Source organism: Carnobacterium maltaromaticum DSM 20342 (genome assembly GCF_000744945.1).
In the GTDB taxonomy this organism is placed as follows: Bacteria; Bacillota; Bacilli; order Lactobacillales; family Carnobacteriaceae; genus Carnobacterium; species Carnobacterium maltaromaticum.
In genome coordinates this window covers 2,768,230-2,883,572 of record NZ_JQMX01000001.1, presented here as the reverse complement: position 1 = coordinate 2,883,572, position 115,343 = coordinate 2,768,230, and the positions used below count along the sequence as shown (strand labels likewise).

General features: G+C 34.6%; 98 protein-coding genes and 1 pseudogene (2 of these 99 only partly in view). 23 read left to right on the top strand and 76 right to left on the bottom strand.

Annotation, left to right across the window (positions count from 1 at the left end):
* The 9 genes in view from BR77_RS13475 to BR77_RS13440 are tightly spaced (at most 43 nt apart) and all read right to left on the bottom strand, a layout consistent with a single transcriptional unit that may run on beyond the window.
* Positions 1 to 557, bottom strand: partial view of a sugar transferase gene (locus BR77_RS13475; protein WP_010052794.1) — the 5' portion only. 79 nt of this gene lie to the left of the window's left edge; 557 of the gene's 636 nt are visible here — the first part of the coding sequence; its start codon is at positions 555 to 557; the stop codon falls past the left edge of the window.
* Positions 558 to 577: 20 nt separating this feature from the next.
* Entirely contained in the window at positions 578 to 1,324 is a 747-nt protein-coding gene (locus BR77_RS13470) for a glycosyltransferase family 2 protein (protein ID WP_016356630.1), read from the bottom strand.
* Positions 1,311 to 2,201 carry a hypothetical protein gene (locus BR77_RS13465; protein WP_015077494.1) on the bottom strand — a complete coding sequence of 297 codons (891 nt, stop codon included), beginning with the start codon at positions 2,199 to 2,201 and terminating at the stop codon, positions 1,311 to 1,313. The genes BR77_RS13470 and BR77_RS13465 overlap by 14 nt, the downstream gene beginning before the upstream one ends.
* Positions 2,161 to 3,540, bottom strand: a complete 1,380-nt coding sequence (locus BR77_RS13460; protein ID WP_035065351.1) for an O-antigen ligase family protein — start codon at positions 3,538 to 3,540, stop codon at positions 2,161 to 2,163. The genes BR77_RS13465 and BR77_RS13460 overlap by 41 nt, the downstream gene beginning before the upstream one ends.
* A gap of 43 nt (positions 3,541 to 3,583) precedes the next feature.
* Positions 3,584 to 4,321 (bottom strand): CpsD/CapB family tyrosine-protein kinase, encoded by a 738-nt coding sequence (locus tag BR77_RS13455; RefSeq protein WP_035065349.1) that lies wholly within the window; start codon positions 4,319 to 4,321, stop codon positions 3,584 to 3,586.
* A 39-nt stretch (positions 4,322 to 4,360) separates the two neighbouring features.
* The gene (locus BR77_RS13450; RefSeq protein ID WP_010052787.1) at positions 4,361 to 5,011 is read right to left on the bottom strand and encodes a YveK family protein; all 651 of its coding nucleotides are present in this window, start codon (positions 5,009 to 5,011) and stop codon (positions 4,361 to 4,363) included.
* A complete protein-coding gene (locus tag BR77_RS19330; protein WP_016356633.1) occupies positions 5,004 to 5,735 on the bottom strand; it encodes a glycosyltransferase in 732 nt (243 codons plus the stop codon). The genes BR77_RS13450 and BR77_RS19330 overlap by 8 nt, the downstream gene beginning before the upstream one ends.
* Before the next feature lie 5 nt (positions 5,736 to 5,740).
* A complete protein-coding gene (locus BR77_RS19325) occupies positions 5,741 to 6,169 on the bottom strand; it encodes a hypothetical protein (protein ID WP_197537108.1) in 429 nt (142 codons plus the stop codon).
* Positions 6,166 to 6,669 (bottom strand): hypothetical protein, encoded by a 504-nt coding sequence (locus BR77_RS13440; RefSeq protein WP_015077498.1) that lies wholly within the window; start codon positions 6,667 to 6,669, stop codon positions 6,166 to 6,168. Before BR77_RS13440 ends, BR77_RS19325 begins: the two co-directional genes overlap by 4 nt.
* A 734-nt stretch (positions 6,670 to 7,403) precedes the next feature.
* Here BR77_RS13440 and BR77_RS13435 point away from each other — a divergent pair.
* Positions 7,404 to 7,610: a hypothetical protein gene (locus BR77_RS13435; RefSeq protein ID WP_015077499.1), complete on the top strand. Its 207-nt coding sequence runs from the start codon at positions 7,404 to 7,406 to the stop codon at positions 7,608 to 7,610.
* A 105-nt stretch (positions 7,611 to 7,715) separates the two neighbouring features.
* Here the strand turns inward: BR77_RS13435 and BR77_RS13430 are convergent, their stop codons facing one another.
* Positions 7,716 to 8,132, bottom strand: a complete 417-nt coding sequence (locus BR77_RS13430) for a hypothetical protein (protein WP_016356634.1) — start codon at positions 8,130 to 8,132, stop codon at positions 7,716 to 7,718.
* Between the two features lie 80 nt (positions 8,133 to 8,212).
* On the bottom strand, positions 8,213 to 9,280 hold the full coding sequence (locus BR77_RS13425; RefSeq protein ID WP_016356635.1) for a hypothetical protein: 1,068 nt from the start codon (positions 9,278 to 9,280) through the stop codon (positions 8,213 to 8,215).
* Between the two features lie 321 nt (positions 9,281 to 9,601).
* Here BR77_RS13425 and mscL point away from each other — a divergent pair, with 321 nt between their 5' ends.
* From mscL to BR77_RS13405, 4 genes are all read left to right on the top strand, one after another.
* On the top strand, positions 9,602 to 9,997 hold the full coding sequence (gene mscL, locus BR77_RS13420; RefSeq protein WP_179206388.1) for a large conductance mechanosensitive channel protein MscL: 396 nt from the start codon (positions 9,602 to 9,604) through the stop codon (positions 9,995 to 9,997).
* A 135-nt stretch (positions 9,998 to 10,132) separates the two neighbouring features.
* Entirely contained in the window at positions 10,133 to 12,835 is a 2,703-nt protein-coding gene (locus BR77_RS13415; RefSeq protein WP_035065345.1) for a YhgE/Pip domain-containing protein, read from the top strand.
* Between the two features lie 178 nt (positions 12,836 to 13,013).
* Positions 13,014 to 13,778 (top strand): isocitrate lyase/PEP mutase family protein, encoded by a 765-nt coding sequence (locus tag BR77_RS13410; RefSeq protein WP_257613330.1) that lies wholly within the window; start codon positions 13,014 to 13,016, stop codon positions 13,776 to 13,778.
* Between the two features lie 27 nt (positions 13,779 to 13,805).
* Entirely contained in the window at positions 13,806 to 14,852 is a 1,047-nt protein-coding gene (locus BR77_RS13405; protein WP_015077506.1) for a bifunctional transcriptional activator/DNA repair enzyme AdaA, read from the top strand.
* Positions 14,853 to 14,963: 111 nt separating this feature from the next.
* On the opposite strand, the gene BR77_RS13400 is transcribed toward BR77_RS13405, so the two are convergent.
* The 7 genes and pseudogenes from BR77_RS13400 to nifJ all read right to left on the bottom strand — a co-directional run bounded on the left by BR77_RS13400 (position 14,964) and on the right by nifJ (position 26,395).
* Positions 14,964 to 20,150: a S8 family serine peptidase gene (locus tag BR77_RS13400; protein WP_016356637.1), complete on the bottom strand. Its 5,187-nt coding sequence runs from the start codon at positions 20,148 to 20,150 to the stop codon at positions 14,964 to 14,966.
* Between the two features lie 186 nt (positions 20,151 to 20,336).
* Positions 20,337 to 21,584 (bottom strand): MFS transporter, encoded by a 1,248-nt coding sequence (locus BR77_RS13395; RefSeq protein ID WP_010052773.1) that lies wholly within the window; start codon positions 21,582 to 21,584, stop codon positions 20,337 to 20,339.
* Between the two features lie 104 nt (positions 21,585 to 21,688).
* Positions 21,689 to 22,018: a hypothetical protein gene (locus BR77_RS19545; protein WP_035065341.1), complete on the bottom strand. Its 330-nt coding sequence runs from the start codon at positions 22,016 to 22,018 to the stop codon at positions 21,689 to 21,691.
* Positions 22,019 to 22,201: pseudogene (locus BR77_RS19700) on the bottom strand (competence protein ComK); the annotation flags it as partial.
* Positions 22,202 to 22,264: 63 nt separating this feature from the next.
* Positions 22,265 to 22,657 (bottom strand): hypothetical protein, encoded by a 393-nt coding sequence (locus BR77_RS13385; RefSeq protein ID WP_015077509.1) that lies wholly within the window; start codon positions 22,655 to 22,657, stop codon positions 22,265 to 22,267.
* Between the two features lie 179 nt (positions 22,658 to 22,836).
* Positions 22,837 to 23,508 carry a thiamine pyrophosphate-dependent enzyme gene (locus tag BR77_RS19695; RefSeq protein WP_420919916.1) on the bottom strand — a complete coding sequence of 224 codons (672 nt, stop codon included), beginning with the start codon at positions 23,506 to 23,508 and terminating at the stop codon, positions 22,837 to 22,839.
* A 34-nt stretch (positions 23,509 to 23,542) separates the two neighbouring features.
* Positions 23,543 to 26,395 carry a pyruvate:ferredoxin (flavodoxin) oxidoreductase gene (gene nifJ / locus BR77_RS13380; protein WP_420919917.1) on the bottom strand — a complete coding sequence of 951 codons (2,853 nt, stop codon included), beginning with the start codon at positions 26,393 to 26,395 and terminating at the stop codon, positions 23,543 to 23,545.
* 305 nt (positions 26,396 to 26,700) lie between these two features.
* On the opposite strand from nifJ, the gene BR77_RS13375 reads away from it, so the two are divergent.
* The 4 genes from BR77_RS13375 (at position 26,701) to BR77_RS13360 (ending at position 31,843) form a co-directional block, all read left to right on the top strand.
* Entirely contained in the window at positions 26,701 to 27,270 is a 570-nt protein-coding gene (locus tag BR77_RS13375; protein ID WP_015077511.1) for a YdcF family protein, read from the top strand.
* 416 nt (positions 27,271 to 27,686) lie between these two features.
* A complete protein-coding gene (locus tag BR77_RS13370) occupies positions 27,687 to 30,263 on the top strand; it encodes an Ig-like domain-containing protein (RefSeq protein WP_015077512.1) in 2,577 nt (858 codons plus the stop codon).
* 10 nt (positions 30,264 to 30,273) lie between these two features.
* Positions 30,274 to 31,050, top strand: a complete 777-nt coding sequence (locus BR77_RS13365) for a WxL domain-containing protein (protein ID WP_015077513.1) — start codon at positions 30,274 to 30,276, stop codon at positions 31,048 to 31,050.
* 16 nt (positions 31,051 to 31,066) lie between these two features.
* A complete protein-coding gene (locus tag BR77_RS13360; RefSeq protein ID WP_016356639.1) occupies positions 31,067 to 31,843 on the top strand; it encodes a WxL domain-containing protein in 777 nt (258 codons plus the stop codon).
* A gap of 293 nt (positions 31,844 to 32,136) precedes the next feature.
* Here the strand turns inward: BR77_RS13360 and BR77_RS13355 are convergent, their stop codons facing one another.
* From BR77_RS13355 to BR77_RS13345, 3 genes are read right to left on the bottom strand one after another with little or no spacing between them, the layout of a single operon-like run.
* Positions 32,137 to 33,942: an MSCRAMM family protein gene (locus BR77_RS13355; protein WP_035065338.1), complete on the bottom strand. Its 1,806-nt coding sequence runs from the start codon at positions 33,940 to 33,942 to the stop codon at positions 32,137 to 32,139.
* A gap of 45 nt (positions 33,943 to 33,987) precedes the next feature.
* Positions 33,988 to 36,123, bottom strand: a complete 2,136-nt coding sequence (locus BR77_RS13350; RefSeq protein WP_016356640.1) for a MucBP domain-containing protein — start codon at positions 36,121 to 36,123, stop codon at positions 33,988 to 33,990.
* Between the two features lie 41 nt (positions 36,124 to 36,164).
* Positions 36,165 to 36,428 carry a hypothetical protein gene (locus BR77_RS13345; RefSeq protein ID WP_015077518.1) on the bottom strand — a complete coding sequence of 88 codons (264 nt, stop codon included), beginning with the start codon at positions 36,426 to 36,428 and terminating at the stop codon, positions 36,165 to 36,167.
* 446 nt (positions 36,429 to 36,874) lie between these two features.
* Here BR77_RS13345 and BR77_RS13340 point away from each other — a divergent pair, with 446 nt between their 5' ends.
* A complete protein-coding gene (locus BR77_RS13340; protein WP_015077519.1) occupies positions 36,875 to 38,392 on the top strand; it encodes a helix-turn-helix domain-containing protein in 1,518 nt (505 codons plus the stop codon).
* Between the two features lie 100 nt (positions 38,393 to 38,492).
* Here the strand turns inward: BR77_RS13340 and BR77_RS13335 are convergent, their stop codons facing one another.
* From BR77_RS13335 to BR77_RS13320, 4 genes are all read right to left on the bottom strand, one after another.
* Positions 38,493 to 39,449 carry an ABC transporter substrate-binding protein gene (locus BR77_RS13335; RefSeq protein WP_015077520.1) on the bottom strand — a complete coding sequence of 319 codons (957 nt, stop codon included), beginning with the start codon at positions 39,447 to 39,449 and terminating at the stop codon, positions 38,493 to 38,495.
* 27 nt (positions 39,450 to 39,476) lie between these two features.
* Complete coding sequence (locus BR77_RS13330) at positions 39,477 to 40,481, bottom strand: FecCD family ABC transporter permease (RefSeq protein WP_015077521.1); 1,005 nt, start codon at positions 40,479 to 40,481, stop codon at positions 39,477 to 39,479.
* Between the two features lie 2 nt (positions 40,482 to 40,483).
* Complete coding sequence (locus BR77_RS13325) at positions 40,484 to 41,512, bottom strand: FecCD family ABC transporter permease (RefSeq protein ID WP_015077522.1); 1,029 nt, start codon at positions 41,510 to 41,512, stop codon at positions 40,484 to 40,486.
* Positions 41,513 to 41,596: 84 nt separating this feature from the next.
* Entirely contained in the window at positions 41,597 to 42,379 is a 783-nt protein-coding gene (locus BR77_RS13320) for an ABC transporter ATP-binding protein (protein ID WP_015077523.1), read from the bottom strand.
* 219 nt (positions 42,380 to 42,598) lie between these two features.
* Here BR77_RS13320 and BR77_RS13315 point away from each other — a divergent pair, with 219 nt between their 5' ends.
* Both BR77_RS13315 and BR77_RS13310 read left to right on the top strand, forming a co-directional pair.
* A complete protein-coding gene (locus BR77_RS13315; RefSeq protein ID WP_010052755.1) occupies positions 42,599 to 42,976 on the top strand; it encodes a PH domain-containing protein in 378 nt (125 codons plus the stop codon).
* 347 nt (positions 42,977 to 43,323) lie between these two features.
* Complete coding sequence (locus BR77_RS13310) at positions 43,324 to 43,614, top strand: hypothetical protein (protein ID WP_010052753.1); 291 nt, start codon at positions 43,324 to 43,326, stop codon at positions 43,612 to 43,614.
* 83 nt (positions 43,615 to 43,697) lie between these two features.
* Here the strand turns inward: BR77_RS13310 and BR77_RS13305 are convergent, their stop codons facing one another.
* From BR77_RS13305 to BR77_RS13275, 7 genes are all read right to left on the bottom strand, one after another.
* Positions 43,698 to 44,030 carry a winged helix-turn-helix transcriptional regulator gene (locus tag BR77_RS13305; protein ID WP_015077524.1) on the bottom strand — a complete coding sequence of 111 codons (333 nt, stop codon included), beginning with the start codon at positions 44,028 to 44,030 and terminating at the stop codon, positions 43,698 to 43,700.
* A gap of 120 nt (positions 44,031 to 44,150) precedes the next feature.
* Positions 44,151 to 45,245 (bottom strand): DNA alkylation repair protein, encoded by a 1,095-nt coding sequence (locus tag BR77_RS13300; protein ID WP_015077525.1) that lies wholly within the window; start codon positions 45,243 to 45,245, stop codon positions 44,151 to 44,153.
* Between the two features lie 130 nt (positions 45,246 to 45,375).
* Positions 45,376 to 46,707, bottom strand: coding sequence for a H2O-forming NADH oxidase (nox, locus tag BR77_RS13295; RefSeq protein ID WP_015077526.1), 1,332 nt, complete (start codon positions 46,705 to 46,707; stop codon positions 45,376 to 45,378).
* Between the two features lie 290 nt (positions 46,708 to 46,997).
* Complete coding sequence (menC, locus tag BR77_RS13290; protein WP_015077527.1) at positions 46,998 to 48,113, bottom strand: o-succinylbenzoate synthase; 1,116 nt, start codon at positions 48,111 to 48,113, stop codon at positions 46,998 to 47,000.
* An 18-nt stretch (positions 48,114 to 48,131) separates the two neighbouring features.
* Positions 48,132 to 48,953 (bottom strand): 2-succinyl-6-hydroxy-2,4-cyclohexadiene-1-carboxylate synthase, encoded by an 822-nt coding sequence (gene menH / locus BR77_RS13285; RefSeq protein ID WP_015077528.1) that lies wholly within the window; start codon positions 48,951 to 48,953, stop codon positions 48,132 to 48,134.
* Entirely contained in the window at positions 48,950 to 50,689 is a 1,740-nt protein-coding gene (gene menD / locus BR77_RS13280) for a 2-succinyl-5-enolpyruvyl-6-hydroxy-3-cyclohexene-1-carboxylic-acid synthase (protein ID WP_015077529.1), read from the bottom strand. The genes menH and menD overlap by 4 nt, the downstream gene beginning before the upstream one ends.
* Positions 50,682 to 52,070: an isochorismate synthase gene (locus BR77_RS13275; protein ID WP_016356641.1), complete on the bottom strand. Its 1,389-nt coding sequence runs from the start codon at positions 52,068 to 52,070 to the stop codon at positions 50,682 to 50,684. Before BR77_RS13275 ends, menD begins: the two co-directional genes overlap by 8 nt.
* 354 nt (positions 52,071 to 52,424) lie before the next feature.
* Here BR77_RS13275 and BR77_RS13270 point away from each other — a divergent pair, with 354 nt between their 5' ends.
* The gene (locus BR77_RS13270; RefSeq protein WP_010052742.1) at positions 52,425 to 53,018 is read left to right on the top strand and encodes a YitT family protein; all 594 of its coding nucleotides are present in this window, start codon (positions 52,425 to 52,427) and stop codon (positions 53,016 to 53,018) included.
* A gap of 170 nt (positions 53,019 to 53,188) precedes the next feature.
* Here BR77_RS13270 and mngB read toward each other — a convergent pair whose 3' ends face one another.
* From mngB to BR77_RS13250, 4 genes are all read right to left on the bottom strand, one after another.
* A complete protein-coding gene (mngB, locus tag BR77_RS13265; protein WP_015077532.1) occupies positions 53,189 to 55,864 on the bottom strand; it encodes a mannosylglycerate hydrolase in 2,676 nt (891 codons plus the stop codon).
* Between the two features lie 85 nt (positions 55,865 to 55,949).
* Entirely contained in the window at positions 55,950 to 57,053 is a 1,104-nt protein-coding gene (locus BR77_RS13260) for a PTS fructose transporter subunit IIC (protein ID WP_015077533.1), read from the bottom strand.
* A 20-nt stretch (positions 57,054 to 57,073) separates the two neighbouring features.
* On the bottom strand, positions 57,074 to 57,400 hold the full coding sequence (locus BR77_RS13255) for a PTS fructose transporter subunit IIB (protein WP_015077534.1): 327 nt from the start codon (positions 57,398 to 57,400) through the stop codon (positions 57,074 to 57,076).
* Complete coding sequence (locus BR77_RS13250) at positions 57,397 to 57,858, bottom strand: PTS sugar transporter subunit IIA (RefSeq protein WP_010052735.1); 462 nt, start codon at positions 57,856 to 57,858, stop codon at positions 57,397 to 57,399. The genes BR77_RS13255 and BR77_RS13250 overlap by 4 nt, the downstream gene beginning before the upstream one ends.
* A 224-nt stretch (positions 57,859 to 58,082) precedes the next feature.
* Here BR77_RS13250 and BR77_RS13245 point away from each other — a divergent pair, with 224 nt between their 5' ends.
* Positions 58,083 to 60,020 carry a BglG family transcription antiterminator gene (locus BR77_RS13245; protein ID WP_015077535.1) on the top strand — a complete coding sequence of 646 codons (1,938 nt, stop codon included), beginning with the start codon at positions 58,083 to 58,085 and terminating at the stop codon, positions 60,018 to 60,020.
* A 228-nt stretch (positions 60,021 to 60,248) separates the two neighbouring features.
* Here BR77_RS13245 and celB (BR77_RS13240) read toward each other — a convergent pair whose 3' ends face one another.
* Positions 60,249 to 61,520 (bottom strand): PTS cellobiose transporter subunit IIC, encoded by a 1,272-nt coding sequence (celB, locus tag BR77_RS13240; RefSeq protein ID WP_015077536.1) that lies wholly within the window; start codon positions 61,518 to 61,520, stop codon positions 60,249 to 60,251.
* Between the two features lie 391 nt (positions 61,521 to 61,911).
* Between celB (BR77_RS13240) and BR77_RS13235 the strand changes: the two genes are divergently transcribed.
* Both BR77_RS13235 and BR77_RS13230 read left to right on the top strand, forming a co-directional pair.
* The gene (locus tag BR77_RS13235) at positions 61,912 to 62,646 is read left to right on the top strand and encodes a YveK family protein (RefSeq protein ID WP_016356642.1); all 735 of its coding nucleotides are present in this window, start codon (positions 61,912 to 61,914) and stop codon (positions 62,644 to 62,646) included.
* An 11-nt stretch (positions 62,647 to 62,657) separates the two neighbouring features.
* The gene (locus tag BR77_RS13230) at positions 62,658 to 63,365 is read left to right on the top strand and encodes a CpsD/CapB family tyrosine-protein kinase (RefSeq protein WP_015077538.1); all 708 of its coding nucleotides are present in this window, start codon (positions 62,658 to 62,660) and stop codon (positions 63,363 to 63,365) included.
* Positions 63,366 to 63,416: 51 nt separating this feature from the next.
* On the opposite strand, the gene celB (BR77_RS13225) is transcribed toward BR77_RS13230, so the two are convergent.
* From celB (BR77_RS13225) to BR77_RS13215, 3 genes are read right to left on the bottom strand one after another with little or no spacing between them, the layout of a single operon-like run.
* Positions 63,417 to 64,730 (bottom strand): PTS cellobiose transporter subunit IIC, encoded by a 1,314-nt coding sequence (gene celB / locus BR77_RS13225; protein WP_035065332.1) that lies wholly within the window; start codon positions 64,728 to 64,730, stop codon positions 63,417 to 63,419.
* Positions 64,731 to 64,758: 28 nt separating this feature from the next.
* Entirely contained in the window at positions 64,759 to 65,058 is a 300-nt protein-coding gene (locus tag BR77_RS13220; RefSeq protein WP_010052726.1) for a PTS sugar transporter subunit IIB, read from the bottom strand.
* On the bottom strand, positions 65,055 to 65,396 hold the full coding sequence (locus BR77_RS13215; protein WP_010052725.1) for a PTS lactose/cellobiose transporter subunit IIA: 342 nt from the start codon (positions 65,394 to 65,396) through the stop codon (positions 65,055 to 65,057). Before BR77_RS13215 ends, BR77_RS13220 begins: the two co-directional genes overlap by 4 nt.
* Positions 65,397 to 65,796: 400 nt before the next feature.
* Here BR77_RS13215 and BR77_RS13210 point away from each other — a divergent pair, with 400 nt between their 5' ends.
* Entirely contained in the window at positions 65,797 to 68,460 is a 2,664-nt protein-coding gene (locus tag BR77_RS13210; protein WP_035065329.1) for a sigma-54-dependent transcriptional regulator, read from the top strand.
* Positions 68,461 to 68,505: 45 nt separating this feature from the next.
* On the opposite strand, the gene BR77_RS13205 is transcribed toward BR77_RS13210, so the two are convergent.
* From BR77_RS13205 to BR77_RS13135, 15 genes are all read right to left on the bottom strand, one after another.
* A complete protein-coding gene (locus BR77_RS13205; RefSeq protein WP_015077543.1) occupies positions 68,506 to 69,288 on the bottom strand; it encodes a glycerophosphodiester phosphodiesterase in 783 nt (260 codons plus the stop codon).
* Positions 69,289 to 69,331: 43 nt separating this feature from the next.
* On the bottom strand, positions 69,332 to 70,090 hold the full coding sequence (locus BR77_RS13200) for a glycerophosphodiester phosphodiesterase (RefSeq protein WP_015077544.1): 759 nt from the start codon (positions 70,088 to 70,090) through the stop codon (positions 69,332 to 69,334).
* A gap of 314 nt (positions 70,091 to 70,404) precedes the next feature.
* Positions 70,405 to 71,763 carry an ABC transporter substrate-binding protein gene (locus tag BR77_RS13195; protein WP_015077545.1) on the bottom strand — a complete coding sequence of 453 codons (1,359 nt, stop codon included), beginning with the start codon at positions 71,761 to 71,763 and terminating at the stop codon, positions 70,405 to 70,407.
* 17 nt (positions 71,764 to 71,780) lie between these two features.
* Positions 71,781 to 72,599: a carbohydrate ABC transporter permease gene (locus tag BR77_RS13190; RefSeq protein ID WP_010052719.1), complete on the bottom strand. Its 819-nt coding sequence runs from the start codon at positions 72,597 to 72,599 to the stop codon at positions 71,781 to 71,783.
* Positions 72,596 to 73,537: a carbohydrate ABC transporter permease gene (locus tag BR77_RS13185; protein ID WP_015077546.1), complete on the bottom strand. Its 942-nt coding sequence runs from the start codon at positions 73,535 to 73,537 to the stop codon at positions 72,596 to 72,598. Before BR77_RS13185 ends, BR77_RS13190 begins: the two co-directional genes overlap by 4 nt.
* A 2-nt stretch (positions 73,538 to 73,539) precedes the next feature.
* A complete protein-coding gene (locus tag BR77_RS13180) occupies positions 73,540 to 74,655 on the bottom strand; it encodes an ABC transporter ATP-binding protein (protein ID WP_010052714.1) in 1,116 nt (371 codons plus the stop codon).
* Between the two features lie 290 nt (positions 74,656 to 74,945).
* Entirely contained in the window at positions 74,946 to 76,187 is a 1,242-nt protein-coding gene (locus BR77_RS13175) for an RbtT/DalT/CsbX family MFS transporter (protein WP_015077547.1), read from the bottom strand.
* A gap of 64 nt (positions 76,188 to 76,251) precedes the next feature.
* The gene (locus BR77_RS13170; RefSeq protein ID WP_015077548.1) at positions 76,252 to 78,852 is read right to left on the bottom strand and encodes an alpha-mannosidase; all 2,601 of its coding nucleotides are present in this window, start codon (positions 78,850 to 78,852) and stop codon (positions 76,252 to 76,254) included.
* On the bottom strand, positions 78,852 to 79,967 hold the full coding sequence (locus BR77_RS13165; protein WP_035065324.1) for a PTS fructose transporter subunit IIC: 1,116 nt from the start codon (positions 79,965 to 79,967) through the stop codon (positions 78,852 to 78,854). Before BR77_RS13165 ends, BR77_RS13170 begins: the two co-directional genes overlap by 1 nt.
* Before the next feature lie 14 nt (positions 79,968 to 79,981).
* A complete protein-coding gene (locus tag BR77_RS13160; RefSeq protein WP_010052709.1) occupies positions 79,982 to 80,305 on the bottom strand; it encodes a PTS fructose transporter subunit IIB in 324 nt (107 codons plus the stop codon).
* A gap of 15 nt (positions 80,306 to 80,320) precedes the next feature.
* Entirely contained in the window at positions 80,321 to 80,767 is a 447-nt protein-coding gene (locus BR77_RS13155) for a PTS sugar transporter subunit IIA (RefSeq protein ID WP_015077550.1), read from the bottom strand.
* On the bottom strand, positions 80,768 to 82,675 hold the full coding sequence (locus tag BR77_RS13150) for a BglG family transcription antiterminator (RefSeq protein WP_015077551.1): 1,908 nt from the start codon (positions 82,673 to 82,675) through the stop codon (positions 80,768 to 80,770). It abuts the gene before it with no gap.
* A 219-nt stretch (positions 82,676 to 82,894) separates the two neighbouring features.
* The gene (locus BR77_RS13145; RefSeq protein WP_010052705.1) at positions 82,895 to 84,289 is read right to left on the bottom strand and encodes a 6-phospho-beta-glucosidase; all 1,395 of its coding nucleotides are present in this window, start codon (positions 84,287 to 84,289) and stop codon (positions 82,895 to 82,897) included.
* A 191-nt stretch (positions 84,290 to 84,480) separates the two neighbouring features.
* A complete protein-coding gene (locus BR77_RS13140) occupies positions 84,481 to 85,152 on the bottom strand; it encodes an NAD(P)H-dependent oxidoreductase (protein ID WP_015077552.1) in 672 nt (223 codons plus the stop codon).
* A gap of 117 nt (positions 85,153 to 85,269) precedes the next feature.
* Positions 85,270 to 85,614 carry a winged helix-turn-helix transcriptional regulator gene (locus tag BR77_RS13135; protein WP_010052702.1) on the bottom strand — a complete coding sequence of 115 codons (345 nt, stop codon included), beginning with the start codon at positions 85,612 to 85,614 and terminating at the stop codon, positions 85,270 to 85,272.
* 160 nt (positions 85,615 to 85,774) lie between these two features.
* On the opposite strand from BR77_RS13135, the gene BR77_RS13130 reads away from it, so the two are divergent.
* Positions 85,775 to 86,308: a 3'-5' exonuclease gene (locus tag BR77_RS13130; RefSeq protein WP_035065320.1), complete on the top strand. Its 534-nt coding sequence runs from the start codon at positions 85,775 to 85,777 to the stop codon at positions 86,306 to 86,308.
* A gap of 86 nt (positions 86,309 to 86,394) precedes the next feature.
* A complete protein-coding gene (locus BR77_RS13125; RefSeq protein WP_035065317.1) occupies positions 86,395 to 87,756 on the top strand; it encodes a TrkH family potassium uptake protein in 1,362 nt (453 codons plus the stop codon).
* Between the two features lie 46 nt (positions 87,757 to 87,802).
* Here BR77_RS13125 and BR77_RS13120 read toward each other — a convergent pair whose 3' ends face one another.
* The 20 genes from BR77_RS13120 to BR77_RS13025 all read right to left on the bottom strand — a co-directional run bounded on the left by BR77_RS13120 (position 87,803) and on the right by BR77_RS13025 (position 110,036).
* A complete protein-coding gene (locus tag BR77_RS13120) occupies positions 87,803 to 88,336 on the bottom strand; it encodes a GNAT family N-acetyltransferase (protein WP_015077556.1) in 534 nt (177 codons plus the stop codon).
* A 15-nt stretch (positions 88,337 to 88,351) separates the two neighbouring features.
* Complete coding sequence (tsaE, locus tag BR77_RS13115; protein WP_010052696.1) at positions 88,352 to 88,816, bottom strand: tRNA (adenosine(37)-N6)-threonylcarbamoyltransferase complex ATPase subunit type 1 TsaE; 465 nt, start codon at positions 88,814 to 88,816, stop codon at positions 88,352 to 88,354.
* 22 nt (positions 88,817 to 88,838) lie between these two features.
* Positions 88,839 to 89,333, bottom strand: coding sequence for an NUDIX hydrolase (locus BR77_RS13110; RefSeq protein WP_015077557.1), 495 nt, complete (start codon positions 89,331 to 89,333; stop codon positions 88,839 to 88,841).
* 16 nt (positions 89,334 to 89,349) lie between these two features.
* Positions 89,350 to 90,033 (bottom strand): Dph6-related ATP pyrophosphatase, encoded by a 684-nt coding sequence (locus tag BR77_RS13105; protein ID WP_015077558.1) that lies wholly within the window; start codon positions 90,031 to 90,033, stop codon positions 89,350 to 89,352.
* Positions 90,023 to 90,901, bottom strand: coding sequence for a 16S rRNA (cytidine(1402)-2'-O)-methyltransferase (gene rsmI / locus BR77_RS13100; protein ID WP_015077559.1), 879 nt, complete (start codon positions 90,899 to 90,901; stop codon positions 90,023 to 90,025). The genes BR77_RS13105 and rsmI overlap by 11 nt, the downstream gene beginning before the upstream one ends.
* Positions 90,873 to 91,232 (bottom strand): GIY-YIG nuclease family protein, encoded by a 360-nt coding sequence (locus BR77_RS13095; RefSeq protein ID WP_015077560.1) that lies wholly within the window; start codon positions 91,230 to 91,232, stop codon positions 90,873 to 90,875. Before BR77_RS13095 ends, rsmI begins: the two co-directional genes overlap by 29 nt.
* Complete coding sequence (locus tag BR77_RS13090; protein ID WP_015077561.1) at positions 91,216 to 91,971, bottom strand: tRNA1(Val) (adenine(37)-N6)-methyltransferase; 756 nt, start codon at positions 91,969 to 91,971, stop codon at positions 91,216 to 91,218. Before BR77_RS13090 ends, BR77_RS13095 begins: the two co-directional genes overlap by 17 nt.
* A 133-nt stretch (positions 91,972 to 92,104) precedes the next feature.
* The gene (locus BR77_RS13085) at positions 92,105 to 93,085 is read right to left on the bottom strand and encodes an NAD(P)H-quinone oxidoreductase (RefSeq protein ID WP_015077562.1); all 981 of its coding nucleotides are present in this window, start codon (positions 93,083 to 93,085) and stop codon (positions 92,105 to 92,107) included.
* 261 nt (positions 93,086 to 93,346) lie between these two features.
* Complete coding sequence (locus tag BR77_RS13080; RefSeq protein WP_015077563.1) at positions 93,347 to 94,129, bottom strand: ABC transporter ATP-binding protein; 783 nt, start codon at positions 94,127 to 94,129, stop codon at positions 93,347 to 93,349.
* 465 nt (positions 94,130 to 94,594) lie between these two features.
* Positions 94,595 to 95,437, bottom strand: a complete 843-nt coding sequence (locus BR77_RS13075; protein WP_015077564.1) for a class C sortase — start codon at positions 95,435 to 95,437, stop codon at positions 94,595 to 94,597.
* Between the two features lie 32 nt (positions 95,438 to 95,469).
* Complete coding sequence (locus tag BR77_RS13070) at positions 95,470 to 97,326, bottom strand: SpaH/EbpB family LPXTG-anchored major pilin (RefSeq protein WP_015077565.1); 1,857 nt, start codon at positions 97,324 to 97,326, stop codon at positions 95,470 to 95,472.
* Entirely contained in the window at positions 97,323 to 98,846 is a 1,524-nt protein-coding gene (locus tag BR77_RS13065; RefSeq protein ID WP_035065312.1) for a pilin N-terminal domain-containing protein, read from the bottom strand. Before BR77_RS13065 ends, BR77_RS13070 begins: the two co-directional genes overlap by 4 nt.
* Entirely contained in the window at positions 98,843 to 102,604 is a 3,762-nt protein-coding gene (locus BR77_RS13060) for a vWA domain-containing protein (protein ID WP_035065309.1), read from the bottom strand. Before BR77_RS13060 ends, BR77_RS13065 begins: the two co-directional genes overlap by 4 nt.
* A 1,277-nt stretch (positions 102,605 to 103,881) precedes the next feature.
* Positions 103,882 to 104,238, bottom strand: a complete 357-nt coding sequence (locus tag BR77_RS13055; protein WP_015077569.1) for an MmcQ/YjbR family DNA-binding protein — start codon at positions 104,236 to 104,238, stop codon at positions 103,882 to 103,884.
* A gap of 38 nt (positions 104,239 to 104,276) precedes the next feature.
* The gene (locus BR77_RS13050) at positions 104,277 to 104,786 is read right to left on the bottom strand and encodes a DinB family protein (protein WP_015077570.1); all 510 of its coding nucleotides are present in this window, start codon (positions 104,784 to 104,786) and stop codon (positions 104,277 to 104,279) included.
* A 256-nt stretch (positions 104,787 to 105,042) separates the two neighbouring features.
* Positions 105,043 to 107,259, bottom strand: a complete 2,217-nt coding sequence (locus BR77_RS13045; RefSeq protein ID WP_015077571.1) for a heavy metal translocating P-type ATPase — start codon at positions 107,257 to 107,259, stop codon at positions 105,043 to 105,045.
* A gap of 1 nt (position 107,260) precedes the next feature.
* Positions 107,261 to 107,470, bottom strand: coding sequence for a copper chaperone CopZ (gene copZ / locus BR77_RS13040; protein WP_035065306.1), 210 nt, complete (start codon positions 107,468 to 107,470; stop codon positions 107,261 to 107,263).
* A gap of 195 nt (positions 107,471 to 107,665) precedes the next feature.
* On the bottom strand, positions 107,666 to 108,016 hold the full coding sequence (locus tag BR77_RS13035) for a DUF2200 domain-containing protein (RefSeq protein ID WP_015077573.1): 351 nt from the start codon (positions 108,014 to 108,016) through the stop codon (positions 107,666 to 107,668).
* A gap of 48 nt (positions 108,017 to 108,064) precedes the next feature.
* Entirely contained in the window at positions 108,065 to 109,165 is a 1,101-nt protein-coding gene (locus tag BR77_RS13030; RefSeq protein ID WP_015077574.1) for a YncE family protein, read from the bottom strand.
* A gap of 106 nt (positions 109,166 to 109,271) precedes the next feature.
* Entirely contained in the window at positions 109,272 to 110,036 is a 765-nt protein-coding gene (locus BR77_RS13025) for a tyrosine-protein phosphatase (RefSeq protein ID WP_010052639.1), read from the bottom strand.
* A 222-nt stretch (positions 110,037 to 110,258) separates the two neighbouring features.
* Here BR77_RS13025 and BR77_RS13020 point away from each other — a divergent pair, with 222 nt between their 5' ends.
* Entirely contained in the window at positions 110,259 to 110,531 is a 273-nt protein-coding gene (locus BR77_RS13020) for a hypothetical protein (RefSeq protein ID WP_015077575.1), read from the top strand.
* 89 nt (positions 110,532 to 110,620) lie between these two features.
* Positions 110,621 to 111,007, top strand: coding sequence for a hypothetical protein (locus BR77_RS13015; protein WP_016356648.1), 387 nt, complete (start codon positions 110,621 to 110,623; stop codon positions 111,005 to 111,007).
* A 106-nt stretch (positions 111,008 to 111,113) separates the two neighbouring features.
* On the opposite strand, the gene BR77_RS13010 is transcribed toward BR77_RS13015, so the two are convergent.
* Positions 111,114 to 112,262, bottom strand: a complete 1,149-nt coding sequence (locus BR77_RS13010) for a cation:proton antiporter (protein WP_010052634.1) — start codon at positions 112,260 to 112,262, stop codon at positions 111,114 to 111,116.
* Positions 112,263 to 112,603: 341 nt separating this feature from the next.
* On the opposite strand from BR77_RS13010, the gene BR77_RS13005 reads away from it, so the two are divergent.
* Positions 112,604 to 113,764 (top strand): ArgE/DapE family deacylase, encoded by a 1,161-nt coding sequence (locus BR77_RS13005; RefSeq protein ID WP_015077579.1) that lies wholly within the window; start codon positions 112,604 to 112,606, stop codon positions 113,762 to 113,764.
* 263 nt (positions 113,765 to 114,027) lie between these two features.
* Positions 114,028 to 115,343: the 5' portion of a lytic polysaccharide monooxygenase gene (locus BR77_RS13000; protein ID WP_015077580.1), read on the top strand. 145 nt of this gene lie beyond the right edge of the window; the window shows 1,316 of its 1,461 coding nt (coding positions 1–1,316); the start codon lies at positions 114,028 to 114,030; its stop codon lies beyond the right edge, outside the window.

The window sequence follows — 115,343 nt, the reverse complement described above, 5'->3', positions numbered from 1 at the left end:
TTAACATAATACAGGTCATATTTCATTTTATCGCCATTTTTCAAATCGCTGCGACCATTTACTTGAGCCAAACCTGTAATACCAGCTTTTTTTTCTAAACGCATTTTCTGCTCTTTATTATATCCACAAGTAATCTCAGGTATTTCTGGTCTAGGGCCAACAATACTCATGTCCCCTTTTAATACATTGAAGAATTGCGGAAGTTCATCAATGCTTGTTTTTCGAATAAAGGCACCAATTTTTGTAATATGTTCTTTTTCATCGTTCTCTGACTTAAATATGAAATCAGAGGGTACTCCGTAAATGGGGTTAAACATGTACGTTTTTTCTGGAATTTCTTCTTTCATTGAACGAAACTTAAAAATTTTAAATCTAACTCCATTTAGTCCCGTTCGTTCTTGAATAAATAAAATAGAGCCACGATCCTCTTTCCAAATCAAAAGAGACACAACAAGCATTATAGGAAACAAGATTAAAATACAGATACAACTAAACACAATATCAAATCCTCTTTTTAGGCAATTAAATATAATTTGTTGCCGCTTATTTTTATCCATCAAACTACTTCCCCCTTCCGTTATATCCTTTTTTTTATGGCATTAACTACATAATGACAAAAATAATAACTTGTTTGAACAAGTGATAATTGTTGCGTTTTCCGATACATACGCCATGTTCTGATAAGCATTTTCCATTTATTTTTTGAAAATGAATTCTCTTTTATTCGGTAGTAAACCAGTGCTTGCTGAGTACCTTCCGCTTCATATCCTTTTCTTAACAAGTTTAGCCACGTAGCAGTGTCTTCTCCACCTTGAATCAGGGGCATGAGAAAAGGGCCTGTTTTTTTTCGATCCACTACCACCGTTGAACAACCTATGATAGTGTTTTTAAGTAGTTTTTTATAAGTCAGACTTACAGGAACTTGAACATGTTTTTTCACACCCGTTGATTTAACCATATAATATTCACTGAAAGATAATGCCGTTTGCTTTTTTTCAAAACAACTTAGTTGAATCGCTAGTTTTTCTTGTTTCCAAATATCATCGCAATCAATAAAGGCCACATATCGACCTGTGCTTTTTTCCAACCCTAAATTTCGCGCATATGCAGGTCCTGTATTTTTATTAAGTCGGGTAAAATATACATTGTCTAATTTTAAAAAATTTTCAATATAATGAATATACTCTATAGTAGATCCATCATCGATTAAATGAAGTTCAATATTTGAAACAGACTGTTCTAACACACTTTTAATTGAATCTACAATCGTACAGTCTGGATTAAATATTGGCATAATGACACTAACTCTTTCACTCAGAAACATACAATTTCTCCTTTTCACGTAAATAATTGATTAATCTACTTGTTCGGAAATTTTGCCCTACTTCATTGATATGATAAACTGAATTAAAGATGTGATTCAATGGAACAAAATAGTCCTCTGGTTTACCTATAACTTGATAGTTTTCAGTTAAGTAACTAGTTAATCGCTCTAGATAATGTGAGTTTCGATAAGATTCAAAACCTAATGTAGATGGATAAGTAATATACAACTCAATCCCATGAGACAAACAATAAGATTTGAACTCCTCAAGCTGACGAATGGAATTTGTGACATTAAAATTTTCTGGAAAATAAAGAGCCTTCTCTTTTTCTTTAGCCAATTGTGAACCCGTCACATCCAAATAACAGCCACTTTCACCAATAACAAATTCACGTTGTACATAACTAAAGTTATACTTCAGATTTGCGATAGCATAATATATGAACGCAGGTACAGAAAAACGAGTCAACTTCTTTTTATCAAACATCCGATAATACTCAAAAGAAAAGATATGATAAGGTGGATTATAGTACAAAGAATAGGCTAAACATGCAATAATTTTATCCCCAGGCTTGGCTAATTTCTTACCATAATCTACTAAATAACCCAAACCTAAACCAACATTCGTACCCAAATTAACTGTTGGAATCGTTAATTCTTGATTCATTTTTTCTGTATTAAAACTATACAAAACATCGCTACCACCTATAATGAATCTTTTTGTGCCTTTTTGATTATCACTAAATGTTTGTTTTATCTGTTCTAATTCTTTAATTCTAAGAATTCCTTTGGACGGATAGAAAAAGAAATACAGGCAAGCAATCACTAAGAAAACACTACCTAAGCTCACGATTATCCCTATTAAAATTTTGATCATCTTCTTTACTCTCCTCTTCTACGAATGATATTGCCAATGCCATTCCTAAGCCTAGCCATAAAAAACGCTGTTCTACTATTGTACTTAAAGCTACAGAACTGATTAAAAAGATACCCCACATTAGAAACGGACTATATTCAAGAATAGTTTTATTTGTTTTTTTGATTAGTAACATAAAGAACTTGTAGCCTAACATACCTATGACTAGTACTAAAAAAATTGTAAATAAACCTATTTCTCCTAATGACTCTAAGAAAAAATTATGAGCTGAATTAAAGTTTAAGCTTGAACTTTCATAACCTTGACGAAATGTTGCAATTTCAATTGGTATTCCTCCTGTACCTACTCCTAAAAAATGACGTTTTTTTACAATAGTCCAAATCGTATTATACAAATTTAAACGGTCCGTATTAGACGCACCTTTTTGTGTAAAGCTGACTTGAATCGTATGAAATGTAGTAGTTAAAAATGTCAAAGAGAAAAGTTCTTTTATTAATAAACTAAGAAATCCGAAAAAAAGAATAAGAAAGGTAATTTGTTTGAAATAAACCCAATAAATAACAAGGCTAACGATTATTATTGACACAATACCTAGTCGAGAGTAAGTCATAATTACTAGATAGATGCTTGAAAACCAAATCAAAATCCCACTAAAGCGCATAAATTTATGAGTCGCTACAGAATAAAACCGATAAAAGACAAGCGGTAAAAACATTGCCAAAAATAGAGCGTAATCATTAGTATTGAATAAAAATCCAGTTGGTTGAAACTGACTAGTAGTTGTTTCATAAACAAGAGAACCTGATAACTTCAGATGCCATCCCATCAATACCTCAAAAAAACCAATAGCTAGTGAAACAATATAAATTGTCGAAATAATATCTAAAATTGCATCTACAGCTTTTCTTGTTTGAATGAAATAAGAAGGCACATAAAGTAAACAACTCGCTTCAAATATATAATAGATATGTCGCAATGCAGGAATTTTATGTTGTGCCCAAAATAACGTGATAAAGCAGCCTATATTCCAAATTAATAAGAGTAACCCTATGTAGCCTTGAAATTTCAGTCCTTTATTTAACGGCATTAGGGAATCTTTATACAAAACCAATATAAATAATTGTGCAAGCAATAAAATTCTAAAAAGAAAAATACTTTCATATCCTGGAAAGCTTAAGTAGGCTCCTAAAAAGGCAGAAACCGTAAAAAAAACAAAACTAATCTTTAATACAAATTGTTCTGAACCATACGTCATTGAAAGAAGCAAAAGGCTTCCAATTATTAGAATCCCGACATATAAGGGATATAATACAAATAAACTAGCGCTGATAATCATCATGAAAAAAGCAATAACAATAAAACACCTCGTTTGAAAAAAATAATTAATAGTACGTATAGTCTCTCAACTCTTTTCTGCTGTACTTCTTTTTATTCAAGATAACTCCAAGAATTGTGTTATTTGCTAACTCAAGTATATTCACAACTTCTTTTAATTTCGTAACTTTAGTTTTACCAGCAGACGTCACAATGATCATGCCATCGCATATACGTCCAATCAACCTCGGATAATTCAATATTAAAGCTGGAGGCGTATCAACAATCACAATATCAAAAATCTTATTAGCTTTTTTAATTAGTTTCTCCATTTTATTTGTTTGATAGAGCTCGTTAATATTAGGATGCATTGGACCAGATGGTAAGACAAATAAATTTGTATATATTGTCGATTTAATATATTTTTCAAATTGTTCATCTGAAGCTAGATAGTTAGATAGTCCACGTTTTTTAGCAACTAAGAGCTGTCTAGACAATCTTGGATTATACATATCAGAATCAATCAATAAGACACTTTTTCCTCCTTCCGCAAATGTTCGAGCAAGACGAAGAGCGCAAAAACTTTTCCCATCGCCTTTTTCTGCGGAAGTAAGCCCAATCACATTAATATTTTCTTTATGAATAGAGTTTGTGAAGGTGAGTGTTGTTTGAATCGTTCTAAATTGTTCATTCAAAAACTCTTTATTTCTTATTTTTGCATTTTCTTTATTTTTTTTTGATTTTTTTTTTCGTTTTTTAAGGTTGTTTTCTTTCACATGTTTATTTTTTTTTATTTTACTACTCATACAGAACTGGCTCCTTGCATATGCGTGAACTCAACGACTTTATTTTTTTATCAATGTAACATCACCCAAATAGATTAATCCTAACTCTTTTATTTGTTCCTCATTGGATATAACTAAGTTAGATATACTTAAAAAGAATAAAAATGCCAAAGCACTACATCCTCCTGTAATCATTGCTAAAATTAACTGGAATAGAATAGATGGTTGGTTGGCAGTATTCGCTTTTTCTAAGATAGTGACATCGGCTCCTTTAAAAAGGTTGGAAAAATCTTTTGCAACTAAATCAGCTATAGTGTTCACAACAAGAACCGCCGATTTTTTATTTTCCCCTCTTGCTTTTAATGTGACAATTAAAGAGTTCTCATCAATTGAAACAGATAATTTTTCATGAATTACTTGTTGATTCAATTGCATAGCGGCTTGATTCATAATTCTTTGACTTTGAGTAATAGATGAAAAAGTACCTAGTAATTGGATACTTGAGCGTAGCTCATCTAATCTTTGCTCATTATTTTCATTTTGGATGGAAACCAATAATTGAGTCTTAGCTTCATAATTTTCTGGTATCACATATACTGTCAATAAATAGACGATACTTGTTACTAAACAAGGGACAAGTAAGATAATAAAGTAATATTTTTTGCATACCCTAAAAAAATCATGGAAAATTCTTGTTTTTATTTTACTCACCTATCCTAACCTTCTCAAGAAATCTGTAAAATACAGCTAATTTTTCCTCTTCACTTTTCCAGCTGAATTGAGTTTCAAATGCTTCACGACCGTTAGTACCTAACTTCTGAGCTAATACTTTGTCATGTTCTAAATGCTCAATTAATTGGGCTATCTCGTTACTATCTAGCGGATTAGCAAATAAACCGCAATTGTTTTCGATTAACAAAGACTTCCAATCAGGAAAATCAGATGCAATAATAGGCAGTCCAGCTGCCATATATTCAAAGAGTTTTGTTGCCAAGGAATTTTTATAATTTGGAATTGGTTTTAACAAACATAATCCGACATCGGCTGAAAAATAATGATTCCATATATCTTCATATGGAATTCTTCCGTACCAAAAGATATAGCCTTCCAAACCATATTCGATTATTTTTCGATTGACTTTATCTTTTAAGGACTGCGCTATCGGTCCAATAAGCTTCAATTGAAATTGAAATCTTCCTCTTTCCATTACTATTTTTGCTACCTCAATCATTCCCATAATATTACGATCTTCTGTTATATCTCCTACATAAATCAGTGTAAATACTTCTTCCTTTTGCATTTTATTTTGCTCAATTGGCAAAGGATAATTTAAAATGTCCTTTGTTAATCCCTTATACTCAGTAAAATACTGTTTATAGGATGTTTCTGCAAAAATAACCCCATCACAATAGCGCATCAATTTTTTTTCTAACACGCAAACTAATTTAGATATGGGTCTACGGACTGGGGCTGGCAACCAATCTTTCGTACTAATTTGAGCCGCAAAATATTCATGCATATCATAAATGATAACAGCATTAGGTTTTTTTTTCTAATCAAGGGCGCCAAACAAAGCAGCTCTGCATCATGAAAATGATAATATTTAGCACGCGATCTGAGTGCTTTTTTCATTAAAAAAAACCATTTAAAAGGCCTCGACCATTTTTTTCCTTTTTTCATCAAATGAAACTGAATACCTTCAATAAATGGAGCTTCTTCTTGATTGCCAATTGCATAAAATTCTATACTTTTTCCACTTTTTATTAAGCTAAAAGCTTCCTTTTTTAATATTCTTGTATCCATCCAATTATGAACTGAACTAAACATAAAAACGTTATTTTTATCCAAAGGTGCTTTTACTTTCTTCATTTTATAGTAAAAGACCATTCTAATTTTTCCATATTTGGCCAATTAGGATTAACTGGTTGGTATCGAATAATGCCTTTAGAAATATTCGCTGGAATCAAATACGCACCTGTTCCTTTTGCAGATCCTTTTGATTTAATTACTTCACCAAAATTATCTTTCTCACCATACATTTGATATGTTTTCCCATCACTAAATATCTGGAAATCCCCCGCTCCAACTCCTACTTCTTCTAAATAATTTTCATTATCAATTTCAAATGATAACACAACCAAATCTTGATCATCAGCTATACCACTATCAGTTGCGTACTCTCCTTTGACGAGGTTTATCTTTATATGATTCGTTACTTTTTCTTTACCTAAATCATCTATAAGTACTTTTTTTTCTTTCGTTAACGTTGGCTCAGATTTTTCCTTACTTCCTTTAGTTGAACACCCAGTTGTTGCTGTAATGATTAAAGATAATGTAAAAAGTACGAATAAAGCTTTCTTTAAATTCATATTCTATTCACTCCTATATATTCTTCATAATTATTGTTTTCCATACATAACGCATTTCTTTTAATCAAGTAGTTACACTATTTACTCTACACATATAAACATCCTCTCCTAGTTATTAAAATTACTAATTCAGAAGTTCTTAAATAAATCTCTAAACTCAAATAATTTTCTACTTAACATATCATAACGTATCATATCTCATTCGCTACATATCTTATATACCAAAAAATGATGATTAAATAATCATTTTTCGGGATATTAATGTCTATATTTGAAAAATTTTTTTAACACTTCATAATTTATTGTTATTTATGATTCGTTTTTAGATTACCTAAGTTTTTTTTCACATAAAAAAAACAAAAAACACTTGGTATATATAACTTCCCAAAAAATGTTTCTTTTTTATTCATTTTTCGGTACAGAAAAATAAATAAAAAAGTGATTGATAATTTTTATATTTTATAAAATCGGGGTTTAAATACATTAATAAATCGTTGAAAATAAAGAAAAAATGCGTAAATAACACCAATAATCAAGTGTGTGATTATTTAAACTAAAAAAATTCAAACTAACATGTATCAAAAAATGAAGATATTTTATACATTTTTTGGATTTAATATTTTTAATAATTCGAGTTAAGTATGTTAAGTAAAATATAATTTTTTATAGCGAATTTGTTATTTTAATAAATCAATTTAATTTTAACTATTAAATTATATATGGGAGGTGTATTCATGATAATAGATATTTTATGGAAAAATGTGCATGCTTATTATGTAACTTTTTTGACTACTAACGACATAGAAATAACGAGATTAATTTTATTTCCTGAGAACTACTTAGACAATGATGATATTTGTGAAATTATTAAAAATAACTTTAATACCGTGACACACTTTTTATTAATTGATGATTTAAATGCAGGATTGGTTTTGAAATAACTTATATTAGCTAAAAACAAAAAAAGGACTGATGGAATCATTTGATGATTCATCAGTCCTTTAAATTATAGAGATTATTTTTCGTACTGCTACTAGTTTTATGCATTAAGTTGTTTTTTCAAACTTATGATGACAGTTAGGACAGGTAATAACTATCTTCCCACGATTTTTAGGTACCCTTGTAGTTTTATGGCATTCTGGACATTTTACATAACGATATTCTTTTCGTTCCTTTATTTTTTTCATTTGTAAATGATAGAAGCGTTGCACTGGGCGAATAAAGTCCAAGTAGCGCTGATTTTCTTTATAACGACGTGAAATTTTTTTAGAAAAGATACGATAATAGCTAACGGCCAGTATTAGCAATGCAATTGTTGTTAAAAATCGTTGTGGGAAAATGATTGATAAAAAAATTAACCCAACACTGATAAGTAGCAAACCTCGATTTAGCTGGTCCATAACACCATAACGTCCTACTAAAAATTTCCTCATATTTCGATCTAGTTTTTCTTTCCAATTCACTTTAAATTAGCCCTCTTTCTTGTCCAATAGCTAGAAAAGGCTAAGACATACGTCTCAACCTTTTCTTTGATCAAACTAAACTATTTTTTATATGGTGCATAAGCTCCCGTAATTGGATCCATTTTTGTTAATCCTTTAGTTGAAGGAGTGTATTGGAACATGCCAACCATATTTGAAATTTCTGTTCCATCAACTGTGTGTGCATGACGAATTTCAACTTGGAATAAATCAGCACTTTCTTTTGTTATATAATACTGATTGTCTTGGCTGCTAAGACCGGTCAATTGTTCCACCGCAGTTAAAACATTATTTTTTTCTGTATCTAGGGAAACTTCTGGTTGACTAGAATCTGTTGAGCTACTTTCAGCATTAGCTGAGCTATCCGTTGCAGTCGTTCCACTTGATTGTGTTGCATTCTTAGTAGCCAACCAAGCAGCAATTTCTTCATCTGTAGCTGTTTTAATATCTTTTCCTGTTGCAGCAGTGAATTCTTTACCTGCTAATTCAGAATTACGTTCTGTTTTATATTTAGAATCAGGTACAATGGCTTGCTCTTCCTTAACTTTTGCAGCTTGAGCTTGATTGATTTTAGTTTTTAATTCTGTTGCTTGTTGTTTTAAGTCTGCAAATAGGTTGTTGCTTAAGTCTTTTGCTAACAACTCTTCAATTGTTCCAGCCGCATCATCTAACTTTCCAGCATCAAATTGTTTTTGACTACTGTCATAAAGTGCTTGATACTCTTTTTGTTGTGTTTCAAATTTGTTGATTTTAGTTTCTAGCTCTTTACCGACTTTAACTAAGTCTTTAGAACCATTTTTTTCTGTAACGACTTTTTCAACGGCTACTTTCGCTTCTTCTAATTTACCATTCGTATATTTATTCTCTGCAGCAATGTAGTCTTTCGTTTGATTTAAAAAGGTTGTTGCAACAGCATCTTTTTCTTTAAAACCCAAAGCTTCATTGAAAGCCTCTTCTGCGCCTGCATAATCTTTTTCAGCAATTGATTGCTTACCCTCGCGCATCGCTGTATCATATTCATTACCTTTAGAGGAAGATGCACCATTGCTTTCATTTCCACAGGCACTGATAACAAAAATACTCATAACTAACAAGAACATTAGACTGAATCTACTTTTTTTAGTTTTCATTTTCCATTCTCCTCTCACTGGATAGGTTTCTTTCACCTTTACATTTCTATTATAACGGAAATAGGTATAAAACCAAATTGATTTGATACATTTTAACATAAATTTTCTTTTTCGTTCGCTATCTCGTTCTTTTATATTCTAATTAATCCCCTTTAATTAAAGTCGTTCACTACAGCCCGGACAAATAACTATTTTTCAATTAGAATTCACTATATATATTTTAATAAATAGGTCTTATTTCTTTAATTCCATTCCATTTTTAGCTATACTTAAAACGTATCTGAAATTATTATAAGGAGGTTATTTTATATGTTTAAAAATATGTTAGCTGAGTTCAAAGAATTTGCATTACGTGGCAGTGTATTAGATTTAGCTGTTGGGGTTGTTATTGGTGGAGCCTTTAGTGCTATTGTTACGTCATTAGTTACAAATATCATCACGCCAATTATTGTCGCTCTTACTGGTGGTAGCAATATTAGTGATTTATCCATTAAAATTTTAAATGCAAAACTTATGTATGGAGCTTTCTTGCAATCTATTATTGATTTCTTAATTATTGCTTTTTCTATTTTCATGTTTATCAAAGTCATTAACACATTTGTTGCTAAAATGAAAAAACCTGTTGAAGAAGTTGAAGAAGAAGTTGAAATTAATGCAACCGAGGAATACTTAAAAGAAATTCGCGACTTACTTGCACAACAAAACAAAGAAATATAGTTTTACAAAAAGGCTAAGATTTTTTTATCCTAGCCTTTTTTATTTTAATACACTTATTAATCTTGTTCTACATAACAAATTTAAAGTGTTTATCTAGCCTCAATTTATTTTACACAAAAAGGAGACTTATACACTATGCGACATTTCAAAAATGTTTTTGAACTCTATCGACTCGACTGGCGAAGAATCTTTAAAAACCCTTTTGCAACAGCGTTAATTATTGCTTTACTGATTATCCCTTCTCTTTATGCTTGGTTTAATATTGCTGCTTTGTGGGATCCATATAGCAACACAAGTGAATTGAAAATAGCTGTCTACAGTGCTGATCAAACAGCTGATTTTGAAGATACTAGTATTAATATCGGGGATAAATTGATTGATTCCTTACATGATAATCATAGCTTAGGTTGGGTCTTTGTTAAATCCAAAGCAGAGCTTGATAAAGGCGTTAAAGACGGAACCTATTATGCCGGAATTTATGTTCCTAAAAGTTTTTCAAGCGATTTATTGAGCTTTGTTAAAGGCGATTTAAAAAAACCAAAAATTGAATACAGCGTCAATGAAAAAATCAATGCGATTGCACCTAAAATTACGGACAAAGGCGCTACAACCTTACAAGAAACTATTTCGAAAGAGTTTGTAGCTACGGTCAGTCAAACTGTTGTCAGTGCATTTAATACAATCGGAGTTGATTTAGAAACAAATTTACCTTCTATCAGAAAAGTTTCAAGTTTAGTGCTAGATTTAGAGAAAAATCTGCCACAAATCGACACCTATACACAAGAAATTCTTGATTTACAAACAAAAATGCCTGATATTAAGGCTAAATTAACGAAAGCAAATGAATTTGTTGAGTATTTACCACAAGTGAACCAGATGACAGCTAAGATTAGTGAGGTCAATAGTTTGATGCCTCAACTTGATCAAACTGGTTCATTGATTCTTGATTTGCAAAAAAATATTCCTCAAATTCAAAATGCTGGACGCCAAATTGCTCAAATCGATCAGGATTTTGATGGAATTGCTGCAACTTTGAATCAAGGCATCGATGAAGCTAATCAAGCTTTGACAGTTATTCAGGAAGTACAAACTATTATGCCTGACGTTATTGAACTAGGACAAGACGCTTCCCAAACTGTCGAATCGACTAAAGAAGTTATTGCAAAAATCCAATCTGCTTTAGAGCCCGTCAAACAAGCGATTGACACTGGTTTAACTATTTTAAAATCCGTTGCTTCGTCCATTGGAAAACTGGCGGATAATTTAAGTTCAACAGTCGTAACGGAAGATAATAAGGCAGCAATTATCGCAAGTTTAACTTCTTTGAGCACACATTTAGACACAGCCAATACGATGTTAAGTGGCTTAATTGATAACTTAGAAAAATTGCAGGAAGCTAGTGGGAGCAATGAATTGACAACTACTATCAATCAATTAAAAGACTTGCAAACACGAAATAACGAGCTTAACCAAAAAGTGACAGCCTTGCTTAATGAACTTCCAAATTTATCCGTAGATGAAATTCAAACGCGTTTAAATGAAATTAGCGCCACTGCAAAAGGCTTTGTAAATGACCTGAATGCAATTGATAATGCTGCAATTAGTCAAGGTATCCAAAACGTATTAACTAAATTAAACGAGGCTTTAAGTCACGCTGATACGATTTTGAATTCAGCAAACACAACCATTCTCCCTAACGTGGAAAGTCTTTTAGCTAGTACCACGGGAACAATTAAAAATGCTGTTACCTATTTAGAAAAGTATCAAAAAGAACTGCCTGCATTAAAAAATGAAATCCATACAGCTAATACGTTATTGAATGGCAACATGGATTTAATCGTTGGTGGCATTAACAAAGCGGCTGACTTTTATCAAAATGATTTTCCCACACTGAAACAAAAATTAGCCGCGGCAGATGACTTTGTTAAAAATGACTTACCAGGTATTGAAGATGATATTACCAAAACTTTAGCAATGGTTAATGAAAAAATGCCTGATGTTGAGAATGCATTGAATTCAGCTAGTAGTCTAATTAAAAATGATTGGCCCATGATTCGTTCTGGTATCGAAAAGGCTGGCAACTTCATTCGTGATCAACAAGAGAATATTGATTTAAACGAATTGATTAAACTATTAAAAGCTGATGCACAATCAGAAAGTGATTTTCTTTCTAATCCAGTCACCATGAAACAAAAAGCTTGGTATCCTGTGCCAAACTATGGCTCTGCAAGTGCACCTTTCTACACAGCCTTGTGTCTTTGGGTTGGTGGTTTGCTATTTTCTAATATTGCGAGTACAGACTTCGTTCTTTCCGATAAAGATAAGAAACGCTTCTCTAAACGTGAACAATACTCAGCACGGATGCTCAGTTTCTTATCCGTCGGCTTTTTCCAAGCATTAATTGTGTCATTAGGAAATCTTTATCTGCTTCATACCTATGCTTTTGAAAAAACTTGGTTTGTAGCAATGACCATTTTTGTTGGTTTAGTCTTCATGTCAATTTTGTATATTTTAGCAGCCGTCTTTGGCAATCTTGGAAAAGGCATAGGGATTATCTTACTTGTGCTTTCGATTTCAGCTGGTGGAGGGAATTTTCCAATTCAACTTTCTGGTAAATTTTTCCAATTTATCAATCCTTTATTGCCTTTCACTTATGCTGTTAATTTATTACGTGAACCTGTCGGCGGTATTTATTGGCCGAATGCTTGGTTTTATGCGCTTGTTCTATTGCTTTTCGGTCTAGTCTTTGGTATTTTTGGAATTATTTTCCAACCTTATATTTCAGTCTACATCAAAAAACTACAAGCAAAAATCAATGAAAGTCATTTTTTCCATTAATGTTTTCAATTTAACTATAAAATAAATAGCAGTGTATCCATCTCAACTGAGTAACTCATTCAGGTATTGAGAGATACACTGCTATTTTTATTAAAATCTTACTAAAAATGGTCGTGTTAATTTTTCTGGTATTTTACTTTAGCTATTGACGTATAGTGAAGGTAATCGAACCAAGGAGATGATTACTATTCTAAAAACTAAGTATGACCAATTTAAACAGCTACACAATGAGAAAGAGGCTTTAATTTTGTATAACTGTTGGGATGTCGCAACTGCACTGGCGCTAGAAGAAAGTCGTGCTTTAGCAATTGCCACCAGTAGCTATGCTTTAGCACAATCTTGGGGATTTCCTGATGGCCAAAAGATGACTTTTACTGAATTTTATTGGTTTATCTCACGAATTGCTTCTCACGTAACAAAGCCCTTTACCGTAGATATAGAGGCTGGCTATGCTGTCGAGTTAAAACAATTAGAAGCAAATATGATGCAACTGTTTACCTTAGATATTGTTGGTGTCAATTTTGAGGACCAAGATTTAAGTACTGAAGTTCCTCAATTATGGACGATAGCTAAACAAAGTGCTAGAATTCAAACTATTAAGGATGCCGCAAAAAAACAAAACAAAACTATTTTTTTGAATGCTCGGACTGATATCTTTTTTCAGAATCGTGTAGTCAATCAAGAATTAATGATTGAGGACCTTAATCGGACGACAGCTTATGCTAATGCTGGAGCAGATTGTATTTTTATCCCTGGATTGGTGGATAAAAAGTGGTTAGCTTATTTTATCCACCATTCCCCACTTCCTGTAAATGTTATGATCCTTCCAGGATTGCCTTCATCGTCTGAACTACAAAATATGGGAGCTAAACGAATTAGTTATGGACCGGCTAGCTATTTTTCAACAATGAACTATTTCCAACAAAACGCTAGAAAATCCTGAAATAAATACGATTGGAGTTGAAAGCAAATGATTACGGACCAAAAAGAAATTGATACTTACTATGAAATGTTAGTCGAAAAAAATTCAAATTATGAAGGTATTTTCTTTGTTGGGGTAAAAACGACAGGGATTTTGTGTCGTCCTACTTGTCCTGCAAAAAAACCACTGAAAGAAAATTGTGAATTTTTCGAAACTGCTAAAGAAGCACTTTTAGCTTCTTATCGACCTTGTAAAAGGTGTCATCCCCTCACACATCCCTCTAATCTTTCGGATGATGTCAAATTACTTGTAACAGCTATTGAAAAGGATCCTACAAAAAAATGGACAGATAAGGATTTTGATAACTTAGCCATTAGCGCAAATACTGCACGCCGACAATTTAAAAAAGAATTTGGCATGACGTTTATTGAATACGCTCGTTCAAGAAGAATGGGTTTAGCTTTTAAACATATTCGTAATGGTGAATCGTTAATTGATACACAATTAGCTAGTGGCTTTGAATCTAGTAATGGGTTTCGTGATGCTTTTTCTAAAACTATGGGAGATGTACCCCAACGATCCAAAAAAATTCAGGTACTTTCTAGCGCATGGATTGAAACAAAATTAGGCTCTATGTTGGCTATTTCAGATGAGCACCATTTATTCTTACTGGAATTTGTTGACAGAGTGGGACTAGAAACTGAAGTAAAAAAATTAAGGGTTCGTCTCAATGCTGCAATTCTGCCTGGGAAAACAGCGATTTTAGAAATGATTGAAAAGGAGTTAACACTTTACTTTGATGGTGAGTTAACTGATTTTAAAACGCCTATTCGCTATCTAGGCTCACCATTTCAAACGGAAGTCTGGGATGCGTTACAAAGAATTCCCGCTGGCACAACAACCACCTATAAAAAAATCGCTGAAAATCTAAATAATCCACTGGCTTATCGGGCAGTAGCCCGAGCCAATGGCGCTAATCAACTTTCCATTATTGTCCCTTGTCATAGAGTTATAAATACAAATGGAGCTTTAGGAGGATACGGTGGAGGTACCGCACGTAAAGAATGGTTATTAAAACATGAAACGAACGAGTAGTATATTATCTGACTTCAAATAGCCCATGAAACGACTATCATCAAAATAGTCTTCATGGGCTTCTTTAGTTTATTTATACTCTCCAACTAGAATCAATCTTAGATAGTTATTCTATAAGTTAGAGGATTTTTTTTTATTTTTTAGCAACAGATAGATACTATAAAAACTTATCCACAGTCCCAAAATAGAATAACTTTGCTTAACATCAATTCCGGTTTTAGGTAATTGGTCTTTATCATTTAATTCGTTCGCCATAGTTGGTTGAACTAGATTAGTAGCAGACTCTTTTACCTTAGTGGACTCTATGATTGAATTTACTTCTTCTTGCCCCGGTTTTAAGATTGGAATCGTTGGGTTAGTCGTTTCCGTTTCTGGTTTCTCTTTTTCTTCTACAATTTCTTCGAAAAGCACTGTTTCTTTGATAATCTCACTTTGATTGCCGGCATCATCATAGCTTTGAGCATAAATATCTGCCGATTTTTCTAGTTTGAAAGGTGCTTGATACTCACTATATGTGAGTCCATTATCCAAGCTATAGCGCAAATGAGTAAAAGTCTGTTCTCGCTCAGTCAACTCTTTTTGGTAACCTAAACTAATTTGAACGGCTTCTGTGAGCTTTTCACGTGGGCTAACGTCAATTTTAGGTTGTGAAGCAATTACTTGTTGACTATTTTTCACTTCATAAATGGTTGGCTCTGAGTAGTTTCCATATTTATCCAGCGTTTTAAAAGAAACTTTCTGGTTTGAAGTAACCGCAACTTGATCTGTATATAGCTGATACTCTTCACCAGATAGACAGTAATAAATCAACGTTTCAGCTTCCGAGGTTGCCGTTAGATTCACGGCTTTATTTGTTAAACTTGTTGTATCGGCTGTCACAATCGGTGCTAATGGTGACGTTTGACGATAAAAAATCGAAATTGCTTTTTTAGTCAGATTATTAAGTGTATCAAGTAATCCTATTTGAACACTATTTTCACCTTCTGTGACATTCACTGGATACTCAAATGGTGCTGCCAAACGATTTGCAAAGAATTTTTCATCAAAAATAAAATAATTCGCATCAGTCAGGACATTTTCATTATTAATATACAAACGATAACCTGAAAAATTATCTGAAATCAACCCCTTTAAAAGGAATGGATTTTGATTTGTATAAATTTGATAATTGCCCTGACTGTCTGTTTGTAAGTTTTCAACATCTAAAGCTGGCAACACCGTATCAAGCAATAACGTATACCCTTCGTCTACCAAAGGTTTTTCAGCATTGATTGCTGAATCTTGTAGGTAGAAAGCGACTGTATTTTTCCCTTGTTTTAACGGAACTGGATAAGAAAACGTTAATTCAATGGGATCATAGGCAACGTCTTTCCCATCAATTGTAAATTGTTCAACGGGTTCTTTTAAGCGACCCTTAATCGTATATTCTTTTGAAATCTCATCGTAATTAGGATTTCCAACGCCAACTTGCGTGAAGCCAACCACATTCAGATTGCTTAAAGCTAAGATAGTTGGTTGATTGTACCCAGTTGTACGCAGACTAATTATTTTAATCGTCTTGTTTCCAAATTCATCTAAAGCAGTGACCATAAGGCTATTTTGTCCATTTACTAGCGAAATTTCAGTTGAAAATTGACCGTCTGCTTGAATGGCATCTGTGCTATTTATCTTGACTCCATTTGACTGATTACTCACTTCTAAGATCTTCGTCGAACTTCCTGTTTTCCCCGTAACTAGGTAATGATTTTCATCAATAACCACAGATTCAGTTGGGCTATCAATCGTTAATTCTGGGGGCGTTACTTTCGCTCTAATAGCGACTCTTTTTATTATCGTTTGCTGATTTGCTTCCTGACTAAAAATCAATTCGGTCGAATTTTCAGTCAGTGGAACCTCCATGTCAAAATAACCTGCTTGATTGTCAATTAAAGAACCATTGACATAGATACTCTTTCCAGCTGGATAATAGCCTTTCACAGTATAACTTTTTTTCTCAGTTGAATAGCTATTGCTAGCTGTAGTAATCAAGGCATTGTCTGATAAGTTAAATAAAACGAACTCTTCTTTTGTACCAAATGAAATGAACTCATTAAAATGACCGATATTGCCTGCATAATCGGAAACGACCACTTCAACTTGATTTTTGCCGTTGGCTGCCTGTTGTGTATTTTTTAAAGGAACAGTTAGTTCTTCATTTTCTGTTGCACTTAAATCATAGGTTTCAATTTGACCATTAACTGCAATAGCGACCGAACGCAAATCAGCTCCACTTAATTGATCTTCGATTTTAAGGCTTAGGCTATCTGGTGTAACAAACTTAGCCTGACTGATAACAGGATTTTTTGTATCAACTTTAATTGGCAAGAATGTTTCTTGTGTGCCGGCTTTTTCTGACATACCTTGAACGGTAATTTTCATTTGATAGTGACCGTCTGGTACAACATCATTCCCACCGGTTTTTGGATTATAGATCATTCCATTCCAAGTGGCTGCAGTAACTGTATGAGATGAGAAGGCACTACTAACTGAATTAAAGTAATCTTTAATCACGTTATGGTCTTCATTTAAACGTCGAATCACTTTTTTATTTGAATCAACGATTTCATAGATTGCTGTTTTGGCGTGTCTTAAAAAATAAAGGGTTGGTTTGGCTTCATCTTTGCGTCCGTCTTTGTTTGGTGAAATAGCGACTAAATTGGGATTAATTGTCCCTTTTTCCAAACCTAAAAAGGTGTTACTTTTATCTGTAAAAAAGCCTTTGCCTTGAATGGAATTACCTGAGTAAACGGGTGTATCAAGAATAGCGGCTTCACTATAATCTCCATAAAATCCCATGTAAGGTATGACGAGGTCTGGCTGAGTTTCACTGGCTAATCCAATGTATCCTTCAACGAATTGATTTTTGGAAAATGTATCTGGCAATTCTAAGGTAAGTTGAATTGTTTTGGTTTCCCCGGCTTTTAACTTGATTTCGGATGACGCTATTTTGATGTCAGCTCCATCAATTTTCTTTTCATATACTTCTGCTGTAGCAGTTCGATCTTCGGTATAAACGCCACCGAAATCATGAAAGTTATAACTTGCGTCTTGCTTTCCTGCATTTTTCAACTGCAAGCTTATTTTGGTGCTTTGATTGATTTGTTTCAAAGCTATGCTGGCTTTACCTGTTTTAGCATCTGTTAGATAGACTTTATTTTTAATAGCTTGATCTGCTTGTAAGAGTCCAGCTCCCTGTCTTCTAGGGGAAATAATCACGTCTGAATGTTTTTGGTCCATGACTGGTATTGCCGTATTTAAAAGGGAGGCCTTAGCAAATTCAATCAAATTCAAACCTGTTAAAGGACTCTGTTCCGCCTTTAACGCTTGATAGATTAAAGCTTCTGTTCCCGCTACAAAGGGTGCTGCCATTGATGTACCACTATTTGTTTGGTAACTATTTTGATTCGCAGTTGAATAAATTTGTCCTCCTGGAGCGGTTATTTCTGGTTTGAATTCTAAACTAGGTGTCGGTCCCCATGAAGAAAAATCGGATATTTTGCCAGCTTTAGGATTTTCCGTGAGAAACTTATCTGCTTCAAAACTATAATTTATTGCGGGATTTTCCGAGATTAATTCCGCGAATTTATCGCCATCTTCTTTTGTTAATCCCAAAGTTATGAAATTTGGATCAGCAATAGGCATTTCTAAGGCAGCCAAATTAGGGAGATTATTATAGATAAAAACTGCTGCTGCTCCATATTTTTTAGCTAGCACTTGCTTATCTAAAAAGGGAATCGAACCACGTCTTACTAAAACAATTTTTCCGGCGACATCTTTGTTTTGGTAATCTACTTCTGTCCCTGTTCCTAGGTCAATCATCGGATGTGGTGTGCTTAAACCAGTGATATTAGCTGTTACTCCTTTAAAATAAGGGATTTTCCCTTCTGATGAAGCAGGTGTTTCCATTAGATAAGGAACCTTCGCGCCGGCTTCATTTACTGTATAAATTGCCAAGCGTCCACTAATTTGGACGGATGATTCCAATGAAGCAACGGTTAGTCCTTCATCTGTTACGCCTGGTGAGCCTAATGTTCCAGTATCGATCGTTCCAAATTTATTTTGTGGGGCTACATTTGTATCATTACTTGTACTTAAACCACTATTTCCTGCTGCAATCACAGATAGGACGCCAACTTCTGCTGCTTCACGAATTGAAATTTGAACAGGATCATTACTGTCACGGTTTCCTGCAACTGAGCCCAAACTCATATTTAAGATATCAGCTCCTAATTTTACAGAATCCTCGATGGCTGCAATTACATCGTCATTTAAGGCGACTGCCCCACTAGAATTTGAAAAAACTTTCATTGCTAGTAACTGTGCTTCTGGAGCTACACCTAAAACTGCTGTTGTACTATCAGCTCCAATACCATTGGCTGCAGCAATCCCTGCTACATGCATGCCATGCATATTTGTTGTAGGATTTTCATCAATGATGGTTGTATTATTATCAGCATAATTATACCCATAAGGTATTTTACGAGTAAAAGCTTTACCATGCCCCATTTCAGCTATGTTTATTTGAATTTCTTCAAGGCTAATTTTTTCTTTTGTTGTGTCAGATAAACGTAAATCTTTATGACTGGGATCAATCCCTGTATCAATAATCGAAACAACCATACCTTCACCTTTTAATTGATACTCCTCCCAAACTTGATTAATATTAGCTAACTGATTGGCCTCAACGGAAGTTGGATAGTAGACTGTCGCAACGGTAACATCTGCTACTCCAGGCAGATCACGAATCGTATCAATGTCTTTGTATTTAACATCGATTGAAAAACCATTTAATAAATACCCAAAGCTTCGTTGTGCTTTATTTCCAGTTATTTTCTCAACTTTCGTCTTAATTATTTGCTGATTTTGAATGACATCATCTGTCGCCTGCTCTATTTTTTCAATCGATTTTTTTGTTCCAGTTGGAGGCTGACTAGTATCACTGGCACTCTCGTTAAGTAACTGGATAACTACACGAATTTCCTGCTCATTTTTTTCTGTGTTTGAAAAATCTTCAAATTTCAGTCCTTTGATTTCCAATTGCGCTGCCATGTTCTCATCAAAGGCTTTTTCATTTAAAGCGTTTACACTTTGTTCGTTTGATTCTAGTGCTTTAACAAGTTTCGTGTAATTATCTGAACTTAAATTTTCTGATTCTATTGCGGAACTAATTATTGGCGAAAATTGTGAGCCAACTCCACCAATTATTGTATAGATTAAAATCCATTTGATTAAATTTTGGAACTTTTTTTTCTTCATCATCTTTATTTTCTCCTCCAATTTTCTCAAAATAATAAAAAAACTATCGTATCAATTCTAATTGATTTATAATTTTTTTATAATGATAATTTTAAATATAAGTACCTTATTAAATTATTTGTATAAAAAAAACCATGTAACCCAGCTTTAAGTAGCTGACTTACACGGATTTTTTTCATTCTATTTAATTTATTCTCCAGTAAAATCTGGATTAAAATAATTTTCACGTTTTAGACCTTTGACACTTAACATAATGCAAAAACTTATCAAGTATAATGTCGCTAAAAAGAGCATAACCGCCATTAAATTGTACTTATCAAGTAGAAAACCAATCACGACTGATGAAAATCCACCGATTGCTCGACCAGTATTAATAATCAGATTATTTGCTGTTGAACGAATATGAGTTGGATACAATCGACTGACAATCGCACCGTAACCAGCAAACATTCCATTGGCAAAAAATCCAACTACAGCTCCACCTAATAGCATTGTCCATTGATTCGTAGCAAAAACAAAAAGAAATACGGAGACAGCAGAAACTAGTAAAAATACTGAGTAAGCTAAACGTGCTCCTAATGTATCTAAAATCCGACCAAATAGAAGCATTCCTAAACTCATACCAATAATTGTGGCAATCATCCATAAGGACGAACCTGAAACGGATAAACCTAATTGTTTTTGGACAATTGAAGGCAACCAGTTCATTAAACCAAAGTAGCCCGCAATTTGAATGACAGCCATCACCATCAACGAAATTGTTTGACGGGCCAAGTTAGGTGTTTTAAATAATTCTTTTAAAGAAGCAGATGGTTGACTACTTTCCTTAATTTGGCTCGCTTTCCATTCCTCACTTTCGTCTAAGTGACTGCGGATGAAGAAGGTTAAAACAACTGGCAATAAACCAAATAAAAACAACGCGTTCCAACCAAATCGTGGGATAATAATTGCAGCAATGATTGCGGCAATTATCGAACCAACTTGCCCAGTGATTGCGACAATTGAAGTCATTTTCCCTAATTTTTCTTTTGGAAAGGCCTCAGCAACAATTGCCATACCAATCCCATATTCCCCTCCTGCACCAATACCTGAAAGGAATCTAAATAAGTAGACTAAGTAAATATTTGAAGCAAAATACATAGCTCCAGTAGCAAAAGCAAAAATTAAAATGGTGTAAGTAAAAATTTTGATCCGGCCAAAACGATCTGCCAAGATACCAAAAGTAACGCCACCTAGTAGCATCCCCACATTGGTAATGGAGGAAATCAATCCTGCTGCAGCCCCACTTACATTCAAATCAGCAATGATTGACGTCAGAGCAAAAGTTAAGAACATAATATCCATACTTTCTAATCCTAGTCCTGCTGATGATGATGCAAGTACCTTTTTCTGGTAAGAGCTCATTGATTGTTGACTATGTGTCGCTTGTTTATTCATAATTGCTTTTCCTCCTAAAACGAACGATCTCTGTCGTTCATTATTTTATTAGTTCTGCATTATTATACGTTGAACACTATTAAAATACAACAATTTTTTAAGGATTACATTTTAAACTCTTCTTTTTCTTCTAGATAATTCGTCCTTTGGCTTTCTTTCTCCTTCCTCCCCAACCTTAAAGGAATATCTAGCAACGCTCTGACTTGATGTAAATAAGGATCTTCTACACCAAAATTTTTCTTTAAAGAATCACTAATCCAACTATACTTTAAATATTCAATTAGCTCTGGTAAGCTATAATTCGGCAACTTATACTGTATTTTTAAAAGAGACTGGTGAATGATATTTAAAGGCTGCTCTTTCTTCATAAGCCATTCAATTTCAAAAAATTGGCTAAACAAGTTAAAAGCTGACTTCTGAACATGATACAGCAAGGTAGCATTCTCAACTCTTTTTTTAAAGCTTTTATAACTAATCGGAATAATGATTCGATAATTATTTCGACAAAATAAGTAAGTTTGATTGGTTACAGAATGACTTTGGCCTGTGATTACATGGTGTAATGCTAGCCAACTAGTTCCCGCCTGTTTTCGACCAAAATCAGGTAAAAAACAAATATCTCCAAGTAAATAGGGACAATATTTAGTAATCTCTAATAGCTTTCCAATACTTTGAATGGTTTAATAGTTGATTCCTTGTTGATTAAAATAACGGGTCATAATATCTGCCGTTTTTTCTCGGGTTTTAACCGGTTTTTGACCGATTCGGTGAATTATAGTTTGATACGTACCTTCCAAGTAACTAATATTTTGAATATATAGCGTGTTTTTGCCAATTAAAACAAATTCCTCTTCTTCAGATTCTGAAATAAAAGTAGCATGATTTTTTAATTCAATGGTTAAACTGCTAAGTTGATACTCAGCAAATTTAAAATTAGCTTCCTCTGCATAATCTGTTTCCCTAAAAACACCCTTTTTAGTATTTTCTACTGTTTTTCTAAAAGAATTAAATCCCTTAAAATAGTATCCTTGGATATCTTCACGGACACTTTTTTGATAGTTTTTCTGACTCACGCTCACTTCTCCTTTGATTTTTATTTGCTCTTGTTTTACTTCTATTCTCCTTTCTTTTCTTTAACTATATACTACGTTCTTCTTTCATTTTAAATTTGTATTCTAATAAAAATAATGAATGTCTATAATAAAAAAGCATAAAAACGGTGACCTTCTCAATAGAAAGCCACCGTTTGAATTTATTCTTTTTCTAATTTAGCTCTGATTTTTTCTTCTTGTCCTGACAGTCGCGCATAATTATAAAATCTAATTTTTGCATCATTGACCGTTTTATCAAATAAATGATCAGCTACTGTTGGATTGGCTTTAAATAAAGAAGTAAAGCGTGTTTGAGTCAGCATAAAGTCTTTCATATCAGCAAAAGCTGGTTTTTTATAATCTAAACTCATTGGATTCTTCCCTTTTTCAGCCAAACTTGGATTGAAACGATAAAGCGACCAATAGCCAGATTCTACCGCTTCTTTTGTTTCTTTTAGAGCATTCCCCATACCACCAATTAAGCCATGGACAATACATGGAGTATAGGCAATAATCAATGAAGGTCCAGGGAATTTTTCAGCTTCCTCGATAGCTTTAATCGTTTGCGCTTGATTTGCTCCTAAAGCAATTTGAGCGACATAAACATTGCCATAGCTCATCGCCATCATCCCTAAATCTTTTTTAGATACGTACTTGCCACTAGCTGCAAATTTAGCAATTGCCGATGTTGGTGTCGCTTTAGATGTTTGTCCACCAGTATTTGAATAAACTTCATTATCCATTACAAGCATATTTACATCTTCGCCGCTAGCTAAAACATGGTCAATTCCACCGAAACCAATATCATAAGCCCAACCATCTCCCCCAATCATCCATTGACTAGGTTTAACAAAGAGATCCTTTTCTTCATAGATTGCTTCTAAATATCGGATTTCCTGTTTTTTCTTGGATTAATGAGAATTTTAAGTTAGCTGCCCTTTCTTGGGTGCCATCACTTTCATTGATTCCCGTCAACCATTCAGTAAAGGCTTCTTCAAGTTCACTACTAATCGTTCCAGTTTCAATAGCTTGCCCCATTTTTAACGCAATCCCTTCACGTCGTGTTTGATGAGCTAAATGCATACCAAAACCAAATTCGGCATTGTCTTCTAATAATGAATTTGACCAAGCTGGACCGCAGCCTGCACTATTCGTTGTATAAGGAGTTGCTGGACTTGAACCGCCCCAGATAGAAGAGCATCCTGTAGCATTCGCCACCATCATTCGATCGCCAAATAGCTGAGTTAAAAGTTTAACATATGGTGTTTCCCCACAACCAGAGCATGCTCCAGAAAATTCAACTAAAGGTTGTTCAAACTGTGAGCCACGAACTGTATTTTTCTTAAATGGATTTTTCTTAGCTTTTAAAGTCATTGAGAAAGCCCAATTAACAGCTTGTTCTTTTTGTTCTTCATAAGGACGCATTTTTATCGCTTTTTCCTTAGCTGGACAAGCTGCTACACATAAACCACAACCCGTACAATCATCAACTGCAACTTGAATACGATATTGTAATCCGTCAGCTCCACGAATATCTCGAACAATATAACCAGCTGGTGCCTCTTCCATTTCATCTTCATCCGCTAAGAATGGGCGAATTGCCGCATGGGGACAAACAAACGCACACTCATTACACATCGTACAGTTTTCAGGAATCCATTCCGGTACTTCTAAAGCAACACCACGTTTTTCATAAGCTGCCATTCCAACTGGAATTTCTCCACTAGTCATGCCATGTTCTATTAGGGTTCCAACGCTTAACGAATCGCCTTCTTGACGATTCATCGGTTCTAAAATATTAAAAACAAATTTTGGTAAGTGGTTGGTATCTCGTTCTTCACTTATTTCAGGCTCTGTTAACCATGTATTTGGCACTTCAACTTGATGGACCATTTCTGCAGCCATTTCAATGGCTTGGCAATTTTTTTCAGCGATCTCTTGCGATTTACGTCCATAGGTTTTCATTGCGTCCGCTTTTAACAACTCTACAACTTCCGCAATCGGCATAATAGAGGTAACCTTAAAAAAGGCTGTTTGCATAATGGTATTAATCCGTCGTCCCAAACCAATTTGATTGGCTAACTGTACCGCATTAATCGTATAAAATTTAATCTCATTTTCAGCTAGATATTTCTTTAATTTGTATGGGAGCATTTGTGCTAATTTTTCATCATCCCAAACTGTATTTAAGAGGAACGTTCCACCTTTTTTTAAACCTTTAACTAAATCATATTTAGATAAATAAGCCGCTGTGTGGCAAGCAATAAAATCAGCTTGCTCAATTAAAAAGGTTGATTTTATTGGATTATCACCAAAACGTAAATGAGATACCGTCAAGCCGCCCGATTTTTTCGAATCATAGGAAAAATAACCTTGTACATATTTATCTGTATGATCCCCAATTAATTTAATCGCTGATTTATTAGCTCCAACAGTTCCATCACTACCAAAACCCCAGAATTTTGCTTGATACGTACCAGCAGATGTTAAATCAACTTCTTCCCCTTTTGGCAGAGATAAATAAGTCACATCATCTTCAATTCCAATTGTAAATCGACTTTTTAATTCTGTTTCAGTAGCTAAATGATCAAAAATCCCTAAAATATCAGCAGGTGTCACATCTTTAGACCCTAATCCATAACGTCCTCCAATAATAGTTGGTCGGAATTTTGAATCATAGAAAGCACTTTGCACATCTAAAAGTAATGGCTCTCCACCTGCACCAGGCTCTTTTGTTCGATCTAAAACAGCAACTCGTTCAACTGTTTCCGGTACAGCCTTTAGAAAATGCTCAACCGGGAAAGGTCGATATAAGCGAATATTTAATAAACCGACTTTTTTTCCACTTTGTCTTAAATAATCAATGGTTTGCTCAATGACTGGTGTGACAGAGCCCATAGCAATTAAAATATCTGTCGCATCAGCTGCTCCATAATAATTAACTAACTCATAATCAGTTCCACGTAGTTGGTTGATTTCATGCATATATTTTTCAACAATTTCAGGTAAGCGGTCATAATGACTATTAATCGTTTCTCTTTGTTGGAAATGAATATCAGGATTTTGATTGGTCCCAGAGACCGTTGGATGATTTGGGTTCATCCCATTATGTCTAAAAGCGGTCAGAGCGTCTTTATCCATAAGACCTTTTAATTCATCGTATTCTAATACGTCAATTTTTTGAATTTCATGACTTGTCCTAAACCCATCGAAAAAGTTCATAAAAGGCAAAGAACTTGTTAAAGTTGATAAATGAGCGACTGCTGATAAGTCCATAACTTCTTGAACACTACCTTCAGCTAACATGGCAAAGCCCGTTTGACGAGCCGCCATGACATCTCCATGGTCACCAAAAATGTTCAATGCATTAGTCGTCACTGCACGACTTGCTACATGAAATACCGTTGGCAATAACTCTCCTGCAATCTTATACATATTTGGAATCATTAATAATAATCCTTGTGAAGCAGTGTATGTGGTTGTCATGGTTCCCGTTTTTAGCGAGCCATGAACAACGCCTGCAGCTCCCGCCTCTGATTGCATTTCAACAATTTTTACTTCTTGTCCAAATAAATTTTTCTTGCCATCCGATGCCCATTGATCAACTAATTCAGCCATTGTTGAACTGGGGGTAATGGGGTAAATTGCAGCTACTTCAGTAAAAGCATAGGAAATATAGGCAGCTGCTGTATTGCCATCCATTGTTTTCTGTCTTCTCATCGTTGCTCCTCTTTTCTTATACTACTTGAATTTTTAATTTTACGTGAAGAAATCATTTTATGTGCAAAATAGCTTTTGCATGAACCTACTTATTTTAACCCTTTCAGTAGAAAAATTCAACAATTTGAGCATCTTTTCACAAATTTTAATGGACTATTCATTTGATTCTTTAGGCATACTTTCCACTGCCCACTTTAGTTCGTGAAATTTTCGACTTTAGACAAAAAAATCAGACTTTCTTATACTTTTCTTATATATCTAAGGTTATAATAAAGGAAACTATCTTATAGAAATGACGGATGATAATGAAACTACTAAAACGTTTACTGATTACTTTGCTTGGGTTAGGTTTAATTTTCTTGCTTATAATAGGCGGGCTGATTTACTCGGGTACCCAGCAAACTCCAAAAAAAAATGCAGATACCATGATTATTTTAGGGGCTCAAGTCCGTGGGAATCCAGCAGTTCCTAGTGCTATTTTAAAGGAAAGATTGGATGCAGCAGTTCCCTATCTACTTGAAAACCCACAAACAAAAGTGGTTGTTACAGGCGGACAAGGCCCTGATGAAACGGACACGGAAGCAAATGTAATGGCTCGTTACCTCCTGGAGCAAGGAATTGACTCTCAACGAATTATCAAAGAAAGTCAATCTAGCCGAACGGAAGAAAATATTAGCAATGCAAAAAAATTAACTGATTTAGGAAAAACCGTAATCGTCACAAGTGATTTTCATATGTATCGTGGCTTGATGTTAGCTAGACGTGAAAATGTCTATGCCAGTGGATTGCCTGCTGTTTCAAAAAGCTCAGCGACTTTTAAAAGCTATGCTCGCGAAATGCTAGCTTTGCCTTATGGATTACTTTTTGATTGGTAACTAAAAGAGCAACAAAATCAAGGATTACCTCTTGATTTTGTTGCTCTTTTATTATTTACATTAATAATATTCCCATTAATTTATTGTTTGGACTATTACTCTAAGAATCTACTTCTTTTAAATTAAATAAAAAAACATTTTATTTTTTAAGTGTTATTCTATAAAAAACAAACATTACTTTATCGTTTAGATTTAGTTCATTTGACTTACTTAAGTGCTAGTTATACCGCTGTCATACTCGCTATAAAATTATTTATACTTACTATTTCCAAAAAAATAGCAACCCCTTACAACAAGGAGTTGTTATTTAAAATAGATTTAAAAATAATACGCATATACAACATATTTATAACATAGTATGATAGAACTAACATTTAATTAAATGTTGAAAAATAATTTTTGGAGGAGATTAAAAAATGAAAAAAATAATGGTTGGTTTACTACTTAGCACGTACTTTTTATGTGGAACAAGTTTACACGTTTTTGCAGAATCCGAAACTCCACCTGAACCAATTCTCATCCGGCCAATAGATAGTGAGGATTCAAAAGGCTCATTGAATAGCAATGAACCTAATGTTCCACAATCTAAATTGGGACCTAAAAAACGATTAAGTTTGCCTGATAAACTTGATCCACGAGGTACTAATCAGGAAATACCTGTCCGAAACCAAGTTGGAGACTTGTGTTGGGCTTATTCAAGTACCGATATTATCACGGCTAACTACAAAAAACAAACTGGAACGCAACAAATCTTATCACCAAACTTTTATAATTTTTATTCTGCTGAAAATGCATTTTCAGACGGATTCAATCCAAATACAATCATCTTAAATAAAACAAAAGATGCAATAACAAACAGAAAATTAAACAATGGCGGTTTTCATAATTACCCTCTTTTCCAAAATATATTAGGCAACCGTGGTACAGCAGAGATTGATTTTGCAATGCCTAGTGTGGTTAGCCAAAACCAACCACTATTAAAAGAAAAATTTGATGGACTTGAAGCGAATAAAACGGATGTGGCTATCAATGAAATCAAACAAATTCCGTTTAATTCCTACAAAATAGCAGATTCAGAACGAAAATTAAAGATTGAAAAAATCAAACAATTTATTCAAGAAAGTGGAGCCGTTACGTATAATTACAATTCTGAAACCATATCTCACTCAAGCTTTAAAAAATATTATAATAATACAACGAAGGCAAGTTATGTTCCTAATGCTGAGTTTAATAAGATTCCAAATTATCCAGCTTTTGGGCGACCAGCCATTGATCATACCGTAACGATTGTTGGTTGGGACAATACCTTTAGCAAAACAAATTTTGCTATTCAACCAGAGCAAGAGGGCGCCTTTATTGTGAAAAATTCATGGGGAACCTCTTCTGGAGATCAAGGCTATTTTTACGTAAGCTATGATGATATTTTTGTGACTACAGGGGCATTTTATAGTGTTACTACTGCAGAACCAACTGATCACATCCGAGGTTATGTTAATTCAACTAGTGATGCTTGGGGCCAGATAGAACAAGAAAGAAACACGAGTAATACTATATATTTAGCTGCTAATTTTCAAACTAAAAGTACCGCAGAACTTTTAAAGAATGTCGCTTTCCTTACCGTTCAAAATAATATTAACTATAAAATTTATTACCTAAATCGAAAACTTGAATCAGAAAGTTTTAATCCTACTATTTTCACTGATTTAATTGCTGAAGGTAAACAAGAAGAAGCTGGGATGAGAAATATTCCTACAAAAGAAAGAACACTTCCTGCTAATGAAAGCTATAGTATTATTATTGAACTCACCTATCCTGATGATTTAGATTTACAGAATTTTACTGCTCAAGCGGTCAAAAAAGAAGACCAAGAAGATCGCGCTCCTGTTCTTCAAGCTGGCGATACATTAGTTAGTCTGAATAATAACCGTTGGAGAAATACATCTAAAGGCGAGTATTGGATTAAAAACTATAATTTGTATATCACAGCTGGAACTGATGACAGTCCTAATGAAGAAAATACAGTTTCATCCATCATCATTAACGATAAAATAGAGCCTAAGCTTGTTTATCAAAATAAGCCTTTACAATTAGATACGACCATTATGCCCGAGTCTGTGAAAAAGAAAGAGTTAGTTTGGAGTAGTAATGACCCTGACATTGCTGAAGTCGATCAATTTGGCACAGTCACAGCAAAAGCTCATGGTAGAACAACAATTCGAGTTAGCTCTAAACAAAACCCTGATATTTTTGATGAACTTTCTATTATTACAGATGATCACGGTTGTACCACAGAAACAAGTACCCGCTTAACTATAGGAGAGCCGATGGTCTGCATGATTGACATTGATCGAGATGAATATGTTCCTGAAAATGCTTGGTATAATCGAGGAGATGTCTTTACTTATCTTATTCCAGAAGATGGCTCCTATACGGTTCATGGCTATGGAATGAAACCAGATCAAACGCAGGACTTGATTGGAACTGATTTTATGACAAATGGCAAATCACGTTATATAGCTGTTGCTAATCAATTCTTTACGCAACAATTGAAAAAAGGCGACCTCGTTGAAATAAGTGTTTTCCCAAGTATGTTGGGCATGAATAATCCACTTGGTGATTGGGGCAAAACAACCGTAGGAACGAGCTATTCGATTTTATTTGATAAAACTAGCAATTTTGACTACGGAAAATTAACTTGGGCTAATTCTGGTGGGGAAACCAAAGAAACATTAAAAACAAACTTCAAAATAGGCGAAAAAGACCAATTTAAAGGCTCTGTGATTGATAGCAATATACAAGATCCTTTCTACACTAGCAATAATTCCTTCTATTTTGCTAGCACATGGAAAAGCAGTAAACCAAAAGTAGCAACTATCAATGAGAAAACAGGCGAATTAGAAGCCTTATCTTCAGGTGAGACTGTACTTTACAACACATACAATCTCCATTGGTGGAGTAAAATAGAGGATAGTATAACAATCACTGTAGAATAGGAGAACAATTATGATACCAATACAAAAATTTATTTTAATAATGGGAGTTGGACTTTTAGTTCTTCCGACACTTTCTGTACAGGCAGATGACACTACTTCAAGTGAAACTTTGCCACCACAAACCAATACGTCTAAATCTTCAGTAGGTTTGACACCTGGAGAACCTAATGAGCCGCATGAATTATTACTGAACATCTGGCACCCTACAAAACATGTCGGATCCCTAACACTAGATGCTGTGACAGGTTTCTATTTTTCTGATATTACGCTCTCCTCGTATGGGGAAGAAGCCTACGCTATTGTTGCACGCGATAAAATTAATGGGGAGAAGCCTCCGATAGATACTGGTCTAGGTGACAGAGGATACACTTTAGGTGCACAAGTAACTGATGTTAGAGGAACCGGCGCGGGCTGGACATTAACAGCTTCTGTTTCTAAATTTACTGCTGGTGAAAAAATATTAAAGGGTGCTATTTTTTCTTTTCCAGTTAGTTCCGTATACTCAGATAGGTTCTCCGACGAAGAAGATGCTCCCCCTACTTCTAAAGAAGCCATTTTTGATACACCTAATGTTGAGCTACCTATTTTAGTTGCTGAAGCTGATACTGGACTTGGTTCTTGGTTAATTCATTTCGGTTCTGACGACCGAGGAATAAACTACCCATGGCATATGGATAAAAATGGGAATTTCCATCGCTATGGTGGACCTAGTCTCTATGTTCCTCAAGGTAATCTCGCTGGAAATTATGTTGCTGCTATTACTTGGTCTCTTCGGGATGCACCTTAAAATTTAGGAGGACGTTATGATGCCAATAAAAAAATTCATTTTAATAATAGGAGTTGGAATTTTAGCACTTCCGACACTTTCTGTACAAGCAGATGACACTACTCCAAGTGAAACTTTACCACCACAAAACAATACGTCTAAATCTTCGGTTGGTTTGACACCTGGAGAACCTACTGAGCCGCATGAATTACTGCTAGACATATGGCACCCTACAAAACATATCGGATCCCTAACAATTGATGCCGTTACAGGTTTTAAATTTTCCGAGATTACCCTTTCTTCTTATGGAAAAGAAGTCTATGCCATTGTTGCCCGAGATGAAGTTAATGGAGAGACCCCCCCTATAGATACTGGACTATTAGATCGGGGTTACACGTTAGCTGCACAAGTAACCGATGTTCGAGGAACAGGAGCTGGTTGGACATTAACAGCCTCTATCTCTGACTTTAGTGATGGTGAAAAAAAATTAAAAGGGGCTATTTTCTCGTTTCCAGTTAGCGCAGTATACTCAGATAGGTTCTCTGAAGAAGAAGAGGCAGCTCCCATTTCAAAAGAAGCTGTTTTTGATACATCTAATGTTGAATTGCCTATTTTAGTCGCTGAACCAGATACAGGTCTTGGGTCTTGGATAATTTTCTTTGATACTGATGATCGAGGAATAAGCTATCCTTGGCTTATGGATAAAAATGGGAATTTCCACCGATATGGTGGGCCTAGTCTTTATGTCCCATCAGGCAACCTTGCTGGAAATTATGTTGCTGCTATTACTTGGTCTCTTCGGGATGCACCTTAAAATGCAGGAGGACGATATACTCTCCCTACTAGGTTTATAATCTAGCAAACTAAAAAATATTTCTAAATAAAGCTGTCATATCTCTTTAATATTAGAGGTTATGACAGCTTTTATATTCAAACTAATTTTCATCATTAAAAAGTTGACTTCATCAGAATCAATCATTGGCTTATCCACCTTGCATTAAAAACCTGTGGGCTTCCTTATCCTAGAAAAATCATAATCAGGGCTTATTACATAAATAAAAAAGCCTCTGAAATTAACAGAGGGCTTTCTTACATATAAAACTATTTCTAGTATTTTAAATTAACTCTCTTTTTCAATCTGCTTACATATAGATAGATTGAAATAAAAACTAGTAGCAAACCTACAATTTTTATACGTTGTCCAACTTTGTTATTTTCTCCCGATTGAGGTAAATTCATTTGTAAATTAGTTGTCTTGGTGTTTTTTATTGTTAATCCATCTAGACTTTTTGTTTCACTATCTACTTTTATAAATTCAATAGAGCCTGTTGGTGCTGGAAGCATTATTTTTTGATTCGTTACTTCACCTAAATTAATGGCTTTTTCAGAATCATTAATTTCAAACGGATAGGGTGTTTCATCTAGCGTATAACCTATTGGTGCTTTGGTTTCTTCTAAAGTATAGCTTCCATACAATAAATCTAGAGCTGTTCCTTTACCATCTTCATTAGTTAGGATAGTTTGAACAATGTTGCCTTCTCCATCTTTAATAACAAATTCCGCATTGGCTAATGGCGCTTTTGTTTCACTATCTACTTTTAAAAATTCAATGGAGCCTGTTGGTGCTGGAAGCATTATTTTTTGATTCGTTACTTCACCTAAATTAATGACTTTTTCAGAATCATTAATTTCAAATGGATAGGGTGTTTCATCTAGCGTATAACCTATTGGCGCTTTGGTTTCTTCTAATGTATAACTTCCATACAATAAATCTAGAGCTGTTCCTTTGCCATCTTCATTAGTGAGGATAGTTTGAACAATGTTGCCTTCTCCATCTTTAATAACAAATTCCGCATTAGCTAATGGCGCTTTTGTTTCACTATCTACTTTTATAAATTCAATGGAACCTACTTCAGTTCCACCTCCGCCTGAAGATATAGTTGATATACTGGCACTGGAGTTTTCAGTAAACGGAAGTGGATCCCCACCATTTCCTGGTTCAGCTATAATTCCTTCTAAATACACATCATTTTTCAACCACTCTTGATCAGAGTCTACCACTTTTGTTTCATATATAATATAGTAAGCTTTGGTGTTCTTTTCTTTTAATCCATCTAATTTTGGAAAACCATTAAAATCATCATCTGTGTATGTGAATCCATTTGCAGTTATTGTTGATTTTTGTTGTAATAATGCAGATATATCATAATTGTAACCATCATTATTTAAATTTCGACTGCCATCTTCATTGATTGGTTTGTTCACATTGTACACAGCAATTGTATTGGCTATTAATTCATGACCTTCACCAACTATATCACCTAGCACAAAAGGAATATCTTTAGTTCCAGTTAATGGCTTTTCATTATAGTTTAAAAAGACTCCCCAAACAGCATTTCCTTTTGCATTTATGCCATATGCTACTTTTTTTATTAACTCTGATTCATCAACAAAAGATTTATATTTATTCACCATAATATCAACTGAGATACTACTGCCATCTAGACTGAAATCAATTTTTTGGTTTTGGTTATATTCCACATTAGTGCTATATCTCATCGGTATCGTAATTTTACTTGTATTAGCAGGAACATCTTTTAATGCAATTATTTCTATACCCAATTCATTAGGCACGACTTTATAATTTCCAGAAATTTCAAAGCTCTCTAATGAATAGTTAAAAGCTTTATTAGAGAATTCAATCAGTGTCGTTTCCCCTTTTTTCATTGCCTTCAGTTCCAAATTCATTACTACATCAACGGTGTCTGCTGTTGCTACTATAAAATCTTGATTCTCTGGGTACTTTAATTCAATTCCTACTAGTTTAGATGTTGTTTCTGCAATTACTAGTTTTAAATTTATAAGTGGAAGTACACATACTATTATTAATAAAATTGATATTTTCTTGCGCATTGTTTAATCTCCATTTCTATATGAAACTAACTAGTTACTTGGCTTTTATTTCATTTTTGTGTATTTTTTTCGGTAATAAATTAGGATAGTTCCAGCTAACATAATGAATCCAATCATGAAGGAATTATTTTTTTTCGTCCCTGTGGCAGGAAATGTTGTTTTATTATTCATTCCTTTATCTAAGCTAGGAATAAGACTATTTTTAGTTACTAATTTAGCAGGATACGTTGGCGTGAGAGCTAAATTGGCATTATCCTTTACATAAATAAAAGTGACTTCTTGTTTATCCTTTGAGAACAGTCCAGAAACATCTCCTTTTGCTTCTTTAAATGTATAGCCATCAATTGCCTTCGATTCGATATTATAGACTTCTCCAATAAGTCCTTCTACTATCGTATCCTCTTCAATTTTATTTCCCCGATTATCTTGATATCGGACAACTATATTTGCAGATTGTTCTTGGATTTTTTTATAAATAAATAGGATTTCTTGTTCTTCTTCACTAAAGACTCCGACTGGATTACCTATCACTTCTTTAATGGAATATCCTTCAATTTCTTTCTTTTCTACTGTGTAAGGCTCTCCAATATCTCCAGCTAATTTAATTGTTGGCTCAACTATATTCCCATCAATATCTTGATACTTGACTGTAATTGGAGCAGCTTTCTTTCGTTCATAAAGGTAGACTACTTCTTGTGCTTCTTCTGTATAGACCCCATTAGCATTTCCCGGTATGTCTATAATTTCCCAGCCATTAACTTGCTTTCCATTTGTTTCATATGGCTCTCCGACTTTACCAGTCAATAATTCTGGCGCTGCTAATTCATTGCCTTCTTCATCTTGATAGTAGGTTGTAACTGGGGCGCCTTCCACACGTTCATAAATATAGGCTACTTCTTGTGCTTCTTCTGTATAAACCCCTCTTGCCTCTCCATGTATTTCCTTGATTACCCAACCATTAATTATTTTTTCAGTTGCTTCATAAGCTTCTCCAACTTTACCAGTCAATAATTCAGACAAAGCAAGCTCAGTGCCTTTTTCATCCAGGTACTTCACTGTAACTGGAGCAGCTTTAATCTCATTGGAAAATGGCTGAACAACAACACCAGAATAATAAACTTTATTGTTTTTTCTTGAATCTGTCGAAAAAGAATATTGTCGGTCAAACTCATACTGGATGCTGCTTACTGATAGATCTAGGTTCTCCCATGTAATAGAGCCGAAATAGGGGCTAGCATTTGGTATGAACAGACCGTTATTGCTTATATTAGAGAAATTTTTAGTAGAAAAATCGTAGTTTAAAACATGTTTCACACTATCAATCTTGATATTTTCATTTCTAGGAATTTCTGCGTTAACGATTTTTTGATTCCGAGCTAAAACCATCCCTACGTAATTAGGCACCATCGATAAGTCTGAAATATGGTTATCGTCTACAGCCAAAATTTTCATATTACTAAAATTTAGTTGACTTAAATCTGAAATATTATTATTTTCCGCACTAAGAAGTCCTAAACTTTGCCCTTTTAAAGGAGACAGATTACTGACATCGTTATTTGTAATAATTAATTGCAAAAGTCTGACATTTTCGATAGGTGAAAGATCATTAATTGTTCCATTTGTTGTCTGTAGAACAATTCCTGTTCCTCCTGTTGTATATTCCATCCCTTGCAAGCTTGCAACATTTTTTGCGGTAATTTGGCCAGTTGAAGCTTCTGATCCTAACCTTTGCATTTGCTCTTTGGTTAGCTCTGAAACAGTTATTTTTAAGGTTTTGGCGACAGCAGTCTGTAAGTTTTTATCTGGCATCCAAGAGTCTAATGATTCAACTGAGCTTTTTTGTTCTTTCTCAATTTCTACTTGCTGAATCTCTAATTGCTTTAACTCACTTGCATCAGGAGTTTGAACTGCTTGCTCTTCACTATTTTCTTGGTCATTTGGCACATTTGGTAAATCTATGCTCGCATCCATTGTTGCTTTTTCTTGTAATAATTCTATTTGTTCTGTTGAATTTACAGCTAGTTCCTTTGCTTCATTTTGTGTAACGTTCTCTACTGAAGATACGTCCAATTCTTCCTCATTAGAATTGGCGAATACTTTAAAAGGTTCGTTAACACTTGGTACTATCATAAATAAGACAACTATGAATAATAAAAATTTATGTTTTCTATTTTGTTTCACTATTTACTCCTCCACGTCTACATTATTTAAACTAGTCACATTTATAAATTCCATTTTAATTCATCGCATTCACTAGGTTGTCTCATAAAAGGGGAATGGGCATGCTTAGATAACCACACATCATTTATTTCAGAAATATCAATAATTTTAATATCATGTCCTTCAAAATGGTTCTTAAAAAAAGTACTGATTTTATCTTCAGGAAAGTTATTCGGCAACGCAATTGAGCGACAAAAACTAGAGCCACTATTATTCGTAAAATGAATACTGTAACAAATTAAATCAATCCAATGTTCTTCAATCATTCTGTTTTCCCTCCACAATCTTTTAAATAGCTTTTTAGTTATTTTTTCAAAAAATCAAACCAACTAACTTTAGTCGTTTTTAGTTCCTAGCAAAAATAGAACAGTTGATTTATACCCTTATTTCTAAAAATAATTAAGAAGGTTTTTCCTATCCGATAAGATTCCTTTTTTATAATACAGTAACTAACTTTTGTTTTTTTATCCTAACATGGTTCCAGTTGCTCCACTTTAGTAAAAAAACGATTATTTAATTTAATTTTTATGTACAATACTCTTTCTACCACTCAATTATAACAACATTTCTGATTCTTATAATCGTTCTTTCTTTACTATTAGAATTAAAATTAAGTATAGACTTTTGATAATTCTATGTTAAAATCAACCATTATATACAGCATTAAAAAAAAACAAGCTTATTAAATAATCTTATAAAAGGACTGATTCGGATGCTTTATGCTCTTTTAAAAAAACAAGACTTCAATAAATTACAGTTATTCAATTATATTTCAAGACACGAACAAGTTGAAATTAATTATCTAGCAGATACTTTTAAGTTCTCTAAAACGACGATTAGAAGACATATTGCTGATTTGAACAGTCTCTTAAAAGAGAATGGAAAAACGAGCTATTTTCAAATTAATCAAACCGATTCGTCCCATTATTATCTGACTCCCTTAACGCAAGAAAAATTTGCTCACCTTTCATTTAAATTACAGTCGCACTACTTAAATATTTCACCACAATTTCAATTGTTGGCGCTTTTTTTTTCGTCTCATTCCCTGACAATTTATCAGATTTGTGAAGCTCTTATCATCTCTGAAAACTATTGCTATAAACTAATTAAGCAATTAAAAGCCATCTTAAAAACCGTTTCAATATCCATTAATAAATCTGTTGAAAATCAATCTTTCTCGCTGCACGGATCCGAGTCAACTATTCGTTTTATGTACATTTGGCTTTTCTTACCCTCCTACCAAAACATCAGCTGGCCCTTTAGTCATCTCACACAAGATTCTGTCAGGTTGGCTTATTCTAAAGCTGATACCGGTCCATTAGAGCACAGTACACGATCCGCAAAAACACGTATTGAATTTATTTTAGCAATCATTGATAAACGTGTCAGGCATAATCAATTGAACAAACCCTTTGATGAACCTCTATATTCAATTGTCCAGATATTTATGAAACAACATGATGTATCTAAAAATATTCCTCACTTTCCAGCGACTTTTCCACTTGCCGTTGGTTCTGAAAAAGAAGTAAATGAGCGCGAACACTTTAACTTGATTATTCGAACAATCAATAGCTCAATTGATACACAACAAGACAAGCTAAACATCGGGGAGCAATTTACATTACTCAATAATCCAATTACAAACTTTTATTCAGGTTTTATCCCCGCTTTTTTTAAAAAATATAACATAAAAAAAAGCAATGACAGCTTATTTGAATTTATGTACTATACTGTATTTACTCATTCTTATTCGATTTATTCTCACTTTAATCCCACGATGATGACTCAACTCAATCATTTGGATAGCGAAATTCAAATTATCACAGACAATAGTCAAACATTTAAGAATGATTTAGATGATGCTTTTTCTACTTACTCAATGCCTCCTGATTTAATAACTGATCTCACAACAGAACTTGTTAGTTCGGTTCTAGTCACATTGTCTCAAATACATAAAGAAAAAGTTCTTTATCTGTACGTGCAATACTCCAGAGATATAGTCGGAGGATCCTTTATTCAAAGTGAAATCCATCATTTTTTTAGTGCCAAATCAATTAAATTCGTTTCAAGTAGTCATGAAGCGGATATTATCATCTCTGATTCCAACGAACTCAGTGCAACGTCCGAATTTCATTTCTTTGAAGATACTACTCGGAATAGTTCTTGGATTAATCTCTTTTCATTTCTTCAAAGAAAGCTATATGAACTTTATTTTTTAACTAATTTGTAGGACTATAAATAAAAAAAGAAATTTGATAGGGGATTTTTCCCGTCTCAAATTTCCTTTTTTCTAGAAGAATGAACTCATAAAGTTGAGTCTTTTTTTACCTTTATTTTTGCGTTTCAATCAATTTATCCGTAATTAACTTTAACTGAGCTTGAATCGCAATTGGATCATAATAATACATTTTTTCAAAAGGCAGCTCAATCACTTGGTTTTTCTCTACAGCGGGAATTGTTTTCCAGATTGGATTAGCCTTTAAAGCAGTTAATTCAGCACTTTCAGTTCCATTAGCTGTGTAGCTAGTAAAAAACATAAAGTCCGCAGCATAATCTGGCAAAGCTTCTAATGAAAGCTCCTTCCAGCCATCACCATCACTCACTTTTTGAATATTGTCTTGTTGTTTCAAGCCTAAACCAGTTGTTAAAACTTGGCCACCACGACCAAAATTTGAGCCAAAAACAAATAATTTACTATCTTGTAATTCATATAATCCTACAGTTGCATCCATTGGAAAATTAACTTCCGCTAAACGAGCTCGCTCTTTATCTGCATTTTCTTTAAATGACTTTTTCCAAGCTTCAGCTTCAGTTTTACGATTTAATAACTCGCCAAAAAGATCTACAGATTCATTGATATTTCGCACGGTGTCATAAGGTAATAGAACCGTTGGCGCAATTTTCTCTAAGCTAGCGACCTCATCTTCTGTATCTGTAATAATTAAGTCAGGCTCTAAAGCTAAAACTTCTTCCGCATTCATAGGAACTCCAACATCTTTAATTTTATCTAGCACCTTTTTATCAATAAAAGGTGAAGCTAAATCCCACTCTGTCGCTCCAACAACTGGTACATCTAGTGCTAAAACATGCCCCATATAAGTTCGGACAACTACTCTTTTGGGATTATTCGGTACTTCTATCTCGCCATTAGCAGCTTTGAAAAGATGCGTTCCAGTTGCCTCTTTTTCCTGTGCTTTTTCTGTATCCGAAGTATTTGAACCACAACCCGTTAATACGATTAGTACCCCTAAAATAAACACGAGACCTTTAATCTTTTGGTTTTTCATCTCTTTATCGACTCCATTCTTCTATTTTTAAACTGTCCGCATCATTAACCAGATAAAATACGGTGTTGCGATAATCGCTACAACTAATCCTACAGCGACTTCATTTGGTGCAAATAGATTTTTCCCAACAATATCTGCTCCTAATACTAAAATCATTCCGACTACTGCTGAAACAGGTAAATAGGACTGACTGCGCCCACCAACAAGTCTTTTGGCAATATGTGGTGCTAACAATCCGACAAACGCAATACCACCTCCACCTGCAACAGAAATCCCAGCCAATGCTACAGCTAAAAATAACAAAATAGCTTTTGTCTTTTCCACTTCCAAACCTAAGCTTTGGCCAATTTGGTCACCTAAACGTAAAATATCTAAACGCATCGTAAACCAATAAACTAATGGGAGTAATATGGCTAACCAACAGGCAATAATGAGAATAAAAGACCAATTGACATTCCATAAATTTCCACTTAACCACACCATTGCTTTTTCAAAATTAAATTCATCCATTTGCAATTGAAAAATTAAAATAAACGCATTTAATAACGCTGTTACAGCGATCCCAACTAATAACAAACGTAGTTGATGAATGCCCTTTTTCCATGCTCCTAAATAAATTAAACTTGCAGCAAAAAATGCACCACCTAAAGCGACTAGTGGGATAAATAAAAATTGCGGTACACCTAGTTTGGCCGTACTTCCTGTACTGAAAAATAAATATAAAACTACTCCTAGTCCTGCTCCTGCATTAATGCCTAGGATACTGGAGTCTGCCAAATCATTTTGAGTAATACCCTGTAGAATTGCGCCACTAATCGCTAATCCCATACCAACAAGCAAAGCTATCACAATTCGTGGCAAACGGAATTCAAAAAGAATTAATTGATTACGTGCAGAACCCTTTCCCATTAGCGTTTGGATAGTCTCCAATGGACTAATTCGAATCGCTCCTAAATTCAATTGAATTAAAATCAAGCTAATTAAAAGCAGACCACCGACAAATAAACTTGTTTTAACTTTATGTTTATTCATTTTTAGCGCCCTCCTTTATAATTGCGAGCTAATAAGATAAAGAAAGGTGCACCAATGATTGCTGTAATGGCACCAATTGGAATTTCAAAAGGTGGGTTAATTGTTCGCGCCACTAAATCTGCTAGACTCAATAATAATCCACCTGTTAAACATGTCACAAAAAAGGTCCCTTGAAAACGATCACCTAAAATTAAACGCACAATGTGTGGAATACATAATCCAATAAAGCCAATATTCCCTGCAATGGCTACACTAGCTCCAGTTGCAACCACCATAATTAAAAGACCTAGATAACGGGCTTTCAATAATGATCCACCAAGACTTGAAGCAACTTCATCGCCTAAAGATAGTAAGTTGATTTCGACACTAATCCACCAAGTAACTAGCAAACAGACAAACAAAATAGTCAATAATATCCGAACATCAAGAAAGGTCGTTCCAGAAAAACCACCTGCTAACCAAAAACTTAAGTTGCGACTTGTTTTCGTTTGAAGACCAATTGCAATAGACAGACTTGAAAAAAAGCCTGACATCGCCGTTCCAGCCAAAGCCATTTTAATTGGATTTATGCCCTTGTTACGGCTTCCAGTCATACTAACAATCAATCCAATGGCCAACAGACTTCCTAGCATTGCAACAACCGAACGTAATGGACTACCCAAATTAAAACCTAGACCATATGTGATTGCAACTGCCAAACTAGCTCCACCAGTCACGCCTAAAATTGAAGGGTCTGCTAAAGGATTACGCGTAACGGCTTGCATCAACTGACCAGATAAAGCCAGTAAAGCACCGACTAAAAGGGTTCCCAATAAACGAGGCAACCGTAAGTAACGAACGGTTTGGTGGAGTTTATCTTGCACATCATAGTGAGTAAAACTTTCGCCAATCGTTTTTAAAGAAATTGTTTCTGTGCCGTATTTCAAACTTAAAAGCGAAACAAGTATTAATCCAGCAAATAAAACAATCAAAACCATAATTAAACTCAATTGCCTAGCACTTCTTGTTTCTTTTACATGTAGTTGCTTCAAAGATGCCTCACCCACTTTTCAATTAAGAGGGTTCTATGAACCAAGCCTTTTACATTCAGTCTCACATTCTTCTCCCTCTCCACTTTACATCGTATCGTAAGATAACATCATTGGTTTTCCAGTTCGTTTGTCTGTTGTAATTTCTGCATCGATTTGAAAGACTTCTACTAGCATTTCATGAGTGAATACATCCGCAGTTTCACCTTGATATAACAACTTTCCATCGCTTAGACAAACCATGTAATCAGCAAATCTAGCAGCCATATTTAAATCATGAATAACCATGATAATTGTTTTTCCCATTTCTTTATTTAAGCGTGTTAATAATTTTAGGATATCTAATTGATGAGCCAAATCTAAAAAAGTTGTTGGCTCGTCTAATAATAAAATATCACTATTTTGTGCTAACGTCATTGCAATCCAGACTCTTTGCCGCTGCCCACCAGATAAAGATTCAACAGGTTCATTTTTCAATTCTTCTAACTCTGTTTCCTTTAAAGCCCAATCAACTTGCATCTGATCTTCTTTAGTGAAGCGACCAAATGTGTTTTGATGAGGGAAACGACCATATTTAACTAAGTCTAAGACTGTAATATCACTTGGAGCTAATGGATTTTGAGGCAACATTGCGACTAATTTTGCCATCTCTTTTGGATCATATTCCTGAACCAATTTTTCTTTTACAAAAAATTCACCAGCTACTGGTTTTAAGTAACGTGTGACACCCTTTAATAGTGTTGACTTACAGCTGCCATTCGGTCCAATCAAGGCTGTAATTTTACCTAAGGGCAAAACAATATCTAAATCTTCAATCACTCGCTTTTTTTCATACTGCATTGTAATCCCAGTTGCTTTTACAGCTTCCAAAGTACCACCTGCTTTTCTTTCCTAAATTAGATTTATTATCATCTGTTTGAGAATCATTCTCAATAACTATTCATTGATTATAACAGAAATAAATGCGATAGTAATCAATTAAATGACAAATTGTTTTCTAACTCAATAAAAGATAACTACTCTTGTACTTTTGATTAGAATTCATTAAAATAGAGAATAGAAACTACAAAAAGAAAAGGACGTGCCAATATGGGATTATTTAGCGGTTTAATCAACAATGCTAGTGATGCAAATATCAATGATGTACGAAAAAAATTAGCGGATGTTTTATTGCCTACCGAAGATATCGAACTTGCTTATAAATTAGTTAGAGACATGGTTATTTTCACTGAAAAACGCTTAATTATTATTGATAAACAAGGTGTGACAGGAAAGAAAACATCTTATAAAAGTTACCCTTATCGTAGCATCAGTCGCTTTACTGTTGAAACAACTGGTCACTTTGATTTAGATGCAGAATTACACATTTTTATTTCCTCTGCATTAGAACCTGCTGCTACGTTAACCTTTTCTAAAGATCGTCATATTGTCGAAATTCAACAAGCGTTAGCTAAAGCTGTCTTGTAATATTTTCTTCACAAATTGTTTTTCAACTAATTAATGACTTTGAAGCCATCAAAAAAATTTATTTTTGATGGCTTCTTCTATTATTATATAACAATGAGATATCTTTTAAAAAATAAGAATAATCGATTTTGAACCTTTAAACAACTAAAAACAGTAAATTTTTTTCTAAAAAAAAACAAAAAAAGCTAGCTTTTTTTTGTTTTTTGTGTAGAATATAGGATAGTAATACTTTAATGACTTTTATCTTATACTTACTTTATAGTTAGAAATACTTTTTTTTATCTACTTTTGTGAATAAAAATACAAATAAATCCTATTAACAATTAACGAAATGGAGCGAACTCATCATGGATGAACAAATCAGAAAAGAAATTTTAGACTTTATATGGAGTGAACGTTTACTTGATGAAGCCGAACTACAAAGCACCCCCGATGCTGAAGATTGTTCCATCCGAATTGTCAATAAAAAAGGTGATATCATGGATGTAAAACTAGCTTTAGAAGCTGGAGAAATGCATCTATTAGCACCAAAAAAATCACTGTTTGCCTTTGTAAAAGACGAAGCTGGTAAATGGAAACCTAAATATTTCGAAAAATTAAATGCTTTAGGCTGTTCAGAAGAACGTTTTATGTTTTAAGCTAATTCTAACGAACCATCAAAAAACCATGACATTTCTGTCATGGTTTTTATTTATACCATTTAAACAACCTTGACTCCCCATTAATCCATCCATTTATCTGCCCAAATATGAACTTCACTCATTACATTTTTTAAGCTATAGCCCTTCTCCGTTAAACTATACTCAACCCGTACCTGTGAATCTGGATAAACATCCCGAACTAGAATATCATTATCTGCTAACTCTTTTAATCGTTCAACAAGGATTCGATCACTAATAGTTGGGATTTTTGCAGCTATATCTTTATAGCGCTGCGGACCTTCTAACAATACCTCCACAATTAACCCCATCCACTTCTTATCTAAAATCGAAAAAACATGTTCTACCTGCGTACATTTTTGGCTCGTTGCTTTATCCATCAACTCCTCATTCATTTCCTTCACCTCTTTTTATTGATTATACCACTTTTATTTACAAATAGTAAGTAACTTCTCTTATCCTTGATTAATTTAGCAAAAAAAGTTACTAAGCCTGGAACTTAGCAACTTTTCTTTCTAACCTTTCAAAAACAGACTTGTTTCAGCAAACTCAACTCCATTTAATAGTAAAACAACCCTATGCTCCCCAGCATAATGCTTTCTAGTCGTTAAATCTTTCCATTTATGCGTGCGTCTGCCTGAAATTGTCTGACCCCCACTAACATTTTTCTCCGATAAGAAAAATAGTTTTCGCGTTGCCTTACCGTTAGCCTTAATAAAATAGATGCCATACTCGATACGGACATGTAAATCTGAATCACCCTTTGTTGTAAATTGGTAGCTAAATTCAGATTCTTCCCCCATTTCTAATTCACTTAGCTGACTATTAATTTCTGCCATGTTAATTTGATTTTCTACCTCAGGATATCCAAATAAGCGCATAATTTCAGGATCAGCTTGTTTTATTAATGTTCGACAGCCTTTACGTAAAATCCAATCTGTCTGTTGGCTCTGACCTTGCCACGCTTTAACAAGCTCAATTATTTTTTGAGGATTGTCTTTTGCAATATCATTTAAATTATTGGCAACACTTTTCCGCACATATAAAGAGTCATCATTTTTTAATAATTCTAAAATATCCAATACTGGACCGGGATTGACTTTAAAAAGGCCTAAAGCTTGGCCCCACGGCAACCTCGGGCGACAGCCTTCACTAGCTAAACGTCGAATATGCTCATTTTCATCTGTTGCCCATTCTTTCATCAAGCTCATGACTTTGATTGGGTTTTTCACTATAAACGTTCGAATAGCAAATTCAGAAGAAGAGCCTTTGGTAAAACGTTTAATCGCCTCCATTGATAACTCCCAATCCGATTCATTTTGCCCGTATACTTCAACAAAATCAGGGAAAAACAAATAAGGAAAGCCTTGACATTCTTGTTCCAATTGAAATAATAAGGCAATTTGATCAGAGTAACTACCTTTTAAGCATCGTCCTAAAACAGTAGAAATACGACGCATTCTTTCTTTTAACTTTAAATCCTCCCAGTCCTCATTCAACACCTCTTGTTTAAATTTTGTTGCATTAAAACTAGCTGATTTCTCTTGAACTAAAGCTGAGAAATGATTAATAAACTCATTATTGTATACCTCTTTTAATGCCGTTGCCATATCCTATCTCTCCTGTTCTGATTCCTTTTTCATTTTTATTATAACAGAGTAAACTAGACAACAGTCTGTCAATGATCCCAGCAAAAAAAGACTGGCATAGGTCATTCCAGTCTTCCTGTCAATTTTAATTCTATTTAGCAGATAAAGCTGCCATTGTAATGTAATTATAAGGTTGATTGAAGTGTGGTAAGAAGAAAATATCCAATAGTTTTAATTTATCAATGGTTACTTTTTCTTCAATCGCTAGCGAGAACATATGGATTCCCATTGAAATATCTTCTTTGGAAGCCAACTGTGCACCTAAAATACGACGAGTGGTTTTGTCATAAACAATTCTAATTTTAACCTCATTATTTTTCTTGATAAAAGCAGGTTTTTGCAAGTCTTCAAATTCAGTATAAGCCACATCAAATCCAGCTTGTTTCGCTGCTTTCAAATTTAAACCTGTTGAAACCATGTTATAGCCAAAAATATAAATTCCATTTGAACCTTGAACTCCGATTGATTCTAAAGGCGTTCCACATACATTATGTCCAGCAACAATTCCGCTACGAACCGCATTTGTCGCCAACGCAATATAAGTAGTTGCCTCTAAAGCATTGCTATAAATAGTGGCACAATCTCCTACAGCATAAACATCTGGTAAACTGGTTTCTTGCTTCAAGTTCACTTCATAAGCGCCATTCGAGAAAAGTTTAAGCGCATCTTTTCCTAGTTCTGTATTTGGATTAAACCCAATCGCTAATAAAACTAAATCAGCTGCATAAGAACCTTTATCCGTAACAACTTCTTGGACTTTATCCGTCCCTTTTAGCTCTAACACCTTTTGACCAAATTCTAGTTCAATCCCATTGTCCATTAAGTTTTTATCCATGTCTTCTGTAAACCAAGGATCATAGTAACCCGCTAAGCTCGTTGTATCAATATCAAATAAACGCACATTTTTTCCACGGCGCTTCGCAGCTTCTGCCATTTCAACACCTATATAACCCGCTCCAATAACGGCTACATTTTCAATAGCTGGATCATTCAATGCCAAATCTGCCGCTTGTCCGTCTTGGAATAATTTAACAAATTGAACATTTTCTAGTTCTATTCCTGGTATTGCTGGTTTGATGGGTACAGAACCAGTCGCTAAAATTAGTTTGTCGTATGATTCACAAATTTCATTATTCGCCGTATCTACCGCATAAACTTTTTTATCAGTAAAATCTACTTTTGTAATAGTAGTTTCCATATGAACTTTGGCTTTCTTCTCAACAAAAGCATCTTTCGATGTATAAAATAATTGATCCGGTGTTTCAATTTGTCTACCTACCCATAAGGCTGTTCCACAACCAAGATAACTTAAATTCGTATTTCGATCAAAGATAACGAGTTCATTTTCTGGATAATTATCTAGAATCGTATTTGAAGCTGCAATCCCCGCATGGTTTGCTCCTATTAACACAATCTTACTCATTTTAAAACGCCCCCTATATTTTTTTAGTCCATTCTCATCTTGCATCGTCATTATAGCAAGTACAAAACCGCAAAGCAACAACAATAAAAACGGTTACAACCTATTTTTATTGTTGTTAGTTATTTAATTATTTCATCAAAACTCTTTTGCTCGATGATGAACAATGATTCATCTCGATTTTTTATTTTCACAAGCTTATGCTTCTCTGTTACTTAAAAAATTAAATAAAAATAGCATACAGAGAATAAACAGAAGTTTTTACACTTTATTATCCCCTCTATGCTTAAAAATTAATCTATTAGTACGTAATCTGTTTGTTTTAGGCAATAGTTATTCACTACTTGCCAATCGACTTCAACTCCAATTCCATCGCCAGAAGGAACAGTTATTTCTCCTTCGACTAAATCAAAAGTTGTCTTGATAATATCTTCAGCGAAATAGCGATTTGAGGCAGAAATATCTCCCGGAAAAGAAAATTCATCCCGAGAAGATAAGGCTAAATTAAATGCTCTTCCGATTCCTGCTTCTAACATCCCTCCACACCACACGAGTATATCATGAGACTGACAATAATCCACAATTTCTAAAGCTTCCTGTAACCCACCAACACGGGATATTTTTAAATTTATACTCTGGCAACTGCCTAATTGGTGAGCTAATTGAACATCGCCTAAACAGCGGATATTCTCATCTAAACATACTCTCGTTTTCAGTTGACTTTGTGCCCATGCATGATCAACAAAATCTCGAAAGCCAAAAGGTTGTTCAATCATAGCTAAATCATACTTATCTAAAGCTTTAAGCAAAGGTAAATCTTCCTTTGTATAGGCTGAATTTGCATCTGCCATTAAAGTTAACTCTGGAAATGCTTTTCGAACTGCGGCAATAGGTTCTTGATCAAACCCCGGTTTAATTTTTAACTTAACTCGTTGATAGCCGGTTGCAACATACCCCTCGACTAATTGTAGTAAAACTTCAATCGACGGTTGAATACCGATGCTAACTCCAACTGGAATACGCAAGCGATTCGCTCCGATTAAGTGCTGAATAGACTGATTTTGCTCTTTTCCATATAGATCCCAGATAGCTGTTTCAAGTGCTGCTTTTGCCATTTCATTGCCTCGAATGGGTGCCAACAATGCTCTTACCTCTTGTGGATGTTCGATGATGACACCCTTTATAAGAGGCAATAAGTGATTTACAAGGATTAAGCCAGCCGTTTCCCGCGTTTCTTCTGTATAATCAGGAATCTCAAAAGCTTCAAGTTCTCCATAGCCTTTATTGCCTAATTTGTTTTCGACCTCAATTAAATAAAAAGCTTTTGTTTTAATTGCCCCATAACTTGTGATAAATGGTGTTAATAGTGGCAATTCAATATGATAAAGCGTCACTTTAACTATTTCCATGTCAAACTCACACCTTCCTTACAACTGATTATCCGCAATTTCTTGTAAGCATTTAGCAAAGAGCATCGGCTGTTCTATGTGCGGAGCATGTCCTGCTCCAGCAAATTCAACTAGTTTAGAATGCGGAAAAAGTGTCCCCATTTCTTCAGCTAGTTGTTTAAATTTTAGATCTGCTTCCCCAATCAATAAATAGACTGGGAACTGGATCTGTTTTAATTCTTGCCAATAACTAGGTTGGCTTCCAGTGCCTAATTGTTCGAGACTGATAGCTAATCCAATCGGATTCTGACTTAAACGTTCATCTCTAATTCGACTTTTAATTTCGGTAGATAATTTTTTTTGAGTTGCAAATAGTGGCAGGTTCTCCCAACTTTCAACAAATTTAGTTAAACCATCTTTTATGATGCTCTTGGCTAATTTAGCATCGTGCTCTCGACGCATCTCTTGTTCCCGATTAGTTTTAAGACCTGGTGAACTACTTTCTAGAATGAGTTTATTCACTTTATCTGGATAGTTAGCTGCAAAACCGAGCGCAACTCGTCCCCCCATTGAATAGCCTAAAAGCAAAACTTTAGGAAGCTTTAATTCTTCCAAAAAAAGAGCAATATCTAAGATTTGCTCTTCCATAGAATAACGTTTTTCAGCGACATGGTAAGCTGTCTCACCATGTCCAACCAAATCTAAGCTAATGATCGTCTCAGTGACTAAAGCCTCTGTAACCTCTGAAAAGGTTGCTTTGGTACCAGTAAAGCCATGAAGCATTAGCCATGGAATCCGTTTTGAATCAGTACCTTCTTTAACCGTATAGCTATATTCAACTCCACGAATTTGTATTTTCATCGCTTTGATGCCTTTAATTCTTCTGTAACATTAGCAAAAAGTTCTTGGTGAACAGCTACATTTTCGTAGCGATTGGTTTTAATTTCAATAATATCTAAGCCTTTATGAAAATGAGCATGATCTAAAGCTTCATGTAATTGTTCGCCATCAGAAACTTGTTGATAGCCCCCGCTGTATAGATCTGCCACTTTTGCAAAATCTAAATTTAGCTCTGTGCCAAATAACGTTTCAAAGTATTTTGGTAAATCTGCTTGTGGCAAGAAAGAAAAAATACCGCCACCATTATTATTTACAACTAGAATCGTTAAGTTAATTCCATATTTTTGAGCCATTAGCAGCCCATTCATATCATGGTAAAAAGATAAATCACCAATAACTAAATACATCGGTTGAATGAACGTTCCGCAACCTAACGCCGTCGAGATGACGCCGTCAATTCCGTTAGCACCACGGTTGGCTAGTAAAGTTAACTCTTTTTCTGTTTTAGCAAAAAAAGTATCTACGTCACGAATCGGCATGCTATTGCCAATAAATAAACCCGATTTGTTAGGTAAATGCTTACGTAATAAATGAATCAGTTCCCCTTCATCAATTGACTCAGCAACATCAATGCTCTGTTGTACGATTTCCGCTGTCAATTGATTGACCGTTTGCCAACTAGTCAACCAGCTTGAGTCTGTTACCTGTGTAAATCGCTCAGTAAATTCATCTACTAAAAAATGTTCCTCGCAATGGATTAAATCAGTCGCTGCCTTCATTGGATCTTTCCATTCCTCACCTGGATCAACTAAGTAGTAAGGAATTCCAGCAAAAGATTCTACCCATTTCATTAAAGATTTCGAAACAGGCATAGCGCCAAAACGAATGATGACTTCTGGGACCAAGTCGGTGACTTCAAGTGGATTTCTTAAAAAAGCATCATACTGATCAATAACCGTATTGTCTATGCCACCATAGGTACGTAGTCCTGACAAAGGATCAGCTACAATCGGCCAACCAATTTGTTTAGCAAATGCAGCTAACTTCGCTGGAAACTCTTTTTTTGCTAATGGCCCGGCAATAATTAACCCTTTTTTGCCTGCACAAGCTTCAATAATTTTATCAATTGTTCCAGTCGGAATCACTTTATGAGAATAATAAATATGCACATGCTCATTTATATTTTGACGAGTAAAAGGCGATGGATCTAAGATTGGTACTAAAGGTTCACGTAAAGGAAAATTCAAATGCACAGGTCCACGAGGGACTGTCATGGCAATATCGACTGTTTTACTTCCATGCCATTTTGCATAGCGCAACATTTCTAGCGAGTTTTCTGGCAAGGCCATATCAACAAAACTTTTCACGTGTTCTCCATACAAACGGACTTGTTCCATTGCTTGTGGAGCTCCTACACCTCGAAGTTCAGGTGGACGATCGGCAGTTAAAACAATTAATGGAATACTAGATAAATTGGCTTCAGCAACAGCTGGAAAATAGTTCGCAGCTGCTGTTCCAGACGTACACAATAAAACAACAGGATTTTTAGAGGCTTTGGCAATCCCTAACGCAAAAAAACCAGCAGAACGTTCATCAATATCAACATAAACTTTCAATGTTGGATGTTCTGCCATCAATAGTGCCAAAGGTGTTGAACGTGAACCTGGGCTAATTACTGCCTCTTTAACACCGGCTTGAACTAATTCTTCAACAAATGTAACTAAATAATCTGTTAGTGCTTGATTTTTTTCATTCATTTTCCATTCCTCCTAAAGCTCGTAACATTGGTTGAAATTTAATTGCCGTTTCATTTAACTCTTCAGTTGGGTCGGAACCGGCTACAATTCCGCAACCTGCAAACAACAAACTTTGCTGTCCCATAATTAATGCTGAACGAATTCCGACTGCAAATTCTCCTTGATCAGAACTATCAACCCAACCAATTGGTGCACCATAAAAACCTCGATTGTAAGGTTCCTTTTGACGAATAACTTCTAACGCTAAATCTGTTGGTACTCCACCTAGTGCCGGTGTAGGATGCATCCCTTTCACTGCCTCTAAAAATGAAAAATGTTCTTTTTTTGTTCCAGCCAATGTTAAAAACAAGTGTTGAATATCTCGATTTTTTAATAAAGTTGGTCCACCTGAAATGGCTAAATCTGTTGTAAAACCTTCCATAGTATGACGAATCATTTCGACAACTAATTGATGTTCATGAACGTTTTTATGGTCGGCCAATAAACGATCGCCAATCGCTTGGTCTTCCGCAAAAGTTGCGCCACGTTTTGCAGAACCAGCTACACAAGCAGAATAAAATTTATTTCCTTCAGCAGATAATAATCGCTCAGGAGTTGCACCTAAAAATGTTTTTTCTCCATTTTCCACTACGAAGAAATAACTATTTTGTTGTGTTTTTTTTAACTTTTCTAAAACAGCCTCAATGGCCACATCTGTTTCATGAGTTAACAACATCTGCCTTGATAAAACAACCTTATTCAACTCTTTTGATGCCTTGATTGCATCAACCGTTTCAGAGACAGCCGCTAACCATGAATCCGTTGCTAGTTCTTCTTTTTTCGTAATTGCCGCTATTTCAGTCTCAGTCACAAATGGTGTCGCTAAAAGTTCTTCCCATTGTTTCATTATTCTAAGTGGCTTTTCTATCAAATCTGCTTGTGTTACATAAAAATTAAAGGTTATATAACTTTTTTCCGCTGTAGTTGTAAGTAAATACGTTGGTAATGAAAAATAAGCATCTTGAAATTCTTCCCAATTTGCATCTGCTTTCGCCAGACTATCAAAGCTAAAACCACCAATCAATAATGCCCCAGTCCCTAAAATTATTTCATTACTAACTGTTTGCTTTTTCAATTTATCTTTAAACTGATTTAATTCAGTATAACTTTCATTTCCAGCTTTTGAGCTATAACGCTCTGTACAACCGATACCTGCTAGTGTCACTGTTTTAGATGGATTTTGCCAAAAAATACGTTGACCAGTATACTTCTTAGCCCCCTTTTTAAACAGTGTGAGTGCATCAAGTTCATTTAACTCTCTCACATAGCTAACTAAAACAGATGAATGCTCCTCTAATTTTAATTTAGCTGCCTCACTGATATCTGATGGTAATGTCCACATAATCATTTCGCTCCTTCTACTTATAAAGCTCTTTTTCTAGTATAACAAAATCAGGTTAAAATTGCTTTAAACCCGCACAAAAAAGATAAGATAAATTAGAACAAAAAAACTAGAAATCAAAAATAAGATTATGTATTAAGAATACATTCCCCATAAGTTAACTAAGAAAATAAAGCTCACATCTATCCTAACTATTGTTTCATGTACTTTTTGCTAGAATAATTTAACATAATCCTTGGCATTCCACTCTCCTTGGCTCAGTGTAGATTCGAATAAAATTATAATTAATATAAGTTGTAACTATGTTTTTCGTGTGATATACTTAACAAAATTATTTTGGTAGGTGAACATATTATGATTAAAGAAATAAAGAAAACGCCTATGATTCTGTTAGGACTCATTTTTATTAGTATCGGACTAAACTGGTTCTTATTACCCCACGACATTGCAGCTGCAGGAGTAGGCTCGATTGGACACTTAGTAGAAATTAATTTTTCAATCAATCGTTCGTTAACAGTCTGGTCCATTAACTTAACTATGCTAGTAATGGCGGCATTATTTTTGGGTAAGCTAGTTTTCATCAAATCTGTCATAGGAAGTTTATTGTTTCCAATTATATTGGGGTTCGTGCCTATGTTTGCCTTACTATCGTCTCATTTTATTTCCTTAATTATTGGGAGCTTATTATTCAGCTTAGGAGTATACTCACTTTATTCTGTTGGAGCATCTAATGGAGGAATCACGATTCCACCTATTATTTTCAATAAATATTTTCGTTTATCAATTTCAAAAGGACTACTTTTAACAAATTTAATCATTATTTTTTTCAACTATATTACTTTTGGTTTGCTAGAAACAGCTTTCGTTATTCTATCTATTGGTATTAGTACTCTATTCATTACTATTTTGACTAATTTTAAACCTGTTGTACACGACTTAGCAAAATAACAAAATGTGGCTAACAAATTTTCAATTCCATTTGATTGTCCTATTTTCATTAAAAAATTGGCTGATAAGTTTTAGGAACCCGTCCCTAGACTTACCAGCCAATTTATTTTTATTTATCTCATCTACCTGTCGTTTCAACATAATTCAGTATAAAAAATACTTCTGACTAATTATTCTACATATAACGTAATAAATTTAGCATGAGAAATATCCTCTAGTAGTACTTTTTGGTCTGAAATAGACAACTCTCGTTTCCGCTTTTCTTTTAAATTCACTTGTTCTACTAATTGAACAGGATGATTGAATACAACTTCTGTGTTTAAAGTTTCGTTAACATGGCCGTTATACAAGCGAATAATATAACCCGGTCGGTTCTCTGCCTTTTTCACAATACTTAACGTCAGATCCCCCTTAATTTCAAATAAACTATAATGGGTCGGCAACTCTTTGGGTTCATCACCTAATGTAAAAATGAGTCTAGAGTTTAAAAACTCTGCATATTGATACACTTGTAAGGGGCTCGTTGCTTTTTTGGCTTTATTTGCAACGGCCGCTTGATTGAATGAATCCGAAAAATAATACGCAGAGAACTCAAAGGTCATCACTTTATGGCATTGTGCATCTGGAGTTTCAATGACAGTTTCCCCTGACGCTCTACCTGGACGATACAATAAATCTTCTTTCCCCATAAAGCCATAGGTTCTAAAAAGCGTTAAACGAATCGTATCAAAGTCTTCTCCAATGATTTCGTATTCTCTTACGCCTTTTGGTATGACTGCAAGCCCATGCTCTTCATTAAATAGACTGACAAAGCTTTGACAAGTTTCGATAGCAATTGGCATCTCGTTCCATTTTTCTTTATGTGCATTCCATAAAGCCATTTCTTTTTCAAAAACAACTGGTCTTTTAATTGTCCCAAATTGCTGGTCTGCAGTGGAGAATTTCGACTGAATACCCGTATCAAATAGCACACAAACACGGTGACTGTCTACTAAACGATTATCTACTTGGAAAGTAAAATCGATAATTTCTGAATTTTTCTTTAATGCTACCCTTAAACTCAATGGAAGTTCTTTACTTCTTATACCTTTTTCACGTTCGATTAAATCTGCTGGAACCATCATTGTAAAATGAACAGCAATTGATTTAAAGATATCGGATTCTTTTACGTTAATTATCGGAGAGAATTCTGTAGATTGAATGACCAAATCTTTTTCTGGTGGCGAATAGTTAAATGAATCTCCATTGTCTCCGTTTTCTTCAATAATTCCTTGTTTTTTATACACTGTATCAGTAGCTTTCTCCAAAATATCAAATGATCCGTCTTCATTTACCGTGATTTGATAGAATTCATTCTCAATTTGATTCGTCTCTTTTGTAGCAAACTTAGTATAACTATCGCCGGCTAAATCAATCGTCAGTTGAGTATAGCCCATACTTGGTATCACTGAACTTTGAAAGGCAATTTTAGCTTTATAGACTTTTTTAGGCAGGTAACTCTCTTTCGTTGGATTTAAAATATTCCCTTGATTCAACACATAGGCTGTCTGATCTTCCATAGCTAAAATCGTGTATTCAAGTGGCGCGCCATTTGCATCTAAAATAGAAAAAGTTTCTTGAGGAAGATAAACTTCCGCTTCAATAACTTCATTTCGTTTTTTAGCGTAAGGATTGAAAATCGTCAAACTTATTTCTCTTTCCTCTGGTTGATGTATCTGCGTGGCTATTTCTCGCATCGTTAACTCAGATAAATTCATAGCAATATCACGCGCTTGTTTATAACGCATATAGACGTCTTCATTCGTTGTATCCGATACACAAGAACCAATTGAATCATGCGCTGCATTCTCGAACATTAGTTTCCAAACTTCTTTGATTGTTTCAACAGGGTAATCAAATCCCAGTTTCATTGAAATTGTTAAAATAGGTTCCAATACATTTACTAAATAATTTTGAACTTGCGTATTTAACGCTTTTAAATCTGGACGAGAAGAGAAAATTGTTTTATGAATACGCATTAACTTTCCATTAATTAACTCACCAGCAATTTCTTCAAGTTCAGGATGTTGATTCTTCACAGCTTGAATGTAGCGCTCAATTGTAGAAAAATGTAGTTCGTACTCTCCTTTGTATAATTCATTCATTTCTTTGACTAACTGAGGTAAATTTTCACGAGCGGGAGCTTGGTCAAATCCATTAGGAAAATAAACTTGATTTGTTGAACTTCTTTTCCAGGTTGTTTTAAAAGGCTCTTCGTGTAAAAATTTAGCTAATGCTTCTTTTTCTTCTGGAATCGCTCCGCCAATATAATACCCACTAGGAATTTGAAATGCCGTTACTACAGATCCGTCTTCGCCACGCCATTTAAATTCTGTTTGTTCCACATCGTCATCACTTACCCCGCGCCAAAACATCGTATCTTCAATTTCAAATTCTTGATAAATTTGAGGCATACTAGCAGCTTGTCCAAATGAATCTGGCACATAGCCGACATTCATATACGGTCCAAATTCTTCAGAGACCTGCATCCCATACTGCATATTCCGAACAATACTTTCTCCTGAAATAACTAATTGATCCGTTTGTGTGTACCAAGGGCCAATAATCAAGTTCCCGCTTTTCACTAACGCTTCAATCCTATTTTTATCTTGTGGTCGCCATTTTAAATAATCATCTAACAAAGACGCCTGCCCATCTAAAACAAATGTATCGTATCCATTTTCTCCTTCTAGCTGTTCCAACACTTTTTTCAAATCGTGCATTAAATAAATCTTTGATCTACTCGTTGTAAAATACCATTCTCGATCCCAATGACTATGTGGGACAACATGTACTGTTTTTTTCATTTATATGCTCCTAACGTATTTAAAATTCGATAGAAAAAGGCATGAGCCAACGGATGAAAACCATCGCTAATGCCCTTTTATTTAATTAATTTTCAAAACTAATCTCTACATCAATTGAATCCGTATCTTGTGCTTCTAATTCTTCATCTTTATTGAAATTCACGAATAGCGGCGCCACAAATCCAATAAATGCTGCACCAGCAAAGAGGCCAATTAAATAAGCCCAGCCATTTCCAACAGTAAAGAAGCCGTAGATTCCACCGACTGGCGGCATTTTATCGTACATACCTAACAAAATTCCAAGTCCAGAAGCAAGAGCACCACCAATCATATTAATCGGCACTAATTTTAAAGGACTAACCAAAGTAAATGGAATAGCACCTTCTGTAATCCCAATAAATCCCATGATAAAGTTATTTCTACCAGCATCTAAAAGCTCAGCATTAAAACGTTTCTTATGGAAAACAGTTGCTAGCGCATAACCTAGAGGAACTGCACAAATGGCTACGTTTACAATAATTGCTGGCAAGTATAAACCTTCAGTTAATAAAACATTTCCTGCCATCCAAGCAGCTTTATTCACTGGACCACCTAGATCTGAGCCAATCATCGCACCCATAATTAAAGCTAAAAGAACCTTATTTACATCGTTAGCAATCATGTTACGAATCCATTCTACAAGACTTGTATTAATCCAAGCTAAAGGTTCCGATAACAAAGCTCCCATTACAATAGCTACTGAGAGAGTTGCTATTAAAGGCAAAATCACTAATGGCATTACGCCAGAAAAGGATTCTGGTAATTTAATATGATTTTTAGACCATTTGACTAAATAACCTGCTAAAAAACCTGCGATTACGGCACCAAGAAAACCTGCATTGGTATTTGTTGCCACTGCCCCACCAATAAATCCTGCACCTAATGCTGCTTTGTCTCCAATTGAATAAGCAATAAACCCTGCTAATACTGTATTAATAAGTCCGATTCCGACCCAACCAACTTGCTCAATCGCGTAAAGGATATGTTTAAAACCTTCTGCATCGGCATAAGGATCTAGACTTGTAATTCCCATACCTAAAGCAATCATTTTAGGAATAGCGACAACTAATGATGCACCAATAATCAATGGAAGAACAAAACTAATCCCACTCATTAAGTGGCCTTTAATTTCCTGTAACTTCTTTTTCATTATTTATTTTCCCCTTTTCATTAATTTGCTGTTTGTCTTTCTTTAACGGCTTCAATACATTTTTTAAGAACAGCTTCTGGAGCCTTAATGCACGTATTAATACTCACACGCAATTGCGGTTTCCCATCAAATCGTTCAAGTCCAATTACTTTTTGATCTGTTGCTAATAAAACAAAATCGGCTTCATTTGCTTCCTGTTGACTAATCTTGTTGACTTGTCCCAATGATCCTTGTTGTTCTATTTTTACATCATAACCTAATTTTTTTCCTGCTTTTTCTAGTGCTTTAGCAGCCATTGGCGTATGAGCTAATCCCGCTGGACATGCTGAAATTCCGACTATTTTCATAACGTAGACTCTCCAATCATTTCATTTTTAATTACTGTAACTAATTGATCTTTATTCGTATTTTTTTGAACCTGACTGATAAATTCATCTTCCATTAAAGCAGTTGCTAATCGACTCAGCATTTCTAAATGAAGAGTCCCTTCATCTTCTTTTGGGACAAGCAAAGCAAAAATATTTTTCACTCTAGATTCATCAAAGGTCTCCCATTCAAGTTCATTTTCTAAACGAATGAACAAGACAGTTGGCGCTAATACATAGGGAGATTTCGCATGAGGAATAGCAAATCCATCCTGTAAACCAGTAGAATACTCACTTTCTCTTTCTACAAATGCTTCATATACTTTTTCCACATCTTTTACAAATCCTAACTTTTCTGCATATCTTGCAACTGATTTGAATAACTCGCTTTGCGAGGCAACAACAACATCCAAAAGAATGTTTTCTTCTGTGAAGTCCATTCTTATGACCTCCTTTCTTTGTTTCAATACATTAAATTTAATGGATTTACCAAACAATGTAAACACTTCCAATTTCCATTTCAAATGGAAATCGATTGAAAGTTAACTTTCCAAAAACACTTCCAGATTTACTGGAAAAAGTTCGGAAATAGCTTCATTCCAATATTTATAAAAATCATGTATGATAGACTTGAACTTACATACGACGGAAAGGAGAAATTATTATGTCCAAATTATCTTATCAAAGGCTCGATGATATTTTAGAAATGCTACTCAAGCATTCTGACTCTATTTCTATGAAAGAACTTACTTCTACTTTTTCCGTATCCGATCGCACAATTCGAACAGATATAAATAATTTAAACGATACGTTAAAAAATGTAGGCGCTACCGTTTCCTTATTACGGGGAAAAGGATATTCTCTTGATATTCAAAATCAAAAGGCTTTTACGACTTGGAGAAATGACAGTTTAACTTCAAATGATTTTAACCTAACCTCACTTGAAGAACGGCAATCATTTTTATTGTTTACTTTATTTAAAGCAGCGCAACCAGTCTCTTTAGATCGTTTTTTAGAACAACTATTTGTAAGCAAAAATACATTTTATTCCTATTTAAAATCTATTCGAGATGCTCTCATCCCCTATGGACTCAAAATCGTCAACAGACCGAATATAGGATTTGAAATTATTGGCCATGAATTTTCTAAAAGAAAAGCGATCAACGAGTTACTGATTGTGAAAGATTTACAAGAATATTTAGTCGGCTTTACAGAAATGGAACTTTCATTATTTGATACAATTGATTTGGAGTTATTGCAAGCCCTAGAACTTGAATCTCTTGCAGCATTAGAACTTTTAGATTCTGATTACTATCATAAAACCATTCTGTCCAATTTTGCATTGGCTCTAAGTAGAATAGTAGACAATAAAACGTTAACTACTTTCCCAGTTCGTATCCCAGTTTTAAAAAAAAATGCACAAGTTATAATGAATCAATTCTTAACCAAAATTGAACATTCTTTTGAGTTAAAATTAACGAAAGAAGAGCGTAATTATTTTAATTATTGCTTATCCATAAATGCGCCAAGATTAGTGGAAACTGAGAAAGAAGTCGAACAATCCAGTACGATTGCCCATGAAATCGTTGCAGAACTTTTAGAAATCATTCAAAAAACAGCGAATTATGATTGGCGGGAAGATGTTACTTTGATAAAAGATTTAACTTCTCATGTAGAAGGCTTTATTAATATGAATCTAATTGAAACTGGTCGTAGCAATCCATTACTGGACACCATCAAAAACTCCTTTCCGTTGGCTTTTGATTTATGTTTGACGCACCTAGAAACAATTGGAATGCACTATGGATTATATTTTTCAGAAGATGAAATTGGCTACATTGCTTTGCATATTGCAGGTGCCATTGAACGCAGTGCTACTATCAATCATAGAAAACATCGCGTTATTCTTATTTGTGGCACAGGCCGCACCATGAGTAGAATTATTGAAGCAAAAATCAACAAACGTTATCAAGACAAAATCGACATTGTAGACCGCCTTTCCTATATTGAATTGCAACAGTACGATTTAACTGAAATTGATTTCGTCATTACCACCGTTCCTTTAGAAAAAATGGAGACTCCTTCTGTCTATATTCATATGGGGCAATTGGATAAAGAGATTGAAAAAGTAGAGCCTTTTATGGAGAAAATAAAGACCCAAACGTCTACTATTTTCGACTTATTTTCTAAGGATTTTTTCCTTTACAACCCTTCAGTCCAATCAAAAAAAGAACTCCTCCAGAAAATGATTGAGCCACTGAAATTGCAAGGTATTGTTCCTGATGACTTTTATGAAAGTGTTTGGATTAGAGAAAAAATTAGTCAAACAAATATTAATCGTGTTCTTGCTATTCCTCATCCGATGTCACTAACTTCTATTAAATCAAAAGTCGCTGTAGCCATAATGCCAAATGGTATTGATTGGGGAAACGGTGAAAAGGTTCATTTCATTTTTTTATTTGCTATAAAGAAAGAGGACTATGAAGATACCGGCGATATTTATGACTTGCTATTAGAGTTTATTGATCGAGAAGATAGTCAAAAAATCATTCTAAATACACCTACATTTGATTCATTTATAGAGATATTAAAAGAAATTTAACAGATCCTAGTCTAAAAGCAGTTAGTGCTGTCACTTCAATGACTTTAAACTTCTATTTATATGTCCTTTAATTTAATTTCTTTCTAAAAAAGATGAATTTTATCAGCTTGTATACAACTTAAAAAGCAGCTTGAGAGTTCTTCTCAAGCTGCTTAAATAAACTGACTTTTATTCTCTTTACAAAGTTCCATCAACACCAGTTGACATACAACCATAAATTTCCTTCTTTTAAAGCGTTTGCTTTAGATTGCTACGATCAATTAATTTCAGGAATGGGAACCATAGAACCCCAACAATAGCGATATCAACCAATTGTAAGACCCCACCTAAAATTGAGTTCGTTGCCAGTATCCCATTGATGAAAATTGGAACTGTCCACGGCACAGAAACACCTGTTGGAGCTGGCACAATACCAGCTGCCATCACAAGGTAATTGAAGGTTGTTACAATTAACGGTGTAATAATCCAAGGAATAAAAATCGCTGCATTTAGCACCATTGGCATCCCAAAAATAACTGGTTCGTTAACGTTAAAAATACCCGGTCCTAAGGCTAACCGCCCAACATCTTTTAACTGGCGGCTCTTCATAAAGAAGGCCATTAAAATTACCACCATTAATGTCATCCCCGAACCACCCATACCAACTGTAAAAATTTCCATAAAAGGTTTTGTAATAATGTGTGGCAATGGTTGCCCAGCTTTATAGGCTTCTAAGTTATCCAACATCAATGTGTTCCAGATTGGATCCATTACGGAATTGACTAAAATCTGACCGTGTAGTCCAAAGAACCATAGAAATTGTACAAAAAATAGCGCAATCAACGTTGCTGGTAATCCGCTTCCTAATCCAACTAATGGTTTTTGGATAACTTCATAAACAACATCATGTAAATTCGTATTAAAAACACCAATAACAAAAGCATTTAATAAGGCAAAAATTGTTAAGGTTAAAATTGCAGGAATCATTGCTGCAAATGAACGAGCCACTGCAGGAGGAACACCGTCAGGCATTTTGATAACAAGTCCTTTTTTGACAAAACGCACATATATTTCAGTTGCGATAAAGGCAGCTAACATACCAATAAACATCCCTTTGGCACCTAAGCGGTCTAAAGCCAACACGCCACTAACTTCTTCGCCATTTTCTAAGATCATAAAAAAGGGTGTGAGTATTAAAAATGAAGATAACGCAACTGCACCACCAAAAATAGCTTCTACTTCATAGCTTTTACTTAAATAATATCCTATCCCAAATGTTACAAAAATAGACATAATTCCCATTGTTGCACTTTGCCCATTACTAAATAAGTGATTTAATGTTCCTTTCGTTGCATCATTAAAAAAAGGTAAATTATTTAGAACCACAACAATTGACCCAAACATTGTTATTGGAAATGACAACATAAATGCATCACGTAAAACAGTCAAATATTTATTCTGCCCAAGCTTACTAGCAACAGGCATAATTTTTTCTCCTAATTTATCAATAAAACCATTCATTTTACAACCTCCCAATTGTTTTTTCATTTTATAAAAGGCCTTTTATAAAATAGCATGAAATCGATTACAACAAATTTTAACACTAACTAAGTTAATTGTCTAGTCTTTTCATTATTAAAACTGTACATTATTAATTAAATACCTCGATTTTATGTAAACGCCGTCATTCGTCAAGTTTTATTTTTTCTATTAAAAGTACTTATTCTTAAAAAATATCTTTTTTGCATATGATTTCATTACCATACCTACCTTTCTAAACAACTAGATAAGCATTATTTTTTTTTACTAGATAAACGGACTTTTTATAAATGTATTTTCTAACTAAAGCATGGTATCTTTTGGATTAATCGTTTTCGAAAAGTTTAAAACGATGTTTAAATAGGGGGATTCTATGGAAGAAACAATTAGTTTGATTGAAATAATTAACCTGTTAAGAAAAAGGTTTTTTTTAATTTTGGGAACAACTTTACTAGGTGCGCTCTGTGCTTTTATTTTTAGTTTTTATTTTATTACACCAACCTATACCGCTAGCAATCAACTACTAGTCAATCCAATAAAAAGTGACGAACAAACTGCTAATCAATTCAACGACTTACAAACAGATATTCAAATGATTAGTACCTATAAAGATATTTTAAAAGGACCTATTATTCTAAATGAAGTCCAAAAAAGACTCGAGACACCTCTGTCTACTCAAGCAATTGCCAGCAAGATTACGATTGAAACACAGCCTAATTCTAAAGTTTTCGCCATAAAAATTATTGATTCCGATGCAAAACGAGCAGCTACATTAGCTAACTTAATTTCAGACGTCTTTCAGGAAAAAATCGGTGAGCTTATGCGGATTGATAATGTTCATTCTATCTCATCTGCCGAAGTTAATTTACAGCCAGTTGGACCAAATAAAACACTAAATATTTTGATTGGGACAATTATTGGATTAATGATGGGGATTGGATTTTCGTTCTTATTAGAATTCTTAAATTTAAAAGTACGAGATGAAACATATTTAATCAATCATCTTGATTTAACTCATTTAGGTACACTTAGCGTTATTGTCGAAGATGGAGCAGGTCAACAATCCTCTAATCTAGCCCTAACCCGTTCAACAAGATTTAAGAAATAGGAGAATATATTATGCTAAATTTTCGTTCAAAAAAACAGACTCGAGTTGTTAAAGCACCTAAGTTAATAACATCTTTGTATCCAAATTCAATTATCTCTGAACAGTTTAGAACGATTCGATCCAACCTACAATTTTCTGAAAATGGAATGAATTTAAAAACTATTGGGGTAACTTCTTCAGGTCCAGGAGAAGGAAAATCAACTGTTTCAGCAAATTTAGCAACAGTATTTGCGGATCAAAAACACCGGGTTTTGCTAATAGATGCTGATTTACGGAGACCGAGTATCCATCGTGTGTTCAAAAAACCAAACACAAAAGGCTTAACTAGTTTGCTTAACAATCCAAATTTATCTGTTGAAGAAGTGATTCATCGCAGCAAAATAGAGAATTTATTTTTAATTACTAGTGGACCGACACCAACAAATCCTTCTGAACTTTTAAGCTCCAATGGGATGGACCGCTTAATCAAATTGTTTCAGAAAAACTTTGATCTGATCATTTTCGATTTACCGCCTACTGTAGCCGTAACGGATGCGCAAATTATGGCAACTAAGGTGGATGGTACCATACTAGTTGTTCGTAATGATGTTGCCTATAAAGATGCTGTGGATAAAGCCGTTGATCTGTTAAGGACAGTTGGTGCCAATCTTGTTGGCTTTATTTTCAATGGAGCAGAGCGAAAAACAACCGATCCTTATTCTTATTATGGAAAAGACTAAATAAAAAAGCATGAAACAAGAATTCAACTTGTTTTCATGCTTTTTCTTTATTTAAGCGAGTGCTTCTTCGGGCGTTTGATTCTCATGAGCACCCTCTAATTCTAACTGGTAAGCTTTATTATCTTCTAGCTTAAAGAACGGGAAGTAGATAGCCATACTTAAACCAATTTGAACAACTTGTAACAGAGCCCCTCGCCAACCATTTAATAAGAAACCAGAGACGATTGGTGGCGTTGTCCAAGGTAAATTGGTCCCGTTGGTAAAATCAACCAATCCTGTTGCCATGGCAAAATAGGCAACAATTACTAAGACGACGGGTGTAATAATAAATGGAATCATCATTACAGGATTTAATACAATTGGAATCCCAAAAATAAGTGGTTCGTTAATATTAAAAATTCCAGGGGCAATAGCTAGTTTTCCAAGTGTTTTGAATTGAGCTGATTTGGCCACAAAGACACATAGAATAGCTAAACCTAATGTACCACCTGCACCACCTACTTTAATAAAGTTAGAATAAAATTGATAGTTGACAATATGTGGTAAGGCTTCATGAGCACTAAAAGCAGCTGCGTTGTCTGCAGTTAAAGATAACCAAATTGGTTGCATTACTGCACCAACAATATTTGATCCATGAATACCAAATGACCAAAGTAAACCTTCAAAAAGCAAGACCACAATGGTTGCTGGTAATGAACTACCTAATGCTGTTAGCGGTGTTTGAAGAATCTGAAAGATAAATGCTTGGGCAGTATCATAGGCTGTGAAACTAAATCCAATTCGAATTAAATCAAAAATAACTATCACGAAAAATGCAGGAATAAGTGCAGTAAAAGAACGGGCTACATTTGAAGGAACTGAATCGGGCATTTTAATTGTCCACCCACGTTGCTCCACCCATCTTGAAATTTCAACGGCTAAAATAGCTGTAATCATCCCAACAAATAGACCACTAGCACCTAAATTAGATGTAGGTATTCCATTTGCGCCACCTGTATCAGCAATCGTTGGTGTAAGAATAAAGAAGGCAACAACTGCAATTACGACAGCTGCTAAATCATCCACTTTATAGTGATGAGCTAGATCTTTTGCAATTCCAAATACAACAAAAATTGTCATAATATTCATGGTCATATCATACGGAACCATAAAGTAAGTCGTCCAGTTTTCGCCCATTATTGAGGCCATGAAATCAGCGTAACCAGGAATTGGCAAGTTAGCAAATAGTAGAAATACTGATCCAATAATTAAAATCGGCATAGCACCAAAAAAACCAGTTTTAATAGCTGATAAATAACGATTTGAATCTAATTTATACGCAATTGGTCCCATTTTTTCTTGTAGTACATCTAAAAATTTATCCATTATTTTCCCTCCGATTCATAAAATCAAGTTACAACGACAAGGCTAATTTCAGAACTTTTTCACCGTTCATACGACCATAATCAACAACTGGAATCGCGGCTACTTTTATCCCTTTAGGTTCATAGGCTGCCTTGCATTTCTTTAATAAAAACGAAACTTGTGGTCCAAGCAATAAAATATCGGTAGAATCCGCATATTTTTCAAATTGTTTTTCGGGTACAGCAATAATTTCCACGTCAATTTCATTTGCTAAAGCATATTTTTCCATCTTACTGACTAATAAACTCGTGGACATTCCTGCAGCACATGCGAGCGTAATTTTTATCATTTTGTCACCAATTCCTTTAACTTTGCATTTTCTTCATACAAGCGAATAAATTGTTCTGCCATATCCATGACTGTCATAGCATTCATCATGTGATCTTGAGCATGTACCATTAATAACGAGATTTTTGTCCCATTCCCCCTGATTTCTTCTTGGATTAGCTCAGTTTGAGTTTGATGTGCTTGGCTGATTGCTGCACCTCCTTCCTTTAAATCATTTTTGGCTTTTTCAAAATCACCCGCACTAGCAGACTCGATTGCTGACATCGCTAAACTTCTTGCATTTCCACCATTCATAATTAAAGACATAATAATCTCTTCATTTTCTAAATGCTCTTCCATAGTAATTCAGTCCTCCTTTATTTCGTATAAAAGCTCGTTGAGACGGGTAGCTCTGGCAAGAAAATAGGAAAAATTGATATGGCGTTTTTTGCCATCTCGAATTTTTATCTTTTTCTCGAAGAGTTGGCTCATAAGAGCTAGCCTCGTATAAAAGCTCGTTGAGACGGGTAGCTCAAAAGAGCTAACTTTTCGGTTATACTTTATTTAAAAGCAATTCTCATGCCAATACACATAAACATTGGTATAGTAGCTTTTAACCAGACAAAAAATAATACTGTTTCACAAGTTAGTCACATTGTTCTTTGCAATAAAACACATAGAAACAGATTCACTTTGCTTATCTGATTTTATTTCGGTATACTTTATTTAAAGCGTTTTCAATCAATAGGGGGAGATAGTGATGAGACGAATTGAACTTATTTTACAAGAATTAGAAAAAAGTGCAGGAAATACTGGACTAAGCACACAAGAAATTGCTGAAAGCTTAGGTCTGACTAGAGCAAATGTTAGTTCTGATTTAAATCAATTGGTGGCAGAAGGACGTGCAACAAAAGAAATTGGCAAACCGGTCCTTTACTTTCCATTAGTTAAAGTTGCTCAACTAGAAAAATTTTCTTTTGATAATCCATCTTTACAAATGATGATTGAACAAGCTAGAGCGGCTATTTTATATCCACCTAAAGGATTAAATATGCTTTTTTATGGTGAAACTGGTGTTGGAAAATCAATGTTTGCCAATTTAATTTATGAATATGCGTGCTCCGTAAAAAAAACAACTAAACATTATCCCTTCATTCACTTTAACTGTTCTGATTATGCCAACAACCCACAACTACTTATGGGGCAGCTTTTTGGTGTTGCTAAAAATGCCTATACTGGAGCAACCGAGGAAAAAAAAGGGTTAATTGAAGAAGCCAATGGTGGTATGCTTTTTTTAGATGAAATCCACCGACTTCCACCAGAAGGCCAGGAAATGTTTTTTACTTTTATTGATCGAGGGCTTTATAGACGTTTAGGTGAATCGAATTCTGAACGCTCAGCTGAAGTTCAGATTCTTGCAGCTACAACTGAAGCACCTGAATCAGCCTTATTAAAAACTTTTCAGCGCCGGATTCCAATGGTCATCAAAATTCCAAATCTCCTAGAACGAACCATTGAAGAACGAGCAAGCTTAATCACTTTATTTTTTAATCAGGAAGCCGATCGTTTAGGCATTCCAATTAAAGTTTCACAAAATTCAATGCGTGCTTTATTGTCCTATAATTGCCCGAATAATATTGGACAACTAAAAAATGATATTCAACTCGCTTGTGCTAAAGTTTATGCAGATTTCATTGTTGCCCACAAAAAAGAGCTAATTATTCATAGCCCAGAACTCCCAACCCATGTCTTAAATGGACTTTACTTACAAGTTGAGACTCGAGATATTTGGACAAAACTAAGTCAACTTCATGGTAAATACTTAACTTTTAATGGTACAAATAAAGTTAAATTGCTACAAGAAAATAAACCGGTCCAATCCGTCTATCAGCTGATTGACTCAACTTCTCAAGAAATGCAACACTTAGAAATAAATCAAGAGGCACTAGCCAAAATTATTGATACCAATATTGAAGAATACTTTCAACAATTTTCAACGGTGATTGATAAGCCCGTTGATTTCCAGCAACTTAAAAATATTGTTCCAGTCAGTGTTTTAGAAGCCAGTCAATTAATGCTAGAATTAAGTGAAAAATTGTTAAAAACTAAAATTTCAACAAAGGTCAAGCATGCATTGGTGGTTCATATTTATACAACCTATACTCGCGTGCGAAGTGGTGAACATCTAGAAAATACAAAACTAGCTGAAATCAAAAAAAAACACCCCGAGGCCTTTAAAGTTGCGTTAGAATGTGTTGTATTATTAAATGCTAGTTTAGATATTGACATTCCTATGGATGAAGCTGGCTTTATTGCCATGTTTTTCGTATATAACGAGGAAGAGCCTAGTGCCAAACAAAAATTTGTGCGCGTTATTATTATGACCCATGGAGCTTCCACTGCAACTTCAATGTCAACATTGGTAAATTCATTACTAGGTGTCCAACATGCCATTGGAATCAACATGCAGATTGATGAAAGCCCCGCAACTGTTATGGCTCGTTTAAAAACCTTTTTAATTGAAAGTAACACAAAAGAAGATTGTTTATTTTTAGTTGATATGGGATCTCTAAATAATATCAGCAACGAGATTCAAAAAGAGTTGGCCATTCGTTGCCGAACACTCCCATTAGTTAGTACCTTACATGTTCTGGAAGCCACGCGAAAAGCAGTTATGGGTCATTCTCTTGATGAAATTTATCGAGATACAAAACAAGTTAGTCTCTATTTACAACCCTACGCCGAAAAGGAACCGAGCTTTATTAGACACTCTGAACAAAAAACGGTTATTCTAACCATTTGCTTAACTGGCGAAGGCACTGCAAAACTCATGAAAAATATTCTGGAAAAGAAAATCCAATTCCAAGAAGACTACATTCAAATTTTACCGATTACACTTCTCCATGCGGAAAGTATTGAGGAGCATATCAAAAAATTGCAGCAACAATATACGATTATTTGTGTAGTCACTTCATTAACAGTAGAAACGGATCTGCCACAATTTCATCTTTATGATTTATTTCAAACAAATACAATTGCTCGTATTCAAGAAATTGTTGATATCGAGCTTTCCTATGCCACTATTGGTGAGACCTTAAAAGAAGATTTAAAATATGTCGATAGTGACACTATTGTCCAAGATACTAAATTGTTTATCCAAACTGTTGCAGATACAATGGAAATTAATTTAAATGTTAAAGTTGTTTTTGGGTCTATTTTTCATATTTCTTGCTTGATTGATCGGTTAATATCGGGGGCTGCCTTAGAGCCTTTTCCAGAGAAAACAAGTTTTCAAACCCTTTATCAGCAAGAATATCAAACATTGCAACAATTAGTTAAACCACTTGAAGAAAAATACTCAATCTTAATTCCAGAAGATGAGATTTGTTACCTGCTTTCACTTTTTATTCACCATAACGGCTAAAAAAGACACTGAAATCTGAGTTCTAAACTCGGTTTCAGTGTTTCTTTATTCAAGATTGATTAATTTTTTCGTGAATAGGTTAAAATCAGTAAAGTAGCCATCGACTTGACTATTTAAAAGTCTTTTTTGCTCAGCTTTTTCACTTTTTTTATTTATAAAGTAGACATGTACTTGTTTTCCCGCTCGATGTATTTGTCGAACTACATTATCAGTCACCTCACGAGATTCAATGCCAATCGTAGCAAAATCAGACTTCACAGCTGAGTTCAAATCAAAGTCTCCAGCTTTCATTAACCAAGTTAAAGATAGATTAGGTGCTAACTGCCTAGCACGTATCAGACTTTCTGAAGAAAAGGATTGTAAGAGCACAAAATTTTCATCATCCAAATCATTTTTTTCTAATAATTGAATCAGGGGTTCCACCATATCTAGGCCTTTTGTCGATTCACGTAGCTCAATGTAATAGCGAGTACTTTTACCAAATTTTTCTAAAATCTCTACTAGTGTAGGGATTTTTTCTTGTTCTTTTTGAGTGCTAACCAAAGTCAATTTTTCCAATTCAGCTAACGTAAAATTTTCAACTTTACCTGTACCATTAGTCGTTCGATTGATAGTCTCATCATGGAGAGCTACCAATTGACGATCCTTGGTCATACGCAGATCAATTTCAATATAGTCTACTTGATCCTGAATAGCTTGTTGATAAGCCGATATTGAATGCTCTGGTTGTCGATCATTTGCCCCGCGGTGAGAGATGATGCTAAGCGCAGTCTTGGGTTCTCTCGATTCTGGTTGCTCTTTTGTCCAGCCAATAGCTACACACAACATTATGAAGAAAAGTAGTGGATATAGTAACCGTTGCTTCCTCATCTTAACTAAACAGTGCTCGAATTTCCAACGCCTTACGAGGAAAATCAGTCATCAGTGCCGTACTATCTTGGCCAATACTAGCCTTCATATCTTGGCTACTATTAATAGTCCATAAACGAATAGGAAGATTTTGGCACGCCCCTTTCAACTGAGCATAGTCAGAACCTAAACCAATTTCTTTACTTAAGTGTAAACCATCTAATGATAACACAGGAATATATTCCCAAATCCGAGGAACTGGATGCGCTACAAGCCAAGCTATTTTAGCACTAGTATCAACTTCTTTGATTGCTGCTAAACTAGGATAATGAAAAGAAGAATACACAACTTGTTCTTCATACTGATACTTTTTAACTAGCTTGACTGCCTTTTCAGCTAAACCAAAATAGGGAAACATTGTCGTTTTCAATTCAATATTCAATTCAATTTCAGTTCCTTGCAGCAACTTTAAGACCTCTTCTAGTGTTGGAATTTTTTCTAGTTCCCAACTCCGATCGTATAACGGAAACTGTTGATAGCGCTCTGCTAAAGTAAGTGCTCGTAACTCATCTAGTGTATAGTCATTAACAAACCCTTCCCCTTTAAACGTTCGTTTCACCTCTTCATCATGAATTACAACCAGTTCTTCATCTTTGGTTAAGTGAATGTCACATTCAATTCCATCAACACCTGCCTCAATTGCCTTTCTAAAACTCAAAAGCGTATTCTCAGGATACTCACCTGAGGCACCACGATGAGCGTAAATCTTTGTTTTAGACATATCTATATCTCCTTAATGAAAAGTTTGTTGAGCCGTTTAGACCTGCAGAAAAATAGGGAATTCCAAGAAAAGTATCTCTTTACTTTTTTGGGAATTTATCTTTTTTCCGAAGGGCTGGATCATAAAAACTAGCCTAAATAAAAAGTTTGTTGAGTTGGCTCAGGCTCGAATGAAAAATAGGGGAATTTGATGTGACGCTTTTTTGTCACCTCGAAATTTCATCTTTTTTCCGAGAGGCTAACTCATAAAAACTAGCCGTGATAAAAGATACCCCTACTACAAACACTGATTCAGATTGCAGCAGGGATGTTTAATTATTTTTTATTTGCTCGATTAGCTTGTTCAATGGCTTGATTGACTTGTTCTACTGCTGCTTTAAATGTTGGTTCAATTTCAGCTCCATTGTAAACTTGCTCTAAAGCCGTTTCCATAATTTTTCGTTCTTCCGGTAACATATTCATCAATGCACCTTGTGTTGCCGCAGATGTTTTTGTCGCTTGTAATTGTTCAACCGCCACTTTTAACTGTGGTTTCTTTTTATAGGCTTCTGCTACAATTGCTTCATCGTATGCTTTTGAATTGATGGCAAAATATCCTGTTGCAACATGCCATTCTGCTTGCACTTCTGGAGTAGCTAAATACTTCAAGAAATCCCATGCAGCTTCTTGTTCAGCCGTTTCTTTCCCTTTAGACATCCATAAACTCGCTCCACCAATTACAACGCCCTCACGCTCAGCTTTTTCGGGATAAGGAAGATACGCTTCGCCGACTTCAAACTTCGCTCCATCAATCACTTGACCAGCAGAAGCTGACGATTGTAGAAACATGGCAACATCGCCGTTAATAAATCCTGCCACCATATTATCTGCATTTGTTCCGTAATTAGCAAAAGTTTCATCTTTAATCATTTGCTCAGCCCACTCGAAAATCGAGCGTCCCGCAGCATTATCATACGCTACTTTTGTCGGAGTCTTACTGCGACCATTATCATTATTCATTAATAAACTGCCTTGATTTGCCAACAACTCCTCATATAACCAACCATAAGCTTGTAAAGCAAAACCTTTCATAGCAGGATTACTTTTTTTAATTGCTAAACCAGCTTTTTCTATTTCTTCAAAGGTTTGCGGAGGATTCTCAGGATCTAGACCCGCCTTTTTAAATGCTTCTTTATTGTAGTACATCACTGGAGTAGAAGAATTAAATGGCATCGAATAAAATTTTCCATCGACCTTATAATAATTGGCAATGTTCTCTTCCAAATCGCTAGTATCATAATTATCAGCATCAATAAATTTTTGCATTGGTTCAATGAAGCCACTATCAATCATCATTTTTGTACCAATTTCTTGGACTTGAACAATTGTTGGTGCATCCTTTGTTCCGCCAACACTTTGGAATTTTGGCAATGATTCTTCATATGTTCCTTGGAACTCCGCTTTAACTTCAACTTTAGATTGTGAATTATTGTAACCTGTCACGATTTTATTTAGCGCTTCTTGATTCACTCCAGACATTGAATGCCAAAAGTTGACTGTCGTTTTCTCAGTTGTTTTTTCGCTAGATTCCTTCTCAGAAGCTGTTGTTGTATCTTTTCCACTATCACATGCTGCCAACACACTCGCTGTTCCTAAACCAATTAATGCAACTGCCATCATCTTTTTGAATTTCATAATTTCCTCCAATAGTTTTATTTAACTGCGCCTTCAGCTAATCCTTGTTGTATCCGTTTTTGACTAATAAAAAGTAAAATTAAAGTTGGAATGGCAACAATCATTGCTCCTGCCATAATAACGCCCCATTCATTTAATGTTTCTTGCGACTGTAATTGTTTCAAGCCAATCTGAATTGTTCGAACAGAGTCATTTGTTGAAGCTAACAATGGCCATAAATACATATTCCAAGAGGTTAGAAAACCATAAATTGCTAGCGTAACTAAACTCGTTTTTGCTACTGGTAAAACAACTTGCCAATAAAAACGAAATGGACCGATACCGACAATTTCACTAGCTTCCCGTAATTCTTTTGGAATTTGTTTAAACGTTTGACGTAATAAAAAAGTCCCAAATGCAGTTGCTAAAAAAGGCAATGCTAGTCCTGAATAACTATCGATTAATCCCCATGCTTTAATCGTTTGAAAGTTAGGAATAATTGACGCTTCAAAAGGAATCATCATCGTTGCAATAAATAAATAAAAAATAGCATCGCGCCCTTTAAATTCGATAAAAACAAACGCATAAGCTGCTAAACTGCTAAAAAGTAATTGTCCAATCACAATTAAAGTGGAAACAATCAGGCTATTCAGCAAATAACCTACTAAGGGCAACCGTTGAAAAGCGGTACTATAATTATCAAAAGTCCATTCTGTTGGTATTATTTTTCCTGCCATATAATCTTGGCTTGTCATAAAACTTAAAAAAAAGGCTAAAATAATCGGTGTAAAAACAACCAGACTCCCTATAATTAGAAATAGGTATACTATCGCTTTGGTACTAAAGGTTTTATTCACTGGTAATGAACCTTCCTTTCATTAAACTTAAACTGACAAGCTGTAATCACCAAAATCAGAATAAACAAAATAACTGCTTGAGCACTTCCTGATCCATATTGATAATTAACAAAAGCTTCTCGATAAATTGAATAGACTAATAGATTCGTTTCATTACTAGGCCCACCTTTTGTCAGCATATCAATTTGTCCAAATGTTTGAAACGCATTAATAATTGACACTGTAAAGATAAAGAATAAAGTTGGAGAAAGCATCGGAACTGTAATGCGTCTTAGTTGATAGAAATAGCCAGCACCTTCAACATTGGCACTCTCATACAACTGAGTATCAATCGATTGTAACCCACCTAAAATAATTAAAAATGTAAAACCAGAATTCATCCAAATCGTCGAAACCGCCACAGAAATCAAGGCCCATTTAGGATCTGTTAGCCAGCCGATATCTGTTCCACCAAATAAATGTACGATTTTATTCAAATACCCATTTGTTGGATTGAATAAAAAAATCCAAAAGACAGACGATGCAGCTACCGAGATTCCCATCGTTGATGAAAATAAAGTCCGGAAAATCCCAATCCCTTTCAATTTCTCATTGGCTAAAATAGCTAAAATAAAACCGAATAAAATAGTTCCTGGGACTGTATAAAGGACAAATAAACCAGTTGATTTCAAACTTTGTAAAAATAGTGGCGATTGAAATAAACGTGTATAATTTTCGATACCGACAAAAAGTGTTGTTTCTCCTGCTGGATTCGTTAAATAAAAACTCAAGTAAATCGTTTTTATTAAAGGATAAAAAATAAATATTCCAAACAGTAAAATGGAGGGCAATAAAAAACTAAAACCAATCAAACTATTTTTTATTCGTTTTATTTTTTTATAGCGCTGAAAGTTTTCCACTTGTTCAAAATAAAGTGGAGCTATTTCTTGGCTTTCCATAACTATCGAACTCCTTTCCCATTTGCTTCTATCATTGAATTCGTAGTTAGTAACTCACCCGTTACAGAGTCGAAAAATTTCAATGCCGCTAGATTAAGCTTAATAGGAAGACTTTCTCCAACTTGAATCATATGTTGACCCGCCCATTTTGCGGTCCATAAAGACTCATTCACTTCAAAAATGACCTGGGTTTCATCCCCTAAATGTTCCACATTTAAAACTTTAACCAAGCCCATTGCCTGATCCAACGTTGCGAGCTGTACTCCTTCTGGTCTAATGCCTACCTTAACTTCTTTAAAAGAGTCAACGAGTTCAAGCTGTTCTTTTTGTAAAGGAATTGATAGTCCTTCAGTTACATACAATTGATTTTCTTGTGTTACATGAGCGACTGAAAAATTCATCTTTGGTGTTCCAATAAAGGAAGCCACAAACTCATTAACTGGCGCATTATATAAAGTCAAAGGGTCACCGATTTGTTGGACCTTCCCAGCATTTAAAACCATAATTCGATCACCCATTGTCATCGCTTCTACTTGGTCATGTGTCACATAAATCATGGTCATACCTAATTTCCGTTGCAATTGCTTAATCTCAATCCGCATTTGACCACGTAGTTTTGCATCTAAATTCGATAAGGGTTCATCCATCAAACAAAGCTTAGCTTGACTCACGATAGCTCTAGCTAACGCAACTCTCTGCCTTTGACCGCCAGATAATTCTTTGGGTTTTCTTTTCAAAAACAAACCTAAACCAGTCATTTCAACTGCTTCTGCTAAACGCTTTTGTTGTTCTTCTTTTTTTACTTTTTTAGCCGCTAGCCCAAAAAGTATATTTTGTTCCACAGTTAAATGTGGATAAAGGGCATAATTTTGGAAAACCATGGCTAAATCCCGCTCTTTGGGTGGCAAATGATTGACTACCTCACCATCTATTTTTAATGTTCCATCAGATATATCTTCCAAACCAGCAATCATTCTTAACATCGTGCTTTTCCCACAACCAGATGGTCCTACTAATACAAAAAATTCACCTGCTTGAATCGTAACATCAATTTCGTCTAAAACTTTCGCTTGTGAATGATAGGTTTTGGAAATATTTTGTAATTCAACTTGTTTCATTTTTCCCCTCCATTGAATCAGTTTTCTTACACCCTTAGTAAACCATATTTTTTAGTTTATTTTTTAAAATTTACAGAAAAAACATTGGATTTACAGCTTTTTAACAGGTCGATTTCATTTTGAATCCTAAACAAAAAAGAATGGATTTAAAATGGATTTTGAGTTAAATTTATGTAAATACTAGAAAATAAAAAACCAAAGAGTCCACTCCTTGGTTTTTTTACTGCTACAAATTCATTTAACAAGTCGTTCCTTTAAATCAAGATTTCAATAAAGTGAAGACCATTATACTAACCTTCTTTTAAAGAATAGACTTTCTTTAATTCTTCTGGTGTTTTTAAAAATATGGCCAAAATACTCGCTAATAAATATAAAACGGCAAAAACCGCTAAGACGAAAAATCCATCAAACTTTTGAAAGAGGACTGTCACCAAAACGGGGCCTAAAAAGTTACTGAGTCCCGAACCTAAATTTAAAACCGATAGCGCAGTTGTCTTTTTTTCCAAGGCCATTGCTGGAATTAAAGCCGACAATGGACCAAATGCAGCAATCCCAAATGAGAATACAATAAAAGCCAACATCAACAAGAAAAAATTACCAGGAAAATAAAAAACAACACTCCCAATTAAAAAGCAAGACAAGGCTGTCAATGTTCCTGAAAAATAACACACAATTTTCCGCCACCCATAATAATCTCCTAAATTTCCAAAAAGGATTCCGGCAAATGAATTTACTACGTACGTGGTCGCCCAAATAATCCCCCATTGAGACAAGGAATAACCATGGTTTACTAAAAAAATAGGCATCATAATCACAAAACCAAACTGACCAATATTATTAATGGCTTTTACAACTAAGCCAATTGCCAGTCTTGGATACTCAAAAAGAATCATTATCCCCTCCTGCATTTCATATAATATACTTTTATTATTGTTAAATGTTGGTAAATGGTCTCGGTTCACTTTTAATGATAAAAAACTACCAAGCAAAGCCATAACCATTCCAACGGCTAAAATATTTATTGAATTAGAAAATTTTAGTAATAATGAAGCCAACAATGGACTAATGATTGTCAGACCTAAATTAAAGCTAAACCAAAACCAAGAAGTCGCTTTCCCTAAATTTTTAAATTCTGATCTGAGAGTAATCCAAATCAAAAAAGCATAAGCAAATAATGGATAGGAGGCCCCTCTTAAAGTATAAGCTACAGCAATCACCGGAAGCAGTTCAAAATAAATTCCTGCAATTAGAATGACAGCACTAACCAGATAAATGATCAATCCTGCAATCATCACTTTTCTAACAGAAAAAATATTCACAAAAAAACTAGTTAACCAAGAAAATATAGCAACAAATAGACCATATAAACTAAAAATCACTGAAACAAGTTGAATCTCATAACCCGAGGATACCAAAAAAGCCGAAAACCAACTTGTTTCAATACCTGCACCAATCATGAAAAAAACCAACCCTATATAACCATAAAATAAACTTGCTGGAATTCCAATTCTATTGGTAATTTTTCCTATCATATACACTTCTCTCCTATACTAGACAAATGAAAGGCTAGATCTAAGTTGATCTAGCCAGTTAAAACTATTTGATTTTGACTAAAAAACTCGCTACGCCATAAGCTGGCACTTTTCCTGAGAAGTCTTGAATCATTTCGACTGCATTGACACGTTCAACTTGCCTATTTGGGAAAAGACTTACCAAATTTAATTCAATTTCAGTAGCTGTTGGATTTTCAAAACGAATGACAAATCCATTTCCATAATAAGAATTGTGAATTCCACTAACTAAAACACCTGCATGTTCAGAGAATGAAAGTACACTAAATTCTCGCTCTTTCAATCCTAAAGGCTCAATTCGCTTTTGAATTTTATTATCAATGCGATAGATGAAAAAGTTTAGATTTTGACGTTGATAACTAACTGATGTCTGCTCCAATTGATAGCGCCAATCAGCGATTTCTTTTTCGCTTATCTTTTTTTGATCAAATTTCAAAACAAATGAACTCTTGACTTGCTTATCTTTCAATTGAGCAAGTGGCGTCGCCATCATAATATGACCTTTTTTTGTTGTATCTCCTGAAGCTCTACCTGGACGATATAGCAAATCTGGCTTCCCTAAAGTATCCGTTGTAGCTAATATAGTTAACAACAACTCTGAGTCCTGATATTCGTATTCTTTACTATCATGAGTAAAAACTGAACAAGAGTCCTCTTGGGTAAAGACACTAATGGTTTTTTCAAAAGGTTCAATATTGACTGGCATTTCAGAAAAATGCTTTTCCCAATCAACGACTATCTGATTTTCTTTCCTAATAAAACCATATGGAACGCCAGAAAGTGCTCGATTAATGGTTTGATTTAAAGCCACTTTTAAGCGGATGCGATGATTTAGAATGGTATTTTCAAATTGAATAGTACCTTTAATTTCACCTGTAGCATTTAATTCTAAGCTTAATTGATACGCAAAATTAGTCGTTTTAGCTTGATTCATTCTTTCCTGTAAATCATAAGGTAAGTTTAATTTTCCCGTTAGTATCATCCGGCTAGACAGTTTAGACTCTTCACATTTACACTCAGAAAAGACTAATTCGATGGCTTTATCATCAAGAAGCGGAGAAAAGTCATACGTGTCTCCAGCATTTCCATCATCAATCAAAGCAATAAAATTTGTAATGCTCCGTTGTGGATCTTGGTACACCAACTGATTGTTCTCAAATGTAAGTTTATAATTTCCTTCAACAATTTCAGTTCCAGAAACAGCCTGAAAAGTATCTGTTTTTTGCTGGCTATTTTCAAAAGCAAAAACTTTATACCCCAGCCCTGGCAAATCACAGGTCACCCGTAAAGTTAAAATATAATAACCAGCCTCAGTGATAAAGCGATTCCCAGCCGGTGTTTCCTCCATAATATTTTCTCGGCTTTCAATATATTCAGCCTCTAAAATAACTACAGCGCAATTAGGAATTTCAATGTCTTTAGTTCTTGAAAGAAGTTTAACCACTTTCTCACCAGAAAAAGCAACAGGTGAAGTATTCAACATTAAAAATTCATTTTCCGAAAGTGCTAAGGACTCAGAAATTCTTTTCAAAACAATATTTTCTAAGCTATCACAAATTTCATTGGCTTCTTTTAAGCGATGAGCGATATCCTCAGCAACTGCATCTGATACACAACCTGCTAAACTATCATGAGCCTGACATTCTAACAATTTTTTCCAAGTCTTTAACAACAAACGATTACTTAAATCAATCCCTAGTTGCTGGGCAATGACTAGTAATGGCTCAGTTCTGCGAATTAATTTGTGCTCCAAATGAAAAATTTCTTGCTTCAAATCCATCCGAACAGAACCGATAGTCTTATGCACACGTGCCAAGACTGGTTCTCTAAATTCACCACGATACGTTTCCAAATCCATTTCTTTCATCAAACCTAAAAAGTTCTGATACGTACTGACTTGATAGTCATACTTACCTAACTGATTAATCTCTGCAACTTTATTGTTAAAGTCTGAGATGATACCTAATTGATCATTACCAGAAGGAATCATAATTTCTTTAGAATCTGTAAATTGCTTAATAAAATCAACTGCCTTATCCAATCTACCTTCAACATATTCCAGTGTTGGTTCAAGCAGCATTCCTGTTCCATATCCTTGAGGAAAGTTTAAAGCATAGACCTGATTTCCTCCGCCTAAACTCTCCCATTTGAAATAAGGAGAATTGACATGTTTACCTAAACTAACTCCACGCCACAAAATAATATTTTCTAAGCCAGCTTCATTTAAAATAACCGGTATTTGAGCATTGAATCCAAATGTATCCGGTAGATAACCAATTGGCATAAAATCGCCATACTTCTTACTTTCAAAAATTCCAATCATCGCATTCCGTAAAACTGATTCTCCCGAAGTAAAGAAGGCATCAGATTGCGTAAACCATGGACCGATAAATAATTGTTGTGCTTCAATCAAAGCTTTAATTTCAGGTAATTTTTCTGGATACAAGTCCAAATAATCATCTAAAATTGAAAGCTGGCCATCTAAAACAAAACTAGCTTCCGGATTGCAGGATAACTCAGTCAATACATCACTGAATAATTGATCACTTAAAACCAAGGCATCCATTGATGTAAAATACCATTCCCGATCCCAATGTGTGTGATTTACAATGTGTACATTTGTCATTAACTTTGCCACTCTTCTTCCCATGCATCTTCATCAAATTCTTCATCTAAACTCATAGATACTTCTTCAATGCCTGCATCTTTATTTCTTAAAAGAACACTAGATATCGCTACAAATAATGAACCTACTGCAATAGACAGAATATAAATCGGCCATTTTTCTACCGTAAACCAACCATAAAAACCACTAATTGGAGCTTGATTAACTGCACCAAGACCAACTGCCATAGCTGAGCCGATTGCTGAACCAATCACAGTTGAAGGAATAACTTTTAAAGGGCTTTCTACTGCGAATGGAATTGCACCTTCACTGATCCCAACTAATCCCATAATAATTGATGACTTTCCAGCTTCTTTTAACTCAGTATTGTATTTATGCTTTCCAATCACAGTTGCTAATCCTAACCCAATTGGTGGAATAATAATTGCAACTTGTGCTGCTGTATTTGGTGCATAGACACCACTAGTTAATAGCGCCATCGCTGTTGTTACAGCAGCTTTATTAACTGGGCCACCTAAATCAAAACCAACCATTGCCCCAACAACTGCTGCCATTAAAATTTGGTTTCCGCCACTTAAACTATTTAACCAATTTTCAAGCCCTATATTTAAAGCCGCAAATGGAACGCCAATCACATAATTAATCATTAGTACAGTCACCAAAGTACCTAAAACAGGAATAAGAAAAACTGGAACTACTGAAGCCATTGACTTTGGTAATTTGACATGATTGCGAATTAAAAGACAAACATATCCTGCAATCAGTCCAGCAGCAATTGCTCCAAGAAAACCCGCATTCAATTCTTTAACTAACATTCCACCAACTAAACCAGGTGCAATTCCTAATTTATCTACCACCGAATAGGCAATAAAAGCGGCAATTACTGGGAACATTAAGCCTAAAGCAATTCCACCAAAACCATCAAGGCTATGAAGTAAACGAACAATACTACTTGAACTTGTTGCATACCCGCTATCCCATATATCTGTAATACCATAAATCGATCCTCCCACACGTGAAATCGCCATAATTACGGCTCCGGCAATTACAAGTGGTATCATATAAGAGATACCTGTTAATACATGATTTTTAATGCTATTTCCAACTTTTCTCATCTTTTTTCCCCCTATTAACTATCTATATCTACTAAGGCTAATGCTTCTTTAATAATCTTCTCTGCATCCTTAATTGGTGCTGCAACCGGAACTCTTAATATCTTCTTCCCTGCAAAACGTTCTTCATTTCGAACTTTAGTGTCGACTGCAAAAATGACAACTTCTCCAATTTGAACATCTTTTTCAGTCAATTCATTCTCAATACCTGTTGCGCCTTGTGTTTCAACTTTAATCATATCTCCTAATCCTTTTGCCCCTTTTTTTAAGGCCTGGGCTGCCATATAAGTATGAGCTACTCCTGTTGCACAAGCTGTTACGGCAATAATTTTTCTTTTCATGTTGATTTCCTCCTCTTATTTTAAGATCTTGATAATGTTTGCTGGATCAGTTTCTTCTTTTAAAGCTACTATAAATTCATCATCCATTAATTTCATTGCAATTTCTGACAATAAACGTAAATGGGTTTCGCCTTTTTCTGAATTAGGGATCGCTAGCATAATCACAATGACTACTGGCTGATCATCTAGTGACTGCCATTCCACTGGTGTATTTAATTTTGCAAAAGCAATTGCTGCCTCAGTTACTGTGTCGCTTTTTCCATGAGGAATTGCAACTCCATTTCCAACTCCAGTAGTCGAATGTTCTTCACGTTCCAAAACCGACTGGATATAAGCCTCTTTATTGCTAAGAACCCCCTTTTTATCTAATTCATTTGCTAATCGTTCAATAACTTCTGCCTGACTTGAAGCCTCTAAATCAATCACTACTTGTTTGATATCTAATACATCTTCTACGCTCATTTATTTTCCCTCTTTCAAATAACTTAATAATTGTTCTTGATTGCCTTTAGCTAAAAAACTTTTGTCGCCACTATCAATAATTTCTAGTAAATGATCATAAATCGCTTCTAAATCATGGGAGCTTTCATCTTTGATACAAATAAAGAAAATATATTTAACTTTCGCATCTCCCCATTTGATTTCTTTTTTTAGTCTTAAAAAGGCTATCGCTGATTTTAAGACTAGTTCAGGTGCTCCGTGAGGGGTTGCAAATTTGCCAAAAGAAGTAAATGACAGACTTTCCCGATCAATGGCCGATTGGATAATTCCCTTTTTAACGTATCCTTTTCTAACTAATTGTTTCCCTATAAAATGAATAACTGCTTCAAAATTAGCTAATGGTTGATCAAGAAAAACTAAATCTTGATGAATCAAGCGAGCAAAAGTTTTAGTACCTTTTGCGACTTCCTTTTTTTCATCGATAAATTTATTGATTTTATTCTGATCAATTTGACTTAATACTGGGGAAACATATAAAATCGTATGATTTTCAATTTCTAAATTAACTGTTGATAAAATTAAATCTTCGGTAATTTTGGTTCGAGCTAGTTCCTGAATCGAAAGAATCCTTGAAATCTCTAGCTTAGGGAATTTCCTTCTAATTCTTGCAGCTAACAATTGTGATGTCCCTTTGCCACTACTACAAACTAATAAGACTTTTATTTTATCTATATTTTCTTCTTTCTTACGTTCTTTAAATGCTTGTATATGGACCGCTAAATAGGCTGTTTCATCTTCAGGAATGGTCAATTCAAATGTTTTTTCTAGTTTTTGCTTCAACTGAATTGCTTCCTCAAAAGAAATGGGAAAACTCTGCTTAACATCTGCTATAAAAGGATTGACAATAGGTAAATCTTTACGAATCCGTTCAATGACTGATTTAATATGGGTGACTAACCCCACCAATGAAGCCTCATCATAATTTACGATAGTGTCTTTGATAATCTCTCTGACAAAATTATCGTTAGGGCTTTCATAAATCAATTCAGAAGCAGTCAATTTATTCATATTTAAATGGCTATTAATAAATATAATCTCAGAAACCGGTAACTGAATCTCAAAATGATTTTCTAATACTTTAATAAATTTAGCTAACTCAGAGTTAGAAGGAAATTGATTTTCTAGTGCTTCATCCATTAAAAGCTGACCATTTTTGATACGTTCAATGGCAACTAAGAGATGAAGTAACAAAGAATGGTAGCTCATGTCACTCATTTCTGGTTGAGATTTAGAAAAATAGTCTTGTAACAACTCATCAATTTCTTTCAGCATCTGCAAATTGACAAAACCTTTAGCAAAATCTGGAACACCTTCAATTGTATGAGTAAAAGATTCCTCAGTTTTAACAACTTGCCAATTTTGACTCCAGAAATAATAAATCAAATCGACTGCTAACTTTCTTTTTTCATGCTCCATAAGATTTAGAAAAGAACCTTTACCAGGAATCCATTCAATTGTGACATCAAATAAAGCAAAGATTTCATTCACCTTATTCATATCTTTTTCAAGAGTTGTTTTACCAATAAATAAAGAATCTTGTAATTCCTGTCGAGTAAAGTAACTCGTTTGTTCAATAATTTTAAAACAAAGATATTGAACTCGTTCCTCTTTTGTCGTTGGAATTGCCTGTTGATTAGTCAATTGCATTAATTGATTCAGCTGATCTCGATCTCCAACTAATGAAATCCCAACTTTAGGCTTGCGAATTAAGGACACGCCACTTCCTGCAAAATAGTTATCAATAATCTTTAAAGATTGTGAAATTGTCTTACTCGATAAATGCATGGTTTCAGCAATTTTTGAAATTGTGGTTAACTCGCTAGCTAGCAAGATTGTGACAATCTCTTTTTCACGTCTTTCCAATACCATTTCGATTCACTTTCCTCTCTGTAGCTATATAGTAATATTAAAACGCTTCCAAGAAAACACTTTCTTTTACAGGATATAATCGTGTAAAAAGTGGGCAGGCTGTTTTATTCTTACTATTCTAGCACTATCTCCTTTAGCTTGTATAGAAAAAGAGAATTGATCAAGGACAGGTCCTCAATCAATTCTCTTTAATTATTCAGCATTACTTTAATTTATATATTAATTACTTTTCATCAACTCAGTTACATACGCAACTGTTTCTGGTTGATTTTCTTCAATATCTTTAATCTTATCAGCGAATTGTGGTAAATGCTCTTTATGAGCAACTAATAATTCGTCTAATAAAGTTCTAGCCATTGTTCCACCTGGCACTAATGGATTAATAGTGAAGGCATGTAAAGCAGCACCGTAATCGCCATCAATAGCTGCACGAATAACTGTTTCTTCCATTCCTTTCATTACTTGAATAATTCCACGAGCTGCTGGTGGGAATGAACCCCAATTGTAAGGCTCTGGTCCATGTCCAGTTACCGGTCCAGAAACTTCAACGATACAATCATATGGTAAATCTGTAATTGTTCCATTATTTTCAGTTGAAACAACCATATCTGTGCGTTTATCATTTTGAATTGACGCAATCAGTTCACAAGCAGCATCACTATAGTGAGTTCCACCACGTTGCTCTAATTCTTTTGGTTTATAGTCTAGGTTAGGATCTTTATAAAGTTCAAATAAACGAGCTTCCGTTTCTTTTACAACTTGTGCTCTTGTTTCTCCATTTTTAAATTCTTCAACAGAATGAGCCAACATTTCATCTTCAATATAGTAATAACGATGATATCCACATGGCAATAAGCCTAAATCTTTAATTTGCTCATAAGGGAATGGTACATTATGAATATTTTTCAAGTGACTTTCAGTATTGCTTTCTGGTCCATAAATTAAATCAATCAGCTCAGCCGTACGTTCTTTTCCTTCTTTATCCCAAACACGATGCCAATGGAAATGATTAATCCCAGCAAATTTGAAGAATAACTCTTCTTCTGGTAAGCCTAGTTTTTCAGCAGCTTGTTTACGATGTCCAATTGGAACATTACATAAACCAGCTGTTTTCTTCCAACCACCATGTTTAATCGCTGCCTCTGTCACCATTCCTGCAGGGTTTGTAAAGTTGACTAACCAAGCATCTGGACATAATTCTTTCATGTCGTTAATAATATCTAAAATAACTGGAATCGTACGGAATGCTTTAAACATTCCACCTGCACCATTTGTTTCTTGCCCTAAAATCCCATGTGATAAAGGAATACGTTCATCTTTAATCCGAGCATCTAATAATCCAACACGGAATTGAGTTGATACATAGTCGGCATCTTTCAATGCTGCGCGACGATCTAATGTCAAATGAACTTCCCAAGGTAAACCAGCTGCCTTGACCATCCGTTTTGCCATTTCACCAACAACGGCTAATTTTTCTTTACCTGCTTCAATATCTACTAGCCAAATCTCTTTAATAGGTAGCTCATCTTTACGTTTGATGTAGCCCTCAATTAATTCTGGCGTATAACTTGAACCGCCACCAATAGTTACAATCTTTAATGCATTTCTCGACATATAAAATTTCCTCCTATTAAGCGTTTTCTTTTCTACAAATTAACTATACTTTATGTAATGCATTACATGTCAAGCGTTTTCATTTTTTAAATTTAATTCCTCTGTTTAATCAGGAAAAGAGCCATATAATTGTTGTTTTTTTATCAGATTCCTTTATGTACACCCACTAACAAAAGTGGGCGCCTTAAAATTTAGTTTATCCATTGAACAATATCAGTTAGTGGTTGCCGAACGGATTTAAACTCCGGATCATTTTCTTTATAACCAAATGCAGCCATTACTGAAACGCCAAATACTTCTGGGTCTACTAACTTATTCTCAACTAAAATCTTTGTCACAGCTTCATAGTTAAAGCCTTCAATCGGACATGAATCAATGCCAATTTGTTGAGCCATAGTCATCATATTTGCTAAAGCTAAATAGGTCTGTTTACTCGCCCAATCAAATAAGTTACGTTCATCATCTAAAATTTTCATATCCACTTCTTGAAAACTCTTATAGGCACCTTTCATTTGCTCTACAATATCTGGTGATATTTTTTTCACATTTTTAAGCAAATGATCAATATAGTCCGAATCATAGCGTGCATCTTTCCTAGCTAAAATAATGACAAAATGACTAGCTGTTGGCAATTGTCCTTTAGCACCAAAGCTAACTTCCCTAATCTGTTCTCTAATCTCCTCATTTTGCAGTACTAGAAAACGCCATGGCTCATATCCAACTGAACTTGGCGAGCGTCTTCCAACCTCTAAAATAAACTCAAAATCTTCATCCGAAATCTTTTTTGTTGGATCAAATGACTTTATTGCCCGGCGCGAATCCATAATAGTCAGTAATTCCTGTTGTTTGTCTGTTGTATTCATTTACTCGTCTCCTTTGTAAGTAGTAGTCGATATTTTCTTTACTCATTTATCTTACTACATCACTTACAAAAAACAAGTAGGCACATTTTTGTTCAATAGGAACATTTTTGTTACCTACTAACAGTAATAATTTTCAGGTTGATTTTCATCGCCCCACTTTTTCAGCGCAAATACAATTGGATTCAGAGTTGTACCAAATTCAGATAATGTGTATTCAACTTTAGGTGGTACTTCTGGATAGACTTTTCGTTTGATGACTCCATCCCTTTCTAGCTCTCTTAATTGTAACGTCAAGATTCTAGTAGTAATTCTAGGAACTAAGCGATGGATTTCATTAAATCGTTTTGTTCCTGAAGTTAAATGGTATAAAATCACACTTTTCCACTTACCACCAATAATTTCTAATGTATAAGTTACAGGACAACCGGCATTCACTGAATAATCAAATTGCGTTTCCTCCATTTTTATCTCCCTCTTTTCACTTACTATTTGTATAGTTTACCATTTTTTAGCACGTTTATCAGTACTACCGATAAATAAAATTAGCCCTCCTATCGTACCTAGCAATTCAACCAAAAAAAGTTTATACTAAACAGATAAACTATTGTTCGAGGTGAAGAAAATGAATTTTGTTGCACTGGATTTTGAAACAGCCAATCATGAACGACATAGCGCGTGTTCTGTTGCTATGACAGTCGTGCGCAACAGTCGAATTGTTGACAATTATTACACACTAATTAAACCTGAAACACCTTTTTTCTGGCGAAATATTCAAATTCATGGCATCCATGAAGCCGATGTACAAGATGCACCTAAATTCCCAGAAATCTGGGCAAATATGCAGCCTTTTTTCATTGAGAATCGCTTAATTGTTGCGCATAATTTACCCTTTGATCAAGGTGTTTTAAATGCTTGCTTGGATTACTATGGAATTGAGCGTCCTCATTTCCAAACACTCTGTACCGTTCAATCAAGTAAACGGCTTTTGACGCAATTGCCTAATCATAAACTAAATACGGTATGTGATTACCTAGGAATTAATTTAGAAAATCATCATCATGCTTTAGACGACAGCAATGCATGTGCTAATATTTTACTGCACTTAGAAGATCAATTTGGTACAGATCCTTTAAAAAAATTAGTCAAACATGTCTAATGATGTTAAATTCGACTTCAACATTTAAAGTCAGAAAGGAAAATGTATTAGAACATAATTTATACTTCTAATACAAGGTCAGTCCCATTCATAAAAAACGTCGTTTAAAGAGGCCTCGTTGGCAACTGTTACCTTCTCAATTTTTGGCACTAGGGTTCCTAAGTACTATTTTTATTGGTGGTATCCTACTTTCGTTGCCCTTTGCTTCACAATCAAATCAAGCAACGAATCTGTTAGATGCTTTTTTCACAGCCACTTCTGCTGTTTGTGTAACCGGCTTAACCACTTTAAATACAGCGGTACATTGGAGTTTAGCGGGTAAATTAATTATTATGCTCTTAATTGAAATTGGTGGATTAGGGTTTATGTCTTTTACGATTATTATTCTCCTTGCATCACGTAAAAAAATTAATTTCCGTACCCGAATTATTATGAAAGAAGCCTTAAATACGAACCAACTTTCCGGAGGCGTTAATTTTATTATCTATATTCTAAAATTTTCAGTTGGTCTGCAATTATTGGCTGCTTGCCTTTTAAGTATTGATTTTATTCCTCGTTACGGTTTAGCTAAAGGAGCTTTTTTCAGCCTCTTTCATTCCGTTTCCGCTTTTTGTAATGCTGGATTTGATTTATTCGGAAATAGCTTAGAGTCTTTCCAAAAAAATCCTTTGGTACTTGGCGTTTTAAGTTTCTTGATTATTGCTGGCGGACTTGGATTTATTGTCTGGCGTGATTTATTGACGTATCGAAAAAATAAGCGTCTTTCTTTTCACTCTAAGCTAACCTTAAGAGTCACTTTTATTTTATTAATTGGTGGTTTTTTATTCTTTTTACTAACTGAACAAAACTTATCGCACTTAAAAGATTTAACATTTGGCGAGCGGTTAATGAATACTTTTTTCCTAACCGTTACGCCTCGTACAGCTGGATTTAATAGTGTTTCTTTTTCAGGTTTATCACAAGCGAGTATTTTATTAAGCTGTTTTTTAATGTATATAGGAGGATCATCCGGATCAACAGCTGGCGGAATCAAAACAACGACTCTTGGTATTCTAGTGATGCATGCTTATTCTGTTTTTAAAGGTGAAGAGCGCACTCAATTTTCAGGACGTTCGATTAATCCGACACTAATCAATCGAGCTTTTGTCTTGTTATTCATTACAATGACTGTCATCACTACGGCTATCATTACTCTAAGTATCACAGAAACGATTCCACCTGATTTTGGCATTGAGTATATTGTATTTGAAGTCTTTTCAGCCTTTGGTACAGTTGGAGTCACCTTAGGATTAACACCCCAACTTACAGCAATCGGCAAAATTATCATAATGGCTCTAATGTTTACAGGACGTATAGGCATGTTTACTTTCTTATTATCCATTATAAAACGAACAAATCAAGCAAATACAAAAATAAAGTACCCAGAAGAAAATGTCATTATTGGTTAGCAAAAAAGGAAGAATCAGCAGAAACTTAACTGCTATTCTTCCTTTTTTAATCGATTCCATCAATCATTTTACTCATAAGACAGACATCTAAATATTCACCATCTTCAAAAACACCTCGTGGCATAATAGCTTCTTCATTGAAGCCTAGTTTCTGATAGACGTGAATAGCTCGTTGATTGCGAGCTTGAACCGTTAATTCCAATCGACGAATAATCCCTGTCTCTTGGCTCCAATAAATTAGCTCATCCACTAAATTCGTTCCTAATCCAAATCCCCAGTAGTCTTTAGCAACTGCTACTCCAATTTCACCAATATGGCGTAATTTCGGTTTATTACTTGCTGATATTGATCCTGTAGCAATCACTTTATCACCTAATAGTGCGACCAATAAAATATTATTTTCAGATTCTAAGATTCGCTCTAAATTAATCGCTTCTTCTGCTGAACTAATATTCAAGCCTTCCGCTCCCATTGATAAAAAGCCTGTTTCTACTGCTGCTGACTCTAGGAAACGAATAATCTCTCCTGCATCTTCAGGTAACGCTTCACGAAGGACAATATCTATTTTTTCTTGCGTCATATCGAATCCCCCTTCTTAAAAAACTTTTTCAAGTTCTGCTAACATCTGGCTATAATGAGTTCCTGTAGCCGTAAAAATTAGTTCCCTTTGCTCTAAATTTGCACCTGTTGGAATTAAATTAATTTTTAAATAATCTTTGGGTAAATCCTCTGGAATAAAAGTGGCCCATTCGACAATTGAAACCCCATCACCTTGAAAATATTCTTCCAAACCTAACTCAGTACCACCAGTTTCTTCTAAACGATAGACATCCATATGATACAAAGGTAAACGACCTTCTGTATATTCACGAATAATTGTGTACGTGGGACTTTTAATCACTCGCTTAATTCCTAAACCTTCGGCAAGTCCTTTAGTAAATGTTGTTTTCCCTGCACCCAAATTACCTTCCAATAGAATAACATCTCCAGCAGTTAAATACTCAGCTAATTTAGCAGCTATTGCGCGAGTCTCTTGTTCATTATTTGCATTTAATTTCATATCTATTCTCCTTTTCATGGCTCTATTCGTGGTTAATAAGATGAACAGGGCACTCAGGTAAATTTACTAAGTAATTTGTTAAGATTTCTGGTCGAAAATTCAAATTCACTAATTCGGTTAAAGGAACCCAACTATAGTTTAATTTATCAATTTCAGCCCCATGAAACTTCTGTCCAATTTGAAAAGGAATCTTCGTGCTACTTTCCAATTGATAATACATCGAAATTTCATGAAAATGACGTTGACTACCTGTTCTGTGATTGACAAAGAAATTTTCAATTAGTGCAATTAAGCGTGTTCCATTAACTTCCAGCCCTAACTCTTCCAGCCATTCACGTTCTACCCCAATTTTTGAGTCTTCTCCAACTTTAACACGTCCACCAGGTAACACCCAATAGTCTTCTTTTTCATAATATTCCAAAAGAATAGCCGCTTCTTGAATCAAAATTCCGGCAGCACGATGATTAAAGGTAAAATCACCAACTTGTACAGTTAAATCTTCACTCCTTAACTCCATCTTATACCTCCTGGCTTTACTGAATATTTAATGAATAACAATACTCATTTTCATAAATTCCAATCGTTTCAAATTCAACTGGCTTTTTAAATAAAGGTCCATCAACAACAAAAGTATGATATTCACCATTTTCACCGCAGACATCTAGCTCATTTTCTCTCAAAAAAGTAACAATTTCAGTATTTAAAGTTTTACCTAGTAACTCTTGAGGAATGGAATAACTTTTACTAATCGTTTTAATCACAGCACTATAGCCCTTATTTAAAAAATCAGCTACACACTTTTCGTGATCTCTCTGCCATAAGGGCAATAACGGAATCAGTCCTGCCTCAGTTGCCGTATCCTCATCCCATTTCCGATTCTCGGCTCCATCAATATCTCCAAATCCACAATACTCAGCCCCTAAAGCCTTCGCTTCTTCCAAACCTTTAATAAATTCAGTTTGATACGATCTTGCATCACTACGAATTTTCAACAAAGGAATCCCTAAACTTTCAGCAACTGCTTCTAATAAAGGTTCACTAATTCCATGAAACCAAGAACGCTCCACATCTAAATTAATCGCTGTTACTAAACAAACTGGTTGATAACCTATTTCAATTAGCTCATGTAAAGCTAGCATGCTGTCTTTTCCACCACTGTAACTAAAACACATTTTCCCTTTAGCTTTTTGCGAAGGATTCAGCTCATTAAATTTCATGATAAGCACCATAGACTTCTTGTTTTTTTAATTCACGAATTTTAGCCACTTCTTTAATTGCCGTTTTACTAGGCACATCTAGTTCAGTCATTAATAGCTCTACATGTTCTTTTAAACTAAGAGCTTCCCAAGAACGATCTGTTTCAGCTAGGAGACTTCCATGATGATTGCCTTCAATAATTAAACAAAATTCTCCTCGAACTTCATTTTCCGTGGCCCATTCTAAAGCTTCTACTAACGTTCCGCGAATAAATTCTTCAAATTTTTTCGTTAATTCACGACAACAAACTATTTTACGATCTTCACCAAAAACACCAATCATCGCTTTTAACACTTCCTTTAACCGATGAGGAGATTCATATAAAATCAAGGTTTCAGGACGCTGATTTAGCTCTTCTAAGGCGGCCAATTGGTCTTTCTTCTTTCTTGGTAAAAATCCATAAAAATAGAAAGGTTGGGGAGCTAAACCTGAAGCGATTAAAGCTGTTAAACCTGCATTGGCTCCTGGAAGTGGTACAACCGGAATATCGGCTTCGATACATGCAACAACTAATTCATGCCCCGGATCACTAATTGAGGGCATGCCAGCATCGCTAACTTGTGCAATCGATAAACCTGCTTCTAATTTTTCAATTAACTGTCCAATTCGTTCTTGCGTATTATGTTCATGGAAGCTAATTTGACTGGTTGTAATGTCAAAATAATTTAATAATTTTTGCGTATTTCGGGTATCTTCTGAAGCAATTAAATCCACCTCTTTTAAGAGACGAATGCCACGAATTGTCATATCTTCTAAATTGCCAATTGGCGTTGGAATTAAATACAACATTCCTCTACTTTCATCCTGAAAGCTCTTTTGACTTTGCATTACTAGACTCCTCCTCGATTCCATCTAAATTAACTAGACATTTTTGCTTTGGGTTAAGCGGAAATTCAACCCCTGCCGCTTGTAAAAATTGAACTTTTTTAGCACGAGTTTGCTTCTTAAACGCATACTCAGCCTTGGTCGCAGCGCTTCGACTACTAAACCCCTCTGCATAAATCATTTTTAACGGTCTGCGATAACTCGGTTTCGTATACTTTGCTCCAATGCCATCATTATGCTCTTTTTCTCTACGGCTTAAATCTGTCGTGTACCCACCATAAAAACTTCCGTCCTTACAGCAAAGTACATAAAAATAACTAATTTTCGCTTCCATACATAATCTCACTTATCTCAGGTAAATACGTATTTTCCTCACTATAAACAACTAGTGGGGGCATCACTCGAAAACCTGTTTCTTTTCCATCTTTAATTCCTTCAATCAACAAAATATTCGCTTCGCGTCCCACTTTTGGATAAACAAGTTGCATACGCTTAGGAGCCAAACGATTTCGCTTCATTGCTTCTAAAATTTCTATTAAACGATCTGGACGATGAACAAAATAAGCTTTGCCATTCATTTTCAATAAGTCGCTTGTAACAGCCATTACTTCATTTAAGTTCGTATGAATTTCATGACGAGCAATAGCTAAATGTGGATTAGGGTTTTTCTTACTTGTCACTGGAGAAGAAAAATAAGGTGGATTACAGGTCACTACATCGACAGAATCCTTGGCAATCCATTTTGTTGCATCTTTCAAATCAGCTTGTATAATTGAGACTTGCTCTTCTAATTGATTTAATTGAATACTACGCTGAGCCATGTCAGCTAAACGCTCTTGAAGTTCGATTCCAATGATTGGGCTTTGCGTTTTTTCACTTAATAATAGACCTACAGCACCATTTCCAGCACATAAATCAACAATTTTCCCACGATTATTGTAAGGTAAGTTAGCAAAATGAGCTAATAATACCGCGTCTAATGAGTAAGAAAAAACCGTTGGACTTTGAATAATATCTAAATTAGCCCGAACTAAACGATCAATTCGCTCATCTTCTTTTAACCATTTTTCCAACTCTTTTCACTTCCTTATGCCTTGATTGTCGCCATTTATTATAGCACACTACTCCTTCTTTTGTATCTGCTCTTTCACACAAAAATATCAGTAAACTAAGCCTGTAAGCTTGTGTTTACTGATTGTTTTTTGGTTAATACATTTTTAAAATAAGTTTTCCAATATTTTGGTTGTTTTCCATATATTGATGCGCATGTTGAACATCTGTTAGTGGAAAAACAGTATCAATAATTGGTTTAATCTTTTTATCCATAAAATAAGGAAAAACTTTTTCCATAAATTCATTTGTTAACTTAGCTTTGTAGGCATCGCTACGTGGCGTTAATAACGTTCCTTTTAGACTGATTCGTTTTTGCATTAAATCTCTTAAATTGATTTGTTCAATCATAGTTCCACCAAGTGTTCCAATTAGAACCCAGCGACCATCCGTGCCAATGCTAGCTAAATTTTGGTCCCAATAACTAGCTCCAACAAAATCTAAAATGACATCTGCACCCTGTCCATCCGTTTTAGCTAAAACTTCCTTAGCAAAATCTTCTGTACGGTAATTAATGCCATAGTCCGCACCTAAACGTAAACAAAAATCCAACTTTTCTTGAGATCCTGCTGTGACAATCACTTTGGCATTAGTCAATTGTTTAGCCAATTGAATCGCGGCAGTTCCAACTCCACTAGCACCAGCATGAATTAAGACTGTTTCGTTTTCTTTAAGTTCACCTAACCAATACAAAGTTTGATAAGCCGTTAAAAAAACTTCTGGTAACCCTGCCGCTTCTTCAAAATCTAAATTTTCTGGAATCAACATCGCTCTTTCACTAGGTATAACTGCATAATTAGCATAACCGCCATGATTCACTAGTCCACAAACCTTAGCCCCCGGTTGGAAACGTTGATCCTGACTATGATTTTCAATGACTACTCCTGCAATTTCAACACCTAAAATAGGATAAGGCGCAGTTAAATTTTTATTTTCTCTTGTAACGATATCTGTTCGGTTCACTGCCGTAGCTTTGACTTCAATGAGTAATTCTCCCGTTTTAGCTATGGGCATGTCTATATCTACTACTTTTAACACATCATAACTACCAGGTTTTTCCATTTTAATTGCCTGCATTTTATCGTCTCCCTAATAAAAAGTTTGTTGAGCCGGTTAGCTCTGACAAGAAAATAGGAAAAATTGATAGGACGTTTTTTGTCCTCTCGAATTTTTATCTTTTTCTCGAAGAGTTGGCTCATAAGAACTGGCCTTGATAAAAAGTTTGTTGAGCCGGTTAGCTCTATCAAAAGATCGTTGAGTTGGCTCATAAGAACTGGATTTCGACTCTAACCTACCTTTATTGTACCATAGCTCTCATCTAAACAAGTAGCCTAACCCTTAAAGTCTGCGATTCAAATACGTGGTAACTTGTCCATCTTTTTGCAATTCAACATTTATTTCTTCTTCAAAGAAAGCACTTAATGAGTCTTTCGTTATTAATTCCTGCGTTGCGCCTTTAGCAAAAATTTCGCCAGACTTTAAAAGCAGCATTTTGTCAAAGCTAGGCAATAGTTCTTCTGTGTGATGGGTAATATAAAGTAACGTCGTTTGTGGGGCATGGCGAGCTAAGATATCAATATGATTCAACAAATTACGTTTAGCGACTAAATCTAATCCAGTACAAGGCTCATCTAAAATAAGTAATTTCGGTTCCGCCATCAACGCTCGAGCAATTAAAATCAATTGTCGTTGCCCTTGAGAACAGACTTCATATTTTTTCCCTATTAAATGTTCACCACCAGAAGCAATCAATTGCGTTTTAGCCTCATTCATTAATTCCTCAGTCGCTAGAACATGTAACCCTATGGTAGCAAATTTCCCACTTGCAACAATTTCTTCAGCTGTTTCATGCTCATACAATCGTTGTTGCAAAGCCGAGCTAACCCAACCAATGGATCGTCGTAAATCAGGCAAAGAAGTTTTTCCAAACACCTCATCTAGTACTGTAATTTGACCTTTGGTGGCCCACATATAGCCATTAATTAATTGCATGAGCGTTGTTTTTCCAGAACCATTTAAACCAAGGATACCCCAACGTTCACCGGCCTTTACTTGCCAATTAATATTTTTCAATATCCATTGTCCTTGCTTTTTAAACCAAACATTTTGAAATTCAAACATCTAATCCCTCCAATTAAATTTGACTTGTAACGTTATTATAATTAAGAGTAGCATACAATTGTCTGTTTTTTCAAAGTTATTATGAATTACGTATGATTTAATAACTATCGACTCATCTTGATAGAAATGAACAATATGGTCGTTACTTCGAAAATGTTTATTCACTTATAAAAAATTATTAATTATATCTGTTTACTATAGAGTTTTCCAATAAGAGATTAAGCTTACATCCCTATATTTGATTTTCTATGTAAGGATATAGATAGAGCTAACAAAATCCTACAATATTTTAACCTATCTTAAAAACATAAATTAAGTTTTAATATTTTTAAACAAAAAAAGAGCAGCTAAAAAAGCAACTACTCCCAAAAGTTCCATTCATTTTGGAATCGAAATTATATGGAACTTCCATATTTAATGCAACAAATTATTTTTAATTACTCTTTTATAAACAACTTTGCCAGCCTATCTATTTCCAACTTTGATTTTTCTAACAGTAAAGAAAATAACGCTACAAAAAATGATCAAGCAGAATGTAATGAGCAATAATTGTCCTCTATTTCTTTCATGCTCTGATTTTTTAACGTCCTCCTTCAGTTCCTCTGTATAAGGTATTCGATGTCCTCTAACCAATAGACGATGGGAATTGACCATAAACGGCGTACATGTCATTAAAGTAACATAGTCTTGCTCATCCACCACACGCAACAGTTCGATATCATCTGGTTCAATAACCGAAATTTTATCTACTTTATAAGCATGTTTTTCTTGAGCTATCGTGATAATAAACGTATCACCCATGACTAATTTGGGCAAATCAGTAAACAGCTTGGCAGTCTCTAATCCCCTATGGGCAGAAAGTACAGCATGTGTTCCCATTCCTCCGATAGGATAAGAAGTCCCTTCCAATAAGCCAGCTCCTTTTTCCAGTAATAGATCGTTGGTACCATTAAATACTGGCACTTTTACTTTAATTTTAGGAATATTAAGGTAAGCAATTGTTTGCTGTTCATAAAAATTTTTCTCTGGCTTTTCTGATTCTTTTTTCTTAGTTGAAAAAGGATCCGCACCAATCACTTGGTTATTTGCATCCTTTAACAATTGCTCATTTTTCTCTACCCACTTCTTTTTAGCCGCTTCCATCTCTGTTTCATTTTTTTTATTTGCTTGATTTTGATACGTTTCAATTAATTTATCATCAAGATAATTGTTCAAACCGTTAGAAACAAAGGGGTAAAGAACCAATAATAAGCCAAATAGAAAAAGTGCTCCAATAAAGATTGAGGATAGCTTTACTCTGCTTTTCATTATTCTTCCCCCTGTCTCAACAAACTATTAATCTAAGCTATTCTTCTCTTTACATACCAAACACCTGAAAGAATCATTGCCAAAACACCTATTCCAATAATGACATAAATTCCCATTCCACCAGTAACAGGTAGCGTCCCTTTGTGTTTATTGACAACGTTTGTTGTTAGGATTGACTCCCCATCATAATAACTATTTGCATTTACCGTGAAGGATATTCTATTGGTTAATTTTACATAACCTGTTGGAGGAGTTACTTCTTCTAGCCAGTATGTTCCTGCCTTTAGCCCAACAATATCAATCACACCTGTAGAATCTGTCAAAAATTCTCTTCGTTCACTGGAATTACCTGTCCATGTTGTTGATGTCACTTGTCCTGTCGTAACTACCTGTTTTAAATAGTTAGCTGTATTTGAATCTGATGATCGAACAATGAATGTTGTTCCTGCCAAAGGGATGTTATTATTATCTGCATCCACTTTAATAAATCGTTTACCATATGTCATAACTGATTCTGATGTTGTTGAAGCAGTTGATAAATTAGTCGTTACTGTAGCTGCATTTTCATAACCTTGCTCAAGAACCGAGGTGCCATTCAAATCCATGTTGTAGGTAAAAACAAGATTATTCTTGCCTGCCAACAATGCTTGAAAACCTGCATTTAGTTGGACTGTAAACCCAGTTGCAGTTGGTATCACAGTATAGGCACTGCTATTAATTGTTGTCGTATCTGCTTTTAGGACATAACCAGTAGATTCAAAAGTTAGTTGAGAAGCATGAGTATCTATAATTTCAAAGCTCGTATAACGATTCGTATTGTCAGAAAGCTCATCTGCAATTCCCAACGGGATGGGTACAGTAATCTTGTAAGGGATTGATTCACCAATATTGTAATCATAATCATTATTTGTATTTTTACCCGTCACCTTCGCAATAGCCATACCATCATTTTTCACCGCATCTGCTCCAGTAAATGAAGCATTTAGTGAATTAGTTGTGATTGTAAATGGATGGTTCACTGTTTGAGCATTGATAATTCCATGATTAACAGGAGCAACTACCTCTGTGAAATAATAGTCTCCAAATTCTAGACCATCTGCAAAAAATGAACCTGAAGTTATTGTAAATTGTTTTGCTAAAGCAGGATCTGTAGTCCACTCAATGATACCGTCTACTTTTAATACTTTGTAATATTCCGTACCTGAAATACCATAATCTCCTTTTCTATGAATCACAAATTTTGCTCCATCTACAGATAAATCAGGAATTGTTGATTTCTTTTCAACAATTAGACTCCCTCTAATAACCACATTTTTAGGATATAAATGGATGGTCTGTAATTCGGTATCCCCGTATAGCAGTTTACCATCGGATGTTCCTGTCACCTCATACACAGGAAATGCTACAACCATATTTGCAGCTTTATTTGCCCCTTCTTTTGTTGTTTCAGTGACCAAATACACTAAATTTTTACCATTATCATCGACAGAGGGTAAATTGAATGATAAATAGCCATCCTCTGAACCATTTGCATCAGTTAAGCCTGTAGCCACAGCTGTTTTCCCGCTAATATCTGTAGTTGCTACCACCGCTTGAGCATTTTCTACTGTATTTCCAGCTGTTATAGCATCATAAAATTCTGTTGAAACATCATAAACTTTAAATTCAATTCCATTCAATCCATCTACACTGTCAAATACAGGCATTTGTTGCCCAGTATTTTGAACATTTGCTTGGGTCTCAGAAAATTTCTTTTTGTGTAAAATAATCGTTCTGGCTTCTGCTGCCTCAACTTTCACATCTAACTTTTCACCAAATCCCAATACCACTAGTAATGAAAAAATAACTAAGCCTACCAATTTATACATACTAATTCTATTCTTCTTCATTTCTTTCTCCTCCTTATCAGATAAAAAATTGTAGTACATAAAAGTATGCTTCCTATTACAATAATACTTGTAGAGATTACATCACCCATTTGTGGAAGATTCTCTCCATGTAACTGTTTTGGTACGTCAGGTACCTCTGATTCCTTTGTTATTTTTGCATTTACAATCATCAACGGACTCGTTGCTTGATATCCTATGTGATAAGAACCCGATTCTATAGTAAAAGAGATCTCTTCATCTAGAATTTTATAGCCATCAGGGGCTTTTATTTCTACTAACTTGTAACTCCCATATGCTAATCCTTTAATAGAAAAATTACCGTTTTCATCTGATGTTAGCTGATAGGCATCGCTCTTATTACTACTCCATTTAAAAGTTCCATTTTTTTCAACCAGATAGCTTCCTTCCCAATTTTTCACAAGAAATGTTGCTAACGCTAGCCCTTTACTTTGCTCGTTCATATCTTTTTTCACAAAATGTTTTCCACCGTTCTCAACTGAAGGTGCTTCGGAAATAACTTCTGGCAGTTGGCTTCCTTCAAATAATGTGGATAAACGGACTGCATTGTCATATGGTACATCTGGTACAGCAGAGTCTGATAACCTCAACTGATAAACTACTTTCACTTTAGAACCAGCTGTAATCCCCCTTTCTCGCAAAATTTCCCCTGTAGCTTCCAAGGACAGCTTATTATTTTTTATATCCTCGATAAAAGTAAAGATGTCTTTTTTTTCTACATTGTTTATATAAACCCGAAGAGAACCTGACACATAATCCAATGGTTCATCATAGATATCTAACAATGTATATTTTGATAAATACATTGTGTTCGTAGGAATAGTCGATTCAATAACATATTCAATTGGTTCACCGTATGAAAAATTTTGCTTTTTCTCATTCAATTTTTTTGTTAACTGTACTTGATTATGAATGGAGCTCTTAGGATATAAATGAATAAATGGGTCCACTTCATTTACTTCATTAATTGGTAAACTAACAATGAAGACACCTGTATGCTCCAATTCATCCCATATAGGAGAGCTTTCTTCATTAAACAAGTACACACCATATTTCTCTTGACCCTCCACCATTACTAACTCAGGTAAACTCATCCTTGCCACACCTTCACCAAATAGTGGATCAGTTTCCGTTACCGTCTCCGCTACTTTTTTAGTATCTGTTATAAGAGTATGGGCATTTTCCTTTAACTTTATTACTATTTCGTCATTTGTTTTTCCTTCACTAGCCAGTTGCCAATACTCACTACTTACATTATAAACAGCATAAATGGCTCCATTAATCCCTTTTGAGTCCTTTAATTTTGGAGAATTTTCTTGCAACTGAACGTTCTCTTGAATAACAGGAATGTTTTTTTCATTCTGATACACCCGCTTATGAAGAACGAACGTTGCTTCTTTAGAACCTGCTTGAACTTGTTGGAAAGAGATAAACAAAGTCAAAACGATTATCACCATACTAATCATTACAAAGAATGATAAGAGGAATGTTTTTGTCTTCATTGTCTTACGCCCCCCTTTCTACATTTTCGATAGATGTAGATAAAGCTTGCGACCAACATTGCGATTGCTCCCGTAGTAATGGGCACATAAATTCCCATTCCCCCAGTTCTTGGTAGCGGCCGTTTTGGATCATTCGTCACTGTATATTGAATCGTATTGTTCCCTGACCCACTAGTTAACCCCACACTCATTTGACTATTGGTTAATACCGTTCCAGCATAATCAACTATTACTTGACCACTGGTTTTCACTTGAATCGTGAATACACCTGTGATTGGTAAATAGCCTTCTGGTACAGCTGTTTCTTTAACTGTATAGTTTCTTCCAGGAATGAGATTTTGATTAAAATCAACTTTTCCATTTACATCTGATACTTGTTTTTCAACAAAATTCCCACGATAGTAAAGTGAAAATTCAGCTCCTGCTATTCCCTTTTGTAGATTGTCTACTGCTACTTTATTTAGAGAAAGGTTAAAGTTTTTTAACTTATTTTGAACTTTTTTCTCTTCTGGAAGACCCTGCACAATGAACTCCCCATCATTTTTGTTTTTTGTAACAACAAGTGGGATATCACTAATCAAATTATAACCATTTGCGGAACTAACCTCCTTAAGCGTATAATTTCCTGGATAAATATTATTAAAAAGAACTGTTCCATTAGTTGTTGAAGTTACTTCCTGAACAACGGATCCTCCTTGCATTAAATCAAAAGTAACTTGACTTAATGGCGTAACTCCATCATTTCCAACTTTTTTAAAGCTAAACTTCCCTTTTTCATATTTATTAATAACAGTTAAATTTTGTCCAGACAAGGTATACATTTCAGCTGGCACTCCTGCCATATTATACGTAGTCGAAAGAAGAGTATCTGAAACCTTACTTACAGTTGCTTTAAAGGATGGCAAAGCTTGATAGCCATTTAAATCAGTAACCTCTGCAATCGAATGAGTCCCAATTGGAATCCCTGTAAAGGTTACAACTCCACTTGAATTAGATGTAGCTTGAATTTTCCGACCATTAGCTGCCCTTAGTTCAAATACAATATTTGGTAAGGCAGTTAGTCCATCATTATCTAATTTTTTAAACGTTAGATTGGTTGTTATTAATGCGTTTGTAACTGTTAAATTTTGATTTGAATATGTGGGAGTAGCATACCCCGTGGGTCCTGCATTTTCAATCACTTGATACGTGTAACGTTGACCGGTAGAATCAAATTTATCTAGTCCTGTAAACGTATTTTGTAACTGCGTCCCTGTGGCACTTGGCTGAATCGTATAAGTTTCACCAGACACATTCTGGTAACTCCCTCCAGGAACCATTCGTTGCAATTGAAGAGTTACTGGTGTTCTAAGTCCCCACATATTAGTACTATCTGACCAGACTTTCTGTACTGTAATACTAGTTGTTGCTTTGTATCTAGCAGACGGTATAGCGAAATGAAGTCGGTTAGCTGAATCATAGGGCGGTCCACTCATCGTAGTCCCATTTTCAACATAAGTTTCTCCATTTGTTTGCTGGAATAATCCAGATTGATACGGTTCTGAAATTTGTACTTGATAAGAAAAACTTAATCCTTCATTTTTACCAAGATAGATATTGCTCCACTCTAATCCTCTGTCTCCCGCTGATTTTGTTAGCACGACAAACTGTTTAGGATCATTTATTGATGTATCACTCCAAGCGGTTTTACCACTAGGGGCCACTGAAAATGAATTGACTATAGGATTTCCTACAAGTGTAACCCCGTCTCCTAACGGATCAATAATATGAGCATTTTTTACTGTTTTCGTAATACTTGAAGCAATTCGGGCTAGCATACCACCTACCTGATTTTGAGCATCGGCCCCAGAATAATGAGTTGGATCTTTTGCCAAATTTTTCAGCGTATTTCTTCCCATAGTTGAAAGGTTGTCTGAGCCACCAAGTCCTACTCCAATGTTATATAAGGAGAGATTAGCATACTGAGGATCTTGATTAAGCAACCAGTTTTCATAGCCTATTGTATAAACCATTCCATCTTTCGCTGAAGTCGTATCTCCTGTCCCTGCCCATTGATAGCCTGTCCACTGGTATTCAAAGTCAGAAACACCATCTGTTGCTGGAAAGCTCGGATTACCAGACGTAACCGGTCCAAATTTATTTGGGTATTTTTCATTATTTGCAATGAATGAACCATCGTAATTAAACAGTGGTCCAGAACTCACGCCAGGCGTCGTACCATTGTTTGTTGCTAAAAAATCTCCCCAGTTAGAGAAAGCACTTGGTGGGGACCCCACCGGTTTACTTCTTACTTGGACGGGCCGATAATACTTGGTTGGAGCTCCATCACTTAACACGATTAGGTATTTGTCAGCAGAATTTCTCGAACCGTTACCATACAAAGCAGCTAAGCCATTTTGTATACCTAATGCAGTTGGCCTATATCCTAACGGTGCTTTAGAAAGAACACTACTATTGTTAATAGTTGAATAAGATGCTGTTAAAAGTTCCGTATCAGAATAGGGCGTACCGCCATCACCTGCGTTACTTGTTGAGCCGAAGCTAGTCAATCCAATTTTTGCACTTAAACCAGCACCAAACATTTTGTCTGCAAAGTTTCTGACAGCCGCTTGAGTTTGAACGTCTTTTGTAGTTGATCCAAGCATTCCAGACATCGTACTGGATTTATCGATGACTATTACAATATCAATGTGCTTTGAGTTATCAACAGTACCATCACCTATGGCTTCTAGATATACATTGAATAGCGAAGGGTCAGTAATCACACCATTTTGATCTTTAGCTGGTTCTACCCATTTTTTTAAATAAGCACCTGAATAATCATGATAGCCTGTAGTGAAATTTAATGCTTGACCGGACATTGTAGAAGGTTTCGCAATAGCTGGCCTACTTCTACCTGTAATTAATGGTGTACTATCTGCAACTCCGTAATTATAATTCCGAACTTCAGCTCCTTGTCCTGTAACGCTGTTGTGAGTAGGGTATTTCCCCAAAAGATCAGTGACATAGTTAAAAGGGTCCAATACACTTGGATTCGCAAATGCTGGTTGAATCAAGGAGAAAAGCGACTGACCATAAAAAGTTGGATATATGTCATTATCGTTTGCTTTAAGAACTGAAGGAGTTATATCGCTAGTAACTTCTTGTTTCTGAATGACCTTTTCTTCAAAATTTGATATATTTTTATCTTCAGCAATTTGTGAGTTTCCTGTCGATTCTTTTGGAATTTCACTAGTTTGGTCAATTGTCTTTGGAATAATTTGGAAATTTCCATCTGTATTGGCATCAAGAATAATTTTGTTAACTCCATTATCATCGATTTGAGTTAAATTAAGATTAATAAGAACTTGGCCTGCTGCATCGTTTGGTAATTTTGTAGTTGAAAACTCAAATGTATATGAAGCTTCTTCCTTTGATAGTACTGCTTCTTTAAATTGATTCCCTTCACCAGCAATAATAGTATCTGGTAAATCCGATAATTGTGGTGTACCTATGCCTTCACCTTGGGACGATAGTCCTACAGAAAGAATACGATTTTCCATACTTGAATATTTTGTTATTACTAACCTCCAAAAAGTAGTTTTATCCGTCTCGTGATAATCAACTGTAGCTAAAATATCTCCCGTTTTTATCAATTCAACTTTTTCTTTGTTAAGAGATTCTGACTCAGCTTGCATAGTGTAATTTAAAAATATACCTAAAAAACTAGAAATTATAAAAGATAGAATAAAAACAAACCTAACTAATTTCTTACTCATGCATCTCACCCCTTATCATAAAGACATTTCCGAAATAAATATTGCAAATATACTAAAAACTATTTCCTATGATTAACTATTGAAAATTAATAATTTATCTTTTTCTTTCTTACTAAAATATTAATTATCATGATAAAGTAAAGAGCCATAGTAAACTGTATTTCTTACATTTACTATGGCCCTTCAAATTGTAGCGTCAAACCAAGACAACTATCATTTTTAATAAAGGCTTCGATATATAATTTTTCTTCTTAATTACTTACGCTATTCAACTACTAGCTAATGAATAATAGACTTTTTATTAGTGCTGATTTTGTATGAATTACTAGTTATTAAAGACTTAATTCTACCAAAACCACTTAAAAAATTCTCACTATATGATATCGCTTTCATAAAAAAACAAAATGATCACTACTTCACAAAACAGGGAATATTAGCTCTTTCTACTAAAAGCATGCCCTTATTTAGTGTTTAATACTTCTTTAATGCTCATATATTTCGTAAAGTATTCACAATCATATTCACGTTTCCCTTAAAATAACAAAACCATACAACTAAATCCCTATAATTTATTTATTTTTTAGAAATATATTTTTATAAAAAATATTAAAAACTATTGTTAACGACATACTAACACACTTATTTAAAATAAAGAAATGATATCACTTGACATACATAACAAATGAACAATTCTCTTCAACCGTTATATATACGCATGATCAAAATCTGATTAATACGACTATAACAGCTCATACTCAGAAAACGAATGGATTCTAATAGTTATTTATTTGATAAAATATTCGCTAATAGACTTCCCTAAAATAAATTTGTAATGAATATTAACATAAATAATACTGCTAAAATACGCGTAGCTTCTCAAATATAATTGAAAAATAAATAACAAATAAGACAGTTAGTCTTTTGTATCTTATAGTAGTCTATCTAGTAGTTTAACGACCTATACACTTATTTTAGAAATCATTAAGTTAGTGATTGAGTTAAATAAATAAAAAAGACATACCCTTATGTATATTAAAACAACATTTACTCTATTTTATAAGTTAATCAACTGTTTTATACCTTCCTTACTATAATCAATAAATTATAGTCTCTATAGAAAAAAGACATTGCTAAAGTTTTTTAGAGTAACGTAGACTAATCCTAAATAAAAACAGCATGGAAATCATTTTTAAAATGATTTCCATGCTGTTTTATATGTTAAAGTCACTAATAAAGTATACCGATTTCTAAAAAATAGTAGCAAATAATCCGCTGTTCTAACTAGTCATCTTAAAGCTGTTATCAATCATCTCTTTAATTTCTGTGAATTCTGAAATAGAATTCAAATCAATAGATACCCAACGTTCTTTATTCATATGGTACCCTGGATGATATCCTTCTTTTTGTAATAATGCGCCTATTAATTCAGTTTCGACTTTTACATCAAGAATATCTATTAGTTCATCGCTTGCTATACCAATTTTCCTTTTGGATACGTTCATAATAAGTCCATACCACTTATTATTGTCTTTATGTCTTAAAATACAATATGTTGGGAATTTTTTAAACGTCATTTCTGGTTTAGTTTGGTAGTTATTTTCTACATAAGATAAAACTTCTTCTCTAGTAGTCATTTTTCACATCCCATCGTTGAACAGTGATTGCAAGATAGTCATTTAGCAATAACTAATCTTCTTGTATAAACTGCTTGACCAGAGTGCATCACAGCGTCATCAATCGCTGATACTAACCGAATTTCACGTGTAACGGTAGGAGTCCAATTTCTATCAATAATCTCGCCAAGGCTTTCTTCGTTAAGTGTTTTTAAATAGCTAGTTGTAAATACTACACTGGCATTCAAATAATCTAGCAATAGCTTTTTATCTGAAATTAGTACTTTAGCAGCTTCTTCTGGAGTGTGATGCCAATCTTCAGTATCATCAGGTAAATCCAATCCAAATTTTTCTGTCCAGCCATCATTCAACCACAATGGCTGACTCTTATTTAATTCAGAAATTTGATAATCAAGTTCTCGTGCAGTATGCCACATTAACCAAGTAACCGACTTAATCAAAGGAGTTGGAACTGTATTGGCTTCATCTAAAGTCATCTGACTAAGAGTATCTTCAAAACGTTCCTGAGCTCGTACTAAAATATCAACTAATAATTGTATCTGTTTCATTGCCATCATCCTTTTCATTAGTGTGAACTAGTATTATGAATCCGCTAACTCTATACATCAAAGTATATCACTAAGGTTTTATAAAAACAAAGTATTGCACTAGCTACGCTTTTGATTCATTTTCAAACTTGTTACTACATTTACTTCAGTAAATGAGCCCTAATAGTAAAACAAAAACAACATGAAATCACTCTTTTTAAGAATGGATTTCATGCTGTTTTATAAGTTTTATTTTTATTAATTTAAAATCAGTAACTTAAACTTTCGTACGATTTAAAGCTAAAGAATTTAACAATACACTAACCGAACTAAAGGCCATTGCGCCTCCAGCAACGATTGGGTTTAATAAGCCAATAGCGGCAAATGGTATTCCAATTGTATTGTAAATAAACGCCCAGAATAAATTCTGTTTAATTTTTCGCAATGTAACTTTTGATAAATGAATCGTTTTAGGAATATTATTTAAATCGCCATTCATTAAGGTAATATCTGCTGCTTCCATGGCAATATCTGTTCCTGTTCCCATCGCTAAACCAACATTTGCAGTTGCCAAAGCAGGAGCATCATTAATTCCATCCCCTACCATTGCAACAGATAAACCTTTTTCTTGAAGAGATACGACATGATTTGCCTTATCTGCAGGCAATACTTCTGCAAAAATATGTGCAGCATCAATTCCAACTTCGCTTCCGATACTCTCAGCAGTCAGACGATTGTCCCCAGTCAACATATAGACTTCGACGTTCATTTGTTTTAATTTTTGAATTGCTTCTTTAGATGTTTCTTTAATTTGATCTGCCACTGCAATCATAGCCACACATTGATCACCTTTTGCAAAAAGCATAGCCGTTTTCCCGCTACCTTCTAATGCTGTAATTTTTTCAGAAAAATGCGAATAATCACTATGATTTTCATCCATTAAACGTTTCGCACCCATGTACATAGTTTCGCCTTTAATATCACCAGAAATTCCAGATCCAACCAACGCTTTGAAGTTCTCAACAGTCTGCTCTTCACCATTCAATTTTTTCTTGCCATAGTTATAAATAGCTTTACCCAGAGGATGTTCCGAATTTTTCTCTAAAGCCATAATAAAACTTAATAGTTCCTCAGAATTTTCACCTGGTAGCACTTCATAATCAGTTACTTCTGGTTTTCCTTTAGTAATAGTTCCAGTTTTATCTAAAATAATGGCCTGAATTTTAGCAGCTCCTTCTAAAGCTTCGCCACCTTTAATCAAAATTCCATTTTTTGCTCCTAAGCCGGTTCCCACCATAATCGCAGTTGGTGTTGCTAAGCCTAGCGCACAAGGACAAGCAATAACTAAAACAGCCACACTATGAATCAAAGCCAATTCCCAATCACCCGTTAACCAACCGGTAACAATCAGAGTACCTAAAGCAACGACTAACACAATTGGTACGAATATTGCTGAAATTCGATCGGCAATTTGTTGAATCGGCGCTTTACTGCCTTGCGCTTCTTCCACCATTCGAATAATTTGCGATAAAGCTGTCTCGCTTCCAATTTTAGTCGCTTGAAGGACTAACGTTCCATTCGTGTTTACAGTCCCGCCAAAAACAGTATCATCGACTGTTTTTTCTACCGGTAAACTTTCCCCTGTCAGCATACTTTCATCTAACGAAGTTGTTCCTTCAATAATCTTACCATCTACTGGAATCTGTTCACCTGGTTTAATTCGAATCAAATCATATAACTGAACAGACTCAATAGGTACTGTAATTTCTTCACCATCTCGAATAACGACAGCCGTTTTAGCTTGCAACGCCATTAATTGTTTGATAGCAGATCCTGTTCTATTTTTAGCATTGTGCTCTAAATATTTTCCAAGTAGAATCAGCGTAATAATCACAGCACTACTTTCAAAATACAAATCATGGGGACGGTTAGCAATAAAAGCATTATAAATACTCAAAGCATATGCAGCCGTTGTTCCCATTGCAACTAAAACATCCATATTAGGAGAAGCCGCTTTAATCGCTTTGTATGCTCCTTTATAAAAACGCCAACCAATAATAAATTGAACAGGTGTAGCTAGAATAAACTGAACAACCGGAATTTCAAAGAAACCTGTAATCGGATTATGCCACCCTACCAACATAAAAATCATTGAGATAACCATTGGAGCACTTAAAATAGCACTAACTATAAAATCAATTTTTAATCTTTGACTCTTCTTCTCTTTTAACGCAGCCACTTCTTTTTGGTGCTCTTCATCGTAGACAATTGCTCCATACCCTGCAGCTTCAATACTTTTAATAATTTTTGGTAATGTTGTTTCTGCAGGATTATAGGTAACTGTGGCTTTTTCTGTTGCTAAATTGACGTTAGCTAATGTAATCCCAGATTCTTTATTTAATGTTTTTTCAATTGTTTGTGAACAATTCGCACAGGTCATTCCTGTAATTGCTAAAGTTTCCATCGTTGTTTGCTTTTTTTGTGTATTTTCCATTTTAAACCACCTCGGCTTGATAGCCTACTTCAGCAATTTTTTGACTAATTGTTTCATTAGATAATTGTTCCTCTTGATAAGTAACCGTCGCCGTTCCTTTTTTTAAATGCACTTTAACTTTATCTACACCCGCTAATTCTTGGATACCTTTTTCAACCTTGGCTACACAATGAGCACATGTCATCCCTGTAATTTTAAATGTATTTTTCATTTTAACCGCTCCCTTTTTAGTATCTATTTTTGATTCTTTGGATTACGAATGTAAACGACCAACTAACAACAGTTTACATCTGTAATCGATTTATGTCAAGGATAAGTTTTAGGCGCTACATCATTTACTTCTAATTTCACTTTTAAAGAGACAAAAAAGCCACTCAAAATAGCATTTCAAGTGGCTTTCTGATTTTTAAGTTCTTAAAATTTTTTCCATTTTCTTACCTTTCGCTAGTTCATCAATCAATTTATCAAGGTAACGAATTTTTTGCATCAATTCATCTTCAATCTCTTCAACACGATACCCACAGATAACGCCTTTAATCAACGAAACATTCTCATTCATTTGTGGAGCTTCATCAAAAAATGTTTCAAAATCGACTTCCTTATCCACTTGCTCCTGTAAACTTTCTTGATTATATCCGGTTAACCAGAAAATAATTTCATCTACTTCAGCTTTTGTCCGCTCTTTTTTCTCCGCCTTTTTAATATAAAGTGGATATACACTTGCAAAGGACATTGTAAAAATTCTTGGTTTTTTCATCTTCAGTCACTTCCCCTTCTTTTGTAGCATTTAATTTTAAACTATCTTTTAATCCATCAACTTATTTAAATCGGCACTGAGAACACGATCAACCCAAACCTTTTCAATGCCTCGATAAGGTTTAGCTGCAGATTCAAATATAATAAACAATTCATTTTGATACGTTGAAATCTGTTCAGCATGAGCTGGAAAATCACTTATTTTACTAACATCACTATCCAAAAAAACTTCCTTTTCTGCATCATAAGTGAATCTCAGTAATTTAGAATCTTCCAAAGCGCCATAGGATTGAGTAATAAAAAATTGGTTCTTAAAAAAAGTAATTCCTTGTAGCTCTCTTACAACCGTATCCTTCTCATTACTTTTATCTAAATCAATTGTCGTCCGGATTCGTTGCTCTTTCGTTAACTTTCCAGCCATCTTTCCACCTTCATCCACAGGGTATGTTTCTAATCGACCTTCTTCATGATCAGCAAAATATCCCACATAAATAGCTTGATTCCAATAAGTAATAACAGATGCTCGTTTTAGTTGTGGCAATTCTACACGCTGAGAATACTCGATTGGTTGAACTTTCTGATTTAAATCATATTTTTCTAAATTAGCTAATGAAATGGCTACAATTTCAGCCTTGTCTTCATAACGCCCACAAACCCAAATATTTTTCCCCTTAGGATCATAGGTGACTCCTCCAGCGTGAGGTTGGTCTTGCAACACAATTGTTTTTAAGTACTTATGACTGTCTTTATCTAATACAAAAAGAACAGAATTGTGTTCATGGTCATGACAATAAGCTGAAATCAACACATAGCCTTCAACAACTGTCACTCCTTGAGGTGTCATAGACTTGCAATCAACAATCGTATTCGCTTCATTACTCGTAACTGATGTTGTATTCAATAAACCAGGAATTACATACATCCCTATATCTTTAACTGACTCATTTGATTCTACAGCCGCCTTAAATAAATCCGGAAAGTCTTTAAGTACATTCGCCTGCTCTTGATTTTCCGGATAAATTGCAGGTGTTTGATTTGATTCAAGTTTCACATTTGATTCAGAAGAATAATCGGATTTTTTATGATAACAGCCCATTAAAATAACTATACCAACAATGATTAACATTCCTATTTTAACTTTTCCTTTCATCTTAATTCCTCCATTCACTTCTTTCTTTAGTTTAGTCAAAAAGAATCAACTAGGCAAATTTAAAGCATTAAAAAAGACCCACAAAAAATGGGTCTCTTTATCTTTATTAATCTAAATAGTTATGTTTTAGCGCAGCTTGGTCACTTGGAGAAACTTTCAGCCCATTTAAGATATATTCTTGAAATGAACCAAATTCTTGATCGATTGTACGCCAAGCAAATTCAAGATAATCTTGTTTGACACTCATCAAATTATTAAGTCCTTCTAGTTGTGAGTCATTTAAACCTTTTTCTTTCGCTTCAGCTAAAATAAGTTGATTTGCTGCCACACGTTGGATATTTGTTTTAAGGTAATCTTGCATAATATCTTGTCGACTAACACCTAATATTCCCAACAAAATAGCAGCTCCCATACCCGTTCTATCTTTTCCAGCGAAACAATGAAATAGAATTGAGCCTTGCTCATTTTCAATCGATAAGTTCACAAATTCTTGGTAGCCCTTAATTGCATAATCATTAATCACCATATCTTTATAAAGATCGTGCATTCGAGTAATTGACGCATCTGGATTTAAATTATGTAGCATTCCTTTTTCACTAGCTACATTATCTTCTTCTTTTTTCATAATGTCTATATTTGTATAGGCAACATTCTCTAATGAGTCATCTGGCTTCTCTGAAATTTCTTCGGCACTGCGTAAATCAATGATATGTTCTAATTTAAAGTTAGTTGTTAAAATGTTTGCATCCTGATTACTCAACCCAACCACTTCACCTGAACGCAAAAGACGCTTAGGTTGCAGAACTCGACCATCTCCAGTACTGTATCCTCCTAAATCACGAAAATTTACTAATGTTTTTAATTCAGTCAATTTAAATTCCTCCTTCTATTATCAGCTTAATTCTCTATTTTAGTATTCCCTCGAACAAATAAAAAATATATCTCTATCTCTTAGTATAGCGAACCATTTATCCAAATTCAATATAAGAAAAATAGGGTGAAACATTTTCTGATAGACTTTACACTTTAAATAACTATCGGTATAATTAAAACAACTACATAAGATACCGCTTTCAAAAAAGGAGGATTTAACATGATTTCTAATAAAAAAATGGAGAAAAAAGCAAAATTAACAACTCTTTCAATTCTACTTGTATCCATTCTCACTATCACGGTTACCATCTTATTTAAATTTCCTGCTAATGCTGTACTAATCATTTATGGCTTTATTTGTTTAATTACTTTAGGAATGTACCTACTGAATGTCTATAAACATAAGGGGAAATCTGAAAGACTGATTTATCTTTTTGCTTTTTTAATTATCTTATTATTTGCTTTAAATACAATAAAAAGTTTTACTAACTAAATTATAAAGTAGACAATTTACTAAAAAAGCTTTCAACTTTACTAGGTCTAAACGGCTCAACGAACTTTTTATATAAGGAGGAAAATTTCATGAATGGTTATATTTTAAAATCTATGGAGCGGGTTGATTTTCAATTAAGCTCACAAGTGTCAATGCTCGATGAAGCGAATGAGGCTGAAATAGTGCTGACAAAAGCTGCAGAATCAAAACCAGAAATTCAATGGAAAATCGTTTCTTACGGGGAACTTCGTGATTTATTGGCAGAAAATCCGGAAAATGCTACTATTTTTCTCACACGCTATTCTTTACCCTATAAAAATCAGTTAAAAAAAACTTATCCTCTGATAACAATACTAGAAGATAGTGTTAAAGATATCCCTACAAGCAACAAAGCCATCGTAAAATATGAGAATTGGATTATCGGTATTATAGTGGCTACCTTACTTATTTTAATCGCTCTCTCACTCATTAACTAACTCAAAATAAAAGTGCCACATTGCTGATTTTTCTAGCAATGTGGCACCTTTTATCTACCCTCAAATAAGAACTAATGGTATACAAGGAGCTTCTCCCACTATCTCATTAATTTTTATTTTGTTGAATAATGGTGTATTTCAAGAAGAATGGCGCAATAATTGTAGTTAAAATAATGACCATAATAATAGATGAATAATACTCATTACTTAGCAAACTTGAATCCAATCCAAGCTTACTAATGATTAAAGCCATTTCACCTCGAGAAACTAAACCAGCTCCAATAATCGTTGCCGATGACCAACTAAATCCACTTAACTTAGCTCCTAATCCTCCACCAATCAGCTTAGAAAGGACAGCTATCAGCGTTAAGACTAAAATAAACGTGATGTGCTCATTAATTCCAACAAAGGTCATATTTAAACCGATACTAACAAAAAAGACTGGAACAAACAATGCATAGCTAACCGCTTCAATTTTTTCATCAATAATTTTTCTTGATTTTGTTTGTCCAACTGCAATTCCTGCGAAAAAGGCACCAATAATTGCTGCCATGCCCATAAAATCAGCAAAATAAGCAAATAGTAAACAGATGCTAATCCCTGCTGCAATCACGGCTTCTGAAGAAAGCATTTTTTCAGATAAACGCATGATCGTTGGCACAAGCCATTTGTAGGCAATAAATATAATAATAAAGAAGACAATTTTCTTCGTTAATAGCAACCATAATGGATAAGTAGCACTATTTTCATCAAACATACTAATCACAATATTTAGTAGAATAACAACTAACACATCATCTAAAACTGCTGCCCCTAAAATTGTTGCTCCTTCTTTACTATCTAATTTTTTGTATTCTTTTAAAACTTGAACTGAAATACTTAATGAAGTCGCACCAAACAACAGTCCTAAAAACAGTGCATTTTCAGGAACAAATCCCCACAGCATTCCAATTGCAAAACATAGTGTAATTGGAACGAAAACACTTGATGTTGCGACAATAATAGATGGCTTCATATATTTCTTTAAAATGCCTAAATCACTTTCTAAACCTGCCATAAACATTAATAAAATGACTCCAATTTCCGCAAAATCTAACAAAAATGTTGTAGGCAATACCCAACCTAATAGTGCTGGCCCAATAATAATACCAATCAGTAGATCTCCAACTACAGATGGTATGCCCATTCTTGAACAAAAATGACCTGCTACTTTCGTTAAAACTAAAATAATAAATAATGTAAATAAAAACTCCATCTTTCTCCCCCAAATCCTTTTTTGAATTAATAAAAACCTTCAAACAAGTATGTACTTGCTCGTGATACTTATTTAGTATAGCATATAAAAAAGCACTCAACTATTAAAAATAACGTTTTTTATCATTATTTTTAACACTCGTTATATTTTGTGAGTAACCACACAAAATAATTTCAAACAAAACCCTATTACTTTAGGGAAATTAGCGAAAAGCTTAGATTCTACTTCCTAAATTATGCGCTTTATTTAACTTGTTACTTTTTTTACTCTTCATTGACTCCTTTTTTTAAAGGTATATACTTATAGATAGATAAAAAAAATAAACCAAAGGAGCAAACAAAATGGATAAAAAAGAAGCAATTACCTTACTAAAAGATATACTAAAAATTGATTCAACAAATGGCAATGAAAAAGCTGTCGCAGACTACTTAACAACCGCTCTAGACAGATATGGTATTGCCTCAGAGCAGGTTGAATATGCCAAAGGTCGTAATCAATTAATCGTCTCTCTTAAAGGCAAGCAACAACAAAATAGTAAAAAACTAGGCTTTACTGGGCACATGGATGTCGTTCCAGTAGGAGAAATCCCTTGGAAATATCCTCCTTTCAGTGCAACTGAAGAAGATGGAAAAATCTATGCACGCGGTTCAAGTGATATGAAGGCTGGTTTAGCCGCGCAAGTTGTCGCAATGATTGAATTAAAAGAGCAAGGACTACCTTTTGCTGGTGAAATTCAATTGCTAGCAACAGTCGGAGAAGAAACTTCTGCAATCGGAGCCGGTCAATTAGTTGAATTAGGTTATGGTTCTGATTTAGATGCACTAGTTATTGGTGAACCAACAAATAATTTAATTGTGATTGCTCATAAAGGGGCTTTGTGGTTACGAATTACGACTTTGGGAAAAACCGCTCACGGTTCAATGCCCAGCGAAGGAATCAATGCTGTTGAACATATGTTAAAATTATTAACTCGTTTCCAAGAAAAATTCGACTTCTCTTTAGAAGTGGATGAACTGGTTGGTGCTTCAACATCAAGTATTGATGTAATTCATGGTGGCAATGGTACCAACGTTATCCCTGATACTTGCACCGTTGAAATTGATATCCGCACAATTGCCAAACAAGATCATCAACTTATTTTAAAAGATGTTCAAACCATGATTACGGAGTTACAAGAAACGATTCCAAATTTAAATGCTACTATAGAGGTCATTAATGATTTAGAGTCTGTCCGGACAGAAAAAGATGATGCTTTTGTTGAACTTGTTTATTCCACAGTTGAAAGTGTGACTGGTAATCAAATTAAACCCTTTGGTGGGCCAGGTTATACAGATGGCTCACAATTTACGAAAGCCAAGAAAAAATATCCTATTGTTATTTTAGGACCTGGGATTGGAGAAATGGCTCATCAACCAAATGAATATGTTGAAATTGAGGCCTATTTACAATCTATTGAGATTTATAAAAAATTAGCATTAAGCTATTTAACCGAAACAAACTAATTCTTTTCTGCTTGAACTGAAGATAAAGTCCAATTTCTGACTTTATCTTCAGTTTTTTTATTGCTTCGTCTTTATACATAACGACAACTATATATATTTAGACACAATTTAGACATTTTATAGGACAATTTTCACATTTATATGCCAAAAAATCATTTTTTTACGCTAAATTTTACACACTTGTAAAATATAAAAGAAAACAACATAACCTTTATCCTCTATAGTTGATTAAGTAAGGAAAATGAATTATTGGAGGCAACAAAATGAAAATGACAAAATCTTTACTCATTATAGCTGCTGTTGGAGCAGGTCTAATGACGTTTGCACAACAAGCATCAGCACACGGTTACGTAATACAACCAGAAAGTCGTGCATATAAAGGAACAAATAAAATCGGCTTAAATACAAATGTAGGACAAGCACAATGGGAGCCGCAAAGTATTGAGGCGCCTAAGGGCTTTCCAAATGCTACAAACAGCCCTAAAGATGGAAAAATTGCTAGTGGAGACTTAGCAGCCTTTTCTCCATTAGATGAACAAAATCAAAACAGATGGCATAAATCTGATATTACAACCGGTAAATTAAATGTTACTTGGTTTTTAACTGCACAACATCGTACCGAAAAATGGACTTATTTCATGACAAAACAAGGTTGGAATCCAAATGAGCCATTGAAACGTGACTCTTTAGAAAAAATCACAACTAAATTGGATAATGGTGCAAAACCAAATGAACTAATGACACAAGAAGTAAATATCCCTACAGATCGTTCAGGTTATCATGTAATTGTTGCTGTTTGGGATATCTATGATACAGCCAATGCTTTCTATCAAGTAATGGATGTTAACGTTAAAGGCAGTGGCGAAATTGTTGAAGATAAAGAAGCTCCAACTACTCCACAAAAACTAGCTGCAACTCACACAGCTTTTAACCAGGTTAGTTTAGCTTGGGATGCTGCAACTGATAATGTAGCCGTTACAAACTATGAAATCTTACGCGATGGAAAAGTTATTGGTGAAACTAAAGGCTTAACATTCTCAGATACAACTGTGGCCCCTAACACAAACTATAACTATCAAATTCGTGCGTTAGATGCTGCTGGAAATAAATCTGCCTTAAGTGCTAACTTAGCTGTTAAAACACCTGTAAAACCTGTTGTTGATACAGAAAAACCAACTATTCCTGGTGGTTTAATTCCTCATATGACAACTGATACTTCAACTATGATTCATTGGACTGCTGCAACTGATAACGTTGGCGTAAGTCACTATCTAGTGCTTCGTAATGGCTCAGTTGTTGGCAATACAAAAGAGTTAATGTATACAGATAAAGATTTAACTCCTGCAACTGCTTATGTATACCAAATTGTGGCTGTTGATGCTGCCGGAAATAAATCTGATGCAAGTGCAAAATTAACAATCACAACTAAAGAAGCCGAAGGAACACCCGAAACAAATTGGGAACAAAATAAAACGTATGTTGGCGGAGAAGTAGTTCGTTACAACGGTTTAGAGTACAAAGCACAGTGGTGGACTAAGGGAGATAAACCAAGCGCTTCTGGAGTTTGGAAACTTATGAC

Bases quoted from the DNA above. Each gene is read 5' to 3' on its own strand.
- BR77_RS13220 (WP_010052726.1), bottom strand. From the start codon at position 65,058: ATGATAAAAATTACGCTCGCATGTGCTGCAGGAATGTCCACGAGTTTA.
- BR77_RS13045 (WP_015077571.1), bottom strand. From the start codon at position 107,259: ATGGAAAATACACAAAAAAAGCAAACAACGATGGAAACTTTAGCAATT.
- BR77_RS13005 (WP_015077579.1), top strand. From the start codon at position 112,604: ATGGATAAAAAAGAAGCAATTACCTTACTAAAAGATATACTAAAAATT.
- BR77_RS13035 (WP_015077573.1), bottom strand. From the start codon at position 108,016: ATGAAAAAACCAAGAATTTTTACAATGTCCTTTGCAAGTGTATATCCA.
- BR77_RS13250 (WP_010052735.1), bottom strand. From the start codon at position 57,858: ATGGACTTCACAGAAGAAAACATTCTTTTGGATGTTGTTGTTGCCTCG.
- BR77_RS13150 (WP_015077551.1), bottom strand. From the start codon at position 82,675: ATGGTATTGGAAAGACGTGAAAAAGAGATTGTCACAATCTTGCTAGCT.
- BR77_RS13305 (WP_015077524.1), bottom strand. From the start codon at position 44,030: ATGAATGAGGAGTTGATGGATAAAGCAACGAGCCAAAAATGTACGCAG.
- BR77_RS13425 (WP_016356635.1), bottom strand. From the start codon at position 9,280: ATGAAAACTAAAAAAAGTAGATTCAGTCTAATGTTCTTGTTAGTTATG.
- celB (WP_015077536.1), bottom strand. From the start codon at position 61,520: ATGAATGGTTTTATTGATAAATTAGGAGAAAAAATTATGCCTGTTGCT.
- BR77_RS13375 (WP_015077511.1), top strand. From the start codon at position 26,701: ATGAAACTACTAAAACGTTTACTGATTACTTTGCTTGGGTTAGGTTTA.
- BR77_RS13355 (WP_035065338.1), bottom strand. From the start codon at position 33,942: ATGCGCAAGAAAATATCAATTTTATTAATAATAGTATGTGTACTTCCA.
- BR77_RS13200 (WP_015077544.1), bottom strand. From the start codon at position 70,090: ATGTCTAAAACAAAGATTTACGCTCATCGTGGTGCCTCAGGTGAGTAT.
- BR77_RS19325 (WP_197537108.1), bottom strand. From the start codon at position 6,169: ATGAAGAAAGTAAAAGCACCTTTGGATAAAAATAACGTTTTTATGTTT.
- BR77_RS13400 (WP_016356637.1), bottom strand. From the start codon at position 20,150: ATGATGAAGAAAAAAAAGTTCCAAAATTTAATCAAATGGATTTTAATC.
- rsmI (WP_015077559.1), bottom strand. From the start codon at position 90,901: ATGCAAAGTCAAAAGAGCTTTCAGGATGAAAGTAGAGGAATGTTGTAT.
- BR77_RS13130 (WP_035065320.1), top strand. From the start codon at position 85,775: ATGAATTTTGTTGCACTGGATTTTGAAACAGCCAATCATGAACGACAT.
- BR77_RS13185 (WP_015077546.1), bottom strand. From the start codon at position 73,537: ATGGAAAGCCAAGAAATAGCTCCACTTTATTTTGAACAAGTGGAAAAC.
- BR77_RS13405 (WP_015077506.1), top strand. From the start codon at position 13,806: ATGATTACGGACCAAAAAGAAATTGATACTTACTATGAAATGTTAGTC.
- BR77_RS13440 (WP_015077498.1), bottom strand. From the start codon at position 6,669: ATGAATTTAAAGAAAGCTTTATTCGTACTTTTTACATTATCTTTAATC.
- nifJ (WP_420919917.1), bottom strand. From the start codon at position 26,395: ATGAGAAGACAGAAAACAATGGATGGCAATACAGCAGCTGCCTATATT.
- BR77_RS13340 (WP_015077519.1), top strand. From the start codon at position 36,875: ATGCTTTATGCTCTTTTAAAAAAACAAGACTTCAATAAATTACAGTTA.
- BR77_RS13470 (WP_016356630.1), bottom strand. From the start codon at position 1,324: ATGTTTCTGAGTGAAAGAGTTAGTGTCATTATGCCAATATTTAATCCA.
- BR77_RS13195 (WP_015077545.1), bottom strand. From the start codon at position 71,763: ATGAAATTCAAAAAGATGATGGCAGTTGCATTAATTGGTTTAGGAACA.
- BR77_RS13330 (WP_015077521.1), bottom strand. From the start codon at position 40,481: ATGAATAAACATAAAGTTAAAACAAGTTTATTTGTCGGTGGTCTGCTT.
- BR77_RS13435 (WP_015077499.1), top strand. From the start codon at position 7,404: ATGATAATAGATATTTTATGGAAAAATGTGCATGCTTATTATGTAACT.
- BR77_RS13395 (WP_010052773.1), bottom strand. From the start codon at position 21,584: ATGAATAAACAAGCGACACATAGTCAACAATCAATGAGCTCTTACCAG.
- BR77_RS13335 (WP_015077520.1), bottom strand. From the start codon at position 39,449: ATGAAAAACCAAAAGATTAAAGGTCTCGTGTTTATTTTAGGGGTACTA.
- mscL (WP_179206388.1), top strand. From the start codon at position 9,602: ATGTTAGCTGAGTTCAAAGAATTTGCATTACGTGGCAGTGTATTAGAT.
- BR77_RS13120 (WP_015077556.1), bottom strand. From the start codon at position 88,336: ATGACGCAAGAAAAAATAGATATTGTCCTTCGTGAAGCGTTACCTGAA.
- BR77_RS13155 (WP_015077550.1), bottom strand. From the start codon at position 80,767: ATGAGCGTAGAAGATGTATTAGATATCAAACAAGTAGTGATTGATTTA.
- BR77_RS13165 (WP_035065324.1), bottom strand. From the start codon at position 79,967: ATGAGAAAAGTTGGAAATAGCATTAAAAATCATGTATTAACAGGTATC.
- menH (WP_015077528.1), bottom strand. From the start codon at position 48,953: ATGAAAATACAAATTCGTGGAGTTGAATATAGCTATACGGTTAAAGAA.
- BR77_RS13410 (WP_257613330.1), top strand. From the start codon at position 13,014: ATGATTACTATTCTAAAAACTAAGTATGACCAATTTAAACAGCTACAC.
- BR77_RS13370 (WP_015077512.1), top strand. From the start codon at position 27,687: ATGAAAAAAATAATGGTTGGTTTACTACTTAGCACGTACTTTTTATGT.
- BR77_RS13160 (WP_010052709.1), bottom strand. From the start codon at position 80,305: ATGAAAAGAAAAATTATTGCCGTAACAGCTTGTGCAACAGGAGTAGCT.
- BR77_RS13360 (WP_016356639.1), top strand. From the start codon at position 31,067: ATGATGCCAATAAAAAAATTCATTTTAATAATAGGAGTTGGAATTTTA.
- BR77_RS13255 (WP_015077534.1), bottom strand. From the start codon at position 57,400: ATGAAAATAGTCGGAATTTCAGCATGTCCAGCGGGATTAGCTCATACG.
- BR77_RS13030 (WP_015077574.1), bottom strand. From the start codon at position 109,165: ATGAAAGGAAAAGTTAAAATAGGAATGTTAATCATTGTTGGTATAGTT.
- BR77_RS13210 (WP_035065329.1), top strand. From the start codon at position 65,797: ATGAGACGAATTGAACTTATTTTACAAGAATTAGAAAAAAGTGCAGGA.
- BR77_RS13175 (WP_015077547.1), bottom strand. From the start codon at position 76,187: ATGATAGGAAAAATTACCAATAGAATTGGAATTCCAGCAAGTTTATTT.
- BR77_RS13235 (WP_016356642.1), top strand. From the start codon at position 61,912: ATGGAAGAAACAATTAGTTTGATTGAAATAATTAACCTGTTAAGAAAA.
- BR77_RS13105 (WP_015077558.1), bottom strand. From the start codon at position 90,033: ATGAAATTTAATGAGCTGAATCCTTCGCAAAAAGCTAAAGGGAAAATG.
- menC (WP_015077527.1), bottom strand. From the start codon at position 48,113: ATGGAAATAGTTAAAGTGACGCTTTATCATATTGAATTGCCACTATTA.
- BR77_RS13055 (WP_015077569.1), bottom strand. From the start codon at position 104,238: ATGACTACTAGAGAAGAAGTTTTATCTTATGTAGAAAATAACTACCAA.
- BR77_RS13230 (WP_015077538.1), top strand. From the start codon at position 62,658: ATGCTAAATTTTCGTTCAAAAAAACAGACTCGAGTTGTTAAAGCACCT.
- copZ (WP_035065306.1), bottom strand. From the start codon at position 107,470: ATGAAAAATACATTTAAAATTACAGGGATGACATGTGCTCATTGTGTA.
- BR77_RS13260 (WP_015077533.1), bottom strand. From the start codon at position 57,053: ATGAAAAAGAAGTTACAGGAAATTAAAGGCCACTTAATGAGTGGGATT.
- tsaE (WP_010052696.1), bottom strand. From the start codon at position 88,816: ATGAAATTAAATGCAAATAATGAACAAGAGACTCGCGCAATAGCTGCT.
- BR77_RS13170 (WP_015077548.1), bottom strand. From the start codon at position 78,852: ATGACAAATGTACACATTGTAAATCACACACATTGGGATCGGGAATGG.
- BR77_RS13215 (WP_010052725.1), bottom strand. From the start codon at position 65,396: ATGGAAGAGCATTTAGAAAATGAAGAGATTATTATGTCTTTAATTATG.
- BR77_RS13270 (WP_010052742.1), top strand. From the start codon at position 52,425: ATGATTAAAGAAATAAAGAAAACGCCTATGATTCTGTTAGGACTCATT.
- BR77_RS13060 (WP_035065309.1), bottom strand. From the start codon at position 102,604: ATGAGTAAGAAATTAGTTAGGTTTGTTTTTATTCTATCTTTTATAATT.
- BR77_RS13465 (WP_015077494.1), bottom strand. From the start codon at position 2,201: ATGATCAAAATTTTAATAGGGATAATCGTGAGCTTAGGTAGTGTTTTC.
- BR77_RS13085 (WP_015077562.1), bottom strand. From the start codon at position 93,085: ATGCAGGCAATTAAAATGGAAAAACCTGGTAGTTATGATGTGTTAAAA.
- BR77_RS13065 (WP_035065312.1), bottom strand. From the start codon at position 98,846: ATGAAGACAAAAACATTCCTCTTATCATTCTTTGTAATGATTAGTATG.
- BR77_RS13310 (WP_010052753.1), top strand. From the start codon at position 43,324: ATGGATGAACAAATCAGAAAAGAAATTTTAGACTTTATATGGAGTGAA.
- BR77_RS13015 (WP_016356648.1), top strand. From the start codon at position 110,621: ATGAATGGTTATATTTTAAAATCTATGGAGCGGGTTGATTTTCAATTA.
- BR77_RS13205 (WP_015077543.1), bottom strand. From the start codon at position 69,288: ATGTTGTGTGTAGCTATTGGCTGGACAAAAGAGCAACCAGAATCGAGA.
- BR77_RS13245 (WP_015077535.1), top strand. From the start codon at position 58,083: ATGTCCAAATTATCTTATCAAAGGCTCGATGATATTTTAGAAATGCTA.
- celB (WP_035065332.1), bottom strand. From the start codon at position 64,730: ATGGATAAATTTTTAGATGTACTACAAGAAAAAATGGGACCAATTGCG.
- BR77_RS13095 (WP_015077560.1), bottom strand. From the start codon at position 91,232: ATGGAAGCGAAAATTAGTTATTTTTATGTACTTTGCTGTAAGGACGGA.
- BR77_RS13455 (WP_035065349.1), bottom strand. From the start codon at position 4,321: ATGAGTAGTAAAATAAAAAAAAATAAACATGTGAAAGAAAACAACCTT.
- BR77_RS13075 (WP_015077564.1), bottom strand. From the start codon at position 95,437: ATGAAAAGCAGAGTAAAGCTATCCTCAATCTTTATTGGAGCACTTTTT.
- BR77_RS13080 (WP_015077563.1), bottom strand. From the start codon at position 94,129: ATGTTTGAATTTCAAAATGTTTGGTTTAAAAAGCAAGGACAATGGATA.
- BR77_RS13300 (WP_015077525.1), bottom strand. From the start codon at position 45,245: ATGGCAACGGCATTAAAAGAGGTATACAATAATGAGTTTATTAATCAT.
- mngB (WP_015077532.1), bottom strand. From the start codon at position 55,864: ATGAAAAAAACAGTACATGTTGTCCCACATAGTCATTGGGATCGAGAA.
- BR77_RS13180 (WP_010052714.1), bottom strand. From the start codon at position 74,655: ATGAAACAAGTTGAATTACAAAATATTTCCAAAACCTATCATTCACAA.
- BR77_RS13415 (WP_035065345.1), top strand. From the start codon at position 10,133: ATGCGACATTTCAAAAATGTTTTTGAACTCTATCGACTCGACTGGCGA.
- BR77_RS13275 (WP_016356641.1), bottom strand. From the start codon at position 52,070: ATGTGGACATTACCATCAGATATCAGTGAGGCAGCTAAATTAAAATTA.
- BR77_RS13315 (WP_010052755.1), top strand. From the start codon at position 42,599: ATGGGATTATTTAGCGGTTTAATCAACAATGCTAGTGATGCAAATATC.
- BR77_RS13110 (WP_015077557.1), bottom strand. From the start codon at position 89,333: ATGGAGTTAAGGAGTGAAGATTTAACTGTACAAGTTGGTGATTTTACC.
- BR77_RS13460 (WP_035065351.1), bottom strand. From the start codon at position 3,540: ATGATGATTATCAGCGCTAGTTTATTTGTATTATATCCCTTATATGTC.
- BR77_RS13050 (WP_015077570.1), bottom strand. From the start codon at position 104,786: ATGAAACAGATACAATTATTAGTTGATATTTTAGTACGAGCTCAGGAA.
- BR77_RS13145 (WP_010052705.1), bottom strand. From the start codon at position 84,289: ATGTCGAGAAATGCATTAAAGATTGTAACTATTGGTGGCGGTTCAAGT.
- BR77_RS13345 (WP_015077518.1), bottom strand. From the start codon at position 36,428: ATGATTGAAGAACATTGGATTGATTTAATTTGTTACAGTATTCATTTT.
- BR77_RS13020 (WP_015077575.1), top strand. From the start codon at position 110,259: ATGATTTCTAATAAAAAAATGGAGAAAAAAGCAAAATTAACAACTCTT.
- BR77_RS13140 (WP_015077552.1), bottom strand. From the start codon at position 85,152: ATGAATACAACAGACAAACAACAGGAATTACTGACTATTATGGATTCG.
- BR77_RS13135 (WP_010052702.1), bottom strand. From the start codon at position 85,614: ATGGAGGAAACGCAATTTGATTATTCAGTGAATGCCGGTTGTCCTGTA.
- BR77_RS13010 (WP_010052634.1), bottom strand. From the start codon at position 112,262: ATGGAGTTTTTATTTACATTATTTATTATTTTAGTTTTAACGAAAGTA.
- BR77_RS19695 (WP_420919916.1), bottom strand. From the start codon at position 23,508: ATGATTGGGGGAGATGGTTGGGCTTATGATATTGGTTTCGGTGGAATT.
- BR77_RS13365 (WP_015077513.1), top strand. From the start codon at position 30,274: ATGATACCAATACAAAAATTTATTTTAATAATGGGAGTTGGACTTTTA.
- menD (WP_015077529.1), bottom strand. From the start codon at position 50,689: ATGAATGAAAAAAATCAAGCACTAACAGATTATTTAGTTACATTTGTT.
- nox (WP_015077526.1), bottom strand. From the start codon at position 46,707: ATGAGTAAGATTGTGTTAATAGGAGCAAACCATGCGGGGATTGCAGCT.
- BR77_RS13070 (WP_015077565.1), bottom strand. From the start codon at position 97,326: ATGAAGAAGAATAGAATTAGTATGTATAAATTGGTAGGCTTAGTTATT.